Here is a 115,343-nt window from a genome sequence, read left to right as displayed (position 1 = left end):
AAGTGCTCGAGCAGGACGAAACCCACGTGGTAGGGCTTCTGTTCGTCGCTGGCGCCGGATTTGAGCCGCAGCATGTTGCTGGTGCTGGTCTTCTTGCTGAACTGGCGGGGCGTTGGCACAGCGGACTCCATGGGCTTCTCTGGCGCAGCGAGTGTGCTACCCGTCGCGCGGAAAGACAATCGTTGAACAGGCCACTATGCACGCGCAATCGCCTGCGTATCCGACTGAACCCTTGCCGCTTGGCGCGAACCAATACAGTACATGCACACGGGAGAACGCTCATGGAAATCGGAACGATCTGGATCGTCGTCGCGGTGGTGGTGATCCTCCTGCAAGTCTGGGCGATTTGGCACATCATCGGCAGCGACCGACGTGCCGAGCGCAAGATGCTCTGGGTCGTATTCGTGGTATGGGCGCCGTTCCCTGGCCTGTTGTTCTGGGCGTGGCGAGGCCCTCGGGCGGTCAAGGGCAAGGCGGTACTTGAAGAGAAGTGAGACGGTGAGAGCGCCTGTCGCACGACACGCTTGAGCGGCCTGTCTGGGCGATAACCGCACGCTCGTTGCCATTGCCCGTCCCTTGGACGGGCATTGTCTTTCCCTCGGCTCGTGCAACTCTTCTAAACTGCCAGCGTTTGCCCCGGCCCGAGATCCGCATGACCACCCGCACCCCGTTATCTGGCGTCAATCACCCACTGCATGGCATTGCCCTGGTGGTCGTGGCGACCTTCCTGTTTGCCAGTCACGACGGACTGTCCAAGTTCCTGGGCGGTCTCTACCCGATCATCATGGTGGTGTGGGCGCGCTACGTGGTGCACACCTTGCTCATGGCGGGCATCTTCCTGCCTCAGGCCGGGCTGCGCGTGTTGCGCACTCGTCGCCCACTCCTGCAAACCCTGCGTGCCCTGAGCTTGCTCAGTACCAGCCTGCTGTTCACCGCCGGCTTGCAGTACCTGCCACTGGCCGAAGCGACCTCGGTCAACTTTCTGGCTCCGGTACTGGTCACTGCGCTGTCGGCGCCGCTGCTCAAGGAGCGGGTCACGCCTGGTCAATGGCTGGCCGTGGTGATGGGCTTCATCGGTGTGCTCGTGGTGGTGCATCCAGGCGGCGCGATGTTCACACCGGCCATCCTGTTCCCGTTCGGCTCGGCGTTGGGCTTCTGCTTCTACCAGTTGCTCACGCGTATTCTGGCCGTACACGACAGCCCCACCACCAGCAACTTCTATGCGGGCCTGTGCAACACCCTGATCATGAGCGCACTGGTGCCGTTCTTCTGGCAAACCCGGCAAGCCTCCCATGTGCTGCTGATGCTGGCGCTCGGCGGCTGCGGCATGACCGCGCACCTGTTGCTGACCCAAGCCTTCCGCCACGCCGCCCCTGCGCTGCTGGCGCCGTTCAGCTATTGCCAGATCGTGTTCGCCGGGCTGCTCGGATTGCTGGTATTCGGCCAGGTGCCGGATACCCTCAGCGTGGTCGGTATCGCCATTATTTGCCTCAGCGGCCTGGGGGCGGCGTGGATGCAACGCCGTCGTTAGCGTGCTCAGGGTACTGAAAGACCCTGGCTATCGCCCCTGAACAGCCACTCTATTAGACCTCTGCCAAAGCTCGGCTAGTATTTCCCCTGGCTTCGCCTCGTGCGTCTGACGCGCGGTGAGTCAGCGTCGGCGCCTGTCCGACCATCCCTGATGAGCAGATGGGTCGAGTTCCTAGCTCGGCCCGCGGATCGCCCGGCACAGACCGGAAATCTGGATAACCGAACCTGCAAGGTAAGCGCACATGTCGAACGAATCGAAATGCCCCTTCCATCACACGGCCGGGGAGGGCACCAGCAACCGCGACTGGTGGCCCGATCAGTTGAACCTGAGGATCCTGCACCAGCACGGCGACCAGTCCGACCCGATGGACCCGGACTTCGATTACGCCAAGGCCTTCAAGCGTCTGGACTTTCAAGCCCTGAAGCAGGACATCGTGAACCTGATGACCGACTCCCAGGATTGGTGGCCTGCGGACTTCGGTCACTACGGTCCGCTGTTCGTGCGCATGGCCTGGCACAGCGCTGGCACCTACCGCATTGCCGACGGGCGTGGCGGCGCCGGCTCCGGCCAGCAACGCTTCGCCCCGCTCAACAGCTGGCCAGACAACGTCAGCCTGGACAAGGCCCGGCGCCTGCTCTGGCCGATCAAGCAGAAGTACGGCAGCAACATCTCCTGGGCCGACCTGATCGTGCTCACCGGCAATGTGGCGCTGGAGTCCATGGGCTTCAAGACCTTCGGCTTCTCCGGTGGCCGCGCCGATGTCTGGGAGCCGGACGAAGACGTGTACTGGGGCTCGGAAAAGGTCTGGCTTGGTGGCGACACCCGTTATGGCAAGGCCCAGGCGCCGGGGCAGGGTGATCTGGTGGCCGAGCCTGCCAAGCACGGTGAGGAGCAGAGCCGCACCGAGCCGGGCGCACGCAATCTGGAGAACCCGCTGGCCGCCGTGCAGATGGGCCTGATCTACGTCAACCCTGAAGGCCCCGAAGGTCATCCCGACCCCGTCGCCTCGGGCAAGGACATCCGCGAAACCTTCGGCCGCATGGCCATGAACGATGAAGAGACGGTTGCCCTGATCGCCGGCGGCCACGCCTTCGGCAAAACCCACGGCGCAGGTCCGGCGGACCACGTAGGCGCTGAACCCGAAGCTGCCGGGCTGGAGCAGCAGGGCCTGGGCTGGGCCAGCACCTTCGGCAGCGGCAAGGGTGGCGACGCCATCACCAGCGGCCTGGAGGTGACCTGGACTTCGACCCCGACCCGCTGGAGCAACGAATACCTGAACAACCTGTTCGACTTCGAGTGGGAACTGACCAAGAGCCCGGCCGGCGCTCACCAATGGCGACCCAAGGACGGCAAAGGCGCCAACACCGTGCCCGATGCGCACGATCCGAACAAGCGCCATGCGCCGATGATGCTCACCTCCGACCTGGCGCTGCGCTTCGACCCGATCTATGCCCCCATCGCCCGCCGTTTCAAGGATCACCCGGAGCAGTTGGCCGATGCCTTCGCCCGTGCCTGGTACAAGCTGATCCACCGTGACATGGGACCGCTGGCACGTTACCTGGGGCCGGAAAACCCGCAGGAGGAATTGATCTGGCAAGACCCGATCCCCGCGGTCGACCATCCGCTGGTGGGCGAGCAGGACATTGCCGACCTGAAGGCCAAGGTGCTGGCCTCAGGCTTGAGTGTGGGCGAACTGGTGGCCACCGCTTGGGCGTCGGCTTCGACCTTCCGCGGTTCGGACAAGCGCGGCGGCGCCAACGGCGGCCGACTTCGCCTTGAGCCGCAACGCTCATGGGCCGCTAACCAGCCTGAGCAGTTGGATAAAGTGCTCAAGGCGCTTGAGAAGATCCAAGACGAGTTCAGCGCCACTGGCAAACGCGTCTCCCTGGCGGATCTGATCGTATTGGCCGGCTGCGCGGCGGTCGAGAAAGCCGCCAAGGACGGCGGTCATCCCATCCGTGTACCGTTCCGTCCCGGTCGCACCGATGCCGCTCAGGCACAGACCGATGTCGAGTCCTTCGCCGTGCTCGAACCGCTCGCCGATGGCCTGCGCAACTTCAGCAAGGCCCGCTACAGCGTCAAGGCCGAGCGACTGTTGCTGGACAAGGCGCAACTGCTGACCCTCAGCGCCCCGGAACTGACTGTGTTGGTCGGCGGCCTGCGGGTGCTTGGCGCCAACCACGGCGGCAGTCAGCATGGCGTGTTCACTGACAAGCCGGGCACTCTCAGCAACGACTTCTTCCGCAACCTGCTGGACATGGGCACGCAGTGGAAGCCGACCTCAGGCGACAACGAGACCTTCGAGGGCCGTGATCGCAAGACCGGGCAGGTGAAATGGACCGGTACGCGGGTAGATCTGGTGTTCGGCTCCCACGCCCAGTTGCGAGCGTTGAGCGAGGTCTACGGCAGCGATGATGGCAGGGACAAGTTCGTCAAGGACTTCGTCGCGGCTTGGGTCAAGGTCATGGAACTGGACCGTTTCGACCTGAAATAGCGGTACTGTCCGGGGTCGCTGCAACGGCCCCGGCAATCCGATGAGATGGCACTCTGCAATCGCGGTGGAAGCGCTTACAATCGCCGCGTTTGCTCCCCATCACAGGCTCGCTGGTTCATGACGCTCGACCCTCCCACCCTCCTGGCGCTCAGTGTCGCCCTAGCGGCCGCGGCTGCGCTTTACCTGGCAATCGAATGGCGCAGCGTACGTGAGTCGTCGTTGCTGTACTGGAGTGCAGGTTTCGCCACCATCATGATCGGCTGCGTGCTGGCGCTGTTGCGCATGAACGGTTATTTGCTGGTCGGCATCTGGTTCGCCAACGGTCTGTTGATCTTCGCGCATTTCTGCTTTCTGCTGGGCGTCGCCCGTTTTACCGAGGTGCGACTGTCACGGGCCTGGTTGCTGATCGTCCTGCTGTGGGCCGGCATGCTGTTGCTGCCAGAAGGGCCGGCGTGGTCGAAGATCATGCTGGGTGTGCAATCGCTGCTGGTGGCCGGGGTTTCGCTGCGCGCCAGTTTCCTGCTGCGCCCCCATGGCGTGTCGCTGAGTGTGGGTGCCGTTCAACTGCGCTACATCCTGCTGGGTCATGGCCTGTTCTATGTGGCCAAGGCTTCGACTGCGGTGGTTCCCGGGACGCTGATCGATCTGGCCGCGTTTCGTGGCGAAATCATCCAGATCTCGCTGATCGAAGGGGCCATGGCGATCATGCTGATTGCGCTGTCGATGACCGGCACCGAGCGCTACCGTCGCGAGGAGCGCATTGCGTTGCTGGCGGCGCGTGATCCGTTGACGGCACTGTTCAATCGCCGCGCCCTGGAAATGCGCGCACCGATGCTGTTGCAGGCGACCAGTGGCGAGCGACCGAGTGCTGCGCTATTGATCGACATCGACCATTTCAAACTGGTCAACGACTTGTACGGACACACCGCCGGTGATCGCCTGCTGGTGGCCTTGAGCGAAACCATCCAGGGGCTGTTGCCGCCCCATGCGCTGGCCGCACGTCTGGGTGGTGACGAATTCATCATCCTACTGGGCAACGCCAGGCACGACGAAGTCCAAGTGTTGGGGGCGCTGTTGCGCGAGCGCTTCCAGCACATCACGGCACAGTCTTTCGCCACGCCGATGGCGGTCACCCTGAGCATTGGCGCTCACCTGTTCGATCAGCCGCCAGCGAGCCTGGCGGCGTTGATCGAACAGGGGGACGCGGTGCTCTACCAGTCCAAGCGCAGTGGGCGCGACTGTCTGCGCATGGTGGACGCCACTGCCGCAGTCGGATAGGACCGTCGCTGCGTCACTCGTCCTGGTTGGGCTGCACCACGATGGCCAATGCGTCCGGCTCGGCGCGGGTTTTCCAGCGGGCTTTCTCGGTCCAGTTGGCGGTGTCGATCACCGCCACCTCGTCACCGCCGCTGATGGCCACGTACACCTGTTTGCCGTCAGGGGAGACCACCGCGCCGATGGGCAGCGCTTCTTCGCCCAGTAGCGTGCGTCGGTACTCAGCGCCTTCTCGCGCCAAACCGATGCGCTTGATCTCTTTCTTGGCGGCCACGTCGATGACCGCCAGTTCCGCCGACTTGGCGCAGGTCACCAGCGCGTACTTGCCGTCGGGCGTCATGGCCACGCGGATGGGGAACAGCCCGGTACGGATGCGATCGGTGACTTCCCGGCGCTGCGGATCGACGATGACCACCTCGTTGCCGCCGCGGTTGCTGACCCACACCTGCTTGCCATCCGGGGTCACCGCCACGCCTTCGCTGCCGTTGCCGGTGGGAATGTCATAGAGTTTTTTCTTGTGCAGCAGGTCCACCACCGATAACTGACCGCCGTCGACATGGGTGACGTAGGCGCGCTCGGCACCGGGCGCCAAGGCGACCATATGCGGTTTGCCGCCGCCGACGTCGATGCGATCGGTGACCTGGCCCTGGACCAGATCGACGACCAGCAGCCGGTCGCTGTCCTCGGTGGTCACCACCACCCGCTGGCTGTCGGGCAGGAAGCGAATGCCGTGCGGGCGCGAATCCTGGCCCAGGTCGATGGTGCGCACCACGCTGCGGGTCGGCCAGTCGATCACGCTCAGGGTGTTGTTGGCGGTGCCTTGAACACCATAGTTGCCAGCAACGGCCAACAGGTTGTTGCCCGAGACCACGACTTCGTGCGGGCCGGTGCCGACTTTCAGCGTCACCAGCTCCTTGCCGGTGCGCGTGTCGAGCGCCGACACGCTGGCGTCGGCCTTGTTGCCGACCAGGAGCACGTCATCGGCGTGCACCAGTGCGCTGCCGGTCAGCAGGGCGCCGGCCAGCACGATGTGGCGCAGTGCGTTGGGCAGGGGAGCAAATGGGTAGGGCATGTCCGTCTCCTTCTGGGATGATTTCCATGTGCATGCCCAAGGTGTGACCGATGCGCCGCTCGCCGAGTTCGTTCGGATGCCGGGCGCTTGCGCTTCAGCGTTTGTGGGGGGAGGGCAGGATACGGTTGAGCACGGTACTGCCGTCGTTGCTGCGGGTGAGATAGATCGGCAGGACCTTGGGCAGGTTGTCGACCAACTGGCGAACATCGCGGGTGTCGTAGATGCCGCTGATACGAATGCTGCCGACGTTGTTGTCGGCCAGCATCAGCGGCTTGTCCAGGTAGCGGTTGATCACCGGCAGTGCCTGGGACAGGCTGAGGTTGTCCAGCACCATCCGCCCGCTGCGCCAGGCCAGGCTATTGGCGTAGTCGTCGCTCTGAGCCAACTGCGGCTCGAAATCGCCGGTGCGGTAGCTGGCCTGCATGCCTGGGCCGAGGCGATAGCCGCCATCGCTGCCATCGCTGGAGACCAGCACCGAGCCTTCGACCAGTGTCACCTTGACCTGGTCTTGGTACTTCCACACGTTGAATTGCGTACCTGTCACGCGGATCTGGCCACGTCCGGCATGCACGATGAAGGGGTGCTGGCTGTCGTGGCTGACGTCGAAAAAGGCTTCGCCCTTGACCAGATCGACCCGACGCCGATCCTTGAAGTTGAGAAAGCGCACCTCGCTGTGCAGGTTGAGCTCGACGTTGCTGCCATCGGCCAGTTGCACGGCGTGCACCTGATCGCTGCTGTCGAAATGCTGATAGCGGTTGGGCAGCCAGCCCAGCTCCCAGCCGATCCAGGCCGCAAGGGGCAGCGCGAGCACGCTGATCATCGCTGCCGAAGCGGCGGGGCGCCATGCGCGGCGGCGCACACGGTTAGCGGGGGCTTGGCGGGTGATAGCGGGTAGGCGGGGCAGCAAGTCGGCGGTTTGCCAGATTTCCAGCATCGCCTGGTATTCCTCGGCGTGCTGCGGATCGGCGGCCAACCACTGCGCGAAGGCCTCACGCTCGGCGTCCGAGCAATCCTCGGCGTGCAGGCGCATGCACCACTGCGCGGCGGCATCGGTGACGGCATCGGCGTCGGTTGAAGTGAGGCGGTCCTGATTCATCGTGGCTCCCGGTTTTGCGCATTCTATCGTCAGCGCTGCATGGCGAGAACCGAGATAATGGCGAATACCTATCAGTTGCGCGTTTTTTGATGGGTTTTGCAGCGTTATCGTGTCGACGGACACATGAACACGTTTTTAGGTAGCGAACTAATAAAGTTTTTGACATCTACTGCCTAGGCAGTAATATTTTCTAACATTATTGCGATGTCGAGCGATTCCGATGGCCCATTTCACCCCGGAGAACTTCCAGACCTGCGCCATCGGCATGCTGCTGGGCCGCGCCGCGCTGTTGAAGGACCGTATTCTCGATTGGCACCTGGAAGGTGACGGCGTGACCGCTGCCCAGTTCAAGGTGCTCATCATCATCACCCAGTACCACGTGGATACGCCGGCCGACCTGTGCCGCTATCTGGGTCTGGACAGCGGCTCGATGACTCGCATGCTCGATCGTCTGGAGCACAAAGGCTTGCTGCTACGTACGCGCTGCCCGCAAGACCGGCGCCAGGTGCGCCTGGCACTGACGGCAGACGGTCAGCGTCTGGCCGATCGCTTGCCGGAGATCGGCGCCATGGCCATGAACGAGCTGGTCGGCGCGCTCGAACCTACCGAGCTGAAGGCGCTCGAGACCCTGCTGGCGAAGCTGCTTCTGGCTGCCGGCGATCCCCTGACGATCGCTCGCTTCGGCGATCGCACCCCTGATCCGACTTGATTCGAAGGTAACGTCATGGCCACTCCCTCCGATGCACCCGCCCCGCACAAGAGCCGGGCGCCAATCGCAAGCGCAAGACCTGGCTACTGGCCCTGCTGTTGCTGGTGGTCCTCGCCGGTGCTGCCGCCTGGGCCTGGTACGCCCTGGTCGGGCGCTGGCACGAGAGCACCGACGATGCCTACGTCAACGGCAACGTGGTGGAGATCACGCCACTGATTACCGGCACCGTCATCAGCATCGGTGCCGATGATGGCGACCTGGTCCAGGCCGGGCAGGTGCTGCTGCGTTTCGATCCGAGCGATGGGGAGGTGGCATTGCAGGCCAGCGAGGCCAAGCTGGCGCACACCGTACGCCAGGTGCGCGGGCTGTACAGCAACGTCGATGCGCTCAAAGCGCAGATGCAGGCGCGCCAGGCCGAATTGAAGAAAGCGCGGGAGAATTACAACCGCCGCAAGGTGCTTGCCGACAGCGGGGCGATTTCCGCCGAAGAGCTGTCGCACTCGCGCGATGACCTGTCCAGTGCGCAAAGCGCACTGGACAGCGCGCGCCAGCAACTCAACACCAGTACGGCGCTGGTCGATGACACCGTGGTCGCTTCGCACCCGGATGTGCTTGCTGCCGCTTCGGACTTGCGTCAGGCGTATCTGGACAATGCCCGTACCACGCTGGTGGCGCCGGTCACCGGCTACGTCGCCAAGCGCACCGTGCAGCTTGGCCAGCGCCTGCAACCGGGCACCGCGACCATGGCGGTGATCCCGCTGAATCAGGTGTGGATCGACGCCAACTTCAAGGAAACCCAACTGCGCGATATGCGCATCGGTCAGCCGGTGGAAGTCACTGCCGACCTCTACGGCAGCGACGTCATCTACCGCGGCACCGTCGACAGCCTCGGCGCCGGTACCGGCAGCGCGTTCGCTTTGCTGCCTGCACAGAACGCCACCGGCAACTGGATCAAGATCGTCCAGCGGGTGCCCGTTCGCGTGCACCTGGACCCAGAACAGCTCAAGACGCACCCGCTGCGTATCGGCTTGTCGACCGTGGTCGAGGTCGACCTGCACGACCAGAGCGGTCCGACCCTGGCCCAGCAACCGCCGCAGCAGGCCAGCTATGCCACCGAAGTGTACGACCGCCAACTGGCCGAGGCCGACCGCCTGATCGCCAAGCTGATTCATGACAACAGCGCCGCCAGCGGCAAGACGGCGTCGCAATGAGCAACGGCGCCCCCGCTCAGTTCACCCCGCCGAGTCTGCTGCTGACGACCATCGGGTTGTCGCTGGCGACGTTCATGCAGGTGCTGGATACCACCATCGCCAACGTGGCGCTGCCGACCATTTCCGGCAACCTGGGGGTGAGCTACGAGCAGGGCACCTGGGTCATTACTTCATTCGCGGTGAGCAATGCCATCGCCTTGCCGCTGACCGGCTGGCTGAGCCGACGCTTCGGTGAGGTCAAGCTGTTCATCTGGGCCACCCTGCTGTTCGTGCTGGCCTCGTTCCTGTGCGGTATCGCGCAATCCATGCCGGAACTGGTGGGCTTTCGCGTGCTGCAGGGGGTGGTCGCCGGGCCGCTGTACCCGATGACCCAGACGTTGCTGATCGCAGTCTACCCGCCTGCCAAGCGCGGCATGGCCTTGGCGCTGCTGGCGATGGTCACGGTGGTGGCGCCGATTGCCGGACCGATTCTCGGCGGATGGATCACCGACAGCTACAGTTGGCCCTGGATCTTCTTCATCAACGTGCCCATCGGCCTGTTCGCCGCTGCGGTGGTGCGCCAGCAGATGCGCGCGCGCCCGGTGACTACCAGTCGTCAGCCCATGGACTACGTCGGTCTGCTGACGCTGATCGTTGGCGTGGGTGCCTTGCAGGTGGTGCTCGACAAGGGCAATGACCTGGATTGGTTCGAGTCCTCGTTCATCGTTGCCGGGAGCCTCATCTCGGTGGTGTTCCTGGCCGTGTTCGTGATCTGGGAACTGACCGATCGTCATCCGGTGGTCAATTTGCGCTTGTTCGTGCACCGCAATTTCCGCATCGGCACCTTGGTGCTGGTCGGTGGCTACTCGGGGTTCTTCGGCATCAACCTGATCCTGCCCCAGTGGCTGCAGACGCAGATGGGCTATACCGCGACCTGGGCCGGCCTGGCAGTCGCGCCCATCGGCCTGCTGCCGGTGATCATGTCGCCCTTCGTCGGCAAATACGCCCATCGCTTCGACTTGCGCCTACTGGCAGGTCTGGCGTTCCTGGCGATCGGCGCCAGTTGCTACATGCGCGCCGGTTTCACCAGCGAAGTGGATTTCCTGCACATCGCCCTGGTGCAGTTGTTCATGGGGATTGGCGTGGCGCTGTTCTTCATGCCCACCTTGAGCATTCTGCTCTCGGACCTGCCGCCCCAGCAGATCGCCGACGGTTCTGGCCTGGCGACGTTCCTGCGCACCTTGGGCGGCAGCTTCGCCGCGTCGCTGACCACCTGGATCTGGATTCGCCGGGCCGATCAGCACCATGCCTACCTGAGCGAGCACATCAGCCAATACGACCCGGCGACCCGGCACACGTTGGCCCAGTTGGGCGGGGCGAGCCCGCAGAGCTATGCGCAGCTCGAACAGATCCTCAACAGCCAAGCCTACATGATGTCCACGGTGGACTATTTCACCTTGCTCACCTGGGTCTTCGGCGCCTTGATCCTGCTCGTGTGGCTGGCCAAACCGCCGTTCACGGCCAAGGCGGGGCCGGCCTCGGCAGGTCATTGAAGCGAGGTTTCAGCAGGCCGGGCGGTTCACTGCCGACGCAGCGGCCTGTGTGTTTCAAGACACCTTCAGGGCTTGGAGCAGTGACGTTGTCCGGCGTACCAACGCCTCGACATTGACCGGCCGGTTGAGCACTTCCACTTGCGTTTCGCCGTGCAGGTCGACGGCTTCGTCCGGTTCGGCCAGAACCAGCACCTTCAGCGCCGGATTCACCTGCTGCGCTGCCTGGAGCAAGCGCAAGCCGGTTTCCTGGCGCAGCACGCGTGCGTCGCAAATCAGCAGATCTGACCGCAGCCCTTGCTGCACGGCGCACAACGCTTCGTTGCCCGAAAGGCTGGTGTGAACTCTGTGGCCCGCGTCTTCCAGGTACTCCTGCATCACCAGGCGCATTGCCGGTTGCTCCTCGATGACCAACACAGTGCGTCGAGGTATCGAGTGATGACGTGGCAAATAGAGGTGCACGGTCGTGCCCTGTCCCGGCGTGCTTTGAATCTGCATCTGCCCGCCTGACTGGCGCACGAAGCCGTACACCATCGAAAGCCCCAGGCCCGTGCCCTGTCCCAGTGGCTTGGTGGTGAAGAACGGATCGATGGCTCGCTCGGCCACCTCCTGCGTCATGCCCTCGCCCTGGTCGGCCACGGCCAGGTGCAGGTACTCGCCAGGTGCAGCGTCCAGGCCTGCGGCGAGCAGCGGATCCATGTCGATGTTTTCGCACTGAATGGACACGGCGCCGCCCTCGGGCATGGCATCGCGGGCATTCAGGCACAGGTTGAGCAGGGCGCTTTCCAGTTGCGGGGGGTCGACGCAGGTCAGCCACAGGTCAGGCTGGGTGCGGTCGATCAGTTGCACGCGGCTGCCGACCGAGCTCTTGATCAGCGGCATCAACCCGCTGACCAGGTGTTGGATCTGGATGGCTTGGGGTTGCAAGGTCTGCTGGCGTGAAAAGGCCAGCAAGCGCTGCACCAGCGAGGCCGCGCGGCCAGTGTCTTGTTGCACGCTGTCGAGCAACTGCGCGGCATCGTCCGCGCGCGATTCGCGCAGGCGTTGCCGGGCCAGCTCCAGTGCACCTTGTATGCTGCCCAGCAGGTTGTTGAAGTCATGAGCGATACCGCCGGTGAGCTGACCGACCGCTTCCATCTTCTGCGACTGACGCAGGGCCTGCTCGGCCTCGCGCAGCCGCTCCTGTTCGTTGACCCGTTCGGTGATGTTATAGGCGAACAGATAAGCGCCGATGATCTGCTGCTCATCGTTGCGCAGGCAGCTCATGCGCAATTCATAGTGGCGCAGATGGGGTCGATCACCAATGCTGATGACGTGAACCACGGATTCCCCGCTCAGGGCCCGGCGCCACAGCGGCAGCATCAGCTTGCTGGCCTCTGGCAGAGGGGCGAGGGCTTGCTCCAGCGTCTCGCCGATCTGCGGGACGTAGTGATGCTCGCGCTGGAACGTGGCCCGCGCGGTCCGGTTGATGGCGCGCAAAATCAGGTTGTTGTCCATCACCAGCACGTTGGCCAGGCTGCTGTCGAGCACATCGCCGAACAGTTTGCGCTCGGCCTGGGCCGCATCGATGCGTTGTTTGAGCAGCTCGTAACGGCTGAGCAGCAAGTCGCTGGACGACTGATCGCGAAAGATCACCCCCAGGCGACGCTTGCTCGTCGGCTCCAATCGATAGACGGAAACGGCCAGCAGTCGACGGGCTTCCTTGAGTTCGTGAACGAAGGTACTGCTGACGCCAGTACGTTGTACCTCGGCGAAGCGTTCGATCCACTCCTCGGCCTCATCGGGGATGAGCTCGCGAACGGTTACGCCCAGGTGCCGGTGATAACCCGCGTGGCGCACGCTGGCGGCATTCAGGTAGAGGTGCCGATAGTCGCTGAGTGGGCCGCGTGGGGTGTCGATCATTTCGACAATGCAGAACCCCTCGTTCATCTGCTGACAGAGCAGCTCGAAGCACTGCTCCTTCATGCCTTCCTCGAGCATGGCCGCGCGCGCCTGCTGGCGGTGCCACGCCAGCGTATAGGGATCAAGTGGATGTGCGGGCAGGGTGGACATGGCGTCAGTTCTCCAGGCGGCGAATCCTCACTATAGACGCTGATCGCTGCCGCCCTGGTGCTGCACTCAGAACGAGCTGACGATGCGCCCCAGGGTCTGCATCGCCTGTTCGCAGGTGGTGTCCCAGGGCGAGCCGTAGTTCAGCCGTATGCAGTTGCCGAAGCGCCGCGTCGGCGAGAAGATCGGCCCTGGCGCGATGCTGATGCCTTGGGCCAGGGCCATGTGGAACAGCTTGAGCGCATCCATTCGCTCAGGCAGTTCGAGCCACAGGAAATAGCCGCCGGACGGTTGGCTGACGCGGGTCTGGGCCGGGAAATGTCGAGCGATGGCCGCCAGCATGCTGGACTGCTGGCCCTCCAGGGCGTAGCGCAACTTGCGCAGGTGACGGTCGTAGCCGCCATGCTGCAGGTAGTCGGCGATGGCGGCCTGGGCGGGCATCGAGGCGCACAGCGAGGTCATCAACTTGAGCCGTTCGATCTTCTGCGCGTAACGCCCGGCCGCGACCCAGCCAACCCGGTAGCCGGGCGCCAGGCTTTTGGAAAACGACCCGCAGTGCATTACCAGACCGTCGCGGTCGAAGGCCTTGGCGGGCTTGGGGGCCTGGGGTGCGTAATACAACTCGGCATAGACATCGTCTTCGATCAACGGCACCTGATGCCGGTGCAGCAGGTCCACCAGTGCCTGTTTCTTGGCCTCGGGCATGCTCGCGCCGACCGGATTCTGGAAGGTGGTCATCGACCACACGGCCTTGATCGGGTGTTTCTCCAGGGTCTGCGCCAATACGTCCAGGTCCATGCCTTCACGTGGGTGCACCGGGATTTCCACCGCCTTGAGCTTCAGACGCTCGAGCACCTGCAGGCAGACATAGAACGCGGGCGCCTCGATGGCGACCAGGTCGCCTGGCTCGGTGACCGCTTGCAGGCACAGATTGAGCGCTTCGAGCGCCCCGTTGGTGATCAGCAACTCCTCCATTGGCAGCATCAGCCCGGCGACCATGTAGCGCAGGGCGATCTGACGGCGCAGTTGCGGATTGCCTGGCGACAGGTCGGTGACCACGACGCGCGGATCCATAGCCCGACTGGCGCTGGCCAGCGAGCGCGACAGGCGTTGCAGTGGAAACAGCGTCGGGCTGGGGAAGGCCGAGCCGAAGGGCACGGTGTGCGGGTCCTTGATCGAGTCGAGGATCGAAAACACCAGGTCGCTGACGTCGACGTCGGTGGACTCGCTGACCGGCGCCTGCGCCTGCGGCTCGCTGAACTGACGGGGCGCATGGGCATTGACGAAATAGCCCGAACGCGGTCGGGCGCGGATCAGCCCGCGGCGTTCCAGCAGGTAGTAGGCCTGAAACACGGTGGACGGGCTGACCCCGTGGGTCTGGCTGGCATAGCGCACCGAAGGCACGCGCTGGCCAGGGCCAAGCACCCCGGAGCGGATCAATTCAGCGATGTCGTCGGCAAAGCGTTCGTAGCGTTTCATCGTTCCTGGACTTCTGGCTGGGCACGCAAGGTGGGCGGCAGTGTAAGGGATCAGCGGTTCAGGGGCGCGACGAATCGGCTGCGCGCGCGGCTGAACACCTGCGGCTGGTCGAGGTCCTGCACTTCGAAGGTGAGGTCCACCGAACTGCTGGCAGGTCGCTCGGCCAGCATCGCCACGGACACCGGCAATTCGCTCATCTCCCCGGCGGCAATGGACAGCTCGTGTTTGCCCTGCAGGACGAAACCGTCGGCATCGACCAGGCTCAGCGCGTAACGCTGCGGTTGCTGGGTTTTGTTGATGATCTTGAGCAGGTAGATGTTCTCGATCTGGCCTTGGGCGTTCTCGCGGAACAGTCCGCGGTCCTTGATCACGTCCATGGACACCATCGGCCGCATCTGCAGCGCGATCACCAGTGCGCCGATCATCACCACCAGGGCCGTGGCGTAGCCTAGCAGGCGCGGACGCAGCCAGTGGGTGGTGCCACCCTGCAGGCTGTGCTCGGACTTGTAGCCGATCAGGCCGCGCCGGTAACCCATTTTGTCCATGACCGTGTCGCAAGCGTCGATGCAGGCCGCGCAGCCGATGCAGGCCATCTGCAAACCGTCGCGGATGTCGATGCCGGTGGGGCAGACCTGCACGCACAAGGTGCAATCGATGCAGTCGCCCAATTGCTGCGCGCGCGGGTCGCTGCCTTTTCTACGTGGGCCGCGCGATTCGCCGCGCCGCGGGTCGTAGGCCACGGCCAGGGTATCCTTGTCGAGCATCACGCTCTGGAAACGCGCATACGGGCACATGTGCATACATACCGCTTCGCGCAGCCAACCGGCATTGAGGTAGGTGGCAGCGGTGAAGAACAGGATCCAGAACAGTGCGACACCCCCCAGCTCGAAGCTCAACAGCTCACTGGCCAGTGCCCGGATGGGTGTGAAGTAGCCAATGAAGGTCAGGCCGGTCATCACCCCGATCGCCAGCCACAGGCCGTGCTTGGAAGCACGGCGAGCCAGTTTGTTGAGGCTCCAGGGTGCGGCGGCCAGGCGGATGCGCTGGTTGCGGTCGCCTTCGGTGACTTTCTCGCACCACATGAACAGCCAGGTCCAGACGCTCTGCGGGCAGCTGTAACCGCACCAGACCCGTCCAGCGAATACGGTGATGGCGAACAGGCCGAAGGCGCAAATGATCAGCAGCGCAGAGAGCAGGATGAAGTCCTGCGGCCAGAACGTGGCGCCGAAGATGTGGAACTTGCTCTCGGCCAAGTCCCACAGCACGGCCTGGCGCCCGTTCCAGTTCAGCCAAGCGGTACCGAAGAACAGCGCGAACAGCAGGCCGGCGAAACCGATGCGCACGTTGCGGTATACGCCTTTGAAGCTGCGGGTCTGGATCTGTCCGTCAGCGTTCTGTCGTGCTGGCGTGGCGGCGGTTTCGATGTGGATGACTCGGAAGGGCACTCTCTCGCTCATGGTGGTTCGCTCATCAGGCCTCTATCAGGCCCGGGCACTATGGCCCCCGATCTGTTTTCAGCACAGGCTCAGGTCGGGTGATAAAAACCATATCAGAACGCGCTGTAACTCACTCGAACCCTTAGATGATCGAGCCGGGGCCACTGTTCTTCAGATGTCTGCGACTATCCACCGCACCTGCCACGGTGAGCGCATCGGCCTCGGCTTCGGTGATCGGGAAGCGTTCGCCGGCGAGAATGGCCACCGACATGCGCAGGTGCGCGTCGGTGACGATCTCAACCTCGTGGCCCAGGCCTTCTATGGTGACGGTGTCACCGGACAAGGTGCAGCGCTTGTGGTCATCGATGTGTACGGGCATGGTCTTTCTCTCCTGTGGTTTGAGTCTTCGACCTTGTCGGTGGCGAGGTTTCTGCATCGCCGTCGCACTCCTGGCAGGGTGTGCGGTCCACCTTCCATGAAGCTTTCTGAGGACTGTGCGTGGAGCGGATCTGGGAAAACGTGTGGCAGGCCGTAGTGGCCGAATTCGCCGACATTACCGATGAAAGCGAGGTCACTCGGATTGTCGTGCGTCTGATGATGGCCGCAGTGCTTGGGGCCGTGTTGGGCTTCGAACGTGAGCATCGTGGCAAATCGGCAGGTGTGCGCACCCACATGCTGGTGTCCATGGGCGCGGCGTTGTTCGTATTGGCGCCGGGGATGGCCGGTGCCGACGATCAGGCGCTCAGTCGAGTGATCCAGGGCATCGTTGCAGGCATCGGTTTTCTCGGTGCAGGCACCATCCTCAAAGGCAATGGACGTGACACCAGTCATGTAAAGGGCCTGACCACTGCCGCAGGGCTGTGGATGACTGCCGCCATCGGCACGGCAGCGGGCATGGGGCGCGAAGCGACGGCCCTGGTGAGCACCGTGCTGGCATTGCTGGTACTGGCCAGCATGCCGCTGTTGGTGGGCAAGGTGGAAGATGAGAACGAGGAGAAGAAGGACGAGGAGGGTAGTCGGAAACACTGAGGGGAGCCGAAGCTCCCCTCTAGGTGTTGTTGCCTGCTCTTTTATTATTATTCAAAACCGGCCTGTTGTTGTTGTTGTCAGCCGGTTCCGGTGTAGCCGGGCCCCTATCCGGGGCCAAGAGCAAACGTATTTTTTTGAGCGCTGGCCTGCATTCGATCCTGACTGTCGCTACCTGAAGGTAGTTTTGTTGTTCTGTGTCGAACCGGGGGCGAACCCCACATTGCTGCCTACTCCAAAAAAATCTGCTTGCTGCGCCTCTGCCGTGTTGTTCTTGTTATGTCAGAGCCGGTGCATGTTGTTTTTATTGGGTGTGTCGCGATTTTTTATTTTTGTTGTGCCAGAGACATAGCAGGTGGCGTGCCAACTTTTTAATTTCCTTTTAAATCAATGAGTTGCTGTTTTTGGGTGGTGTGGGAAGCGCGCACGAACCTCTCGAATTGTTTCCGTGTTACCCGCTTGTCGGCCGCCGACGCTGTGCGGGTAACACATCGCCCACTCGTTTATTCCGAACGTCACCCTTCAGCGAAGTTGCGCAGCCGCTCACCCTCGAGACGGTAGCGAATCCATTCAGACTGGGCCTGCGCGTCCAGGGCCTCGTAGAAGCCGATGGCTGGCGTGTTCCAGTCCAGTACGCTCCACTCCAGGCGCGCACAGCCTTTGGCCAGCGCTTCGCGGGCGATGTGGCGCAGTAGCTGGCGACCGGCGCCGTCACCACGGTGCTCAGGGGTGATGTACAGGTCTTCGAGGTAGATACCGTTGCGGCCCAACCAGGTGGAGTAGCTATAGAAGAAGACGGCAAAGCCGATGGGCTGACCGTCACGTTCGCAGATCAGTCCGTGTACGGTGCTGCCGTCATCGAACAGGCTGCGTTCGATGTCGGTGACGCTGGCTACCACCTGGTCTCGGGCTCGCTCGTAGTCCGCAAGCTCAGTGATGAAATCGAGGATCTGTGCGGCGTCGCTGCGCTGGGCTGGACGAATGGTCAGGCTCATGGGGCATTCCTTGAAAGAAAAGCGCCTAGCGTAGCGGGTAGGGCTGGCGTTGCCGAGTCTCTGAGACTGGTCGGGTCTTGGAGGTGCGGGGGCATCAGTAGCAAATGAACAGTTATGTGTTATGGGCTAATTTTCCATAACTGTATGGGTTGGGGCCGATCAAGGATCGCTAGTGTTGTGCGACTCGATAATCATCCTCTGACGGACTTGCACGCCATGTTTGGCTCCTACGAACTACTCAGCGCCTTCATTCTTTTCGCCTTCGTTTCATCCATCACGCCGGGGCCGAACAACACCCTGTTGCTTGCCTCGGGAGTGAACTTCGGTGTCCGTCGCTCGATTCCCCATGCCATGGGCATCAGCATTGGCTTCATGCTGATGGTGCTGGGTGTGGGTTTTGGTCTGGGTGAGCTCTTCAAAGCCTGGCCGCCGCTGTATAGCGTGCTGCGCTATGTCGGCGCGGCGTACCTGCTTTACCTTGCATGGAAAATCGCCACCTCCGGCCCGCTATCCGGCGAGGCTCAGAGCACGCGCAGCCCCATGAGTTTCTGGGGCGCGGCGGCATTCCAGTGGGTCAATCCAAAAGCCTGGGTGATGGCTGTTGGGGCAATCACCACCTATACCCCAGCCCAGGGCTATGCCGTGAACGTCGTGGTGATTGCCGTGCTGTTCGCGCTGGTGAACCTGCCGAGCGTCGGCGTCTGGGTCATGTTCGGCAGCGCGCTGCGCAACGTGCTGCGTAATCCTCGCTGGCTGGTGCTGTTCAATGTCCTGATGGCCGTGTTGCTGGTGATTTCGTTGTATCCGCTGCTGTTTGTAGAATCGTCGTTTTCGTAGTTCGACGAGTGCCGCTCCCGATGCAACTGATTCCTTGGTCCCACGACTGCTCCGACGGCTTCACCTTGCGAGGCTGGCACTCGGCGCCCAGCGGCAAGCCGCTGTTGCATTTTCTGCATGGCAACGGCTTCTGTTGCCTGGCTTACGAGCCGTTGCTGATGCGCCTCGGCGAGCACTTCGACCTGTGGCTGTGCGATGTCCAGGGGCATGGCGATAGCGATCATGGCGGGGCGTTTCGCGGTTGGAACCGCTCAGCGGAGTCGGTGGTAGAAGCCTTCGAGGCGGGGCGGTCGATATTCGGCGAGATACCGCGGTATGCCGCCGGGCACAGTTTCGGTGGCGTGCTGAGCGCACTGATTCTGGCCCTGCAGCCACAGTTGTTCGCGCGTGCCGTGCTACTCGATCCGGTGTTGTTCAGCCCACGCATGATCGCGGTCATGCGCATCCTGGCGCTGGTGGGCCTGAATCGCCGACATGGCCTGGCCCGCAAAGCCGCTACCCGGCGCAGTCACTGGCCGGACCGTGAGGCGGCGCTGGCGTCGCTGCATGGACGGGGCATCTTCAAAAGGTGGAGCGAAGCGTCGCTGCAGGCTTATGTGGGCCACGCGCTGGGCGATTGTCCCAATGCCGTGGTGCTCAAGTGTCGGCCCAGCCGTGAGGTGGAGGTGTTCAGTTCGTGGCCGTCGCGGCTGTGGCCGAGCCTGGAGCAGATCGTCACGCCGACGCGGATCCTGCACGGCGAACAGAGCTATCCGTTCGTTGCCGAGTCGGCTCGACGCCTGGCGGCGCGCAATCGCCATGTGAGTGAGCAGTCGGTCGCGGGCGGGCACTGCTTCATGCAACAGGATCCGGTGAGCGCCGCGCAGCAGGTCGAGGCCTTTCTGCGCAGTTGACTCATCGATGCACGGCGGTCAAGCCAGCTCCAGCCAAATCGGTGCATGGTCGGACGGTTTTTCCATGGCCCGCAGTTCGTAGTCCACGCCGGCGTCCTTGAGTCGCGGTAGCAACGCCTGCGAGGTCATGATCAGGTCGATGCGCAGGCCACGCTTGGGCTCGTCCTCGAAGCCGCGGCTGCGGTAATCGAACCAACTGAAGCGGTCCGCCACCTCTGGGTGCAGGTGGCGGAAGCTGTCGACCAGACCCCAGCCCTTGAGGCGTTCCATCCATTCGCGCTCTTCCGGCAGGAAGCTGCACTTGCCGGTCTTGAGCCAACGCTTGGCGTTGTCCGCGCCGATGCCGATGTCGCAGTCCTGGGGGAGATGTTCACGTCACCCATCACCACCAAGGGCTGGTCGTTGTGGAACTGGCCCTCCAGCAAGGCTTGCAGATCGCTGTAGAAGCGTTGCTTGGCGGGGAACTTGGTGGGGTGGTCGCGGCTTTCCCCCTGGGGAAAGTAGCCGTTCATGATGGTGATGGGGGCGCCATTGTCATCGGCGAAGGTGCCCCAGATGAAACGGCGCTGGGCATCGTCTTCATCGGTGCTGAAACCCTTGACCAGCGACAGCGGTTCGCGCCGCGAGAGCAGGGCGACGCCATAGTGGCCTTTCTGCCCATGAAAGTGCACGTGATAGCCCAGGGCCTGGACCTCGGCCAGCGGGAACTGCTCGTCGCTGACCTTGGTTTCCTGCAGGCCGATGACATCCGGCTGATGCTTCTCGATCAGCGCGGCCAACTGGTGCGGGCGGGCGCGCAGGCCGTTGATGTTGAACGAGACGATCTTCATGGCTAAGGCGGTCCTGGTAAAAGCCAGGGATGCTAGCTGACATCCGCAGTCATCACCAGCCTGAGCTTCTGGGCGGCTCTCCAGTCCCGCAACGACGGTGGAACGATGCGCCACGGCGTGCCTCAAAAGCTCTGACCCGCACCTTCCAGAAGGATCTTAGCAATGTCCGCCGCCCCAGCCCGCCTCTGCCTGCTCGACGATGGTTATCGCCGCGAAGTGCGCAGGCTGCTCTATGACGCTTATCCCTCGGAACCGACCTTCGCCTGGCTGTTCGACGCCCAACGCGGCGGTTACCAGCGGCGATTGCGCGCAATGCTACGCGCCTGGGTGCGCCAGCACTTCTATATGCAACTGCCGGCGCTGGGCTTGCTGGTCGACGACCGCTTGATCGCCGTGGCATTGATCGCGCCGCCCCAGCGCCGTCTGGGGGTGGCCGACAGTTGGATGTGGCGCCTGCGTATGCTGATCGGCGCAGGTCGGCGCAGCACCCGTCGCTACCTGGCGTATCAGGCAGCGCTGGCCGCCTGCCTGCCAACCCAGCAAGTGCATGTGCTGTCGTTGCTGGGCGTGCATCCACAGGTACAGGGCCAGCACTACGCCGAACAACTCTTGCAGGCGGTGCATGACTGGTGCGCGAAGGACCTGGAGACGCAAGGCGTCGTGCTCAGCACCGGCAACCCGCATTACTACGGGTTCTGCGAGCGCATGGGGTATCAGGAGGTTGGAGAGCTTGCACTCGGCAGTGTCAACGAACGGGTGTTCTTCAATCCGAATCCGTCGTCAGTCAAAACGATAGCGTCTTGATCGCGACAGGCGCGGCTTACGCTGCCGCTTCGCTCTGGTAGCATGCCCGCCATGACGTATTCAGGACGATTTGGCTGGGGCGTGCTGTTGCTCGCCGCCAGCTGTACAGCATGGGGCCAGAGTGAATTGGTGGTGCGGGTCAAACCGGCCAACAAGGCGCTGCAGGCGAACATTGAAGGCTATATCGGCAGCCTCGGCGATCGTGACGAGGATGCCTTGCTGCGCTTCAGTCGCGGGGCCGAGGAACAGGCGCGCAAGGCGGCCCAGGCGCTGGGCTATTACCAGGCGCAGATCGACGCCCAGGTCCAGCCCCCGAGCAAGCCTGATCAGCCTTTGCAATTGATCATCCGGGTCGAGCCCGGCGAGCCGGTGCGCCTGCGCAATGTGCAAGTGCGTGTCGAAGGTCCGGCCAGCGAGCTGAAGGCGTTCCGAGTCCCGGACAGCCGGGCCTTGCGTCAAGGCGAGCAACTGAATCACGGTGCCTACGAGGACGCCAAGCGCCTGATCCAGAACCAGGCCTCGCGCTATGGCTTCTTCGACGGTCGGTTTGCCCGCCAACGCCTGGCCGTGGATCCCCGCGCCGGCGTCGCCGATATTGAACTGGTGTATCAGAGCGGTCCGCGCTATCGCCTGGGCAAGGTCACATTCGGCGGCGACGCGCCACTGGACGACGATCTGCTACAGCGCATGGTGGGCTTCAAGCCCGGCACGCCCTATGACTCGGAGCTGGTCGCCGAGCTGAACAACGACCTGCAGTCCAGTGGCTACTTCGAGGGCGTGCGGGTGGATGCTGCGCCCACGGCAGCCGTTGACGACGTGGTGCCAGTGGCGGTGCAACTCGATACCCGCAAACCGCGTACTTTGGGTTTGGGCCTGGGTTTTTCCACCGATGTCGGGCCGCGCGGCAAAGCCAACTGGACGCGGCACTGGGTCAACCCTCAGGGCCACAGCTATGGCTGGGAAACCGAGATTTCCGGCCCCCGACAGAACGTCGGCCTCTGGTATGACGTACCCCTGGACCCACCGTTGACCGACAAACTGCGCTTTGCCGGTGGCTACCAGAACGAAGAACTTTCTGGCACCGACACGTTAAGCAAGCTGTTGACGGTCGGCCCGGAGTGGCATAGCAAGCTGCCCAGCGGCTGGCAGCGGGTGATTTCACTCAAGTACCAGCGCGAGGAATACCGACTGGGTGACGACTCTGGCCTGAGCAACCTGCTGATGCCTGGCATCAGCTACTCGTACCTGCGCAGCGACAACCGCATCGACCCGCACAATGGTTACCGCCTGCAGTTCGACGTCCAAGTGGCCAAGGAAGGGCTGGTGTCCGACACCAACCTGGTGCATGGCAACGTCCTGCTCAAGGGCCTGACCACCCTGGGGCAAAACCATCGCGTGCTCGGGCGTGTGCAGTTCGGCGGCAGCGCCACCAACGGCTATGAGAAGAAAATGCCGCCGTCGCTGCGTTTCTTTGCCGGTGGTGACCAGAGCGTGCGCGGCTATGACTACCAGACACTGTCGCCGAAGAACAGCCAGGGCGACCGCATCGGTGGCCGTTACCTGGTTGCCGGCAGTGTCGAATACCAGTACTCGATCACGGAGAAATGGCGCGTGGCAACCTTCGTCGACCAAGGCAACGCCTTCAATTCGCTGGAGCTGCCCAGCCTCAAGACAGGGGTCGGCATCGGCGTGCGCTGGGTGTCGCCAGTCGGTCCGCTGCGCCTGGACCTGGCGCGTGCGCTCGATGATGACGGCGGTTTCCGTGTGCACTTTTCCATGGGGCCTGAACTGTGAAGCGGGTGATCAAGCCGCTGCTGTTGGGACTGCTCGGCCTGCTGTTGTTGATGGTGCTCGCGCTGACCCTGGTACTCGGCACCCAGGCGGGCAGTCGCTGGGTGCTAGGTTGGGTGCCAGGCCTGCAGGTCGACGACTTCCAAGGCACGCTGGGCGGGCAATGGCAGGCCAGTCGCCTGGTCTGGACGCAGGACGGTAGCCGCGTCGAGCTGCAGGCGCCGCAACTGCACTGGTCGCCTGCCTGTTTGTTGCGCGCCACCTTGTGTGTCCAGCGCCTGCAGGCCGAGCGTATCGACATGGCCTTTGCCCCCAGCGCCGAGCAGACCGACAGTGGCCCTCTGAAACTGCCTGATTTGCGCTTGCCGATCGCCATCGAGTTGGGAGAGGTAAAGGTGGGCCAACTGCGCCTCGATGGCGGTGACCTGCTCGGCGATCTGCAACTGGCGGCGCACTGGACCGGACAGGGCATGCGCATCGATCACTTACAGTTGCAGCGCGACGATCTGCACCTGAGCCTGCAAGGTACCGTGTTGCCCGAGGGCGATTGGCCGCTTGATGCCGATGCCACGCTGCAACTGCCCGCGGTTGACGGTCAGGCGTGGCAGTTGGTGCTCAACGCCAAAGGCGATCTGCTCAAGACGCTGGCGCTCGACGGCACCAGCAGCGGTTACCTGCAAGCCAAAATCGACGGTGAGCTGCAAGCGCTGGCCGAGCATGTGCCCGCAAGGCTGCGTATTCGTGCCGACGGGTTCCGGCCCTCTGCCGCGTTGCCCGCACCGCTGCAACTGAACCAACTTCAACTGTTGGCAACCGGGGACCTGCTCGAGGGTTATCAGCTCGAAGGCACGGCGAGCCTGCCGGCCGAGCAAGGGCCGATCGCCCTGGCGTTGAACGGCAAGGTCGATGCCAAGGGGCCCGCCTCGATGCCCTGGACCTGACCGCCAGTGACACGCAGCGCCTCCGGCTTCAGGCCACGGCTGACTGGGAGCAGGGCGTGCAGGCCGATGCCACTGTCGACTGGCTCGATTTCCCCTGGTTGCGCCTGTACCCGCTGCCAGAGGCGCCTGAAGTGACGCTCAAGCGCTTCAAGGCGCAGGTGGCGTATCGCGACGGCCGCTACGAGGGCGAGTTCACCGGCAATCTGGAAGGCCCGGCGGGGGCGTTCAGTGTGGCCAGCCCGTTCGCGGGAGATCTGGGCCAGGTGCGTTTGCCCAAGCTCGAATTGGTGGCTGGTCAAGGGCGGGCGGCGGGCAGCGTCGGCATCCAGTTCGCCGACACCCTGGCGTGGGATGTCGATCTGAACGTATCGGCACTCGACCCGGCCTATTGGGTCGCTGAACTGCCAGGTACGTTGGCAGGGCCGCTGCGCAGCAAGGGTGAGTTGAAGAACGAGCGGTTGCAGCTCGATGCCGAGCTCGATCTGAAGGGGCGCCTGCGTGGTCAACCTGCGCAGCTCAAGGCAGACGCCAAGGGGGCAGGGGATGCCTGGACTCTGGGCACGCTGGCGATCCAGTTGGGCGACAACCGTATCACCGGCAGCGGCAGCCTGCAGCAGCGCCTGGCAGGACGCATCGACCTCGACCTGCCACGTCTGGGGCAGCTCTGGCCGCGCCTGCAAGGCCAGGCCAAAGGCCGCCTCGATCTGGCCGGAACCCTGGCTGCGCCGCAGGGCAGTTTGACGCTGCTGGGTCAGCAATTGGCCCAGGCCGACAATCGCATTCAACGGCTGGACCTGGACGCGCGTCTGGACAATGCCCAGCGAGGCGTGGTCACGCTCAAGGTCGGCGCTATCCGCCTGGGCGAGACCGCCTTGGGTAATCTGGACCTCAGCGGCAAGGGCGACATTCGTCAGCAGGCGCTGAGCCTTGCGCTCGACGGCCCGCAACTCAAGCTGAACCTTGCACTCGACGGCACGCTGACCAAGGGCGACTGGCGCGGTCGGCTGGCCAGCGGCCGGGTCCAGGCCGGTGGCCAGGACTGGCAACTACAGGCCCCGGCGCGCTTGCAGCGCCTGGCCAATGGTCAGATCGACTTCGCCAGCCATTGCTGGCGCTCCGGCCAGGCCAGCCTGTGCGGCGACGACCAGCGCCTGGCGCCGGAGCCGCGACTGCGTTATCACCTCAAACAGTTCCCCATCGACAGCCTGGCCCAGTGGTTACCCAAGGACTTCGCCTGGCAAGGCATGCTCAACGCCGACATCAACCTGGATATCCCGGCCAGCGGGCCGAAGGGTACGGTGCGCGTGGATGCCAGTGGCGGCACGCTGCGCGTGCGCGACAGTGGTCGCTGGGTCGATTTCCCTTATCAGACGCTGCGCTTGGACAGCACCCTGGCGCCGCGTCAGGTGGACACCTCTTTGGTTTTCCGCGGCGAGCGGCTGGGTCAGTTGAACCTGTCCACGCGCATCGATCCACTGGGGCGCGACAAACCGTTGTCTGGCGATTTCCGCCTCTCCGGCGTCGATCTGTCGATCGCCCGTCCGTTCCTACCGATGGTCGAGCGCCTGGCTGGCCAGCTCAATGGCGAGGGTCGGCTGTCCGGCACATTGCTGGCGCCGCAGGTCAACGGCACTATCCAGCTCAGCGGCGGACACGTCAGTGGCGCCGAATTGCCGGTCAGCTTGGAAGCCTTGTCGCTGCGGGCGCTGATCGCCGGTGAGCAGGTGCAGATCAACGGCGACTGGCGCAGCGGTGAGGCCGGTCGCGGGCAATTGACCGGCGACATGACCTGGGGTCAGGCTTTGGCCGTCGATCTGCGGCTTCAGGGCCAGCAGTTGCCTGTCACCGTCGAGCCGTACGCGGCGCTCGAAGTCGCGCCCGACCTGCGGATTCGCCTGGCTGGCGAGAAGTTGGCGGTGACCGGCAAGGTGCAGGTGCCCAAAGGCAAGATTACCGTGCGCGAGCTGCCGCCTTCTACGGTCAAGGTGTCGGATGATACGGTGATCGTCGGTCAGCAGACCGAGCAGGGCGAGGCACCCATGGCGGTGGCCATGGATATCGACGTCGAGGTGGGTCGCGACAAGCTGTCGTTCAGTGGTTTCGGCCTGACCGCCAATCTGCTGGGCCATGTACACATCGGCGACAACCTCGACACCCGCGGCGAGCTGAGCCTGGCCGACGGTCGCTACCGTGCCTATGGTCAGCGCCTGACCATCCGCCGCGCCCGGCTGCTATTCGCCGGGCCCATCGACCAGCCCTACCTGGACATCGAAGCGATTCGTCAAGTGAACGAGGTCACTGCCGGTATCCGCCTCAGCGGCAGCGCCGAGCAACCGACCACCACGGTGTTCTCGGAACCGGCCATGAGCCAGGAGCAGGCGTTGTCCTACCTGGTACTCGGGCGTCCGTTGGGCAATTCCGGGGAAGACAACAACATGCTCGCGGAGGCGGCGTTGGGCCTGGGGCTTGCCGGCAGTGCCGGCCTCACCGGTGGCCTGGCCTCGCGGCTGGGCATCGATGACTTCCAGCTTGATACCCAAGGCTCGGGCAACAGCACCAGCGTGGTCGCCAGCGGCAACCTGACCGAGCGCCTGAGCCTGCGCTATGGGGTCGGCGTGTTCGAGCCGGCCAGCACCATCGCCCTGCGCTACAAGCTCAGCAAGAAAGTGTACGTGGAAGCCGCCAGTGGACTGGCAAGCTCGCTGGACATCTTCTACAAGCGAGATTTCTAAGATCGTGCGCCCCAGGCCGGGGCGCCGCGACGTCAGCCTTCAACGTACGGTGGCCGCCTCGATGAATTCGTTGCTGTCCGCCTCAGGGCTGGTCGGTGGACGCGGTTTACGCACCGGCTGAATGAGATTGGTGTATTCCTCGATCAGTCGGTTGATCGCCTCGGGCGGCTCACAGGCGTGAAATTGCATGCGAATCTGCACTTCGTCGGGGTCGCGCCCTTCGCCGCGGCGCGCCTGGGCGCCGACAGTGACCTTGAAGTGCGAGCAGGAGGTGGGGTCGTTGGCCTGACGCAGTGCCTCCTGACGGGCCTGGGCGTCCTTGACGTGCACCGAGAGATCAACCTGCATGCGCTCCAATGCCAGGCCTTTGGGTGACACCAGCGCGATCAGCGGAATGCGCAGCAGGTGGGCGTCGTCCATGGCCACTTCGACCATCTTGGCGCGCATCGGCAGGCCGGGTTGTTCCGGATCGAAATCGAAGAACTGATCGAACAGCCTCAGGTACTGCTGAGCGATCAGGGTGTTGGTTGCGGCGGCCGCTTCTTGAAGGCCGCGAGTGACGTCGCGCAGATCGCTCGAGGTCATGGGTGATGGCTGGTGACCGTCTGGACTGTCCACTTATTGGACTCCTGTCAAAGCACCGCAGGTATGAGTACCTGCGGCGGTCGTGATTACACCCAGCGTTCAAGGGGCCTTGGTTTGCGGCGTGCCTTGGTCCGACTGCGGCTTTTGCCCCGGCGCTGGAGTGACAGGGGTATTGGGCAGTTGGTCCGGGTTATCCAGTTTTGCGCCGGGCAGCAGTGACGGCTTGGTCGCCGCATCGGTCAGGTAGTCGATTACGCGCATCATCGCCTCGGGTGGCGCCTGGCGGCGGACACTGGTGCTGAACGCGTAGCGGGCGCGCGTGTCGGTCTTGCGAGTCTGCTCCGACTTGTGGGTCACGCTGCCTTTGACATCGAGCTTGAACGGCCCCCAGCCCAGCGACGCCTCCAGGCTGCCTTGAATATCCTTGCTGGAGCGGTCTTCGGCCATCTGGTTCACGGTCATCTCGAATTCGATGCGACCTTCTTCGATTGCAATGTTCGGATGGGTGATGGCCGCAAGCAACGGCACGCTCAAGCTCTTCTTGACGGTGCCTTGGTAGCCGCCATCCGGGCCGACCAAGGTTTCGTCGTAGTCGAACTGGATGGCCACGGCCTTGCCGTCCTTGATGCACACATTCAGCAGGAAGTCGGCGTATGACTTGCTTGCTGTGACCTGGGCTTGAATCATCGCCTGCAACGGGCCGGCGATCATACGGTCCATCGGCAAGGCGTTGATGACCGAGCCTATCAGATTGCTATCGATTGACATGGGTGGGCGACCTCATGGGTTCAGGTAAAACAGGGCTCAATGGGCATGGTTGTCCTGGCGCCGAATGTTGCCGATCTGACGCAGGCTCAGCCCGTACTTATCCGCGAGCAGGCTGCGCGACAGGCCGTTGGCGCTTTCTTTCTGGATCTGCAGATTACGCAGCTGACGCTGGAAGTGGTCGGCTTTGGGGATCTCCAGCGCGATACCGGCATAACGCTTGATCAGCGCGTCGAGCGCATCGGCCGGCAGCACGTCGGCCAGTCGTGTGCGATCCCGATGTTTGGGAATGTACTTGGGGCGTCCGCCGTAGGCACAGGTCAACCGATAGGCGTTCTCAAGACCGATGCACTCGATCAGTGATTGCAGCGAGTGGGGCAGTTGGGCGACGTCGACGGCGGTCAGGTCTGGCATTTCCATGTGCATTTTCCTTGGGTCCATTGGGCCCGAGCAGTGGTGTCGTGAGGATTTTCAGTCACCCTCGTCAACCATTCCTAGGCGCCAAGCGGCCGGCAGGTTGTAGTTTCAATTGATCGGTACTTGCAGGCATCCAGGTCCCCATGTGTAGGACGTTGCGTGCCCTGAGGACTACAGGGCCCGGTTTTGCTGGAATGGGGGCTCGGCAAAAGGGTAGATGGGGCAGTGCACCCTGTTAGTCGCAGGGATAGGCCCTGCGAAGCGTGATCAGCTTGAGATAGGCATGCGGCAGGCTGGCACTGCTCGCCGGTAGGGCTCGCCAGTCGACGTCCACGCACAAGGCCTCCAGCGCCTGGTCGCCCCGCTGGCCGACCACTTGCGGTGCGAATCCGCGGCGGTAGCGCACGTGAGTGTCGGCGAACGGTTCAACCTGGTCTGCGCGCGCCAGCGTCAGGCGTGCCATGGCCGGCAACTGCGAAGGACTGATGGTGAAGTGCAGTTGCCCGGGCTGGTTGAGGAAAAAACCGCTGCTGCGTACCCGTTGCCAGAGCATTTGCCATTGGCTTGAACCGCTGTCGGCCTCCAGGAGCGCGCCCAGTTCGAGCAAGCGTTCGCGAGAAACCAGGGCAGTATCGATGGCATGGGCGGGAGGGTGAACGATCAGCAGGGTGCTGAGGAGCAGGATGCGCGTCATGGGGGCTCCAAGGCGTGAAAGTAGCCGGGAGTCCATGGTTTCAGGCACGCTGCGGGCAGGTCAGCAGGAAATGTCTCGTCTGAAGGGGGGCAGATGTATCATAGGCGCGGCTCCCCAGGAGCCTCTTGTCCCAGATGTCCCAAGGAATTGCCGATGACACACATGCAGCGCTTCAAGTATTCGATTCTCACCATTGCGGTGATGATGGCGACGTTGTTCGGCCTGAGCCACTTGCAGAAGCAGGGTACGATCAGCGAGCAGACGTTCCAGTACCTGGCCATCGGCATCGCCGTGGTGGTGGTGGTGATCAACGGCATCATGCGGCGCAAGGTCAAGACCTGAGCCCGCTAGCCGGTCGCCTTCAGCGTCCGGCGCCTTGTTCGAGCACCGCACGTGCCTCGGGCTGCAGGCTGTAGCACTTATCCGCGCCGAGGGTGATCACGCCCTCGCTGCACAGCCGCTTGAGCACTTCGCGCACGCTGAGAAACGACAGCGGAATATCCAACTGCTCAAGTTGCGCGTGCACGCCACGCACGCCGATGCTGCGCCCATGACGATCGGCCGCATGCAGGGCGTCGATGACCTTGAGGCGGATCAGGCTGGTGCGCAGGCCGTAGGTGCGCAACAGCTCGCGAATCTGCTCGTTGCTCACGCGCTCCGGCGTATCGGCGCTCGCCTCAGGTGTCGCGCGTTCCATCGGGCGATGTCGCTGCGGCTGTAGTGGCGGGTTGTACATGCGGATGCTCCTTTTCCTGATGGTCCTGAAATCTTGAATGCCTGACTACTAAGACGAACCAGCAAAGCAGATCTGCAACGATCCAGATTAAAAAAGATGCCGCAGACCTCATGGCTTTCCGCCACCTTGCCTGTCTTACAAGACGCTTCGAACACCTGTACTGCGTAAAATTTTCATCCAGCGACTCGTCTGATCGGGATGATCCCAATTTTCCCAGGAGTCTCCGTGATCACACTATCGCGTCCCTTGTCGTGCCTGGCTGTGGTCTTGGCCCTGAGCAGTACGGCAGTCGTGGCCCTGGCGCGCGAAGGCGCAGGCGAGGCCTCGGCGCAGATTCGCCGTACCAACTTCGGCGTGCCGCACATTCTGGCCAATGACGAACGCGGCCTGGGCTACGGTATCGGCTATGCCTACGCCCAGGACAACCTGTGCCTGCTGGCCAATGAAGTGCTCACCGTCAATGGTGAGCGCTCGAAGTTCTTCGGTGCCGAAGGCAAGACCGTCGAGCAGCGCGACAATCTCGACAGCGACCTGTTCTTCACCTGGCTCAATGACGGCGATACGGTGAAGGCTTTCCTTCAGGCGCAGTCCGGCGCCATCCGCGATCGTCTGCAAGGTTACGCGGCGGGTTACAACCGAGCGCTGGCCGAGCGCCGCCAACAGGGCTTGCCAGTGGAATGCGGGACGGGCGAGTGGCTCAGGCCGATCACCGAGCTGGACTTGGTCAAGTTGACCCGCCGCCTGTTGGCCGAAGGGGGCATCGGTCAGTTCGCCGAAGCCCTGGTGGCAGCGACCCCGCCTTCTGTGTCGCACGTTTCGAGCACGCGCGACTTCGGCTGGGCATTGGCGCGCCAGCAGGCCTTCGCCAGCGAGCGGGGCAGCAATGCCATTGCCATCGGTGCCCAGCGCTCGGCCAACGGTCATGGCTTGTTGCTGGCCAACCCGCATTTTCCTTGGGTCGGCGGGCTGCGCTTCTACCAGATGCACCTGACCATTCCCGGCCAACTGGACGTCATGGGCGCCGCGCTGCCAGGCTTGCCGGTGATCAACATTGGCTTCAACCGGGACGTGGCGTGGACCCACACGGTGGACACCTCGAAGCATTTCACCCTCTACCGGCTGCAACTCGACCCCAAGGATGCCACCCGTTATCAGGTCGACGGCCAGTCGCTGCCTTTGGAGCAGCGCACGCTCAAGGTCCTGGTCAAGCGTGCGGATGGCACGCTCGAACCGGTGCAGCGGCAGATCCATGTGTCGCGCTTCGGTCCGGTGGTGCAGTGGCCTGGGCGCCTGGACTGGGATGGGCGCCACGCCTATGCCCTGCGCGATGCCAACCTCGACAACACACGCGTGCTGGAACAGTGGTACGGCATCAACAAGGCCAGTGGCATCGATGCCCTGAAGACCTCCGTGGCGTCTGTTCAGGGCATTCCCTGGGTCAATACGCTGGCGGTCGACGGCAGTGGCCGAGCGTTGTACTTGAATCAGTCGGTGGTGCCCTATGTCGATCAGGCGCTGCTGGCCCAGTGCAGCGATGCGGCGCAAGCCGGCCCGCTGGTCGTACTGGACGGTTCGCGTAGCGCGTGCAATTGGAAGATCGACCCGGCCGCTGCCCAGCCGGGCATTTTCCCCGCGCACTTGCAACCGAGTCTGGAGCGCGCTGATTTCGTGCAGAACTCCAACGACTCCGCCTGGCAGGTGAACCCGGCCCAGCCATTGACCGGGTTCTCGCCGCTGATCAGTCGCCAGGACCAGCCGCTGGGTCAGCGCAGCCGATTTGCCCTGGAACGCCTGCAGGGGCGTGGCAAGCTCGATGCGCAGGCGTTGCGTGGCCTGGTTCTCGACGATGAGGTGTACCTGGCCACTCAGGAGCTGCCTGCGTTACTGCGCTGGTGCGAAGACGCGCAAGCCGATGTGCAGGCCGTGTGCACGAGTCTTCGGGCGTGGGATGGCAAGGCGAGGGTCGACAGCGGCTTGGGGCTGGTGCATTTCGCTAATATCCTGCAAGCGCTGGCCGACCAGCCGCAGGTCTGGCGCGTGGCGTTCGATCCTGCCGATCCTCAGCACACGCCGCGTGGCCTGGCGGTCGAGCAACTGGCGGTACGCAGATTGCTGCATGACGCGGCCCTGGCATCGATGACGCAAGTGCACGAACTAGGGCTGGACAATACGCTGCGTTGGGGGCAGGTGCAGCAGGCGGCGAACGGTACACCGGTGCCGGGCGGGCCACAGGCACTGGGGGTGTACAACGCCATGGTCAGTGTGCCGATGGGCCCGGGCAAGCGTCTGGTGGTCAGCGGCACCAGTTACCTGCAGGTCGTCAGCTTCACCGATCAGGGGCCGCAGGCCGAGGGCTTGCTGGTGTTTTCGCAATCGAGCGAGTCGGCGTCAGCGCACGCATTCGATCAGACCCACGCCTTCGCTGCCGGGCAACTGGCACCGATACCGTTCACCGACGCGCAGATAAAGGCGGATCCGCACTACCGGGAATATCGAGTCGGTGAGCGTGATGAGCCTGTGTCGGAGGCGACAACCCGTTAGACCCCGCCGATGACCCTGAGCAAGCACGTCAGGGTCTTCACGACTCAGGTGAACTCGAACGGCGCCAGTTGCATGCCCTGGTCATCGACCTGCAGCGCCCAGCCGCGGCGATCCCAGTCGCCGAGCACGATGCGCCGGGCAGGCTGCCCGTCGACCAGCAACTTGTGCAGGGCAGGGCGGTGGGTGTGGCCGTGAACCAGGGTGCGCACGCCATGCTCGGCCATCACGCGAGGGACCTCCTCCGGCGTGACGTCGACGATCTCGGTGTTCTTCATGCGCGTCTGCGTCTGGCTCTCGCTGCGAAGCTTGCGTGCCAGCTTCTGCCGCAGGGTCAGCGGCAGGTGTCGCAGCAGCCAGAGGCTCAGTGGATTGCGCAGGTAGCGGCGCAACTTCATATAGCCCACGTCCCGCGTGCACAGCGTATCGCCATGCATCAGCAGCACCGGTTCGCCGTCAAGCTCGACCACGCTCGGGTCGGCCAGCAATGTGCAGCCGGCCGCGCGGCAGAAGGCTTGGCCGATGAGAAAGTCGCGGTTGCCGTGCATGAGGTAGATCGCCGTGCCGCTGTTGGCCAGCGTGCGCAGGGCCTGACAGATCGAAAGCTGGAAGGGCGTCATGGCGTCGTCGCCGATCCAGGCCTCGAAGAAGTCGCCCAGGATGTACAGCGACTGGGCCTGCCGTGCGCGACCGCCGAGCAGATCGAGAAACGCCCGGGTAATGTCCGGGCGTTCTTCTTGCAGGTGCAGATCGGAGATCAGCAGGATCACTCAACGATCTCGGCTTTCTTGATGATCACGTCCTCGCTCGGGACGTCCTGGTGGCCAGCCTTGGAACCGGTTTTCACGCCTTGGATCTCGTCGACCACTTCGCGGCCCTCGATCACTTCGCCGAACACGGCGTAACCCCACCCTTGCACGTTCTTGCCGCTGTGGTTGAGGAAGTCGTTGTCGGACACGTTGATGAAGAACTGCGCGGAAGCCGAATGCGGCTCCATGGTGCGTGCCATGGCGATGCTGTACTTGGTGTTCTTCAGGCCGTTGTCGGCTTCGTTCTGGATCGAAGCACGGGTCGATTTCTGCTTCATGGTCGTGTCGAAACCGCCGCCCTGGATCATGAAGTTGTTGATCACGCGGTGGAAGACGGTGCCGTCGTAGTGACCGTCCTTGACGTACTGAACGAAGTTTTCCGTGGTCTTCGGTGCTTTTTCCGCGTTCAGTTGCAGGACGATGTCGCCGTGGTTGGTGGTCAGTTTGACTTGGGTCATGCTGAAACTCGCTCTTTCAAGGCATTGGGGAATAGGGGTATGCAGCGTGCTTGCACGAACTGACGCGGCACGAAGCTGTGACGGCACACGGTGTGCAGGGTTCGATCTGGCCGGCGCTGCGCGGGCATCACGATAAATCGCGCCAGTTTGTCCGTGCCCGGCTGTCAGCGGCTTGACTGCTTCGGCTATGATAGGCGTTTTGATTCAATCGGCCTACCCGGACCGGACATCTGCATTCAAGGATCCTATGAGCAAGCCCACCGACAACGCGACCAACGCCGCTGCCAAAGGCGCCCCCGCCGTCCCTGCGAACTTCCTGCGACCGATCGTCCAGGCCGATCTGGATTCGGGCAAGCACAGCAGCATCGTCACCCGCTTCCCGCCGGAGCCCAACGGTTACCTGCACATCGGCCACGCCAAGTCGATCTGCGTCAACTTTGGCCTGGCCCAGGAGTTCGGTGGCGCCTGCCACTTGCGTTTCGACGACACCAACCCGGCCAAGGAAGACCAGGAGTACATCGACGCGATTCAGCGGGACGTCAAGTGGCTGGGCTTCGAGTGGACCGGCCCGGTGCGCTTTGCCTCCGACTATTTCGAGCAGTTGCACGACTGGGCGGTCGAGCTGATCAAGCACGGCAAGGCGTATGTCTGCGACCTCACGCCCGAGCAGGCCAAAGAGTATCGCGGCAACCTCACTGAACCGGGCAAGAACAGCCCGTTCCGCGAGCGCAGCGTGGAAGAGAACCTGGACCTGTTCGCACGCATGAAGGCGGGCGAGTTCAAGGATGGCGAGCGTGTGCTGCGCGCCAAGATCGACATGGCGTCGCCGAACATGAACCTGCGCGACCCGATCCTGTACCGCATCCGTCATGCCCACCACCACCAGACCGGCGACACCTGGTGCATCTACCCCAACTACGACTTCACCCACGGTCAGTCGGATGCCATCGAAGGCATCACCCACTCGATCTGCACCCTCGAATTCGAAGGCCACCGCCCGCTGTACGACTGGTTCCTGGACAACCTGCCGGTGCCGGCGCACCCGCGCCAGTACGAGTTCAGCCGCCTGAACCTGAACTACACCATCACGTCCAAGCGCAAGCTCAAGCAACTGGTGGACGAGCAGCACGTCGACGGCTGGGACGACCCGCGCATGTCCACGCTGTCCGGCTACCGCCGTCGTGGCTACACCCCCGCATCCATTCGCAACTTCTGCGAGATGGTCGGTACCAACCGCTCCGACGGCGTGGTCGACATGTCGATGCTCGAATTCAGCATCCGTGACGACCTTGACCGCGCCGCGCCGCGTGCCATGTGCGTGCTGCGTCCGCTCAAGGTGGTCATCACCAACTACCCCGAGGGCCAGGTCGAGCAACTCGAACTGCCGCGCCATCCCAAGGAAGACATGGGCGTACGCGTGCTGCCGTTCGCCCGCGAGCTGTACATCGACCGCGACGATTTCATGGAAGCGCCGCCCAAAGGCTACAAGCGCCTGGAACCGGCCGGTGAGGTGCGTCTGCGCGGCAGCTACGTGATCCGCGCCGACGAAGCGATCAAGGATGCCGACGGCAACGTCGTCGAGCTGCGCTGCTCGTACGATCCGGACACCCTGGGCAAGAACCCCGAAGGTCGCAAGGTCAAGGGCGTGATCCACTGGGTGCCGGTCGAAGGCAGCGTGGAATGCGACGTGCGCCTGTACGACCGCCTGTTCCGCTCGCCCAACCCGGAGAAGACCGAGGAGGGCGGCAGCTTCCTGGACAACATCAATCCGCAATCGCTGCAGGTGCTGACCGGTTGTCGTGCCGAGCCTTCGCTGGGCCACGCCCAGCCTGAAGATCGCTTCCAGTTCGAGCGCGAAGGCTACTTCTGCGCCGACCTGAAAGACAGCCAGCCAGGACGTCCGGTGTTCAACCGCACCGTGACCCTGCGCGATTCGTGGGGCAGCTGAGGAACCTTCGTGCTTACCATCTACAACACCCTGAGCAAGACCAAGGAAGCGTTCAAACCCCTGGACGGCAACAACGTGCGCATGTACGTCTGCGGCATGACCGTGTACGACTACTGCCACCTGGGTCACGGTCGCAGCATGGTGGCCTTCGACCTGATCACCCGCTGGCTGCGCAAGAGCGGGTACGCGCTCACGTACGTGCGCAACATCACCGACATCGACGACAAGATCATCAACCGCGCCAATGAAAACGGCGAGGCGTTCGAGGCGCTGACCGCGCGCATGATCGATGCCATGCACGAGGACGAGCGTCGTCTGAACATCCTGCCGCCGGATCAGGAACCGCGCGCCACCGATCACATCGCCGGCATGCACGCGATGATCCAGACCCTGATCGACAAGGGCTATGCCTACGCACCGGGCAATGGCGACGTGTACTACCGGGTCGGCAAGTTCGTCGGCTACGGCAAGCTGTCGCGGCGCAAGATCGAAGACCTGCGTATCGGCGCCCGCATCGAAGTCGACGAGGCCAAGCAAGACCCGCTGGACTTCGTGCTGTGGAAGGGCGCCAAGCCCGGCGAGCCGAGTTGGGAGTCGCCGTGGGGGGCAGGTCGTCCGGGCTGGCACATCGAGTGCTCGGTAATGTCCACCTGCTGCCTGGGCGAAAGCTTCGACATCCACGGTGGCGGCAGCGACCTGGAGTTCCCGCACCATGAGAACGAGATCGCCCAGAGCGAGGCCGCGACCGGCAAGCCTTATGCGGCGGCGTGGATGCACTGCGGCATGATTCGCATCAATGGCGAGAAAATGTCCAAGTCGTTGAACAACTTCTTCACCATTCGCGACGTCTTGCACAAGTATCACCCGGAAGTGGTGCGCTACCTGCTGGTAGCCAGCCATTACCGCAGTGCCATCAACTACTCCGAAGACAGCCTGCGCGATGCCAAGGGTGCATTGGAGCGCTTCTACCACGCCTTGCGCGGCCTACCACGGGTCGAGGCCAAGGGGGGCGAAGCCTTCGTCGAGCGTTTCGCCGTGGCGATGAACGACGACTTCGGTACCCCCGAAGCCTGCGCCGTGCTGTTCGACCTGGTGCGTGAAATCAACCGTCTGCGCGAAGCCGACCCTGCGGCCGCCGCTGGGCTGGCCGGTCGTCTGCGTGAGCTGGGCGACGTGCTGGGCGTGTTGCAACTGGAGGCCGACGACTTCCTGCGCGCCGGTGCCGAAGGCAAGGTCGATGCTGCCGAGGTCGAAGCGTTGATCCAGGCGCGCCTGCAGGCGCGCACGGACAAGAACTGGGGCGAGTCGGACCGCATTCGCGACCAGCTCACCGCCATGGGCGTGGTCCTGGAAGACAGCAAGGGCACCACCACCTGGCGCCTGGCCGACTGAGTCGCGCTGCGGACGTTTAGCCTGCGACCGATGAAAAAAAACGGGGCGTCCCAGCCAATGGGACGCCCCGTTTTCATTGCACCGCTGAGCGTTAGGCGACCTTGACGATCCAGCCTGCCGGCGCTTCCACGTCACCGCTCTGGATGCCGGTCAGCTCGTGGTACAGCTTCTGGGTGACCGGGCCGACCTTCTCCAGGTCGTGGAAGACGTGCAGCTTGCCGTTGTACTCGATACCGCCGATCGGCGTGATGACCGCCGCCGTGCCGCAGGCACCGGCTTCGATGAAGCGATCGAGCTTGGCGATTTCCACGTCGCCTTCGACGACAGTCAGGCCCAGGCGCGATTGCGCCAACTCCATCAAGGACAGACGGGTGATGCCCGGCAGCACCGAGGCGGATTTGGGCGTGACGAATTCGTTGTTGGCGGTGATGCCGAAGAAGTTCGCCGAGCCGACCTCTTCGATCTTGCTGTGGGTCAACGGGTCCAGGTAGATGGCGTCGGCGAAATTGGCCTTCTTGGCCTCGGCACCTGGCTGCAGGCTGGCTGCGTAGTTGCCGCCGACCTTAGCCGCACCGGTGCCTTGCGGGGCCGCGCGGTCGAAGCTGGAGATCTGGAAGTTGTGCGGCTTCATGCCACCTTTGAAGTAGGAGCCAACCGGGATGGCGAACACCGAGAAGATGAACTCCGGCGCGGTGCGCACGCCAATGTTGTCACCGGTGCCGATCACGAACGGGCGCAGGTACAGCGCACCTTTGCCGTGCGGCGGGATGAATTTCTCGTTGGCCTTGACCACCTGCTTGCAGGCTTCGATGAACATGTCGGTGGGCACGTGCGGCATCAGCAGACGGGCGCAACTGCGCTGCATGCGTGCGGCGTTCTGGTCGGGTCGGAACAGGTTGATCGAGCCGTCCTTGCAGCGGTAGGCCTTCAACCCCTCGAAGCACTGCTGGCCGTAGTGCAGGGCCGTCGAGCCTTCGCTGATGTGCAGCACGTTGTCTTCGGTCAGGGTGCCGTTGTCCCACTTGCCGTCGCGCCACACGGACAGGAAGCGCTTGTCGGTCTTGATGTAGTCGAAGCCCAGCTTGTCCCAGTTGATCTCGTTGCTCATGACACCCTCTATCGTCTTGCAATGGCCCGATCGGTCGGGCTGCTTCTGAATGCGCACCTCGCCACGATAATACATCCGCGTGGGATGGGAAACGTTCAGTCACCAATTGCGCTTTACGGCTGTTCGTCGATCTGCTCGCAGAACCGCAGGCGGTTGCCGAACGGGTCATGGATCTGCATCTGCAGGCCCCAGTCCCCACGTTCGGCTTCACGTTAGATTGGCGAGCGACCACCCATGCAGCCAGGCCGCGAACTCGACATAAGTACCACCGGCTGCTCAACGGAGCTGGCTCCATGCACGTTCATCCCGCACTGGAGCTGCCCATGGCTTTCGATACCCTTTCCGACGACTCGGTCGACACGCTCATCGCCGAGCGTCTACCCACCTGGCTCAAGGGCGCGACCCCCGAGCAATTGACGGCCGTGCATCAGGCGTTGGTTGCCCAGCAACGTGCCCAGCACGCGGTACAGACGTTACTCGCGCAGATCCAACCGCTGGATCAGTTCGCCGCGCCTCTGCTCAGCGAAGCCCTGGAAACACTGCTGCAACAGCCGCTCGACGTACGAGGCAGCGTACTTCGTCGGCAGGTGTTGATCCGCAGTCCTTCCGGGGTCGGCTGGGTGCCAGACGGCATCGTGCCGCGCATTTTCACCCAAAGCCTGTTGGCCTGTGCGTTGCACAATTTCGAGCGTGAAGAAACCGCCAAGGCGGCGTGGCGGGACAGCTCGGTGCTGCTCGACGCCCAAGGCAACGCCATCGCCTTGCAGCCTCGCGCGTTCGCCGGCGTCTGTCGAACGCTGGATCTGGGCGGGCGCTACCAACAGCACCTGAAAACGGTGCTCATGGCAGACGACGCTCGGCGGCGAGCCAGCGAGGCCGTTCTGGAAACCGGATGGCGTACTGGCCTGGAGGCGGCCTTGTGGGTCGCCCGACTCAAGGGCGACATCGATGAATCGGTCCACACGGAGGTGCAGCAGGCGCTCGCCGACTCAACGCCGAGCCCGATCACGGCCATGGATATCCGTGTGCTGGGCCATCGGTTGCAGGGCGTCGTGGTGTTCCAGAGGCGCCGTGCTTCGGACACGACGGATCCTGAACTGATCGCCTGGATCCCCGACGATCCGCTGGCGCCACTGAGCACACATGCCTCTTGGGATGCACTGTTCATGACCTTGGGCCAGCGCTTGCGCGAAGTCAGTTATCAGCGCTTCTTCCAGCGCTTCGTCAGCGAACAGGACCGCGTGCCCTTCGCCCGGACCTTGGCCCGACTCATCGGAGGTGCTGCGACACAGGATGCGTTGCCGCTCGACGGGCGAAGCGAACCGGTGACCGGTGCGCTGTGCGCACACCTGCGCCGGGTACAGCTCGACACGCTGTTGGCTGACGCACAGGTGCTGGCCGTGCCCACCAGTGTGGTCGATTGCGCCGAGCGCGACCGGCGTCTGCGCTGGCTCAAGGGGCTGGGCCTGGACCTGCTGGGATTGGCCAGCTTCTATGTGCCCCAGTTGGGCTTGCCGCTGCTGGCCATCGCTGCCGCGCAACTGGTCGACGAGGTCTTCGAGGGCTATCGCGACTGGGAATTGGGTGATCGTGAGGCCGCCTTGGGGCATGTGCTGGGTGTGGCGCTGAACGTCACCGGGCTGGCGCTCGGCGCGGGTGTCGAGGCCGCCGTGGGCGGATTCGCCCGCAGCCGCCTGGTCGATGATCTGGCACCGACCCGGGCGTCCGACGGCCAGTGGCGATTGATCGATCCGCGTCTGCCGGGCTATGCCGTGTCCGAACACCCCCTCGCGCACGGTCAGCGCAGCCTGGTCGAGGGTGTCGGCCATGTGGGCATCGAAGGCCAGACCTTCAGGCTGCAAGGGGGCGTCGAAGCGCGTGTGCTGGTCCACCCTCAACGACCTGATGCTGCGCTGATCAGGCTGGAGGACAACGCAGACGGCGGATTGCGCCATGCGCTGGAGCCGGTGGCGCAGTGGTCGGGATCCGGTCGACTGCTGCGTCGTCTGGGCGCCGGCTTCAGCCAGGTCAGCGACGAAACGGCCGACGCGCTGTTGCGCAGCCTTGGGATGAACGCAGCGCAGGTGCGGCGCTTGCACCTGGAAAACGCACCGGCCCCGGCGCGGCTCTACGATGCGGCCCAACGCTACCGCCTGCATCAGTGGTATCCGAAACTGCGCGACGAGGGTTTCGAGGCCCATGTCCGGCAGACCCAGGCCACCGCCCCCGTGCTGCGCAGCCATTGCAGCGGGACTTTCCGACGCTGTCCAGTCGAGCGGCGAGCGCGATCCTGGCCGAGGCGACGGGTGAGCAGGTGGCGGTTCTGCTCGAACAGGGACGGGTTCCGCTGGCGTTGGCCGAGAGGGCTCGCCGGAACCTGCGCGACAGTCGGCTGGACAGGGCGTGCGCGGGTTTCGAGCAGGTGGCTGCGGTGAATGCGGACACCGAACGACTGGCGTTGGGCTTGATCGGCCAGTGGTCCAACTGGCCGAGTGGGGTGCGGGTGGAGGTGCGCGATACTCACGCCGCAGGCCTACTGCGTGCGCAGACAAGCCAGGGTCCAGTTGTCGAGACGCGACAGTTATGGCGAGGGCGAGAAGGCTATCTGGCGGTAGGCCAGGGCGGGACCCCAGTGCCAGGTGCCCAGGCCAGCGACGATCTGTTTCAGGCGCTGTTATGGTTGATGGACGCGGACCAGCGATCTTCCCTGGGGCTGGCGGGTGAGTCTGGCGCCGGACTGGCCAACGCCTTAGCCGATCGCGCCTGCGCCGACCGCGATCAGGCGGCCGCCCTGATCGGTTTGCAGCCTGTGGGCCCTGGTATGCGTGCGCCTTGGCGGCTGGGCGACGGTCGCCTGGGCTACCCCTTGAGCGGGCGGCCACACCGCTCGCGCGGCGCGTTGATACGAGGCTACCAGCAGATCTTTCCGACCCTGAGCGACATTCAGGTGGAGGCCTATCTGGACAGCGTACGTCGGCGTGGAGAGCGGCCTTGGGAGCATCTGAGAGGGTTGAGCGAGCAACTCGAGCAGCTCACCGAACACCTGGCCGCATGGCGCCGCGAGGCCGCTCAACCAGCACTGGTCCAGCGCCGGCGTCTGGCTGCGCGGCGCATTCGCCATTGCTGGCGACGCAAGCGTGCGGATGCTGACGGCGAGTATCGTCTGGTCATCGATAGCGAGCGGCTCGACAGCTTGCCGATGCTTGCGGCAGGGATCACCTTCGAGCATGTCAGCGCATTGACCTTGCGCCGTCTGCACCTGCGCAGCGTGCCCGCCGATTTCCTCCCGCGATTCATCAATCTGCGCAGGTTGGACCTGGGCCACAACCTGCTGGAGTGCATTCCTGAGGGGATAGAGTCGCTGACCCAGCTCACCCGGTTGAACCTGGTGGGCAACCACATCGTGCTCGACGAACCTGGTATGGCTCGACTCAGTCGTTTGACTCGACTGCGTGAACTGGAGATGGCGCACAATCCCCTGACACGGGTGCCGCCGATCGCATGCATGCCCGACCTGCGGCGCTTGTCGCTGCGCGACACCGGCCTTACTGAGTTGCCCGTCGAGGCCTACATGCATTGGTCGTTGGAAGACATCGACCTGCGTGACAATCGCCTCGACGAGTTGAGCCCGACGCTGCTGCATTCCCGGCGGCGCCTGGCGCATCTGAGCCTGCATGACAATCCGCTGCCCGAAGCGACGCAAACGGCGGCGCGGGCTGTCTTGAGTCCTGAAGGGCACGGGGTGTTACCGGCACGTCGTCACGGCGCCGGTGGGCAGGAATCGCTCGAGCGCTGGCTGGACGGCTCCACTGACGCCGAGCGCGAGGTGCGCACGGAACATTGGTCGGCACTGGCACAGGCGTCCGACAGTGGCGATCTGATGCGATTTCTAGAAGACCTGGGCCGCTCGCAAGACTACGATTTTCAAGGCATGGACCTGCGTCGACGGGTGTGGCAGATGATTGCAGTTTGCGCAGAGGACGCTGAGGTGCGCGAGGCCGTATTCCAGCAAGCCGCTGGGCCTCGTACGTGCTCTGACCAGATGCTGCTGATCCTCAGCCTGCTCGAAGTGAGGGTATTGGTCACGGTGCGCACGGCCGGCCTGGACACTGGCGGGCAGGCCGGCGCGCTGGTGCAGTTGGGCCGTGAGTTGTATCGCCTGGATGAAGTGGATCGTCTGGCCAGCGAGTACATCGTTTCTGCGCGCGCGCGCGATCCCTACGGCTTTCACGACGAGGTCGAGACGTACCTGACCTACCGCGCCGGGTTGGTTGGCCCGTTGGGCCTGCCAGCGCAGTCGCGCTACATGCACCACCGGCTGTTCTCCGACGTGAGCGAAACGCATCTGCGACAGGCGGCGCAGACGATTCTGGCGGCCGAAAGCGACGCGCGGATCGCGGACTCTCTGGTGAACAGAGCGTTCTGGCAGGCCTTCTTGCACGACAGCGAACCGCAACTGTTCGAAGCGCTGAATGCGCCTTATCACGAGCGCCTCGAAATCCTGATGGAACAGGCGGGTGAGTCACCGGAGCAGGCCACGCTCGCGGCCATCGATGCGCTGGCCGAAGCCCGGGCGCAGGGCGAGCGATCAATGATCCTGGCGCGAACCCTGCGCTTGCTGCAGTTGCATCCTTGGAGAACGGTGGCGCGTCCCACCGATGGCTGAAACCATTCTGCTTATGCTCATGGCAGGGACAAAAATTCATCAAGCGTGGAATTATTTAGTGTCCATTTGTATCTGACCCAATAGGGCCCGTTGCCATCATCTTCCATGGGCAGCGGGCCGAATCACCGTTCGCCCGCCCGATCTGCCCCCTGGGACAGCGGATTGTCAAGACAGGTCAGCTATAGAGTATTCGCTTATGAAATCACGCAAGAGAGTCAAGCCGATCGGCTTGAAGGACATCACCATCGTCGACGACGCCAAGATGCGCAAGGCCATCACCGCTGCGGCACTGGGCAATGCCATGGAGTGGTTCGACTTCGGTGTCTACGGCTTCGTGGCCTATGCACTGGGTAAAGTGTTCTTCCCCAATGCCTCGCCGAGCGTGCAGATGATCGCTGCACTGGCGACCTTCTCGGTACCGTTCCTGATCCGCCCGCTGGGTGGGTTGTTCTTCGGTGCGCTGGGTGACCGCTATGGCCGTCAGAAAGTCTTGGCGGCAACCATCGTCATCATGTCGTTGAGCACCTTCGCCATCGGCCTCATACCGTCCTATGCCTCCATTGGCATCTGGGCGCCGATACTCCTGTTGCTGGCGAAGATGGCCCAGGGTTTCTCCGTGGGGGGCGAGTACACCGGTGCCTCGATCTTCGTCGCCGAGTATGCGCCGGACCGCAAGCGCGGATTCCTCGGCAGTTGGCTGGACTTCGGCTCGATTGCCGGTTTCGTGCTCGGCGCCGGCATGGTGGTCATGATCTCGGCCATCGTCGGCGAGGAGAAATTCCTTGACTGGGGCTGGCGGCTGCCGTTCCTGGTGGCCTTGCCGCTAGGCATCATTGGCCTCTACCTGCGTCATGCGCTGGAAGAAACGCCAGCGTTTCAGCAGCACGTCGACAAGCTCGAGCAGGGTGACCGCGAAGGCCTGGCCGGTGGTCCCAAGGTCTCGTTTAAGGAGGTGGCCACCAAGCACTGGCGCAGCCTGCTGACCTGCATCGGTGTGGTGATCGCGACCAACGTCACCTACTACATGCTGCTCACCTACATGCCCAGCTACCTGTCGCACAACCTGCACTACAGCGAAGACCACGGGGTGTTGATCATCATCGCGATCATGGTGGGCATGCTGTTCGTGCAGCCGGTGATCGGTTTCCTCAGCGACAAGGTTGGTCGTCGGCCCTTCATCCTGGTAGGGAGCATCGGCCTGTTCGTGCTGGCCATCCCGGCGTTCGCGCTGATCAACAGCGGCAGCCTCGGATAATCTTCGCCGGTCTGTTGATGTTGGCGATTCTACTCAACTTCTTCATTGGCGTGATGGCATCGACGCTTCCAGCGATGTTCCCGACGCACATCCGCTACAGCGCCCTGGCCAGTGCCTTCAACATCTCGGTGCTGATCGCCGGCCTGACGCCGACCATTGCGGCCTGGTTGGTGGAAACCACCGACAATCTGTACATGCCGGCGTACTACCTGATGGTGATCGCCGTGATTGGCCTGATCACCGGCCTGACCATGAAGGAAACCGCCAACAAGCCGCTGCGCGGCGCTGCACCTGCCGCTTCGGATCTGGAAGAGGCTAGAGAGCTCTTGCAGGAGCACCACGACACCATCGAGCAGAAGATCGAGGACATCGACGAGCAGATCGCCGAACTCGAGAGCAAGCGCAAGCTGCTGGTGCAGCAGCATCCGCGTATCGATTGAGTGACGTGTCCAAGGAGCAGGCAGTGCCTGCTCCTCAAGAAAATCCCGGTTTCCGAGGCGATCCTGCTGGGCGCTGAGAATCCGGGATTTTTTTCGCCTGTCACCTAGGTGATCGATGAGCCTTGACGCTGTTCCAGCAGCGCCCGGGCCATGTTCAGCATGTGCATCAAGGCGAACAACACCTCTCGGGTGGTGCCCTGTTGATGATTGCCGGTTTCCTGGGCGGTGGCGGCAGCGCAGCGCAACAGGGCCATGGCATGGGCACTGGCCTGTTCGGACGAGACGTCTTCGCGCACGGTCCAGGGCAGCACGTCGATGCTGGCGTGGGGCGGGGTAGGGTTAAGGTAGTAGTCGAGGGCGCGGCGTGCCGCTTCGCCGTCTAAATCCTTTTCTGGATGTGTCATTGGTTTCATCCTGTTACCTATGAGAGCTGTAGGGAAATCAGTCACTGACGATATTAGTACGTAAAGTATTTTTTATCGATCAATTAATAATACAATATGTGTATTGAGCGCTGACGGGCAGTCCGTATCGTGCGGGCGATGGAAAAATGGATCGCGCTGGTCAAGCAAAGGATGCGGGAGCTTGGGCTTTCGCAAGAGCAACTCGCCGAACGCGTTGGGGTCACCCAAGGTGGCGTCGGCCATTGGCTGCGCGGTACGCGTCAGCCGAAAGTAGCCATGATGAATGATGTGCTGCAGGCATTGGGCTTGGCGCATCTTCACGTGTCGCTGCGCATGCAGCGCATCGATCAGTTGGCCGAGCGAAGCGGCCGTTATCCCGGCGACGCGCCGGACGACGAAGATCTCCTGCAGTACATCATGTGCTTCCGCTATCCAGTACTGGCCTGGGCCGAACTGGACGGGCCTTTGCCGCAGGATTGCATCGTCCACGAGCAGACCGATTATTGCGCGCAGGGCAAGGCGTTCTGGCTTCCGGTGGAAAGCGATGCGATGAGCGCGCCCACCGGTCCCAGTGTGCCCGAGCGTATGCTGGTGCTGGTCGATCCCGGCGTGCAGGCCGCACCGGGCAAGCTGGTAATCGCCCGACAGAACGGCACATCGGCGGTGTTCCGGCAGTTGCTGGAGGACGGTGGCCAGCGCTATCTCAGCCCACTGAATCCGACTTACCCTAAGCTGTTGTGCGGTGAAGACTTGCAGGTGTTGGGTGTGGTGGTGCGCTCGCACGGGCGGCACTGAGGCTGCCCGCCAGTTGGGCCGTTGCTTACACGGTCATCAGGTGTCTCCTAACATGACCGGCATTGTTATCACCCCTCGCTATTTCCCTTTTCTTACATAATGTCTCCGGTCGCGTCCGCGCGCCGGAGCGTGTGTTGTGCCTGAACGCCAGACGACAGGGGCGGCCAACTCGCCTCGGCGCGAACGGATGCGCTATTTTTCACCTTTACGTAAACGTCAATCTGCGCCAAAGTATCGCTCGCTTGCTTCAGTCATGCCCAGAACAATCACAAGAAGGGACAGCCATGAGTCAACCAAGCTATACCCAAGGTCGCCAGGATGCGCCGTTGCTGGACCAGACCCTCGGCCAGGCATTCGATGCCACGGTCGCCCGCTGGCCGGAGCGTGAGGCGTTGGTGGTGCGTCATCAGGGCTTGCGCTATCGCTGGCGCGACCTGGCCGAGCAGGTCGAGTCGACCGCCCGTGGCCTGATGGCATTGGGTGTCGCACCCGGCGAGCGGGTCGGTATCTGGGCGCCGAACTGCGCCCAGTGGTGCATCCTGCAAATCGCCACGGCCAAGGTCGGCGCGATCCTGGTGACCATCAACCCTGCATATCGCAGCGCAGAACTCGAGTATGTGCTGCGGCAGTCTGGCTGCAGTTGGCTGGTGTGCGCCGATGCCTTCAAGTCGTCCGACTACCACGCGATGCTGCAGACGCTGTTGCCCGAACTGGCCAGCCATCCCCTGGCCAGCGAACGCTTGCCTGACCTGCGTGGGGTAATCAGCCTGGCGACCACACCGCCGGCAGGTTTGCTGCCCTGGACGGTGTTGGCCGAGCGCGCGGGGCAAATCGAGGTGGCCGCTTTGCGCGCGCGTGAGTGCGCCCTGCACGATGAGCAGGCGGTGAATATCCAGTACACCTCCGGCACCACCGGCGCGCCGAAAGGCGCCACCTTGAGCCATCGCAACATCCTCAACAACGGCTACATGGTCGGTCGCAGCCTCGGATTGAGCGAGCACGACCGCCTGGTGATCCCGGTACCGCTTTATCACTGCTTCGGCATGGTCATGGGTAACCTGGGCTGTATCGTCCACGGCGCTACGATGATCTATCCCAACGACGCCTTCGATCCCGAGCACACGCTGCGCACGGTGGCCGAGGAGCGAGCGACCCTGCTTTACGGCGTGCCGACCATGTTCATCGCCATGCTCGACCATCCGCTGCGCGACTGCCTCGACCTGTCGAGCCTGCGCAGCGGCATCATGGCCGGTGCCACGTGCCCGATCGAGGTGATGCGTCGGGTGATCGAGCAGATGCACATGGCCCAGGTGCAGATCGCCTATGGCATGACCGAGACCAGCCCGGTGTCGCTGCAGACCGGGCCGAACGATGACTTGGAGTTACGCGTGACCACCGTCGGGCGGACCCAGCCACAGCTCGAAACCAAGCTGGTGGACGAGCAGGGCGAGATCGTTGCGCGCGGTGAGATTGGTGAGTTGTGTACGCGGGGTTACAGCGTGATGCTCGGCTATTGGAATGATCCAGAGGCGACCGAACGGGCGATCGATGCAGACGGTTGGATGCACACCGGCGATCTGGCTGTCATGGACGAGCAGGGCTATGTGCGCATCGTCGGACGCAACACGGACATGATCATCCGCGGTGGCGAAAACATTTATCCGCGCGAATTGGAAGAGTTTCTCCACACCCATCCGGCGGTCGCCGAAGCGCAGGTGGTGGGCATACCCTGTGAGCGTTTCGGCGAACAGATCGTGGCCTGGATCAAGCTGCATCCCGGGCATAGCGTCACGGTCGAGGCGCTGTCGGACTGGTGCAAAGCGCGCATCGCACACTTCAAAGTGCCGCGGCATATCCGCTTCGTCGATGAGTTCCCCATGACGGTGACAGGCAAGGTTCAGAAGTTTCGCATCCGCGAGATGAGTCTGGCGCAGCGAGTGCCCTGATCGGTTATCAGCCGGTCAGGGCACTTCCGGCCAGCCGCACTACAGGATTTTCACCAGATCGCTAACCAGGGGTGCGCCTTCCAGATCGCTGGCGGCGTACTCTTTGCCAAACTTTTCCTGCAGATAGGCCGGGAGATTGGTGTCGTCTCCGACGATATCGCTGACTTGGGCATCGTCGTCGATATCGGCTTCGGTCTTACCATATTTAGCGGCGAGCAGCTTTTTGAGATCAGTTATTGTAGCCATGATGTGTGCCTCGTTAGTCAGTGGATGATGTGGGTTCTGCCTGTGGTACAAACGTGATCGAGACTGGCTTCCTCCTTTCTGCTTTCTCCTATGGGGTTCAAGCCGCTTGACCGACTGCCGCCAGCCCGCGCTGGGGGTTGATCACGCGGCTTTCACCTCGACGATCTGCGAGTAATAGTGGGTCGACTCGGAGTTGTTACCCAGCTTCAACGTCAGGTTGTAATCGTTGGAGCTGATCACTACGCCGCGCTCTTGCCTACCATCCTTGCGCGTTACGATGACGGTTTTGTCCTTCAGTTTCCTGGCCGCAGCCGCCATTTGCTTGGGCGTCATCAGTTGTTCGGCAGTCGCGCGTTGCGCCGCGCTGGTTTTGGCTGCGGACACTGCAGCGGCCAGGGCTGCCTCGGCACGTTTCTGAGCCGCCAGCGCCGATTCCTTGGCTTTTTCGGCAGCATCCAGATCGTCGGATTTCAGCGAGTCCACCGTGGAACCTAAGTTTTGAAGCTCGGCAGGCAGGGGCTCGGCGAGTTTGCGGGCGGCATCCAGCGCCTCGGTAGCCTTTTTCAGAAGATCGGCCGCTTCGGGCTTTTTCAGCACAGAGGCCTCGATATCGACTTGCGCTTGCTTGAGTGGACTGTTGGCCGAATCAAGCGCCTTCTGTGCCGCTGCGAGTGCGTCCCGAGCCGCCGTTCGCGCAGCATTGAAATCTGCAGTCCTCACCGCTGCTTCGGCCTCCTGGCGCGCCAATACCACGGTGGCCGCAGCGTTGCTGGCCTCTGTCGCGGCCTGCTTGGCCAGCTTCGCGCTGCTCTGCGCCGCGCTCAGCGTGCCTGACGCGATTGCCGCTTGGACCGCCTTGCGGGCTTGGGTTGCGGCCTGGACCGCTTGCTCGGTGACCGTCAATGCTGTGGAGGCCTTGAGTTTCTGGGACTGCGCATGGGGCGAATTCAACACCTCGGCTTCCGCATCGCTCTTGGCCTGCTTGAGCGCATTCCTGGCCTTTTCTACGGCCTGGTCGGCCTGCTGTTTGATGGCATTGGCATCGTCTTCAGTCATGGGCGGCGTCGGTTGGCCGGGGTCAATGGACTCGTCTCCCGCCTTTTCACCACCTTTTTGCGAGGACTTGGACAGCAGCGACTTCACATGTTCGCCGAACGCCGGGCTACCCTCGACCGCGCTGTAGCTGACCTGCACATGGATGTCGTCGACCAGCCATGCTCCATCTTTCTTGAGACCCTTGAGCGCCTCATCCCCTGCAAAGACAATCTTCCAACTCGATAACAATCCCGTACCCTCGAACGGTTGGTAGCGGGTCTTGTCCGGCACCGAAGGTTGCAGTTGGAAGTTGCGGACCAGTTCCCTGGCCGACCACAGCGCCACTCGCTGGCTCGGGCGCAAATCCCGCAGCACGTTTGCCGCGTTGCCCTGCTTGGCTGAGTACAGGTGTGTGGCGCCTTCGCTGTCGTCGCTGAGCAAGACCCTGTTCGCGGTTTGGTAGAGCATCGCCGCAACAGATGTGGAGGCGGGGATCTGTTTACCGCGAAACTCCACCACGATGCGCTCCAGGCGGCGTAGGTAATGGCCTGGAAAGTCCACATCGAAGTGCGACGGCGCCAGTTCAAAGTGGATTTCATGGTTGGCCAATTGCGCGTGCAAGTCTTCTTTCGTCCAGCCGTTGAGCTCGCACAGACTGAAGTCCTTGCGAATATCCAGTGGCCGATGATTGTCTCGAATCGCGGCCACGTCCATCTGGATCAGATCTCGCTCCAGCGCCTCGCCGGCAAGCATTCCGCGCCAGTTGTCCAGCCAGTTGTCGGTCCTGATCCAAGTGCTGTCGAAATCGCCCAGTTCGTACTGCAGGCAGCTTTCTGCCATCAGGCACAAGGACAAGGTGGCATCGTAGGCGCTGGTGTAAATGTCGGACATCCGTCCGATCAGCCAAAGGTAGGTTGGCTGGCTGGCGAACACCGAGGTCATGATCTCGTATTCGGCACGGTGGGAAGCCAGTTTTGCCCGTGCTTCCTCCAGGGCAATCGACGCTGCCCGCAGGTGTACATCCTGCTCAAGCAGTTGCTTGTCGATGATCGCCAATTCGAACGAGGCCTGCTCGGCTTCGAACCGCCATTGTTCGGAGCGTAGTTGGTAGTCGGCCTGAAGACGAAGTTCGTCCTTGGTCATGGTTTGAATCTGGCTGAGCAATCTGAATGAGTGTGCGCCTTGCTCAACGCCCTTGGAGGGTTTGTTGCCGCCAACGGCCGTGCCGTAGATCGTGGGAAGCGTGGATTCGACGGCACTGGCAGTGATTTCGAACGCTTCGGCAACGCCCAGTGCCGCTTGTGCCATGTAGGCGAACGCGCGTGAGGCATGTTCCAGGTCGGTGATCCCCTCATCGTAGAGGCCTTGATAGTAGGCATGCTTGCCCTGAACCATTTGCCGGCTGGTCATCAAGGTGTCCCGCTCGCGTCTGGCCAGTTCGAGGGCTTGTTCCTGAAGCCTGCACGGAAACTCCAGTAACCGTATGACGTTCTGCTTGCTGGCCACGGACAGCTTTACTGCGGCCTCACTTTCGTAGAAGCGCAACTGCGTTTGACCCAATTCGATCAATTGCAACACCGCTTCGCCGGCGCACTGGCGGACTTCGTCATAGCGACACGGTGGCACTGCACGTGCTACTCGCGAGGTGTCCGGCTGATCGCGACCAGGGCCGGTCTGCCCGAGGGCGAGTTGATCCAAGGTGTCTGGATCGAGCAGGATCGCAGCGGGCTTGCCATCGAGCGTCAGACCATGGCGCAAGTTGAACAGCCGGTTGCGCAGCAGGTTGCGGACCTCGACGAGCCTGATGTTGAGCGGTGGTGTGAACGCGCCAGGGTCGGCCTCGGACAGCTTCAAGGCTTGCGCCGGTGCGCTGGACAGGTCTTCGGGCAGCGCGCCAATCAGGCGCAGCGCGCGGTCATAGCACAGCGCCGCTTCGACCAGCGAATCCAGGGTCAGCGCACGATAATGATCGTCACCCTGGCGCTGCCAGCATTCGATCACGAACAAATGCAGTGCCTTGCGATAGCGCTCCGGCTCGGCGTAGGCGAGCAGGTCCGGATCGTTGGTCTGGGCCGTGGCAGTATACGCAGCGCGGGCGAGCAAAGGGCGCGCCAGCCAGAACAACGGCGGATGATTGCCGGCAGGGGCCCAGACCCGGTAGGGGTCGAACAACTGGCGGGTACACCAGCGCCAGGCCTGACGGTATTCACGGTTCTGGCGTTGCAACCAAGAGACCAGGAACGGCACGTGGAAAAACAGTTCCCAGAAGTACAAGCCATTAGCGCTGCGTAGATCGACCATGACATTGCTGTCGGGGGTGTCCAAGCTCGGCTCTTGCAAGGTCTGGGCTTTCCATGACAGCGCGTGTTCGACCGACTGGGTTGCCAAGGCGACCAAGCGCTTGCCGAACAAAGTATTCAAGCGTACCGCGTGGTAGGGCAACGCCAGCGACGGCTCGGCACCACTGGCGGCTTCCATGACGTCTAGGTAAACCGCCTGTTCATCGTTGCGTCTGATATGGACACTGGGTACGGCGTCGTCGTCTTTTTCTTCGAGTGTGTAAATGTGGGTGGCCGAACCCTCAGTGTCGTTTAACACCTCGGCATTAAATACCGCCAATTTCACGCGGTATTTGCGTACGTCCAGATTGACCGGGCAAATAAATCTCAGCGCTCCGTGGCCATCAGCGATCACGCTGTCTTCGAACGTCAGTGTATGGACAGGGTTGAGGTAAAGCAGGATTCTTAAGAAGGCGTCGGTATGCAAATGACGAAGGCGCAACGCCGCTTCAAGCACTGCGTCCGTAGTTTTGACGCCTGCCTGTCGAACGGCTTGTAACTCTAGTTTGATCAACCGGTTAATTGCATCGGAATCTCTATTCGCTACGGCGGATTGAATAGCGTCAGTCACGGCGATAGAGTTGGTCGATGGACCCGTGGTGGATCTGCCTACGATCGAGTTGTATAAGTTCGTCGAAATGTAGCGATTGGTTAATAGCAGACGCCTAAGCTTAATGGATTCTAATGAATTCGAAATGACAACCTTCTCGAACTCGCTCAAGATTGGACCGTTCAGCAGGATGCGATCTTGTGATGACAAAGTCCAGGTAGGGGAATCGTCACCCACGGCTTTAACAGTCAACCCCACAGTGAGTTCAGCTAAGGGCGGGGATAAGGTGATGACTGTTGAGAGCGCCGGTAGCGAAATGATCCATTCTTCAGACGAATGCTTGAATTCCCAGCTTGAGGGGTGAAGATATTTTGTACTACAATTGTTGATGAGCGGTTCGTGTAGTCAACTACTGCTGTTTTTTTGGTGGGCGTCATGAAGGTGACTTTCAGTCTTGTAAAACCTATGTCGTCTAATGTTTTACTGTCAGATAGGTTAAACTCCACGAGGCTGTAGTGTCTCATCAGGAGCGTGTTCAATGCAGCCTGAGCAGGTGCTTTCTGAGACTTCACCTCCGCCAGCCGGTTTTCAGCGCGTGACCGCCTTTCTTCGAAAACCTTGGCGTCCTCCTTCTCTCTGAGATTGGTATGTGTGAGGTTATATTCTGCCTCAGTAATTTGAGCGGTCAATGAACTTATTTTGTTATTCAGTGCGATTCTTTGTTTGTGGATTTCAGACTCTGTGTCTTCGACCACAGTGTTGGCGGAATTGATGGTTGACTGGAAGCAGGAGTAGGACTCGCTGCATATGTATAAAAGTCTTGGTGTGGATTCGGGGTTGACGGGCGCTACTTCCATGTCTATATAAATTTTCCAACGACTTTCTGCCTTCCGGATCGCGTTTATATCCACATCGACGACTATGCTCTTGCCGTCATCCGCGAGTGTTGCCAACGCGTTGGCAGTGCCTCGGTCTGCGGGGAACGACCATTTGAAAGGCGATGATCCTTCTTCCTCGTAGCGCAATACGGCTACCGCGCCCTTATAGGGATGCTGCGCCACTCGCGGATCCCTGAAAAATTTCAGCCACTGCTTAACCAGCCGCGCTTCGAGGGGATGATCGGTCTTTTCACCGGTATCCAGCCGTTTGTCCTCGATCAACAACAGATCTTTCGTGGCGATGAAGTAGTCCACATCCGGTTTGGGGGCCGTGGGGACATCAGCGGCGGCGTCGAATAGCAGGACGGTCAACCACGGGTCATCGAGCCGGTCGCCTTTGATGTTGACCATCACCATCAGTCCCGGCATGAACTCCCGGGTTTTGAGAAACTGATTACCCTTGGCGCCATGCTGGTAGACATCCGGTACGCTGGCGTCGTCGAATTTGCCGGTTCGGTCATGCCCGTCCAGTGTCATGAAGGTGTTGGGTGGGCTCCAGATGCCGTCGGTCTGCTGGAACGAGAAGCACACCCGCAGTGCATGGAACACACTGGGTTTGTTGTTCCCGCCCATCGGGATGCCCGACATATCGCGCTCGACCCACACGACATACCGGCGCCCAGCGATGATCACCGGCCGAACCGTATCCACTGCGTGAAGACTGTCGCCTGCCTGTGTGGCCGACGCCGCCGGTAGCGGGGTCTGGGTAATTTTGCCGCGCGCGGTCAAGGTGATCTTTTCCCACTCGCCCCACGCCAGCATGCTCGGGCACCGTCCTGGTCACGTTGCGCCATGTCCAGGGTGCGCCAGTAATACTCAATGGGTTCTACATTGGTCTTGCCGATGAAGTGGTACATGTCAGTCAATGGCGATGTACCGTCGGCGTAGACTGAAACCGGCTGAATATTGCTGACTTTTTCGAACGCACTCAGGTAGCCCAGCATGGCTGCCTGGATGTCCTCGGGCTGGCATTTGCCTTGTGCCAGTTGCATCTCCAAGTCCTTGAACGCAGTGGTCTTGCGCTGGCGCCGCGTGGGGTCGATGTAGTTCTGCGGCTCGTTCTGTGCATCACGGCGCAGTTTCCAGCGGTCGTAGCTGCTGCTGAATGCCTCCCACTCTTCACGCTCGGCTTCGCTGATGGCGGTGTGGCGATAGCCGTTCTCCACCCGTGAATGAATCTGATGCAGGTAGCGTTGCAGGCTGGCAGTGGCCGACAGTGTTCGCGTGATCATCGGTTCATGGGACACCTGCAAATCGATCAGCAGATAATCGGCCAGTGCCTGTGGGCTGGTGATCCAGTGCCGCGCGTCGTCCTGGGGAACCCAGTGCACAAGCATCCAGTGCATCAGCGCGTCTCGCCAAGCCACTCCCATGTGCTCGGCCAGGGCTTTGCGTTGCTCACTGGAGCACCCTTTGCGCAGCGCCACTGCCGCCTGTTCGAAAACGCCGTAGTCAGCCGTGGGCGTTAACGGCACTAGTTGCAGCACGCTGTCCAGTGACCAGTGGTGCTTCTTGGCGATATCCAGCGTGCGCATCAGGTGATCGAGTTCACGCAGGGTGGTGGGCGGCTTCAGGCTGACAACGCCCGCCAGCGAGCCGGCCGGCCGATCAAGCAACTGTTCCAATGCAGCCCAGGCCTGGTCGGTGGGCAGTGCTGGGTCGTCGTTGACGGCGGCTAGATACGCCAGTGCATCACGCTCGTAACGCTCCGGTGCCAGGCTGGCGATCAGAGCCTTGTAGATGCTCAATTGATACATGCAGGTCAGATCCAGGCGACGGTGGCTCGCTGGCGCCTGACCTTGCAGGTCGAACCAGGCCGGATGCTGCACCAACTGCTCGAGCATCTGGGCACTGAGTTTGAACAGCTTCACCGCGTCGCTGTAGCGCTGCAAAGTAGAGAAATTCTTGCGGTCCTCGTCGGTGAACGTCATACCCTCCACAGAGTCTCCCTGCGCAGCGTCGCTGAGCGTACGCACCGCTTGGACCAATTGGCGGCGGTCCACACCGGCCCAGCGCAGAAGGGGATCGATCAGATCCGCACCCTCTAGCCCCAGCGCTTTGCTCAAGGTCAGGTCGAGCGCACTGTCGTCGTGTCCTTCGTGCACACTGACGGCGTTTTCCCATCGGCTTTGAGGCAACACGACCTGTGCGTTGAGTACGCTTGCTAATTGCATGGGCTCCAGGCCGAGCTGCTGCAGCCATCGTCCGGCTTGCAGTGCACCTGCGATGACGTCGACGATATCGGCTTGGTCATCCCCTGCCAGGCGTGGCACACCGGCCAGTTGCTGTCGATAGACAGGTTGATCCTGCATGAGTAGATCGAGCAGCGTTAGAGCTTGTACGGTCGAGGGTGCATCAGCCGCGCTAGCGCGACCACGCGGTAACAGGCCGAAACCACGGCCAATGAGCGTTTGGGTTTAGTCAGTTGTTGAGCAGTAGTGACCCAGCCCAGCACTACGCGCAGCACACTGTCATCCACCCTCAGCGCCAAGGCCAGTTGCTTGAGTGTCAGGGCGTCAGCGCCATCGATGGCGCTGCTGTCGAACTCGCTGTCATCGAGCGTCAGAACAGGAAGTGCCTGGGCGTCCTGCTGTTTGACCTCCGGCACGAAGAGCCTGTCGTAGAAGGACCGGTGGCGGTCGGTCGCGTAGGGTGAGATCTGATGCAGAAAAGCAGCGTATTGATCCGGCTCGACCTCATACTCGGTGTGCAGATGACGGAACATGCCAAGTGCGCGCAAGGTGTGTGCGGTCAGGTGATAATCGCTGCGCTGACCCTCGGCGTGCAGCGCGGCCATGACCAGACTGTCGGTCTGCGCCGCATCGAGCTCCAGCGCGCGCAGCAGCCTGACGCTCTGTTGCAGTCGGTCCAGATGCGCTTGTGTAAAGCCCGTGATGGTGACCTTCTTTTTCGGGCCTGGCGCCCGCGAGCGCTTCTCGGTCAGGTAGAGAGGGGTAGCGCCATCGTTGATGAACGCCGCGCCGTAGTGCTGACTCGAGGGCGCTGGAGCGCTGGGTACATGGGCGCTGCCGGTGACCGAGGAACCGTCTTCGCCTACGCTCGCCACCGCCAGCAGTCGGCGCAGCTCCCTACGGGTCAATCCCAGCGCTTTGACCAGCTTGCGCGTGGTTCCGACAGTTGCCACCGACAACGGCTGAGCATCCGAGCCTGTGAGCAGCCTGTGTTGCAATTCGGGAGAAAAGCCGCTAGCCATCTGCGTTGCACTGCGCATACCTGCGGCCGAGCGCTGATCGAACACGAAGGCTGGAGCGTCCAGGTGCGCTTGGCACAACACATCCCACAGGGGCGCTTGTTTGATCGCCAGGACGGCTTTGATCGACTCCCAGGCGTGGTTGAACGGTACATTGGCGCGGTGGGTGCCTTGTGCGACGGCGACCTGCAGCGACTGTTGCGCAGGTACCGCACCTCTGGCAAGGTGCTCGAGCAGATCCAGGACCATGCGCAGCTTGGGCAGCACGGTGCGCGTGGTGCGTTCGTCCAGCGTCAAGTCGAGCAGGTCCGCACGCCGCGTCTTGAGCGTCACCGGTGCGCTGACGTCGGCCCGGGTCTCGAATGCCAGGATCATTTCCTTGAGGTGGACCAGGTACGCCAGGCGACTGTTATTGGCCATCAGGGCGCCGGGTGCACAGCGGGCCTGGTCGTCGGGGAACAGCGACAGGTAGGTGGCAGCGTCAGGGTGAGTCGCCGGCAGGTTGCTGATGGGAATCAAATCGCTCATGGGAACTTCCTTTTGCTCGAGGGGCGCAAAAAAGGGAGATGTCTGAGCGGATGACGCTACTCGGGATGGGCGAGTGGAGCACCTGATAGAAATATCAGGTGCGAGGGAGCAGGGGAGGGAAGACGGTTACGTTCGCACCGCCTTGACCGGCGGCTCATCACTGGGCGGATCACCCACCGTCGGTGGGACGGTCGGCTTTATCGGTAACGGATCCGGCTCCTTTTCCGGCACCGGCGGCGGCAGTGTCGGGTCGTCGATATTCGGATCGGGTGTTTCAGGATTGGTCGGAATGTTCATGGCCGGACCTCTTCGGTGTTCCAAGGGTGTACAGGTACGACATGACTTGGGCAGCAATCGCTCAATTTTTATGGAACCCCGCTCTAGCCCCAGGCTCTGAACCCTTACCGCCACCAGCCAGGGGAGCAAGGTCCGATGTCAGGTAACGAGCCCGTTGCAGCAGCGCCTTTCGAGCAAGTGCCCAAGGCCAACGATCATCCCGACCAGGCCATCAATCTGTCCCAGGCGCTGCTGGCGCCGCGTATCGTCATCGAGGACACCACGCCGGTACTCGACGGTGGGGCCTTTGCCGTGAAAGCCATCCGCAATCAGCCGGTGGCGGTGACCAGTAAGGTCTACAGCGACGGCCACGACCGCCTGTCGGTGCTGCTGCACTGGCGCCAGGCGCACAGTCGCCAATGGCACGCGGTGCCTATGCTCGCTGAAGGCAACGACCTATGGACTGCCGAATTCACACCCGCTGAGTTGGGCCTTCACCTGTTTTGCATCGAAGCCTGGATCGACCCCTACGCCACCTATTGTCACGACCTGGAAAAGAAGTACCACGCCGGGGTCGAGGTGATGTTGGAGTTGGAAGAAGGTCGGCTGCTACTGGGCAAGGGCGTGGACCGCAGTGAAGGCGCGTTGCGCGAGCAGTTGCAGACATTGCAGCAGCGCCTGCCGAGCCTGTCGGCCGATGAACAGGTGGCATTGCTGCTCGACCCGCACAGCGCCGAGCTGATGGGCAAGGCCGAGCACCGCAGCTACCTGACCTGCAGCCGCGAACTACCGCTGGACGTGGATCGGGAACAAGCGCTTTTCGCCAGTTGGTACGAGCTGTTCCCCCGTTCGATCACCGACGATGCCGAACGTCACGGCACCTTCAATGATGTGCATCAGCGCCTGCCGATGATCCGCGACATGGGCTTCGACGTACTGTATTTCCCGCCCATCCACCCCATCGGCAAACAGCATCGCAAGGGGCGCAACAATTCCCTGCAGGCCGGTCCCGACGATCCGGGCAGTCCTTACGCTATTGGTAGCCCTGATGGCGGCCACGAGGCCATCCATCCGCAACTGGGTAGCCGTGAAGACTTCCGCCGCCTGGTGGCCGCCGCTGCCGAGCACGGCCTTGAAATCGCCCTGGATTTCGCCATCCAGTGTTCCCAGGATCACCCTTGGCTCACCGAGCACCCCGGCTGGTTCAGTTGGCGCCCGGACGGCACCATTCGCTATGCCGAAAACCCGCCGAAGAAGTATCAGGACATCGTCAACGTCGATTTCTACGCGCCCGACGCCGTGCCGTCGTTATGGTTGGCGTTGCGTGACGTCATCATCGGTTGGGTGCAAGAGGGCGTTCGTACCTTCCGGGTCGACAACCCGCACACCAAGCCGCTGCCGTTCTGGCAATGGCTGATCGCCAATGTGCGTAGCCAGTACCCTGACGTGCTGTTCCTCGCCGAAGCCTTTACTCGTCCGGCGATGATGGCGCGGCTGGGCAAGGTGGGTTATGCGCAGAGCTACACCTACTTCACCTGGCGCAACACCAAGCCGGAGCTGCGCGAGTATTTCGAAGAGCTGAACCAGCCGCCCTGGAGCCTGTGCTACCGGCCCAATTTCTTCGTCAACACACCGGACATCAACCCGTTTTTCCTGCAGAGCAACGGCCGTGCCGGCTTCCTCATCCGCGCCGCGTTGGCGACCATGGGTTCGGGCTTGTGGGGCATGTATTCGGGCTTCGAGCTGTGCGAAGGTGCGCCGCTGCCGGGCAAGGAGGAGTATCTCAATTCGGAGAAGTACGAGATCCGTCCGCGGGACTTCACCGCGCCTGGGAACATCATCGCCGAGATCGCCCAGCTCAACCGCATCCGCCGGCAAAACCCCGCCTTGCAGACGCATCTGGGGGTGACCTTCCTCAATTGCTGGAACGACCAGATCCTGTACTTCGCCAAGCGCACCGCCGAGCGCGACAACTACATCCTGATCGCCATCAGCCTGGACCCGCACAGCCCACAGGAGGCGCACTTCGAGCTGCCGCTGTGGGAATTGGGGCTGGACGACCACGCCGATACCCACGGCGAGGATTTGATGACCGGGCACCGCTGGACCTGGCATGGCAAGACTCAATGGATGCGCATCGATCCTGGGTATCAGCCGTTCGGTATCTGGCGCATCAGTCGTCTGGATTGATCACGGTCGTCTTCCAAGGAGTCCCCCATGGCCAAGCGTTCCCGCCCGGCAGCCTTCATCGACGACCCGCTGTGGTACAAGGACGCGGTGATCTACCAGTTGCACATCAAGTCGTTCTTCGATGCCAACAACGACGGCATCGGTGATTTTGCCGGCCTGATCAGCAAGCTCGACTACATCGCCGCGCTGGGCGTCAACACCCTCTGGTTACTGCCGTTCTATCCCTCGCCCCGGCGCGATGATGGCTATGACATCGCCGAATACAAGTCCGTGCATCCGGACTACGGCAGCCTCGCCGATGCCCGACGCTTCATTGCCGAGGCGCATCGGCGTGGGCTGCGGGTGATCACGGAGCTGGTCATCAACCACACCTCCGACCAGCATCCCTGGTTCCAGCGTGCACGGCGTGCCAAGCGCGGCAGCAAGGCCCGCGACTTCTATGTCTGGTCCGATGACGACCAGAAGTACGACGGCACGCGGATCATCTTCCTCGACACCGAGAAGTCCAACTGGACGTGGGACCCGGTCGCAGGCCAGTACTTCTGGCACCGTTTCTATTCCCATCAGCCCGATTTGAACTTCGACAACCCGCAGGTGATGAAGGCGGTCATCGGGGTGATGCGCTTCTGGCTCGACCTGGGCGTGGACGGTCTGCGGCTGGATGCGATCCCTTATCTCATCGAACGCGACGGCACGAACAACGAGAACCTGCCCGAGACCCATCGGGTGCTCAAGGCGATTCGCGCCGAGATCGACGCCAACTACCCCGACCGCATGCTGCTGGCCGAGGCCAACCAGTGGCCGGAAGACACGCGCCCGTATTTCGGCGAAGGCGATGGCGATGAATGCCACATGGCGTTTCACTTCCCCTTGATGCCGCGCATGTACATGGCCCTGGCCATGGAAGACCGTTTCCCCATCACCGATATCCTGCGCCAGACCCCGGAGATTCCCGCCAACTGCCAGTGGGCGATCTTCCTGCGCAACCACGATGAGCTGACGCTGGAGATGGTCACCGACCGCGAGCGCGACTACCTCTGGAACTACTACGCCGAAGACCGTCGAGCGCGCATCAACCTCGGCATCCGCCGTCGCTTGGCGCCGCTGCTGCAACGCGACCGTCGGCGCATCGAATTGCTCACCAGCCTGCTGCTGTCGATGCCCGGCACGCCGACGCTGTACTACGGCGATGAACTGGGCATGGGCGACAATATTTATCTGGGTGACCGCGATGGCGTGCGCACGCCGATGCAGTGGTCGCCTGACCGCAACGGCGGTTTTTCCAAAGCCGACCCGCAGCGCCTGGTGCTGCCGCCGGTGATGGACCCGCTGTACGGCTACCAGACCGTCAACGTCGAAGCGCAAAGCCACGACCCGCATTCGCTGCTCAACTGGAACCGCCGCCTGCTGGCGGTGCGTAATCAGCAGAAGGCCTTCGGTCGCGGCACCTTGAGGATGCTCAGCCCGAGTAACCGCCGCATCTTGGCGTACGTGCGCGAGTACACCGATGGTCAGGGCAGTACCGAAGTCATCCTCTGTGTCGCCAACGTGTCGCGCGCCGCCCAGGCCGCCGAGTTGGACCTGTCGGCCTATGTCGACAAGGTGCCGGTGGAAATGCTCGGCGGCAACGCGTTCCCGCCGATCGGACAACTGCCGTTTCTGCTGACCCTGTCTCCTTATGGTTTTTATTGGTTCCTGCTTGCCTCCCACGACAGCCTGCCCAGCTGGCACAACACACCCTCCGAAGGAATGCCCGAATTGACCACGCTCGTGCTGCGCCAGCGCCTGGAGGAGCTGCTCGAAGCGCCCTCCGTCGACACCCTGCAGGACGCCATCCTGCCCCAGTACCTGCCCAAGCGCCGCTGGTTCGCCGGTAAGGAAGCGCCGATCGATGCGGTGCGCTTCCGTTATGGCGTGCGCTTCGGCACGCCGAGCAACCCGGTGCTGCTCAGCGAGTTGGAGGTGGTCAGCGACGGTGTGAGTACCCATTACCAACTGCCACTCGGTCTGCTGCCCGAAGAGCAGATCAACAGCGCCTTGCCCCAGCAACTGGCGCTGTCGCGGGTGCGTCGCGGGCGTCAGGTCGGCTTGATCACCGACGCCTTCGTCCAGGAACCTTTCATCCGCGCCGTGCTGCGGGCCTGCCAGGAGGGCAGCCAACTGTCGACCGAAGCAGGAGAGCTGCGCTTCGAGTGCACCGAGCAACTGGCTGCCCTGCAATTGGGCGAAGACAGCGCGGTGCGCTACCTCAGTGCCGAGCAGTCCAACAGTTCGGTGGTGATTGGAGAGCGTGTGGTGCTCAAGTTGATCCGCCGGGTCAATCCGGGCATCCACCCCGAGTTGGAAATGAGCGCCTACCTCACGGCAGCCGGGTTCGCCAATATCTCGCCGTTACTGGCCTGGGTCAGCCGCGTCGATGCGCAGGAGCAACCGCACTTGTTGATGATCGCCCAGGGCTACTTGAGCAATCAGGGAGATGCCTGGTCTTGGACCCAAAACACGCTGGAGCGGGCGATCCGCGATGAGATGGAGCCCAACCATGCTAGCGCCGAGGCGCATACCGATGCCCTGGCCGAGCTGGCCGGTTTTGCCACATTGCTGGGCCAACGCCTGGGCGAGATGCACCTGCTGCTTGGCGCGCCGACCGATGATTCAGCCTTCGCACCGCGCCCCAGCGATGCCACCGACAGTGCGCGCTGGGGCGCGCAGATCGCTGCCGAACTGAGCCACGCGCTGGACCTGCTGGGTCAGCACCGCGCGCAGCTGGATGCCGACAGCCAGGCGTTGGTCGACGACCTGCAACAACAGCGCGAAGGCTTGGCCCAGCACATCGAACACCTGGCGCAGCAGGCCCAAGGGGGTCTGCTGATGCGCGTGCACGGCGACCTGCATCTGGGGCAGGTGCTGGTGGTGCAGGGCGATGCCTATCTGATCGATTTCGAAGGTGAGCCCTCGCGTGCGCTGGAGGAACGGCGTGCCATGCACAGCCCGTACAAAGACGTCAGCGGTGTGCTGCGCTCCTTCGACTATGCTGCTGCGATGATCCTGCGCAGCGCCTCGGCGGTGGACTCGTCCGAGGCTGCCGGTCAGGCCCGTCAACGCATCGCCCGGCAGTACCTGCACCAGTCACGTCATGCCTTCGTTCAAGCCTACGGCCTTGCCACCGCCGCCATGCCCCATGCCTGGCAGCAGGCCGATGGCGAGCGTGCGGCACTGGAGTTGTTCTGCCTGGAGAAAGCCGCGTACGAGATCACCTATGAAGCGGAGAATCGTCCGAGCTGGCTGGCCGTGCCTTTGCATGGCTTGCATGGACTGATCAGCACGTGGGGCGAGTCTTGAAGGACATGTTGCCGGTGTCACCGTTTACGTTTGAGCCCACTACCGAAATCACCTGTTAAGGAAGAGTCAGATGAATCCAACCACGCGCAGCAATGGCGGACTTCGGCAGCGCGATCTCGACGCCCTGGCCAGCGCCGAGCATGCCGATCCTTTTGCAGTGCTGGGGCCGCACGATGACGGTGCAGGCGGTCACGTCATCCGCACGTTTCTGCCGGGGGCGCTGAGTGCAAGGGTGCTGGCGCGCGACGACGATCGAGTGCTGGCGCAGATGGAGCAGGGCAGCCTGCCGGGCCTGTTCTTTGCACATGTGGATACGCGCAGCCCATACCGCTTGCAGATCGGCTGGGCCGGGGGCGAGCAGACCACTGAAGACCCCTACAGCTTCGGCCCGCAACTGGGCGAAATGGACTTGTACCTGTTTGCCGAAGGCAACCACCGCGACCTCTCCGGGCGTTTCGGCGCCCAGCCGATACAGGTCGAGGGCGTGGACGGGGTGTGCTTCTCGGTGTGGGCGCCCAACGCCCGGCGCGTCTCGGTGGTCGGGGCGTTCAACAACTGGGATGGCCGTCGCCACCTCATGCGTCTGCGCCACAATGCCGGTGTCTGGGAGCTGTTCATCCCGCGTCTGGCCGTGGGCGAGACCTATAAGTTCGAGGTGCTCGGCCGTGATGGCGTGTTGCCGCTCAAGGCCGACCCCCTGGCTCGGGCCACGGAACTGCCACCCAGCACCGCCTCCAAGGTGGCCGGTGCGCTGGGTCATACGTGGCAGGACCAGCAGTGGATGGAGCAGCGCGCCCAACGCCATGCCTACAGCGCGCCGCTGTCGATCTACGAACTGCACGCCGGCTCCTGGCGCTGTGAGCTGAACGAGGCTGGCGAGGTCGCGCGTTTCTACAACTGGCGTGAGTTGGCCGAGCGCCTGGTGCCCTACGTACAGGAACTGGGCTTCACCCACATCGAGCTGCTGCCGATCATGGAGCATCCATTCGGCGGGTCCTGGGGCTATCAGCCGCTGTCGATGTTCGCGCCCACCTCGCGTTATGGCACGGCCGAAGATTTCGCCGCCTTCATCGACGCCTGTCACCAAGGCGGCATTGGCGTGATTCTGGACTGGGTGCCGGCGCACTTTCCCACCGATGAGCACGGCCTGGCGCGCTTCGACGGCACCGCGCTGTACGAATACGACAACCCGCTCGAAGGCTTCCACCAGGACTGGAACACGCTGATCTATAACCTGGGCCGCAACGAAGTCCGTGGCTTCATGCTGGCCTCGGCACTGCACTGGCTCAAGCACTTCCACATCGACGGCCTGCGTGTCGACGCGGTGGCGTCCATGCTGTATCGGGATTATTCGCGCAAAGCGGGGGAGTGGGTGCCCAACCGTCATGGTGGGCGCGAGAACCTCGAAGCCATCGAGTTCATTCGCCAGCTCAACGATGTGGCCCTGCACGAGGCCCCGGGTGCCTTGATCATCGCCGAGGAATCCACCGCCTGGCCCGGCGTGAGCCAGCCGACCCAGCAGGGCGGCCTGGGCTTCGCCTACAAGTGGAACATGGGCTGGATGCACGACACCTTGCACTACATCCAGAACGATCCGATCCACCGCGCGCATCACCACAACGAACTCAGCTTTGGCTTGGTCTACGCCTATTCCGAACGCTTCATCCTGCCGATTTCCCACGACGAGGTGGTGCACGGCAAGCATTCGCTGATCGACAAGATGCCGGGCGACCGCTGGCAGAAGTTCGCCAACCTACGCGCCTATCTGGCGTTCATGTGGATGCACCCCGGCAAGAAGCTGCTGTTCATGGGCTGCGAGTTCGGCCAGTGGCGTGAATGGAACCATGACCAGCAGTTGGACTGGTACCTGCTGCAGTACTCCGAGCACCAGGGCGTGCAGAAGCTGGTGGGCGATCTCAATCGGTTGTATCGCCAGTACCCCGCCTTGCACGAACAGGACTGCCAGCCCCAGGGCTTCCAATGGCTGATCGGCGACGACGCGGTGAACAGCGTCTACGCCTGGCTGCGCTGGAGCAGTGCGGGTGAGCCGTTGCTGGTGGTGGCCAACTTCACCCCGGTGCCGCGCCAGGATTACCGCGTCGGCGTGCCGTTCGAAGGGCATTGGGTGGAGTTGCTCAATAGCGATGCCGAGCTGTACGCCGGTAGCAATATGGGCAATTTCGGCGGCGTTCAGGCCGAGCCGTTGCCCAGCCACGGTCAGGCGCTGTCGCTGGCGTTGAACCTGCCGCCACTGGGCGTGCTGGTGATGAAACCCGGCCGCTGAGCCCATGAAGCAATGCGCCTTGGCAGCGACCCGTTCTGGCCGCAGCCAAGGCGTTTGTGTAGTGGCAGGTGCGCCGCACCTGATGATTTTGTCAGTTTACCCAGTTTTCCGTCGCTCCTAAGATCCCTTGAACTTCAAGCGCCGTGACTGCCCAGTCACTCGCGCAGGGGCATCTCGGACGGAGCTCGGGGAACAGCCATGGCAAAACGCAAAGCAAGTGATACGCAGGCTTTACTGAAGAAGATTCTTGCGAGCGAGTTGCCTGCTCACGCTGCGCTGGTCGATACGCTGCAGGTACCCTCCTCGGTGATGGCCCTACAGCGCAGCGGTGAGGCGGCCCTGATGGCGCAGTTTCCCACCCTGCAAGCCAGCGAGGTCCATCGTCTGCAGGGGCGTCTGGACGTCGCCAGCGCGGCCATGATGCGCGCGTTCCGTGAACAGCGACTCATCGCCACTGCGCCACGGCCACTGGATGAACGCAAAGGGCCGCTCGCCCTGAGCACCGGTCCGACTTACGAAAACCAGTTCTCGCCCTCTTGGGCCAACAATGCCCGGCCCGAGGCCGTGGACGCCACCACCTCGCCTGCCGCGTATCTGATCGACATGCTCAGCTTCGTCAAACAGTACATCGAAGGCGAAAATCTGCACCCCGACCTACGACCGCTGGCGGTGCGCCGTCCAGACCTGTTCGAACTGACCCTCGACCATCGCACCCTGAGTCGAGAGGTGCCGCAGGTGGAGGTGGTCAACCAGGTGCTCGAACGGGCAATCGTCGATGAGCAGCATCGCAAGGGCGAATCGTCTGCCGTCGAGGACAGGCTGCTGCAGGTTCGTCACCCGCTGCGTTTGTTCCCCTATGAAACCTACTGGCAGCAGATTCTGACCGTGCTTGCACATAACGACCTGCACTTGGGCGATGTGGCGCGTCTTGGCGATCTCGACAACCCCTATTTCATCCGGCCAGGGGCCCATTCGCACTGGTCCGATTCGGCCCTCCAGCAGGAAAGCGAGCTGGGCCCGGCGCTGCGCTCCATCCTGGTCGAACGGCCATATTTCGGTAACGGCAGTCAACTACGCGTCGACCCACAGAATCGCAAGCTGCTGGCACTGCGCGATCCGACCAGTGCCGCCCATGCCGACGAGGAGCGAGACGCCAGCACGCAGTTTTTCCTGGAGAACTTTGGTGTTCAAGGGGAGACGACGCTGCGCCGAGTCGTATCGTTTTGCCAGGTCGTGCAGATCGACCAGGCGCAGATGGAGTCGCTGTTCGCCCTGGCCGACCACGCGCCTCGGCGTTCGGACAATGTCCGCAGCGATGTGGCGGATTCAGGTGCCGCGGCGTTCGGTGCACGCTTCATCAACAGCGCAGTCGGTGAGCCTGTGGGGGTCGACAGCAGTGCCGCCGATCCGCAACTGCACTACTTCCTGAACCTGACTCCGGTGCGCCTGGATCGCATCAACCGCTTCATGCGCCTGGCCCACGCCCTGCAGTTGCCTTATGTGCAGGTCGATCAGGTAGTCTGCGCGATCATCGATGCCGAGCAGGTTACAGCCACCGAGCTCAAGCGCCGCCCACTGCTCGAGGCCTCCCCGCTGTGGATGAGCACCAACACCTTGCGCGGTCTGGGGGTGTTCCAGTTCCTGCGCAAACGCCTGGGCTGCAGTGCCGAAGACTTCGCCACCTTATTGTCGAACATGGGTGTCCATGGCGTTGGCGATACCCCCAGTCACTTCGACCGAGTGTTCAACAGCGGCGCGGCCTTGCCGTTGGTGCTCGACGACGAGGTGTTCAGCCTCTCCGGGGACGATCCGCACAGCAAACGTACCATCGACCAACTGTGCCATGGCCTGGGGATCAACCTGGAAACCTTCCGCTACCTGTCCCGTACGATCATGCAAGCGCAGGGCAGCGAGACGTTGCGCCGCTCGCTGCCGGTGATCTCGGCGTTCTACCGAGTGACCTTGCTGGCAAGGCTGCTGTCGATCAGCACCATCGAACTGCTGTCGTTGCTGGAAACCCTCAGCCCGAAGGGCTCTACGCGTTGCAGGCTGCCGGGCGCCCGACCAATGCGATGCACCGGAATTTTTCCCAGACCGATACCCTCAGCGTGGTCCACGCGATAGCCCACTGCGTGCTCTGGTGTCAGCAGCAGGACTTGCCGATCAGTTGGCTGGTGCAACAGTTGCTGCCGATCGAAACCGTCGATGTGGTGCCGCAGGCAACGCTGAGCTTGCTGGGCGATATCAAGCGCGAGCTCTTGCCATTCCAGGACCTCGATCAGCACCTGGCTGAAGCGGGCGTGATGGCCCTGCGCACCGCGAGCTGGCAGCAACAGCTCAAGCAGATCGTCGATGAACTGGGGCTGTTTCGTGAGGCGCGCACGCCCGAAGAGGATTTTGATCCGGCGCTTTACGAGCAGTTCCTGGCGCGTGAAATTCAAGTGGTGATCGATGCGCTGGTCGGTACGCCTGGGTTACCGGAATCGCAATTGCCCGCACTCGCCCCGGACGAGCAGCAGCGCCTCAAAAGTCTGATCCTGAGCACGCTGTTGCGTGTGCGTTCGCAGCAATGGGGCGTGGTGCAGGAACGTTTGGCGCAAGCGTTGGCGCTTAGCGCGGACCGGGTGATCGCGGTCGTGTACTGGGCCGCAGGCAAGGTACACGCGCTGCTCGAAAGCGCTGCCAGGTTCGATGCCCTGGACAATCGATCGTCCACGGTAAAGGCCATCATGCCGCTGCTTCAGCGCATGCAACGGCACGCCCGAGTGGTCGAACGCCTGAAGCTCTCGCCGCTGCTGCTGGCCACGCTGCTTTCGACGACGCAGCGTCCGCGCCTGAGCCTGAGCGACCTGGAACTGACCTTGCCGACGTTGTATCGCCTGGAGCGTTACACCCATGCGGTGGAACGCGCCCGTCAGTCCGAGGACCAGTTGCTGGGTTACTGGCAGGCGATCGCGGCCTTGGGCGAGATGAGCGAGAACGAGCGGCGCCTGATCAAGGACGCCGCAGCGGAAAAGATTGCCAACTGGATGGGCTGGGGCATTCGCGAGGTGCTCGATGTCGCGACCCACCTGACGTCCGACGGTATCGTCCGCAACCTGGACCATCTGATCGTACTGGCCCAGGTCAAGGCCATCAGTGACCGCACGGGCCTGAGCGCGATCTCGCTGATGAAGCTCAGCCGGCTCGACTCCCACGCTTCTACCCAGGACCACCGCGATGCAGCGGAACAGATGCTCAGCAGCCTCAACCGCCCCGGCGAGCCCCGTGGCGAAGACGCCGAGCTACGTCAGAGCCTGGCCACGCGCTGCGTGGTCAGCCAGGCGCGCCTGATCGCCAACAAGCCGGACGAATCGACCCGAATCAGCCTGACCCTGCTGGACATGAGCAATCAGCCGGTGGCCGATATTCGCGTGAGCTGGACCACCGATCTTGGGACGTTGCTCAGCCGCTTCGGCTATACCGACCACAACGGCGTGGTGACGGTCGAACTCGACGCCGGAGAGCTGATGGGGGTGGCTCACGTCAAGGCCACCTATTTGCTCGACAGCGAGGCCTATGCGCCGCCCATCGTCATCGACTGCGACGAGGACTCGCTGACGCTCATTCGCCTGAGCCCGCTGCCTGCGGCGCCGTGGCAAGCAGCAGGCAACCTCGGCGAATACGTCATCGTCGCGGGCCTGTTCGACGACTACGACAATCCAGGTGTCGATCGTTTGATCAACTGGGCGAGCGATATCGGCCAGTTCGTCGATTCGGCAGGTGAAACGCTGACCAACGATGAAGGCCTGAGCCAGGCACGTCTGCGCAGCATGGATCCCGGCCAGGGCAGGGTCGCCATGTGGTACGCCGGCAGTACCGACGATCCCCAGATACTCACGCTGGAATTCGAAGACCGGCCGTCGATTCGTGCGCTGGCGCTGGACTCCTGGGCAGTGGTCGGCACACTCGTCGTCAAGGCCACCGTGCTCAGCCTCAACGGCGAGCCTGCCAGCGGCCAGAAACTGGTGTGGGCGTGCACCCGTGGCGATGGCGAAGATGGCCCCAGCTTCGAGGGCGAAGCCCAGACCGACGAGCACGGCGAGGCCCGGCTGCGCATCGACGCCACCGAGGCCGGGACGCTGCAGGTGCGTGTGGCCCTGCGCTCGAAGGACGATGATGAAACAGGCTTCCACCCTCGCGAGCTGACGCTGGAGGTCCTGCCGGACGCGTTGGAGGTGGTGACTGAGCAAGGGCTCGTTTGGCCGCTGGCCGATGGTATCGACGCCAGCGAATTCCTGATCCAGGTCCGCACCCTCGATGGCCGTGCGGTCGAGCGCTGTCCGGTGACCTGGACGGTGCAGGAAGGCGGCCACCCTGCGCAGCCTATGACCACAGACGCCCAGGGCAAGGCGCGGTTCATCCTCAGCTCGACCACTCCCGGACCGCGCACCGTGGTTGCCACTTGGGGCGAAGACCCGCAAGCAGTGAAATTCGACGAGGTGATCTTTCTGCCTGCGCTGGACATGCAGGTGTGCTTCGACGGCCAGCCGATCGGCGGGCCGGTCGTCATTCGCCAACCGGCGCCTGGCGCGGCGCAGGACACGTACACGCTCAGTTGCACCTTGCCCGCCGACCACCCCCTGCTCAGGGAAGGACTGCAACTGCTGTATGACGGACGCGATTCCGCACCGGCGCTGGGGCTGAGTTTCGAGCCCGGCCTCGGTGAGGTCGCCTCCTTCGAGGAGCGCACGGTGAGCTGGACGCTAACCGCCGTTTCGACGGGGCTCTCGCACGAGTCCCGGCCGCAGTTGGGCATTACTTACCGTAAGGCAAGCCGCGTGGTCTGGCTCGATCTGATCGTTCAGCCGGCGCAGCCTTGACCCTGATGACGCAAAGGACAGAGGTGAGCATGAACACCGAATTGGTAGCCCGCTTGACCGAGCAATGGCGTGATGCGCTCAGTGCCTATGTGATTCATCACGTCATGCCACAGCGCTTGGATGCCGGCCCGCTGAACATGATCAGCGCCGAGCATCTGGATCACTATTTCATGCTCGATACCCAGGTGTGCGCGGCGGTCAGCACCTCGTACCTGGCGGAGGCGATCGCCTGTACCCAGACCTACGTCAACGCGATCTTCAACAACCTCGAGCCTGGCTATCGCGCGACGTTCGACGAAAAGCTGGTCACCTTCTGGCGTCAGGGTATGTCCAACTACTCGGTGTGGGCGGCCTACCAGATGCTGGAGGACTATCCGGAGAACTACATCCGCGCTGACCTGCGACTGGATAAGACCAAGCCCTTCCAGGCACTGGAAGATGCCTTGGGGCAGGCGCGCATCTCCGATGCCTCGGTCAGCAGTGCGGTGCTCGCCTTCCTCCGGCAGTACGAATTCCAGAACAGTATCCGCGTGGTCTCCGGCTACATCGATTACCGCGACGAACAACGCGATGGCGATCACTTCGAAGGCTACACCTACGCCAATTCCGACTATTACCTGCTGGGCAGGGATCCAGAGGGCCAGTATTACCATCGTCGCGTGAGCGTCCGGCTGGACCAGGAGTCCCAGCGCATCGCCCCTGATGCCTGGTCGGAATGGGAGCTGGTTGGCATGCCCAGTGGGCACAACGTGATTCAGGCGCGACTTGTGCTGCTGTGCGGGCGACTGCACCTGACGTGGCTGCACCACCAGCCGCCGCTCGAGGTGGAGCAGGATTCCGCCGCCCGGATCTACCCGCTGAGGCTGGAAATCATTTACCTGGGCCTGGACAACATCTGGTCGACGCCCGAACTGCTCTGGAGCGCGCAGGTCAGCACCGAAGATGGCAACTTCGATCCAACGGGCTATGAGTTGCTGGCACTGGCCATTGCCGGCGCTAGAGTCAGCGACGATCAACTGCTGGTGGCCTGCGCCAGCCCCAAGGCCGATGGTGACTACACCCACCATTTCAACGTGTGGCGCGATGTACTCAAACGCCCCATGGGATCGTTCGACGAGCGCATGGCCGGCTCGTTGCTGGGCGATTTTCGCAGCGAGCCGGGCAAGCTCAGGTTGCAGCGACGCCTGAGTGCACGCGACAAGTGGGTGCGCAAGGTCACAGCCGCTGCGGACAACGACAAGTTCGTCGGGCTGGATGCGCAACTGAGCAGGCAGGACGACAAGTACCAACTCCATGTGCGGAGCTATTCGCTGGAGCGGCGCAACCAGGGGTGGCTACATGCGCTGTACTGCGCACGATTTGTCAATACATCGGATGCGCTGAGCGTCAAATGCCAGGTGTCGATGGAGAACGCGCTCGACGCTCATCTGCTCTGCAGCATGGTCATGCCACCGACCTTCGACGAACTGGTGTTCAGCCATCCGTCGTTGAGCGACCCCGCCACCTTCACCCGGGCTGACTTCAAGCCGGAAATCGGTGGTCAGGGCGCAGGCTTTCTCATATGGGTGGCGCGTCGATCGGTGAAGCTCGACCAGGCTATGAGCCTGGACGATCTGGCACCGCAGGCGGTTCGTGACGGCGCCGGCTTCGAGGTGGCGATCGATGCCGCAACGCCTGTCCTGCTGAGCGACCCACAGAACCACGTGGCGATCGCGTTCGAGCCTGTCACCGTGAAGGCGGTCAAGGTGAAGGCCGCTGAGACCGAGCTATGGACAGGCGACTGGTCGCTCACAGGTGCAGCGACCAGCGGTTGGCTCGTCAGTGCTGTGGGTGACAGCGCAGACGAGGTCAAGATTACCGTCGATGCGGGCGGTAAAACGTCCACCTTCACGGTCACGCTGGCCGCTTCCCAAGTGCTGGCCCGGCCGCCGGCCCCGTTGATCCATCAGCAGTCCAGTGGCACCGATTTCCTGGTGTTTGCCGGTATCGGCGGCAAGGGCGCGCCATTGGCGGTACGTCTGAACTCCCAGCATGTGCCTGATCTGATCAATCGGGCCGAGGCGTCTACCGAGTCGGTATTCGCCTGGGATGCCCAGCACCAGCAGGAACCGGCCTTCGTGGCGAAAGCAAAGGCGCGTCAACTCCAGCGGTGGCGCCCAAGCGCTACGGACCCCGGCATGAGCATCGACGATGCCAACGGCATGTATTTGCGCGAACTGTTCTTCCACGTGCCGCACCTGATCGCGTCGCGGCTGCACGAGGAAGAGCGTTACGACGAAGCGCGCCGGTGGCTGGCCCTGATCTTCGACCCTTACCGCAAGCGCGAGGCCACCGAGCACCCCGGCCAGGATTACTGGAAATGTGCCTGGTTGATGCTCGAGGACACGGCAGCGCCGGGACTCGAGCATGAGCTGAGCGACCCGCATGTGATCGCGCTGCATGCGCCGTCGCATTATCGTAAGGCGATTTTCATCCAGTACGTCACGCTGCTCATCGACCAGGCAGACAGCTTCTATCGTCAGCAGACGCGCGATAGCCTGGCCCACGCCTGGCTGCTCTACCGGATGGCTATCAGCTTGATGGGCGAGGCGCCCCAGGCACGCTCGGTGAGCACCTGGCAATCTCCCAGCGTTTCGCAGTTACTCGACGCCAGCCCTGGCGATGAACGGCTGCTGACCTTGGCCTCGGTCGTCGAGCCCAGCGCGCTGCCCAAGTACCTGAACACGTTCTTCTGGGCCGGCGTGGCGGTGCACCCGGCCTTTCGCCTGCCGGTCAATCAGAGGCTGCTCGATACCTGGCAGTTGCTGGACGCGCGCCTGTACAACCTGAGGCATTTCCTGACTATCGATGGACAGCCCATGGAACTGCCGCTCTATGCGCCGGCCGCCGATCCATTCGACCTGCTCGCTGCACGCATGAGCGGGGGCTCGGGGTTGTCCCGGCCCGTGGGTAACCGCACGGTGGTACCGCCTTATCGTTTCCGCACATTGGTACTCAAGGCCCACGAAGCGGTGGCGGCACTCATCCAGTTCGGCGAGCAACTGCGCAGTTATATGGAACTGGAGGAGCGCACCCAGCAGGAGGTGCTGCAGTTCCGGCACGCGGCGCAGATCGCCCAGTACGCCATCGCCATTCAGGAGCAACTGCACGAGCAGCAAAAGCACAACGCGCAGGTGTTGCAGATGCAGCGCACCGGTGCCGAGCAGCGGGTGGACCATTTCTCGGCGCTTTACGAAGAAAACGTCACGGTCGGCGAGGTGGCCCTGCAGTGGCTGCACACTGCAGGGCGGTCTACCAGCAATGTCGCCAGTGCCGCCATTGGCGCGTCCTACCTCACCGATCTGGTGCCGAAGATCTTCGGCCTGGCCAACGGTGGCATGGAGTACAAAGGCCCGTTGATGGCACTGGGGTACACCACCGAGGTCATCGCCAATATCGCGCTGACCGCCAGTGATAACCTGCGCGACACCGAAACCTGGCGCCGCCGTCGCCAGGAATGGGATCTGCAGCGCAAGATGGCGCAGCATGAATTGCGCGTCATCGACAAGCAGCTCGAGGCCCAGCAGCACGGCACGCTGGCCGCCGAGCGCGCGCTGGCTCACAGCCGCCAACTGCTGGCCCAGGCCGAGCAGATTCACACCTTCTACCAGAATCGTTCGAGTAACGAGGCGCTGTATCGCTGGCTGCGTTCGCAAGCCACCGCCTGGCACTCGACGCTGTTCGATGTGGCGGTGAGCCTGTGCAACAGTGCCGAAGCCTGCTGGCAGTACGAGACGGGCCAGTACCAGAAACGCGTGATCCGTCCGCCGGTGTGGCAGGCCGATCGTCATGGGCTCAACGCTGGCGGGGAGTTACGCCTGGACCTGATGCGACTGGAGTCGGAGATGCTGCTGCGCGGCGAGCGACATCTGGAGGTGCGCAAGACCGTATCCCTCCACGCCCTGCTCGAACTCGATCTGGTGATGGACAAGGCCGGTACCCCCCTGGACTCCTGGGCCGCGATTCGCAACGCCCTGACTGACGACGGCGAAATCAGCTTGACCCTGTCGCAGCGCCTGTTCGACCTGGATTACCCGGGCCACTACCTGCGCCGTTTGCACAGCGTGGCGTTGTCGCTGCCTGCCTTGCTGGGGCCTTATCAGAACATCCGCGCCACCTTGGCGCAGAAGCGCAGCCGCTTGCTGATCCGGCCCGACATCGAGGGCGTGAGGTTCCTCCATGGCGATACAGACGTGGCGACGGCGCCGCAAAGCGTGATGATGAGCCTGCGCGCCCAGCAGCAGGTGTGCCTGTCCTCGGCACAGCAGGACATGGGACTGGTCAGCGGCACGGATAGCGATGACCGCTACTTGCCGTTCGAGGGCACCGGAGCCGTTTCCGACTGGACGCTGCGCTTCCCGCGTCACGCGCAACAGAGCGAGATGATCGAGAGCTTGAGCGACGTTGTCCTGGAGGTCCGCTACTACGCCCTGCATGGCGGTGCTGCCTTCGAGGATCAGGTCGAACAATTGCTGTGCGCCGACGCCTCAGGCGCTGCCCCCGAGGCTGTTCAGCAGGGGAAAGGCCGTGACTGAACTAAGCCCCAGGACCTGCAACCGGACGCGCCCGCCGAGCGCCCGGCCTTCTATACCCCGCCAGCGCTGCCTAAAGGTGGCGGCACGGTCTCGGTGGGCGGCGGCATGCTGTCCAGCGCCGGACCAGACGGTGCGGCCGGTTGGCACCTGCCGCTGCCTTCGCCCAGCGGCCGAGCACTGTCGGCCAGCTTGGCGCTGAACTATTCCAGCGCCGGCGGCAACAGTGCTTTCGGCGCGGGGTGGGATTACGCGCTGCCCGCGGTGGCGTGCACGACACGCTTCGGTTTTCCGCGCTATGACGGTCATGACCGCCTGGTCGGTCCGTCCGGGGGCGAATTGCTGAAGACCGCTGAGCCCCGACGCGCCACCCGCCTGCCGTTCAGCGCGACCCCCGCGGCGTATACCGTCACCCCCTGGACCGAGCGTGTCGGTGGGCTCGACGCGCGCCTGGAGCATTGGCAGGCCGAAGAGGATCCGGATGGACCAGGCTTTTGGCTGCAGTACCTGGCCGACGGCAGCCTGTCGCTGTATGGCTGGTCGGACTCGGCACGTCTGTTCGCGCCTGACGAGCCGGGGCATACCGCGTGCTGGTATCTCGAAGAGCAGGTGTCCGCACGTGGCGAGCATGTGGTGTATCGCTATCGCTTGGAGGACGAGCAGGGCTGTTCGCAGCAGGAGCTCGAGGCCCATCCGCGGGTCGTCAACGTGTATCCGCAGGCGGTGTACGCTATGAATGCCACGCCCTGCGAGGGGCTGCTCATTCCGGCGCAGGCGTTCGACGAAGATGACTTCCTGACCTTCACCGTGTTCGATTATGGCGAGCGCGGCGCCGATCCTGAGCAGGTTCCGGTGTTCGAGCCCGCGCAGTCCTGGGCGGTTCGCGACGACTGCCACTCGTTCTGGCGTTACGGCTTCAATGTGCGTCTTCGTCGTCTGTGCCGTGATGTGCTGTTGTGGCACCGTACCGCGCGGCTGGACGGGCAGGCAGACCCGACACCTGAACTGGTTGCACGCCTGCACCTGGCATACGACAGCAGCCCGGTGGCCAGTATTCTGGTGTCCGCTGCACAACTCAGCGCCGATGTCGATCTGCGCTTGCCCCCGCTGGAGTTCGAGCTGAGCCGTCCGGGCCGGGCAGTGCCGCAGTGGGAGGCGCTGCCTGAGCTGGATGGTTTCTGGGCCGACGCCTGGCAACTGGCCGATCTTCACGGTGATGGCGTGCCGGGCTTGCTGTACCTGGATGACCACGCCTGGCACTATCGCGCGCCCCAACGCGGTGATGGCGAAGACCGCATCACCTGGGGCCCGCCCGAGCCGCTGCCGCAGGTGCCGGCCATTGGCCGCGCCGACTTGATGGATATCGATGGCGATGGTCGCCCCGAATGGGTGGTCACCGCAGGTGGCTTGCAGGGCAGCTTCACGCTCGGTACGGACGGCGCCTGGGGTGGCCTTGTACCGATCGCGGCGTTGCCCAGCGAATACGATCACCCACAGATGCGTCTGGCCGACCTGACCGGCGACGGCCAGTCTGACGTGGTGATGTTGCGCGCCCTGGGGCCGCGCAGCGTGCGTCTGTACCCTCGGCCGGCAATCGCGGCTGGCTGGCGGCGCGGTCCGAGCAGTACCACGGCAGCGTACCGCTGCCCTCACTGGACCAGTCATTGGTGGTCTTCGCCGATCCTGCCGGCAGCGGCCAGGCACACCTGGTGCGCATCACCGGCCAGGGCGTCACCCTGTGGCCCTCGCTGGGCTACGGCCAGTTCGATGATGCGCTGCAGATACCCGGATTCGAGGTGGCCGACTTCAATCCGTCGCGGGTGTTTTTGGCCGACACCGACGGCGCGGGCACCACCGATATCCTTTACCTGCAGCCCGATGGGATTCGGGTGTTCGTCAGCCAGTGCGGCAACTGCTTCGTGGAAGGCCCTTTCATCAAAGCGCCGGACGGCCTGGTCCTGGACGACACGTGCCAGGTGCAAGTCGCCGATATGCGCGGGCAGGGCACGGCCGACCTGCTGCTGACCGTACCCCTCCACGGTGCGGACAATGCCCCGCGCAGTTGGCTGTATCGCTTCAACGAGCGGCGCCCCTGGTTGCTGCACACCATCGTCGACAATCTTGGCAGCCGCACCGAGCTGGATTACCGCAGCTCAGCCCAGGCCTGGCTCGACGAGAAGGCGGCAGTGACGCACCGCACGGGCACGGCGCCGGTCAGTCATCTGCCGTTTCCCGTGTACACCCTGAACCGGGTGACCACGGTGAATGAAATCACCGGTGTCACGCTGGGCAGCGAAATGCGCTACCTCGGTGGCGTCTGGGACTTCACCGAGCGCGAGTTCGCCGGTTTCAGGCGCCTGGTCCAGACCGATACCCACGCGCTGGTTGATGCTTCGGCCACCCATCTGTCACCGCCGACGCGGGTCCTGAGCTGGTTTCACTGCGGTATCGAGACGCTCGATGAGCTGGCCGAAGGGGCTTTCACCGACATGGACGCTGTGTTCCCCCAGGGTGAGGTGCGCTTGACCCAGGGTGCCGGCGACGGCGAGCACCCCTTCAGTCCGGAGCCGGCGCTACGCACATGGCTGTACCGCGCGCTGCGGGGGCAGTTGCTGCGCCGGGAGGTGTACGGCCTGGATGGTCAGGCCCAGGCCGACAAACCTTACACCGTCGAGCGCCCGCGTTGGCAGATTCGCGCCTGCGCCACGGCTGACGACCTGCATCCGTCCGCTCTGATCACCGCCGTGCAGCGTCTGGGCTTGAACTGTGAGCGCTATCCGCAGGATCCCCAGGTGGATCAGACCATCGTCTTGCGACAGGATCGGTATGGCAATGTGCTTGAGAGCGTCACCGTGAAGTATCCACGCCTGCTCGATCCGGCGGCGTTGGCTCAGGAGGAGGTCGAGCGCAAGATCTATCCGGCCAGCCTGCCGACCGGGCTGATCGAGGCCAGTTGCGACGAGCAGCAATATGACTGCTGGGTGAGCTTCAGCCGCGCCACGGTGCACAACCGGGTCAAGGACGACGACTTCGTGATCGGGCTGCCAGGCGCCATGCGCCGGGACATGGTGCATTTCGCCCAGGCACAAGTGCCCGAGGGGGGCTTCAGCGTCGAGTACCTGCTCGAACACGGACTGCCCCTGAGTGATCCGGCGCGCACCGTCCTGGCCAGCTACGAAAAGACGGTGTGGCGCCAGGCCGATGGCAGCGGTGCCAGCAGCGAGCCTTCGCGCCAGGCACTGCGGGCCTACACCCGCACCGCGATGCTCGACAAGGCCTCGCTCGACGTGCTGCGTCCGGCGTTCGAGCTGACCCTGCTCGGCCTCTTGCAGGATGCGCTGGCCAATCCGTCCAGCGACCCGGCGGTGCTGGGGCGCCTGCGTAGACGCCTGCCGGTGGTCGAACACGCCGTCACCTACGGGCTGTTGCTGTCCTATCTGGAACAGGCGCCTGACGACCGCGCGGCGTCGCAGATGCTGCGCCAGGCGCTCAAGCACGTTATTTCGGTACAGGCCCTGCGTGATCGGCTGCTGGACGAAGCCGCCGAGGCGCTGCCTGAGGGCCTTCACAGCGCGTTGCGCGAGGAAAGTCGTGTACCTGACGCCGCGCTAGGATCGGTGCTGGTCTGGCTCGACGCACAGCACGCGCAAGACGCCCCTTTCCTGGCCACGCTGCACGGTGCGCTGGTCAGCGCGCTGTCGGCCAGCAGCGCCGACGTACTGTTCTGCCGAGCGCTGTTGGCCGCGTTGCAACGCCCACCGTCTTCGCCTGCGCGCACGGCAGCCGAGCAGGCCTGGTTACTGGCAGTGCGGCAAGAGCTGAATCGTCCGCTGCAGGAAGAGACGCTGCCTGAAGTGCTCAAACGCGGTGGCTATATCGCCATGGACCGGCCGCTGGATGCCGAGGAATTGGCCGACCCTGCCGATCCCGATGGGCTTGGCGTACCCTGCATTGCGGGGGAGCCGCTGGTCGAGCAGGCCTATTGTGGCCATCACGGCATCAGTCATTACCAGGGCGCCCTGCATTTCTGGCAGCCCCACCGTCTGCAGGACAGTACCGTCACAGGACCGAGCCAACTGAGCTACAGCGCGCACGATGTGGCCGTGGTGAAGGTCTGCGATGCCGCCGGACTGACATCGACCATCGAGGCGCACGACTGGCGTTTTCTGCAACCGGTGCGCATCCAGGATGCCAACGACAATCTCAGTGAGGTGGCCCTGGACGCCTTGGGCAGGGTCTTGCATACCCGCTTCTACGGCACGCAAACCGCAGCGGGCAGCGATGAGGCGGTGATGACCGGTTACTGCTCGGGCCGTGCGTTCACGCCGCCGCCGACCGTGGCGGACGCCTTGGCACTCAACGACAGTAAAGGCGTACCGGTGCATACCGCCTTCACCGTGGTCGCCGACAGTTGGATGCCGCTGGCGCTCACCACCGACGGTAGTACCGACTCTGCACGTCGGTGTGGTGCCTTGGCCTGGCGGCGAATGGCAGCCCGGCTAAGCGCCAACGGCCTGGGACCCTTTGTCATGGTTGGGCGCACGCCGCCGCATACCGTGCAAATCCTCAGTGACCGCTACGACGATGACCCCGAACAGCAGGTGCGCGTCACCGTGACCCTGACGGGGGGAGGGCAGTTGTTGCAGACCGCGGTGCTCAATCCCCCCGGCGAAGCGTTCGTGCGTACCGAACAGGGCGCATTGCTCGCCAATGCGCAGGGGGGCGCCGTCATTCGTGACGCGGCTGTGCGTTGGGCGGTCAGCGGCAAGACCGAGTATGACAACAAGGGCCAGGCCGTGCGTGTCTGGCTGCCGTTCTACTTGGATGACTGGCGCTGGGTCAGCGACGACAGCGCCCGAGAGGGCATCTATGCCGACACCCACTATTACGACGCGCTGGGTCGCGATTACCGCGTGGTGCGGGCGGCAGGCGAAGAGGTCGAGGGGCAATGGGCGAACTACGAACGCCGTGTGCAGCAGTACCCCTGGTTCACCGTGTCCGAAGATGAGAACGACACCTGGCTGGAGGTGATCGAGCAGGCCCGACTCAGGGCCCGTAGCACAGTGCAGTGAGCCTGGTCGCTGGGGGCTGTCGTGCCCGGTCAGGCGCAATCCTCGATGAACTGATGACCCTCAGGGGCGATATCTATTTGGGAGAATGACATGAGCCCACGCACACAAGCTGGAGCTACGCCCGACGTCTCCGGCGATGCTGATCAGGACACCCAAGGCCATTCAGTGCTGAAGGCGCCGTTTCTGCAGCAGGCGGATTTCTCTGCCAATGGACCCTGGCGCAGCTTGGGTCAGTTGATCGATTTCAGCGACGGTGGAGACGGCTCGACCTACCTGGGTATCCAGCGCAACGAGCGGGTCTGGCAGGACATCGATCTGCCCGTCGCGCCGCGGGCTGACGGCGCGCGGCCGCAGTACTGGCTGGGTTGCGACTACGCCTTGAACAATTTCAAGGAGTGCCTGGTGACGGTTCATCTGCTCGAAGACGGCAAGGAAGGGGCACAAGTGTTCATCGAGCGTTTGCAGGGCCAGGGGACGCTGGAGGATGAACCTCTGGCCCCTGGCGCTGCGCCGACCTGGCATCGCATGACGCCGCGGCTCGTCACCCTGCCGGTCGATGCGATGCGGGTGCGCGTCGCGTTCGACACCCGTCTGGAGGGCAAGATCACTTCCAGGCTGTATCTACGCCAGGTGATCTCGCAGCTACGTTTGCCTGAGTTGTCCTCGGCCAGTACGGTCAAGCTGGTCCTGGATCCAGGTGGGAAAAACCAGATCGAACAGACGCGCCAGCCGTTCCTGTTGTGCCATGGCGCTGAGCATGTATTGCAGGTCAAGTCGGCGGCCGGAGACGCCTGGTCGGGTCAGCCTGTGAGTCTGATCTGGATGGACGACAATCAGCACCCGCCGAGTGCCTTCGGAATGAGCGCCAGGCCACCCTTGAACCAGAACGCGGGCGATCAGGACGATCGTTACCAAGCGCTGGACGAGGGTGACGGTGCCCAATGGCAATTGCAGGCGGGCGCCACCGCTGTTCAAGCCGGTGAGATCGGCCTTGGCCTGGGCAGCTACTGGCAAGCGCCGCGATTCGAGTTGAAGGCGCAGCTCGGTGATTTCCGCCATGACCTTGGGGGTATCGAGTGGGATGGCGTTGTCCCTGTGGTCGAGTATGGCAATAGCACCCGAATGAGCGTGATCCTGCACAACGTGTTCGTCCCTGACCGCCCGGCGGTCGGCAGGCCGGTCAAGTGGCTGTTGAACGACACGCTGTTCGCCACCCAGCCCACTGATGCCAAGGGGCTGTCGAGCATCGAGTATCTGCCCAAGCCCGGCGACGAAGGCGTTGACAATCACGCGGTGTTCAAAGCGGTCTACGAAGACGAACTGAAGCAGGTCAGTGAGCAAGTGCAGAAACTGCCGGTGTTTGCCGTGTCGCCGTGGGGGCCCGAGCTGGAGGTGCTGTTCGAGGGAAAACCCGTTACCGACTTCGAAAAAATCGCCCTGTTGTTGACACGCCAGACCGAGGTCAATTTGACCCTGAAACCGAAAAAAGCGGACAGCTTTTTCGTCGGCAAACCGATCCTCTTGCGCTGGCCCAACGGCAAGCCTGAGCGAGGGATCACGTTCACGCCTACTGCCGCGCAGACGATGACACCGGAGGGCATAAGTTGGACGCTCAAGGGGGGGACGGACTCCGGGACATTCGTGTTGGAAACCGCCACGGACGATTTGTCGGCACCGTTTTCTCTCAAGGGTGCACAACTGTCTGCTGAACTCGGCGATGAAGTCGAGCTGTCGCTCGATAACGATGCCGTGGGTTCCACTGCGCTGTTGCGCCGGGGGACTGCGCATACTTTGCGCCTGCAGATCAAGCCGGGCAGTCCGCTGCCGGCGCTTGGCCGAATGGGTCGTTTGAGCTTCACCGAGGGCACGCTGAAACCCGAACATGTGCCTGCCCAGCCCGACTATGAGGCCAAGCGCGAGGTGCCTGCCGCCGGCTTGAGCTGGACCTTGACCCCAGGCCAGAGCAGTGGCGACTTCGCCTTGGCGGTTCATGTCGAGGGATTCGCCAAGCCGTTGAGCCTCGACTCCGCCATGGTGCTGTCGAGCCAACTCAGCGATGAGGCTCAACTGCAGATCGACGGCGCGGCGGCGCCTGCCATCGCGCTGTTCCAGCGCGGTGCGCCGCGCACGCTTAGCCTGGTGCCCAGAGCAGGCAGTCCGCTTGGTCGCCTGCAGCTAGAGGCCTGGCTGGTGTTCGAGGCAGGTAGCCTGGTCGAGGCTCAGATACCTTCCACACCGGCTTACCTCAGTAAGCGCAAGCTCGGCCCCGATGGTTTGTCATGGTCGCTCAAAGGACAGCAGGTCAGTGGCGATTTTGCTCTGAGGTTAAAGGTGGAGGGGTTCGAGCAACCGTTGAGCGTGACGAAGGCTGTGCTGCTGTCGGCAGATTTGGGCGATGAAGCGGAGTTGAAACTACAAGGTGCGGCCGTACCGAATCCTGCGATCTTTCGTCGTGGACAGCCGACCAGGTTGACGTTGCAACCCAAGGCGGGAAGTCCGTTAGGTGGACTCGGCCTTAGCGTCTACCTGGAATTCGTGGGCCGCAGTCTGGGCGCGCCCGATATGTTAGCGACGCCCTTTTATGGTGTCGGACGTGCGCTCGGAACGTCTGGGTTGGAATGGGTGCTGGAAGGGGGCGAGGCCAGCGGTGACTTCGGGATCAGGGTGGTCGTCGCCGATCGCGTGTTTTCCACGACCCTGGAAATCGACCAGGCGTTTTTGGTGTCGACGCGCCTGGAGGATGAAGTAGAGGTGTCCGTAAACGGAATACCCACATCAGCCTTGGTGTCTGTGCTGTGGCACGACGGGATGGAGGATGCGCCAACGCTTGTTGTCAGAGCAAAGCCCCAGAGCCCGTTACATGTGTTGTCGCCCGCCTGTCGATTGACGTTCCACGCAGGTACGTTGGATGCCAAGTATCTGCAAGCCAGTCCTGCCTTCGGTGCGGCTCAGCCGCTTGTCGAGGGCCAGCAACGCTGGACATTGAGTGGACGTAGCAAGGTCAGCGGTGGATTCGGTATGCAGTTGCATGTCGAGGGTTTCGAAGAGCCTTTGTGCATGCCACGTTGCGTTCTACACTCCAACCACTTCCACGATGAGTTCTACGTGACAGCGCCTGAGTCCGACTTCGACTCGCGTCGCGACACCGTACTGGCTTTAACGGCGACGGTTTCGCATCCGGGCTTTTACGTGTACAGACGATTCGATTGGGGATGGGGAATGGACAGGTTCGTAACCCTGACTTTCGTGCGTGGCACTGTGACCAAGGAGTTCTTCGTGATAGAGCCAGCGTGGGATGAGGAGATTCCGCTGGTAGTCGATCGCCCGCTTTGGCAGACCCGCTACGTCAGCAAAAAAGGTGATTGCGCGCTCAACTTCACCTGCGACCTGATGTCTTATCCCCTCACAGTCCAGTGTCGAATCGGAGGGATTTGACTGGAATACCTCGACGATGGCGCCAGAGAAAAAGCGTCGGCGGTCACTGGCCAGAGCCCCTCATCGAGCAGCTCAAGGCCACCTGGCCGCCGACAGGCCTACGGTGCAGACGAGGCCATCACTCCTGCTCTCGCTGCAACACCATCAACACCACCGACCGTCCCGTCATATCGAAGCTGGTGTCGAACTCCAAGCGCTTGGCCTTGCGCTGCTCCGGCTGGTCAGTATCGATCAGACAGCTCCAATGCTCACCTTGCGGCACGCTGGGCAGCTTGAAGGGCACCACGTCGTGGTGGGCATTGACGATCAGCAGCACGGTGGCCTGGTCTCCCGGACGGGCGATACCGCTGACCTGCGCACGACCGTCGATCAGCATACCCAGGCATCGGCCATGGGGATCCTCCCATTGCTCCACGCCCATCTCGTTGCCGTCGGGTGCTAGCCAGGTGACATCCTTTACACCGATTGCTTCGTTGTAGTCGCCCACCAGGAAGTTGGAACGGCGCAGCACCGGATACTCTTGGCGCAGCTTAGTCAGGCGCTTGACGAAGGCCAGCAGGGCCTGGCCTTCCTCGTCCAGGTCCCAGTTGATCCAGCCAATTTCGCTGTCCTGGCAGTAGGCATTGTTATTGCCGTGCTGAGTGCGACTGAACTCATCGCCCGCCACGATCATCGGCGTGCCCTGGGACAGCAGCAAGGTGGCGAAGAAGTTACGCATCTGACGCATGCGCAACGCCTTGATGTCCGCATCCTCGGTCGGGCCTTCGACGCCGCAGTTCCAAGAGATGTTGTTGCTGGTACCGTCCTGGTTGTTTTCCTCGTTGTCCTCATTGTGCTTGTCGTTATACGACACCAGGTCGCGCAACGTGAAGCCGTCGTGGGCGGTGATGAAATTGACCGATGCATAAGGGCGCCGACCACGATTGTCGAACAGGTCGCCCGAACCGGTCAGGCGTGCCGCGAAGTCGGCCAGTTGGCCTTCGTCGCCTTTCCAGAAAGCGCGGGCGGTGTCGCGGAAGCGGTCGTTCCATTCGGCCCAGCCGGGGGCGAAATTGCCCACCTGATAGCCGCCTGGGCCACAGTCCCAGGGTTCGGCGATCAGCTTGACGCTGCGCAACAAAGGGTCCTGGCGGCAGGTGACGAGGAAGCTGTGGCGCTCGCTGTAGCCGTCGTGGTAACGGCCCAGAATGGTCGCCAGGTCGAAGCGGAAGCCGTCCACATGCATCTCGCCGGCCCAATAGCGCAGCGAGTCGGTGACCAACTGCAGCACGCAGGGGTGGCTAAGGTCCAGGGTGTTGCCGGTGCCCGAATCGTTGATGTAGTAGCGCTTGTCGTCAGGCATCAGGCGGTAATACGAGGCGTTGTCGATGCCGCGCATGGACAGGGTCGGGCCACGCTCGTTGCCTTCGGCGGTGTGGTTGTAGACCACATCGAGAATCACCTCCAGGCCCTTCTCGTGAATGTGCGCGACCATCTCCTTGAATTCGGCGATCTTGCCACTGGCCAGATACTTGGGGTGGGGCGCGAAAAACGCCAGGCTGTTGTAACCCCAGTAGTTGTTCAGGCCCTTGTCCAGCAGGTGTTGGTCGTTGACGAAGGCGTGAATCGGCAGCAGCTCGATGCTCGAAACGCCCAGGTCCTTGATGTGCTTGAGCAGCTCGTCGTTGGCCAGGCCCGCGAAGGTGCCGCGCAGGTTTTCCGGCACCGCGGGGTGACGCATGCTGATACCGCGCGCGTGCGCCTCGTAGAACACAGTCTGTTCCCAAGGAATCTGCACGCGCTGGTCGCGGCCCCAGGTGAATGCTGGATCCACGACCTTGCACTTGGGCACGAAAGGTGCGCTGTCGCGCTCGTCGAACGAAAGATCGTCGTCGGGGTGGCCGAGGGTGTAGCCGAACAGTGCCTCGGACCATTTCAGCTCACCCACCAATTGCTTGGCGTAGGGGTCGATGAGCAGCTTGTTGTGGTTGAAGCGGTGGCCGTTCTGCGGCTCATAGGGGCCGTACACGCGGTAGCCGTAGACCAGTCCTGGGTGAGCATCGGGGAGGTAGCCGTGGTAGATCTCGTCGGTGTATTCCGGCAGTTCGATGCGCTCGAGTTCGTTCTCGCCGCTGGCGTCGAAAATACACAGCTCGACCTTGGTGGCGTTGGCCGAGAACAGGGCGAAGTTGACGCCCAGTCCATCCCAGGTGGCACCTAACGGGAAGGGCAGGCCTTCACGAATACGGGTTGGCGCGACGGAACGGGTTTTCTTTGGGGTGCGTGCGGTCATGGCAGCTCTCGTCTAGCCAAATGAATGGAATAGGGTTAGGCGTCGTTGCCGTAGGAAGGCCGGCAACGACGCGGTGTCGCGACTGCGTTACTGCGCTGCGGGTTTCTTCGGTGCGCGCGGCTTTTTCGGTGGGGCAGGCTTGGCACCCGGCAATGCTGCGGCCTTCGGCTCGGACGGAGCCTTGGGCTTGGCGGGTGCCTTCTTGGACTTGGGCGCCGGCGCTTTTGCTTCCGCCTCGGCCAACTTCACCGCCTTTTTCCAATGCTCTTCATCGCGACCGTGCGGTTTACCCTCAGATTCCCAGATCTGGTGAGCCAGTTCGCGAACACGTTTTTCATCGACACTCATTTAGACGCTCCTGATCATCATGCTTGTTCAATCAACAGGTTGAGCGGACATTCCGACAGCACTTCACTGAGCATCAGCTCCCTACTAGGGCTGACAACGGTGTGTGGGAAAAGTCCACTGCAAGTGGCAGGCGAAACGGCAAACGGCAGGATTACGCGCGTGTCATCCCAGTTCTGCGCCGGAATCAGCGGAGTACTGGCCGCACCGAGCAGTTCGCTGGCCAGACGCGGCACGACGATAATTGCCCGTTCTCCTGCGCCGAGTCGGGCGAAGGCCAGCACCTTGTCGGCGTGGCGGCCCTGGGTATTGAGCGGCAGATAGGCGCCACGCTGGAACAGGGCGGGATGGGCGCGACGCAGGTTCAGTACACGGGCGATCACCGATTGTTTCAGACGTCCGTCACGCCAGTGCGTCAGCAACTCGTGCAGCGGCGCTTCGTGCTCCAGGCTGGCGTGTCGGGCCGCGTAATCCACCGGCCGGCGGTTGTCCGGATCGACCAGACTCAGGTCCCAGTATTCGTTGCCTTGGTAGAGATCGGGCACGCCCGGCGTGGTCATGCGCAACAGGCTCTGCACCAGGCCGTTGAGCGCGCCAGGGCAGGCGATACGCTCGGCGGCGTCGGCCAGTGAATGACGAAGGTGTTGGTGGTCGTCGCTGATCAGCAAGCCTTCGAGATAGCGCGAACAGGCCTGCTCATACGCCTCGTTCGGCGCGGCCCAACTGCTGCGCAGCTTGGCTTCGCGCAGCGCTTTCTGCTGCCATTGGCCGACCCGCTCGGCGAACGCCTGCAAGCCTGCACGGTCGTCGCGGTCCAGCGTCAGCGGCCAACTGGCCAATAGCGTCTGGAACAGCAGCATTTCATCGGCAGGGCTCGGCGCCGCGCCGTCTTCCTGCCCGTCCAGCAGCGTATGGGCCAGTTCGCGCCAATGTTCGACGCGGCTGGACAACCATGGCCCATGCTCGCTGAGCACGGCCAGGCGGGCGCGGCAGTCTTCGCCGCGCTTGTGATCGTGGGTCGCGGTGGCCAGCAGATTGTCGGGAAAGTCGCGTAGGCGGCGCTGCGCCTCGTTGTGAAACTCGGCCGGCGAAGCGCTGAAGCGCTCGGCCTCGAAGCCTACATCATTGCGCGACAGCAATCGTGCGCTGCGGTAGAACGCGGTGTCCTCCACGGCCTTGGCCGCGCTGGGGGCGGTGAGTTGCTGGAAGCGCACGCAGGCGTGACGCAGGCGCTTGCGCGCACGGCCAACGGGCAGTTCGCGCCAGGATTGGCCGCCGAGCCAGCGTTGCAACTGCTCCAGCAGCGGCCAATCGGCCTCGCTGAGCGATTGCCGGGCGCCTTCCATGGCCTGCTGGAAGAAGGGTTCGTCCTGTTCGGGACGGCCACACGCGCTAATGTAGGTGCGATAGACCGGGTAATGCTCGACCAGCGCCTGCACGCCCCGGCGGATCGCACCCAGGGTCAGGTCACGGGTCATCAGGTCGTCGCGCGCCACGTGCAACAAGGCCTGGGCCACCGACTCGCAGTCGCCGGCCAGGCTGGCGTTGAGTACCAGGCGCCGGGCAATGCGCACTTCTTCGTCGAACTCGGGGCGCTCGGCAACGCTGCGCCAGAGCTCGGTCAAGGGCGCTTCGCCCGCCGGATCGTGCTGTACCAGCGACACCTGGTTCATGAACTCATAGCCGGTGGTGCCATCGGTGAGCCAATCCGGGTGCAGGTGTTCGCCGGTGCCGAGGATCTTCTCCACATAGATCGGGAAGTGCTGCAGCGTCGCTTCGGGAGGGCGCTTGGCCAGCAGGGTATCGACTCGACGGCGCAGGTTGCGGCAATAACGGCGCGGATCGGCCAGGCCGTCGATGTGGTCGATGCGCAAGCCGTCCACCAAGCCGCGCTCGATCAGCTCGAAGAGCTTGGCATGGGTGGCTTCGAACACCGCCGAGCGCTCCACGCGCAGGCCGCCCAGTTCATTGATGTCGAAGAAGCGCCGCCAGTTGATGTCATCGGCGGCGGTGCGCCAGCTGGCCAGGCGATAGGTCTGGCGTTCAAGCAGCAGGTGCAGGCGCTGAAAACCGTCTTCGGTGTGACTGTCGAAGGCTTTTAGCGCCCGGTCGAGACTCGCGCCTTGGTTGACGCACTGGGCCAGCTCGGCTTGCAATGGCGCTGCCTCGGCCAGCGGTTGGATGGAGTCGTTCAGGGCGTCGAAACGCTTGCCCAGCGCTTGCAGCGCCGCGTCGTCGCTGTGACCGAGGACGCGTCCGTAATCCAGGGGGCAGATCGGGAAGCGGTGCTCGTGATGCTCGACTTCCAGCACACCGCGTTCAGCGTCGAAGGTCAGGGGTAGGTCGCCATTTTGCAGAGCGACGCCGTAGTCGCTGCCCAAGAACGGCAGCAGCAACTGGCCCGCCAGCAGCGGATCGCTTGAGTGCCACTGGATATCGAAGAACTCGGCGTAGGGACTGCGCCGCCCCAGGCCAGCAAGTCTTGCCACCAAGGATTGTCCGCGCCGCCGACCGCCATGTGGTTGGACACGGTGTCGAGTATCAGCCCCATGCCGTGCTGGCGCAGGGCAGCCACCAGGCGCAGCAGTGCGGCCTCGCCGCCCAGCTCCGGATTCACCAGGGTCGGGTCGACCACATCGTAACCGTGCCGGGATCCGGCGCGGGCTTTGAGAATGGGCGAGGCGTACAGGTGGCTGATGCCCAATCGGGCGAAGTAGGGCACCAAGGGCACGGCATCGTCGAGGGTGAAGTCGCTGTGAAATTGCAGACGCTGGGTCGCAGTCAAGGCTTTCATCGGTCGCGCTCCCCGGCCTGGACCCGCGCTTGGGCCAGCAATTCCAGGCGGCGGGCGGCGTGTTCGTCGTCCAGCAATTCGGTCACCGGACGCTCGAAGCGCCGTCGCCAATTAGGGTGCCCATCGGTGGTGCCGGGCAGGTTGGGCTGCTCTTGCAAACCCAGCAGATCTTCGAGCGGAACCAGCACCAGCGGGGCGCGGGTGTGGCCGACATAGCGGATGGCAGCGTCGATCAAGGCGTCGTTATCCTTCAAGTGACCGTAGTTGGATTCCAAGGTACGGCGCAGGCCATGAATTTCCTGTTCGCGATCCTGCCGCCAGTGCGACTCGGTGGCGGCGTCGATCAGTTCCAGGCGGTGATTCCAGTCGATGTCGCGGGCCTTGAGCCAGCCGGCCAGCGGTGACAGATCGTGGGTGCCAGTGGTGGCTAGGGCTGAATCGGGCCAGTCCAACAGCGGCTTGAAATGGCCTGTGGAACTCTGCTCGAAGGGCAGTACGCGCATGCCCAGCACGGCCTTGTCGGCCAGGCGCTCGCGCAGGCCTTCAGGCACGGTGCCCAGGTCTTCGCCGAGGATGATTGTCTGGTTGCGCACCGATTCGAGCGCCAGCAGCCGCAGCATGTCGTCGAACGGGTAGTCGACGTAGGCGCCTTGCTTGGGTGTGCCGCCTCTGGGGATCAGCCATAGCCTGCGCAGGCCCATGACATGGTCGATGCGCAGGCCGCCGGCATGGGCCATGTTGGCCCGCAGCATTTCGATGAAGGCGCGAAAGCCGTTGCGCTTGAGGCCTTCGGGCGAGAAGCCGCTGATGCCCCAGTCCTGCCCGGAGCGATTGAGAATGTCCGGCGGTGCGCCGACCGTGAGCTCGGCGAGCAATTCGTCCTGACGGCTCCAGGCCTGGCTGCCCCCGCCGTCGGCACCGACCGCCAGATCGGCGATCAGGCCCACGCGCATGCCACCGCCGTTGGCCGCTTGTTGGGCGCGTTGCAGGCTGCGCTCGGTCAGCCATTGGCAGAACGCTTGAAACTCCACTTGCGCAGGATACGCGGCGGCCATCGCCTCGACTTCGGCGGCGTCGGGCCGACTCCAGGCATCGGGCCACTCACGCCAATCGGCGCCCAGACCCTGCTCCACGGCTTCGGCCTGCAGCACTTCGAAACGGCAATGCTGCTCCAGGGCATCGCCTGCAGCCTCGCGGAAACTGTCGAAGTCCGAACGCAGGGGATGGTCAACCTTGCTGAACTCTTCGTAGAGCGTCCTGAGCAGCTTGTGCCGCACGTCGGCGGCACGCGGCCAATCGACCAGCGCTTGCTGTTCCAGGTCTTCCAGGCTTTCGGTGAGCCCAGCCATCTCAGCGGCCATGCGCACCTCACGTTCGCCCAGCACCACCGAAGGGCTGGCGTAGAGGTAGTTGAGCAGCAGGCGGCTGGAGGGGGAATAGGGGCTGAAATGTTGTTGGTCGAACAGCGACAGGGCGTGAATCGGGCTGATCGCCAGGGCATCGGCGCCGCGCTCGGCGGCACAGCGGGCAAATTGCTCCAGTGCCAGGCAGTCGCCGAAGCCGCCATCGCCCGGGCGACGCAAGCTGTAGAGTTGCGCCGACAATCCCCAGCAGCGGGGGGGCTGTTGCTCGACCACGTCCGTGAGGCTATAGCAGCGCGCAGGGGCGACGGCCACGGTCAAGGTGCGCCCGTCGATGTCGAGACGGTGATAGCCGATCGGCAGCTCGCCGGGCAACTGCGCCTGGGCGTCGAGCGTGAGCGTGCGCGAGGTGCCGTCTTCGAGCGAACAGCGCACCGTGCTGTCGGCCGTGAACCAGCGCTTGAGCGCCAAGGGCTTTTCCAGGTCCACCGTCAGCAGGGGCGGGAGATGGTCGCTGTCATGTGCCTCATCCAGCGCAGCCAGGCTGCGCTCGATGGCGGCGTCGTCTTCGGCAGGCAGTCCCAGGCCCTGCAGGACACCGCGCAGGGCTGCATCGGTAACGCGTTGCGGGCGATCGTTGGCATCGGTCCAGTCACGGGCCAGGCCTGCGCGGGCGGCGAGGCGGTGCAGCGGCGTATCGCTCATGGCGTCTCCTGGCGAGGGGAAAGCAGACTGACCACACAGCTATAGGCGGCCAGGGTGGAATCCGGGTGGGCGTTGTCGCTGCTGTCGAACAGGCGCGAGTCGGCGCCCGGTAAGGTTATGGGCTGCGCCGCTGGCCCAAGGTTCAGATCGATTCGCAGCTCACTGCCATCGCCCAGGCGCCAGCGCGCTGTGAGGGCCTTTTCGCCGATGACCTCAGCGCCCAGGGCGCGACTGCCGACCAGGCGCGGCATCAGCGTGCGCTGGCGGATATTCAGCAGTTGGTGATACAGACCATGCCAGCCGGCGAGCACCTGCTTGCCGGCGGGATGCGAGGCGGTGAAGGTGTCCAACGCATTGGGGTCGGGAATATGCTCGCGTTTTTCCGGGTCGGCGAACGCGGCGAAGTGTTCGAATTCGGCGCGACGGCCTTCGCGAACGGCATCGGCCAGTTCGTCGTGGAAGTCGGTGAAGAACAGGAAGGGTCGGCAACTGCCTTCCTCGTCACCCATGAACAGCAGCGGGATCATCGGCGACAACAGCAACAGCCCTGTCGCGGCGCGCAGTGCCTGGGCCGGGCACAGCCGCGTCAAGCGCTCGCCCAGCGCCCGGTTGCCGATCTGGTCGTGGTTTTGCAGGAACAGCACGAAGGCGCTGGGTGGCAAATGGCCGCTGGGCTCGCCTCGCGGTTCGCCCTTGCGGTTGGGCTGGCCCTGGAACACGAAGCCTTCGCCCAGGCAGCGCGCGAGCTTGGCGATGGGCTGGTCCTTGTAGTCTTCGTAGTAGCCCTCGGTTTCATCGGTGAGCAGCACATGCAAGGCATTGTGGCCATCATCGTTCCACTGGGCGTCGAAGCCTTGTTCCAGTAGCGCTGCCTGATTATGTTCGTTCTCCAGCACCAGCCAGACCTGTCGGCCTGGTTCGACCGCTTCGCGCACGCGCGCGGCCAGTTCGACGAGGAAATCGGGTTGGTCGATCGCGTGTACGGCGTCGAGGCGCAGACCATCGATGCGGTAGTCGCACAGCCACATCAGCGCGTTCTGAATGAAGAATTCGCGCACTTCGGGGCGGCGGAAATCAATGGCCGCGCCCCAGGGGGTCTGACGATCCTCACGGAAGAAGGTGCTGGCGTACTGGGGCAGGAAATTGCCATCGGGGCCGAAGTGGTTGTAGACCACGTCGAGCATGACCATCAGGCCGTGGCTGTGGGCCTGGTCGACCAAGTGGCAGAGTTCGGCGGGCGAACCATAGGTATGCTGCGGGGCGAAGGGCAGGGCGCCGTCATACCCCCAGTTGCGCTCGCCGGGAAACTGGTTGACGGGCATTAACTCAATAGCGGTGATACCCAGTTCGGCCAGGCGCGGCAGTTGCTGGGCTACGCCTTTGTACCCACCCAGCACGCCCACATGCAGTTCCTGAATCACTGCCTCGTGCCAAGGCCGGCCGTGCCAGGGGTGCTCCCAGGAGTAGTGAGACAATTCGACGATTTCACTCGGGCCGTGCACGCCTTCAGGCTGATAGCGAGAGGCCGGATCGGCCACTTTCAGCTCATCGTCGATCTTGAAGAAGTAACGGTCACCCGGTGTACAAGGGGCGGTGCCAGCAAACCAGCCATCGTGCTCAGGCAGCAGCGTGACCGCTGGCTGCCCTTGGATTTCAACGCTCACGTTGCGCGCGTCCGGCGCCCAGAGGGCGAAGCGCGCCGACGTGGCGTCCATTGAATGTGCGCCATGCCTGTGCATCTTCACACCTCGTTGTCAGTAGGCGCCGGCGTGTGCCTGGCAGACCAGTTCCTCGTACAGGCGGGCATAGGGTTCCACCGCCTGGCACCAGTTGAAGGGTTGAGTCATGGACAGGCAGCGCATGGCGTTGAGCAGGTCCTTATGGGCATGCACATAAAATGCCCGGCTCAGCGCTTCGCGGTAGCTGTCCACGGTCGACTCATTGAATAGGAAGCCCGTGGCGCCATCTTCGATGGTGTCGGCCAGGCCACCGGTGTTGCGCGCCACCGGCAGCGAGCCGAAGCGCTGGGCGTACATTTGGCTGAGTCCGCATGGCTCGTAGCGCGACGGCATGAGCAGGAAATCGCTGCCGGCGAACATGCGGCGGGCGTCGGTTTCGTTGAAGCCGATGCGCACGCCAATGCGGCCTGGGTGACGCAGAGCCAGCTCGCGCATGGCCTGCTCTTCCTCTGGCTCGCCGCGACCGATGATCGCGATCTGCCCGCCCTGACGGACGATGTCTTCGGCCACGCCCAAGGTCAGGTCCAGACCTTTCTGGTAGACCAGGCGCGATACCACGGCGAACAGCGGACCTTCCGACGGATCGAGGCTGAATAGCTCACGCACCTGATCGGCGTTGCGCGCCTTGCCTTCCCAGTCATTGAGGCTGAAGTTGTGCTCCAGGTGAGTATCGGTGGCCGAATCCCAGCTCTCGTCGATACCGTTGGGGATCCCACCGAGCAAGCCTTGCTGGGCCTTGCTGGCCAGGAAACCGTCCAGGCCGCAGCCGAACTCGGGGTGGTGATTTCCTGGGCGTAGGTGGCGCTCACGGTCGTGATGTGACTGGAGTAGGCCAGGCCCGCCTTGAGGAACGACAGCTTGCCGTAGAACTCCATGCCTTCCTGCTGCATGGCATGGTCGGGGATGGCCAGCTCGGGGCTGCAGGCGCGGCTGAACACCCCCTGGTAGGCCAGGTTATGAATGGTGAACAAGGTTGCGGTATTCAGGCCGCGCCAGTGCATGTACGCCGGGGCCAGGCCCGCTGGCCAGTCGTGGGCGTGCACCAGGTCCGGGCGCCAGTGCATCATGCCTTCGCCTGCGGCGATATCGGCGGCCGCCAGGCCCAGGCGGGCGAAGCGGATATGGTTGTCTGGCCAGTCGCGACCGTTGTTGGCGCCGTAGGGGGTGCCTTCACGCTCGTACAGCTCGGGACAGATCAGCACATAGATGACCAGACCATCGGGCAGGTCCATGCGGCCGATCTTGCACGGCGGCAACGCGGCATGGCCAGCCAGTTCGCCGACGATATGGATGGGGTTGTCACTGTCGACCACTTGCGGATAGCCGGGAATCAGCACGCGGACGTCGTGCAGGTGGGCCATGGCGCGGGGCAGGGCAGCGGAGACATCGCCCAGCCCGCCGGTCTTGACCAGGTCGGCGAATTCCGAGGTGACGAACAATACCTTGCGCTTGAGCGGGTTATGACCGCGCTGGATACCGGGTGCCTTGCCTGTCGTGACGAACCCTGGTGGCAGGGGCCCGCTATTATCGGGGTTGAACAATTCTACATGAGGCTCGACAGCGGCACTGATCATTACTTCTCTCCATCCCTTGCGCTGGTGGGTGCGTCACCCATCGCGTTATCTCGTATTGGTTCTCGCCTTTTTGTTGCGGGTGTTCGTGATGCGATCCTTGCCCCTGAGTCGTGCACAGCAACACCGCGCGCTCGAAAGTCCGGTCGAGCGGGCGTTTGGACTGATTGGGGTGGGCGGGCTGGCGCGTGAGGTGATCCTCTTGCGCGGCCTACTTAATTGCTGACCTGCCCATGTTTTGGAAAGTTCTACTTATTTTGGAGTAGCTGCCTTCACCGGTTGTCGAGGGAGAGCCGAGGGGGCACTCACCGTCTGACACAGCAAAACACGGGCCGAGCCTGAGTGTAGGTGACGAAAGGTAGCGGCGGTGACCCGCCGGTCACATTTTCCATGACCGTTGATCCGCGCAAACGTTGGCGGCAGAGCACGCGTCGTTCGCAGTGCCAGGAAAGGGAGCGGAACGAGGCGCGAGAGGAGGGCGTGAATAAGGCGATGGGGCCTGATCAGGCCCCGAAACAGTGCGTGAGGGTCAGAACTGGGGCAGTTTGCCGTTCAGGCGGGCTTCTTCGAGCATCAGGTTGAGCTGGGCCACCTGCGCACGCAATTGATCACGCTCGTCGCGAAGCTGACGCAGTTCGTCGCGGCGTACGGTGACGTAGAGGGTCTGGGTGGCGGTGGCAGGCATGACGGTACCCATGAGTACACCTCGCAGTTTGGCTGGTGACAGTAGTAAGCGTAGACGCTTCGTGCGGCGCGCATTTTGAATTCTTTGCCAAGCGATGGGAACTTTTTTGTTTATCGTGGTCATGCCGTTCGTCGGTGAACCCTGGGGCGGCGCGCTGGACTAACCTGAATCACCGAACCGTGTTGTCATTCATTCGCAAAGAGGGAGCATCGGCACATGCAACTGGGAATCGTCGGGCTGGGCCGCATGGGCGGCAATATTGCAAGGCGCCTGATGCGCGCCGGCCACCAGACGGTGGTGCACGATCGCAACCGCGACGCGGTCACGGCCTTGGCCGGCGACGGCGCGCACGGCGTTGACGATCTCGCCGGCATGGTCGAGGCGCTACAGGCGCCGCGTGCCGTCTGGGTGATGCTGCCGGCCGGCGAGCCGACCGAGCAGACCATCTCGCAGTTGGCCGATCTGCTTGAGCCGGGCGATGCGATCATCGACGGTGGCAATACGTTCTACAAAGATGACATGCGCCGCGCCGCCGAACTGGCCACGCGCGGCCTGCATTACCTGGACGTGGGCACTTCCGGCGGCGTCTGGGGCCTTGAGCGCGGCTACTGCATGATGATCGGCGGCGAGCGTGAGGTGTTCGAGCGCCTGGAGCCGCTGTTCGCTGCCCTGGCCCCAGGCGTCGGCGACATTCCCCGCACCCACGGGCGCAGCGGCGAGCCGGTGCGTGCCGAACACGGTTACATCCATGCTGGTCCCCCTGGCGCCGGGCACTACGTGAAGATGGTGCACAACGGCATCGAGTACGGCTTGATGCAGGCCTACGCCGAAGGCTTCGACCTGCTGCGCAGCAAGGGTGGCAACGAGCTGCCGGAAGACCAGCGCTTCGACCTGAACGTGGCCGAGATCGCCGAGGTGTGGCGGCGCGGCAGCGTGGTCACCTCGTGGCTGCTGGACCTGACCGCCGACGCCTTGGTGGCCGACCCGCAATTGGCCCAGTTCAGCGGCTCGGTGTCCGACAGCGGCGAAGGTCGCTGGACGGTGGACGCCGCCGTGGAACAGGCGGTGCCGGTTCCGGTGCTGTCCAGCGCGCTGTTCGCGCGCTTCCGCTCACGCCAGCAGCAAGGCACCTTCGGTGACAAGGTGCTGTCTGCCATGCGCCTGGGCTTCGGTGGCCACGTCGAGAACAAACGCCCATGAGCAAACGAACCACGCCCGCTGCACCGCCCTGCACGCTGTTCCTCTTCGGCGCCAATGGCGACCTGGTCAAGCGCCTGTTGATGCCGGCGCTGTACAACCTCAGCCGCGACGGCCTGTTGGACCGTAACCTGCGCATCGTCGGCGTCGACCACAACGAAGCCAGCGCCGAACAATTCGCCGAACGCCTGCATGCCTTCATGGCTGGCCGCGACAAAGGCGGCGAGGGCGCACCGCCCAGCCTCGATCCCGACCTCTGGGCGCGCCTGGCCAAGCGCCTCGACTATCAGACCGGCGATTTCCTCGACCCGGCCACTTACCAGGCCCTGGGCAAGCGCATCGACAAGACCCGTCACGGCAATGCCATTTTCTACCTCGCCACCTCGCCGCGCTTCTTCCCGGAAGTGGCGCAGCGCCTGGGCGAAGCGGGGCTGCTCGACGAGTCCGGCGGTGGTTTCCGCCGGGTGGTGGTGGAAAAACCCTTCGGCACCGACCTGGCCAGCGCCGAGGCGCTCAACGCGTGCCTGCTGAAGGTGATGAGCGAGCGGCAGATCTACCGCATCGACCATTACCTGGGCAAGGAAACGGTGCAGAACATTCTGGTCAGCCGCTTCTCCAACGGGCTGTTCGAATCGTTCTGGAACAACCATTACATCGACCATGTGCAGATCACGGCCGCCGAAACTGTTGGCGTCGAGACGCGCGGGGCGTTCTATGACAGCACCGGCGCGTTGCGCGACATGGTGCCCAACCACCTGTTCCAGTTGCTGGCGATGGTGGCGATGGAGCCGCCCGCGGCGTTTGGCGCTGATGCGGTTCGCGGTGAAAAGGCCAAGGTGATCGGCGCGATCCGGCCCTGGACGCCGAAGCTGGCCCTGAAGAACTCGGTGCGCGGGCAGTACGGCGCTGGCAAGCGCCTGGCCGCTTACCGCCAGGAAAGCAATGTCGATAAAGACAGCCGTACCGAGACCTACGTGGCGCTGAAGGTGATGATCGACAACTGGCGCTGGGCCGGCGTGCCGTTCTACCTGCGCACCGGCAAGCGCATGAGCGTGCGCGACACCGAGATCGCCATCTGCTTCAAGCCGGCCCCTTATGCGCAGTTCCGCGAGTCGGCGCTGGAGCGGCCCAAGCCCAACTACCTGAAGATCCAGATCCAGCCGAACGAGGGCATGTGGTTCGACCTGCAGGCCAAGCGCCCCGGCCCGGAGCTGGTGATGGAGAACGTCGAGCTGGGTTTCGCCTACAAGGACTTCTTCAAGATGACCCCGGCCACCGGCTACGAAACCCTGATCTACGACTGCCTGACCGGTGACCAGACGCTGTTCCAGCGCGCCGACAACATCGAGAACGGTTGGCGTGCGGTGCAGCCCTTCCTCGACGCCTGGGCCAAGGGCGGTGAGGTGCACGAATACGCGGCGGGCGAAGACGGCCCCGAGGCGGGTGACGAATTGCTCACCCGCGACAAGCGCGAATGGCACCGCCTGGGGTGAAGTGACTCAGCCAGGGCCGCCAGTGCGGCCCTGGCGGGTGACTCAGTCCAGGTCGGCCGCCGAATGGCGCTCCGGTACCTGGCTATCTTGCTCGCCCCAGGTGCGATTGACCCGGGTGCCACGCTGCACCGCCGGGCGTGCGGCGATGCTGTCGGCCCAGCGCTGCACGTTGGGGTAGTCCTGCACCGAGAGGAATTCGGCCGCGCCATACAAGTTGCCACGCACCAATTGCCCATACCACGGCCACACCGCGATGTCGGCGATGCTGTAGTGTTCCCCGCCCAGGAACGGGCTTTCGGCCAGGCGGCGTTCCAGGACGTCCAACTGACGCTTGGCTTCCATGCTGAAGCGGTTGATGGCGTATTCGATCTTCTCCGGTGCATACACGTAGAAATGCCCGAAACCGCCGCCCAGGTAAGGTGCCGAGCCCATCTGCCAGAACAGCCAGTTCAAGGTTTCGGTGCGCGCTGCCGGGTTGGCAGGCAGCAAGGCGCCGAATTTTTCCGCCAGGTGCAGCAGGATCGAGCCGGATTCGAACACCCGCACGGGCGGCTCGACGCTGCGGTCGAGCAGGGCGGGGATCTTCGAGTTCGGGTTGACCTGCACGAAGCCGCTGGAGAACTGATCGCCCTCGCCGATGCGGATCAGCCAGGCGTCGTACTCGGCGCCGGCATGCCCCAGGGCCAGCAGCTCTTCGAGCATGATGGTGACCTTCACGCCATTGGGCGTGGCCAACGAATACAGTTGCAGCGGCTGCTCGCCCACGGGCAACTCGCGTTCATGGGTGGGGCCGGCGATCGGGCGGTTGGTGCTGGCGAACTGGCCACCTGAGGCGGCATCGTTCTTCCACACCTTCGGGGAACGTAGGGGCTTTTGCTCATCCGATCTCATCTCCTGAGTGTCTTTGATCCCTGTGCGATCGCCGGGTGCGATCAGGGTTCGGTGCACAAGACTAGGGCAGGATGAGCGGTTCTGGGAAGTCTTGCCGTAGCCGTGCAGCGGTAATCTGAAAGACGGTGCTTACCCGCGCGCGCCGTCTTTCAGCTTCAGGCCCCGTGCGGCTCAGTGTGCGCCGGCCGCTTTGCTCAGGTCGCTCTCGGCCCATTGGGTGTAGACGCACGCATCGGCCACCGCCCAGCGCACCTTCACCCGGTCACCGGGGCGCATCGGCATGCCGGCCGCCGACAGCGCCTTGACCGTCATCGCGGTACCACCGTCGGTGTGCACATGGCAGGTCTGGCTCTCGCCGAGGAACAGCAGTTCGCCGACCTTGGCCTCGACCTCGTTCCAGCCTGCTGGCAGTGGCTCGCGGCTCGCCTGCTCGCTGCTCAGTGCCAACGCCTTCTCCGGCCTCACCATCACCAGCGCCGGCTGGCCAGCGGCGAGCCCTGCGGTCAGGCGGATCGCCAAGGGTTGGCCTTCGAAGGTCGCCGCACCATGACCGGTAGCGCTGACCCGCAGGAAGTTGGAGTTGCCCAGGAACGACGCAACGAACGCATTGGGCGGATTCTGGTAGAGGTCATAGCCGCTGCCCAGGCCGACGATCTTGCCGTGGCTGAAGATGGCGATGCGCTGGGACAGGCGCATCGCCTCCTCCTGGTCGTGGGTCACGTAGACGATGGTGATGCCCAGGCGCCGGTGCAACTGGCGCAACTCGTCCTGCAGGTCTTCGCGCAGTTTCTTGTCCAGCGCGCCGAGCGGTTCGTCCATCAGCAGGATGCGCGGCTCGTACACCAGCGCCCGAGCGATGGCCACGCGCTGTTGCTGGCCGCCGGACAGTTGCGCCGGGCGCCTATGGGCGAACGATTCCAATTGCACCAGCTTGAGCATGGCGTCCACGCGCTTGGCGATCTCGGCGCTGGCCAGCTTGCGGATGGTCAGCGGGAACGCGATGTTGTCGCGCACGCTCAGGTGCGGGAACAGCGAGTAGCGCTGGAACACCATGCCGATGTCGCGCTTGTGCGGCGGCACGTTGACCAGCGACTGGCCGTCGACCAGGATCTGCCCGCTGCTGGGCGTCTCGAAACCGGCCAGCATCGACAGCGTGGTGGACTTGCCCGAGCCGCTGGAGCCGAGGAAGGTGAGGAACTCGCCGTCCTGGATGTCCAGGCTGATGTCGTCGACCGCGGCGAAGTCGCCGTAGTGCTTGTTCAGGTTGCGCAGGCTGACCAGGGTCTTGGCCTGCGCGGTATCTTGGATGACTGCACTCATGGTTGTTGTCTCCGGCACTCAGGCGTTGATTTCGTTGCGACGGCGCAGGGCGCTGGCGATGACCATGACCAGGATCGACAGGCCGATCAGCAGGGTCGAAGCCACGGCGATCACCGGACTCAGGTCCTGGCGCAGGGTGGTCCACATCTTCACCGGCAGGGTCTGCAGGTCAGGGCTGGCCATCATCACGCTGAGCACCACTTCATCCCAGGACACCAGGAAGGCAAACAGCCCGCCGGCGATCATGCCGGGGCGAATCGCCGGGAAGGTCACCTTGAACACCGCCTGCAGTCGCGAGGCGCCGCAGATCACCGCTGCATCCTCGATCGACTGATCGAACAGCTTCAGCGAGTTGATGATCGAGATGATGGTGAAGGGCAGGGCGACGATCACATGGCTGACCACGAAGGCGAACAGCGTGCCGGTGTAGCCGAGCTTGAGAAACAGCGCGTAGACCGCCACGGCGATGATCACCAAAGGCACGATCATGGGCAGGGTGAACAGACCGTAGAGCATTTCGCGCCCGGGGAAACGCCCACGCACCAAGGCGAAGGCGGTGGGCAGGCCCAGGGCCACGGCGGCAATGGTGGTGAGCACGGCGACCTTAAGGCTGGCCAGGGCGGCGTCCATCCACTCGGGGTTGGAGAAGAACTGGGTGTACCACTTGACGGTCCAGCCGGGCGGCGGGAACACCAGCCACTGCGAGGAACCGAACGACAGCAGCACGATGAACACCACCGGCAGCAGCAGGAAGGCGGCGATGATCCCGGTGGTCAGGTACAGGCCCGTGCGCAGCGGACGACCCATGGCGTTGGGGGACAGGAGCATGACGGATTACCTCGCATTGCCGACCGGGGATTCCGGCTGCAGCTTCAGGTACAGGTAGAAGAGCACCAGGGTGATGGCCACCAGCAGTGCCGCCGCGGCGCTGGCCAGGCCCCAGTTCAGGAACGACTGCACCTGCTGGATGATGAACTCAGGCAGCATCATGTTCTGCGCACCGCCCAGCAGGGCCGGGGTGACGTAGTAACCGAGCGACATCACGAACACCATCAGCGCACCGGAGAACAGCCCCGAGCGGCACAGCGGAATGAACACCCGCCAGAAGTTGGTCCAGGGGCTGGCGCCGCAGATCGAACCGGCCTGCAGCACCATCGGGTCCAAGGCCTGCATGGTCGCCTGCAAGGGCAGGACGATGAACGGGATCATGATGTAGCTCATGCCGATCACCACGCCGGTGAGGTTGTGCACCATCTCCAGCGGGGCGTCGATGATACCCAGGGCCATCAGCAGCTTGTTGACCACCCCCGAGCCCTGCAGCAGCACCAGCCAGGAGTAGGTGCGCGCCAGCAGGCTGGTCCACATCGACAGCAGCACGATGTTCAGCAGCCAGCGACCCCAGCCACGCGGCACCAGGGTGATCGCCCAGGCCAGCGGAAAGCCCAGCAGCACGCTGATCAACGTCACCAGGCCGGCCACTGAGAAGGTGTTGAACAGCACCCGTGCGTAGGCGGAGTTGGCGAACAGTTGTTCGTAGTTGCCCAGCCCCGGCACCGGCTCCAGCACGCCGCGTAGCAGCAGGCCGATCAGCGGCACGAAGAAAAACAGGCCGAGGAACAGCAGCGCCGGCAGCAGGTTGCCGCTGCCCCGCCAGCGCTGGCTCAGGGGCACGCGGCGCAAGGCCGCCCGCGGGGTGCCGGCGTCGGCACCTTGGGCGTTGTGCAGGGCATTGATGGCGACTTTCATTTGACCAGCCACTCGTTCCAGCGCGCGGCGATGGCCTGGCCGTTCTTGGCCCAGTAGGCGAAGTCGAGCGTCACCTGATCCTGGGCGTGGGCGGTCGGCAGGTTAGGTGCCAGTTGCGGGTCCAGGCGCTGGATGCTGTCGAGGTTGACCGGGGCGTAGGCGGTGGCGTTGGCGAAGTCGGCCTGGCCTTTGGCACTGCTGGCGTTGGCCAGGAACTTCATGGCCGCGTCCTTGTTCTTGGCGCCTTTGGGAATGACCAGGAAGTCGGCCATGACCAGGTTCTGTTTCCAGCTCACGCCCACCGGCGCGCCGTCTTGCTGCAGGGCATAGAGCCGGCCATTCCAGAACTGCCCCAGGGTCGCTTCGCCGGAGGCCAGCAGTTGCTGTGACTGGGCACCGCCGCCCCACCAGACGATGTCTTTCTTGATGGTGTCGAGCTTCTTGAAGGCGCGGTCCAGATCGAGCGGGTAGAGCTTGTCGGCCGGGACGCCATCGGCCAGCAGGGCCAGCTCCAGCACGCCGGGGCTTGGCCACTTGTACAGGGCGCGTTTGCCTGGATAGGTCTGGGTGTCGAACAGCGCGCTCCAGTCCACCGGCTTGTTGGCGCCGAGCTTGCCTTCGTTGTAGCCGAGCACGAAGGAGAAGAAGAACGAACCGACGCCGTGGTCGGAGACGAAGCGCGGGTCGATCTTGTCGCGCTGGAGGGTGTTGAAGTCCAGCGGTTCGAGCAGGCCTTCGCTGGCGGCGCGCAAGGCGAAATCCGCTTCCACATCGACCACGTCCCACTGCACGTTGCCGCTTTCGACCATGGCCTTGAGCTTGCCGTAGTCGGTGGGGCCGTCCTGCACGACCTTGATGTTGCTGCTCTTGCTGAAGGGGTCGGCCCATGCCTGTTTCTGGGCGTCCTGGGTGGTCCCGCCCCAACTGACGAAGTTCAGGCTGTCGGCGGCCTGGGTGGTCTGGCAGGCCAGGGACAGCAGGCTGGCGGACAGCACTGCGGTGACGCGTTTACTCAACAGCATGGTTACGCCCTCGTGACTTTTGTTATTCGAGGCGGGGCTGTGTCGCGCCCGCCCATTGTATTCGGGAGCCGCTATTTCGAGTGGAATCTGGCCGTGGTGTGAGTGTAGGCACGGCCGGTAGCATTAAGGTCTACGGGATATCATATTATGGTATTCCAAAGTTTTCGCAAGAGGGAGTTGGCGACCGGCCATCACTGCGTCACCCTCTCACGCGAGCATAGTGGGCTCGAATGGCACGCTCTCCACGACTTCCAGTTCATACCCGGCCAGCCCGGCATATTTGAGCGGCGGCCCCAGATGGCGCAGCTTGCCCACGCCCAGGTCCTGCAGGATCTGCGCCCCGGTGCCGACCTCCGAGTACACCTTGGTTTGCCCACGCTGGTACGGCCGCGGCACCTGGATGAGGTGCGGCACCCGTTCGAGCAGGGCCTGGGACGATTCGTGATTGGCCAGCACCACCACCACACCGCTGCCTTCGGCGGCCACCCGTTGCAACGCCGCCCACAAGGTCCAGTTGGCAGGGCCGGCATACTCGGCGCCGACCAGGTCGCGCAGGGGATCGATGACATGCACACGCACCAGGGTCGGTTGCTCGCGGTGAATCTGGCCCATGACCATGGCCATGTGCACGCCGCCTTCGATGCGGTCCTCGAAGGTGACCAGGCGGAAGGTGCCATGCACGGTCGGCAGTTCGCGTTCGCCGATGCGTTTGACGGTCTGCTCGGTGCTCAGGCGGTAGTGGATCAGGTCGGCGATGGTGCCGATCTTGATGCCGTGCTGGGCGGCGAAGCGCTCCAGGTCCGGGCGCCGCGCCATGCTGCCGTCGTCGTTGAGCACTTCGACGATCACCGAGGCCGGGGCGAAGCCGGCCAGGCGCGCCAGGTCGCAGCCGGCTTCGGTGTGGCCAGCGCGGGTCAGCACACCGCCCTCGCGGGCCCGCAGGGGAAAGATATGACCGGGCTGCACCAGGTCTTCAGGGCGTGCATCGGCGGCCATGGCGGCGGCCACGGTGCGCGCCCGGTCGGCGGCGGAGATGCCGGTGGTGACGCCGCTGGCCGCCTCGATCGACACCGTGAACGCCGTGCCAAAGGCGCTGGCGTTGCTGGGCACCATCTGCTCCAGGCCCAGGCGTTGGCAGTGCTCGTCGGTGAGGGTCAGGCAGATCAGCCCGCGTGCTTCGCGCGCCATGAAGTTGATCACCTGGGCGTTGCAGCATTCGGCGGCGATCAGCAGGTCGCCTTCGTTTTCCCGGTCTTCATCGTCCACCAGCAGGACCATCTTGCCCTGGCGGTAGTCTTCGAGAAGTTCTTCGATGCGGTTGAAGGCCATGTTGCACGCTCGCGATGATCGGTGGAGTATTGTGGTATACCATAATACATAAACCACCCGAAGAGGAGCGCGCTGGATGAAGGCCTATTGGATCGCCCACGTAGAGGTCACCGACCCGCAGCAGTATCAGCAGTACACCCAGCGCGCGCCTGCGGCGTTCGCGGCTTACGGCGGGCGTTTTCTGGCCCGAGGGGGGCAGAGCGAGGCGTTGGAGGGAAGGACCACGCCTCAACGCAGCGTGGTGATCGAGTTCGATTCGTACGAGCAGGCGTTGGCCTGCTATCGGTCGGATCTCTATCAGGACGCCTGCCAGCATCGGCACGGCGCGGCCATGGCCGAGGTCATCATCGTGGAAGGGTTCGAGCCGTAGTCTTCGGTGGATGCGCCTGCCAAGCAGGCGCGATGGCTGCGGGTCAGTCTCAGTGTCCTGTGGCGAGCTCGGTGCCACGTTGGCGGCGGCGGTAGGCACTGTCGCGGCTCGCCAGCCACGCGTACAGCGGTGTGGTCACCGCCAGCCCGACCAGCCAGGACAGGTCGGCGCCGTCGATGTGCGCCGAGACCGGGCCGACGTACAGCGGCGTGTTCATGAACGGGATCTGCACCAGGATGCCAATGGTGTAGGCAATCAGCGCCTGCGGGTTGTAGCGCCCATAGCGGCCGCCATCGACCTGGAAGATCGACTGGATGTCGTATTGGCCTTTGTGGATCGCGTAGAAGTCGATCAGGTTGATCGCCGTCCACGGCACCAGTACCACCAGCAGCACCAGGACCATGTCGACGAAGTGGCCGATGAAGTCCGAGGAGGCGAACACCGCCGCCACGCTGCACGCCGCCAGCACCATCAGCGACAGCACGGCGCGCGCGCGGGCAGTGGGGATCCAGCGGTAGGCGAAGGTCTGCACCAGGGTGATGATCGACAGCACCGCACCATACAGGTTGAGGGCGTTGTGGCTGATTACGCTGAGCAGGAACAGCACCAGCATCAGTGGACCGAGGGTGCCGGTGGCCAGCTTGACCGCGTCCATGGTGTCCATGCCTGCGGGAATCGCCAGCACCGCCACGGCCCCAAAGATGAACGACAGGCTCGAGCCCAAGACCGAGCCCAGGTAGGTGGTCCAGAAGGTCGAGGACACTTTCACATCGGCCGGCAGGTAGCGCGAGTAGTCCGACACATAGGGCGCGAAGGCGATCTGCCACAGCGCTGCCAGCGACACGGTAGCCAGCCAGCCGGAGAGGTTGAAGCCGCCGCGGGTGAGGAAGTCATCGCTCTGCACATGGGTGAAGATGTAGACGAAGCCGATCCCGATGCCCGCGCCCAACACCCAGGTGCCGATGCGATTGAGCACGTGGATGAAGCGGTAGCCGATGATGCCGATGATGCCCGAGCCCAGCGCGCCGATGACGATCCCCACCGGCACCGGCACACTGTCGACCACGCCGTGCAGCGACTTGCCCGCCAGCACGATGTTGGAGGCGAAGAAACCGATGTACATCACCCCGGCGATCACCACCACCAGCAATGCGCCAAGGCTGCCGAACTGGGCGCGGCTCTGGATCATCTGCGGAATGCCCATTTGCGGGCCTTGCGCCGAGTGCAGCGCCATCAGCACGCCGCCGAGCAGGTGACCGACCAGAATGGCGACGATGCCCCACACCAGGTTCAGGTGGAACAACTGCACGCCCAGGGCGCCGGTGACGATGGGCAGCGGCGCGATGTTGCCGCCGAACCACAGGGTGAACAGGTCCTTGACCTTTCCATGGCGGTCTTCGGGGGCACGTATCCGATCGTGTGTTTTTCGATGAGGGGGGCCGCAGGCGCTGCGCTGGTCATGAGGGACTCCAAGGCAAGGATGGGCACTTCACGGGTGCCCGGATGCGCGCCGGCAGAAGGCGGCGCGTTCTTGTTGGAAGCGATCATGGAGCGCGGAGGGGGAAGGAGAAATTAGTAAATTTGTGCTTACGAACGTTAAAAAAACTACGTTCCCAAATGGGGCAGGATTCGACGTGGCGAGCGTGTAGGAGAGGGCGCTGTCGCGGGGTTGGCTCCACGCTATGCACCGCGCGGGTGCCCAGGTGAGCGATTTCAGTGCCAGGCGATCAGGACCGCGAGTGGCCCTGATCGCTCGGCGTCAGGCGTGTGCCAGGGTGCGCTCAGGGCTCACAGGGCGTAGCCAGGTGCTCAGGACCAGCAGCAGCCCGGCACCTATCGCCATCACTGCCCAGGCCCAATGCAAGGAGCTGAGTTGGTCGCGTACTACCCCGGCCACCACGGGCATGCTCGCGGCGATGAGGTAGCCGCCGCCTTGCACGAAGGCCAGCAGCGATCCGGCTTCGGCCGGCGAGCGGGCGCGGTCGAGGGTTACGATCAGCGACAGTGGGAACAGTGCGCCGATGCCCAGCCCCAGGCACAGCACGGCCAGTAGGTACAGTGTCAGCGGCGCGGTCATCAGGCACAGCAGGCCGCCGATCAGCAGCAGGATCACCAGTGCCAAAGGCCGTCGGCGATCCGGATAGCGGTGGATCAGCGCCGACACCAACAGCCCGGCGATGACCTCGGTGATGGTCAGCGCGCCCAGCAGATAACCGGCGCTTCTCGCCGGCCAGCCCAGCTCGACGAAGAACGGTGGCAGCCAGGCCAGCACCAGCGTGTAGGCCCCGGTGCCGATTCCGAAGAACACCAACAGCAACCAGGCACGGCCGCTGCGCCAGGGCAGTGCAGCGGCCGACGCCTGGCCGTGTACATGGCCGGCCGCCAGCAGCCAGGCGATCAAGGCGATCATCGCCGGCAACGCGGCATAACCCAGGGTCAGGTTCCAGCCCAGCATGCCGGCGCTGGGTGCGGCCAGGGCTGCGGCCAGCGCCGCCCCGGCCATGATGCCCGTGGTGAACAAGCCCATGAGCATACCGGCGCTGTGCGGATGATTGCGCTTGATGTAGGCCGGCATCAGCGACTGGATCACGGCGATGCCAATCCCGCCCACAGCGGCGCTGGCGATCAGCGCGGCGGACGACTCGACATAGGTGCGCACCGCGCAGGCGGCCGCGATCAGGGTCATGCCCATGGCCACGCCCCTGACCTCGCCGACCCGGCGTTGCAGCCACGGGCCGGCGAGGGCGAACAGGCCCATCATCATCACCGGCAGCGTGGTCAGCAGGCCGCCCTGCAGGTTGCTCAGGCCCAGGTCGGCCTGCAGCACATCGAGCAACGGTCCGATCGCGGCCATGATCGGCCGCAGGTTGATGCCCACCAGCAGCGCCAGGACCACCACGCAGGCTTTGGAAGGGGTATCGCCCATTTCAGTGCAACTCCTGCAGGAAACCAGAACGTGCCCGGTGGACTGCCGGGGCATGGGAAACGTTGAAGACATGAGGGTGACCTACAAGGGTATTGAGGTGTACGTGGGCACTGTCCCGGAAGAGTGGCCGAGCGTATTTCGAGGCGATCGGCGCGCTGTCGACGCGCAGGTCGGGTACGATTGCGCGGCGCCCCAGGCTCAGCGGCACCGCCAGCGCATTGCGCCCAGGCCGGTCGGTAGTGCCCCGGTCGCGCGGCAATCGCGCAGTGACGCCGGACCTGGCGTGAATGTCGCGATCGCGATTTCGGTCGTGTTCGAAGAACGCCATGTCCTCTCCCGGTTCATAACTCGTGCATATCAAGATAGCTTAACGTTAAGATACTTGGGAAGCGCCAGGTGATGGCAGGGATATGGCTCATACAGTTCAGGGTGAACGAACGGTGACGCAATGAAAGATCATGTCGATTTCGTCGTCGCGCAGTGGGCGCAGGCGATGCCCTCGGTGGACGCCTCGTCCATGGAGGTGTTCGGGCGCATGGCGCGCCTGCAGAAGCACCTGGAGCGCCGGCGCGGCGCGGTGCTGGAGCAATACGGTTTCAAGGAGGGTGAGTTCGATGTAATGGCGACGCTGCGCCGTGCCGGTGCGCCCTATCAACTCACGCCGACCGAACTGTACAACTCGCTGCTGATCACCTCTGGGGCGATGACCAACCGCCTCAACCGGCTCAAGGACGCCGGCATGATCGAACAACTCCATGACGCCGCCGACAAGCGCAGCTACAAGGTGGCGCTCACCGCCCAGGGCCTGCACAGCATCGAGCAGGCTGTCGGCAGCCATACCGCGCTGCAGAACCAGTTTCTCTCTTCCCTGGCGCCGGAGGAGCGCGAGGCGTTGGCACGCATGCTCAAGCGCATGCTGGCGGCGCTGCCCGAAGATGGCGAACCCATCCCATGAATCCCATTGGCGAGGAGACCTGTGCGTGCTGCACAGCAATTACCTGAAGCAGCTCGACCTGCAGGACATCGTGGTGTTTCTCAACCTGCTGGAACACCGCAGCGCCAAGCGCACGGCCGAACTGATGAATGTCAGCCAACCGACCGTGAGCTACTGCCTCAAGCGCCTGCGCGGATGCTTCGACGACACCCTGTTCGCCTCGTCGCAAGGCTTGCTGCAGCCCACGGCCAAGGCAGAAAAGATCGCCCCGTACCTGCGCGTGGTGATCGAATCGGTCAACCGCTGCGCCGAAGCCGATGCGTCCGCCGATGGGGTGGCCATGCCACGGATCTGGCGTCTGTGCGCGCCGGAGTACTTCGAGTTGGCCTTTCTGCCACAGGCCTTGGCCAGCCTGTCGCGCAGCCACGCCAACACCTCGCTGCACCTGGAGCGGCTGAGTCGCGACCTGCCGGTGGATCGGCTGATCGCCGGTGATATCGACCTGGCCATCGGCTTTGGCCCCAGCTACCACCAGTTGCATCCGGAACTGCAATGGCAGCCGGTGCTCAGTGACGGATTCGTCTGCTTGACCAGCGAGCGGGGCCTGGCTCAGCCGGGGGTCATGAGCCTGGACGAATTCTGTCAATCGGCGCACGTTTTTCCCACGCCGTGGATCTCGGAAAAAAACATGGTCGATGGCTGGCTGGAGAAGATCGGTCGCACCCGCAACGTGCTGGTGCGCGCCAATGGCTACCAGGCCTGCGTCAACATACTCGCGGCGGTGCCCGCCACCGTGTCGCTGCCGGCGCGTCTGCTCGCGCACCTGCGTATCCCCGAGGGGGTGATGCAATGCCAGCCGCCGATGGGCTTTCCGGTGTTCACGGTGGACATGATCTGGTCGCGCGACCGCAGCCTCAGCGGCGACGTCGCCAGTCTGCGCACCCTTATCCAGGATGTGGCGAGCGAGTTGCTTCGCGCCAGTTGAGGCGCTGACGAACAAGGACTACAGGTGCTCAGGATGAGTGAACCGAAAATGAACAACTCCTCGTCGTGCGCCCCGACCACCGTCGGCGCAGGCACGTTCCCTGTTGCGCAGAGGGTTTTAATTTTTGATCAGGGCTTTCGGTTTCTTGAAACCAGCCCACCCGGCATTTCCCCTACCTTGGTCTGGTCAGGCGGCGGATTGCTCGCCTGTCTGTAATCCATTTCCCAAGGAAGATGTCAGATGCTGGCCTATACACAACCGAGAATCCTACCCTTCTACCGTCAGCCCACCCCGTGCTACGGCTTCGAGTGCATTCATGCCGTCGAACCGGGACTGCGCGTCTTCGACTCGATGAGCACGGCGGACCTCTATGAGGATCTGGCCCACAGCGGCGCGGTGATCTACCGCGATTTCGCCGATTCGCTCGAGCACTTCAACGACTTCGTCAGTGCCCATTCCTCGCGCGTGACCTTCGATCCAGCACGCCAGGCGGCCACGACCAATACCGCCGAAATCGACGCCGGCGTTCACGAAATGGGTCTGCACCGGGAGAACGGCAACCTGCCGTTCAACCCGGACCTGCAGTGGTTCTACTGCCTGGAGGCGGCCGCAGTGGGCTCCGAAACCACGCTGTGCGACGGCGAGCGGGTGCTGTTCGACCTGTCGCCGACTACCCGCAAGCGCTTCCAGACCCAGCCCATCCGCTACGCCCGGCGCATTCCCTGGCACAACGTGCGACGGTTCCTCAGCATCGAGTTGCAACTGCCGCTGGAGAGCATCACCGACGAGCACCTGGAGCAGGTCAACCAGCAGGTGGCCGGCCAGACCTATCGGCGCATCGACCAGAACCTGATCGCCTCGCAACTGATCATCAGCGCCGTGGAAACCAGCGCGTTCAGTGGCCGTCAGGCGTTCTGCAACTCCATGCTCGGCCCCAGCGTCAACTACGAGCCGCCACGCATCACCTGGGCTGACGGCGAGGCCATCGCACTGGAGATCTGGGACGAAATCAAGGAAGTGACTGCCCGCAACACCTACAGTCACTTCTGGAAAAAGGGCGACATCATGGTCGTCGACAATACCCGGGTCATGCATGGCCGTCGCCGTCTGGACGATCTTGCCCGGCGCATCTTCGGCGCCCAGAGCTACCGTCTGGCAGGAGCCGAGCAATGATCAGCCAGATGATGCAACGCTACCTGGCCAGCACCCCAGATCGCGTGGCGATCCGCGAAATGCACGGGCGCAGCTACACCCTGCACGGCCTGCGCGACGACGTGCAGCGCTTGGCCGATGCCCTGCAAGCGCGGGTTGGCGACTGCCAGCGCAAGGTCTTCGGTATCGCCATGCGCTCGAGCTATGAGTGGGTCTACACCCTGCTGGCGATCCAGAAAGTTGGTGGTGTGCTGTTGCCGGTGCCAATCGAGTTCTCCGACGACCAGATCGGCAGCTTGCTCGGCAAAGCAGCGGCGGTATTCGTCAGCGACCAGGGCACTGCCGGGCGCCTGCAACGCATCCTGCCGGAAAAACCCAGCTTCATTCCCCGTCAGTTGATGGCGCAGGGGCCGGGTGAACCCTGGACGCAGAACGACGAGTTGCTGCCCGCCGGCATCGTCTCGGTGATTCATACCTCCGGCACCACCTCGCGGCCCAAGGGCGTGATGATCCGCGACGAAGCGGTCGGTCTGCTGGTGGACAACGTGTTCAAGCGCCTGCCGCCGCAGCCGCTGCATTACTTTTCCATCGTGCCCATGAGCCTGCTGATCGAACAGGTGCTGGGGGTGTTCATCCCACTGCTTTCCGGCGGCAGCCTGACCCTGATGCCCGAAGGGTTGGCCGAGTACGGTGCGGCCAGCGGCAATGCCCGTCACTATCTGGAGTTGATCGCACCGAACCGGCCCAACTTCCTGTACCTGCCGCCCAAGTTGCTGGAGGAGGCCAATCTGTTGCTGGAGCAGGGCGCCAGCGTCGAGCAACTGTTCGGTCCGGGTGCGCCACACATCATCACCGGCGGCGCGAAGATGCCTGTCAGTGTGTTGCACGCCTTGGACGCGCACGGGGTGCAGGTGTTCGAGGCCTACGGCCTGAGCGAAAACTCGTCGATCATCTCGCTCAATTCTCCCGCCCAACGCCGCATCGGCTCGGCCGGCACGCTGCTCGACGGCATCGAGCCGAAACTGGTCGATGGCGAGTTGCTGGTGAAGACCCCGACCCTGTGCGCCGGCTACTACAACGCCGACGACACCGCCTGCGACCTGTCCGACGGCTACTTGCACACCGGCGACATCGCCGAGTTGCGCGAGGGCTTCCTGTACATCACCGGGCGCAAGAAGCACGTGATCATCCTCTCGACGGCGCGCAACATTTCGCCGGAATGGGTGGAGAACGTCTACAAGGAGAGCCCGCTGATCGACGACATGATCGTCATGGGCGAGGGCCGTGACGAGCCGTGCGCGCTGGTGCTGAGCACTGCCGACGAGGCGGCCGTACGGAACGAGATGACTCGCCTGGAGCCACGCCTGGCTGATTTCGCGCGGGTCAGGCGGCTGCGTGTGATCGACGACATCGCCACGTTCCGTGAGCGCTTCTACACCGTGACCGGTCGCCCACGCCGGGCCGAGATCGAAGCGCACTTCATCGACCGTTTGTACACCTAGGACAGGACGTCAGCCATGTACATCGTGCGCAATTTCTACAAGGGACGTCCCGGCTACCGTTGCCTGCAGGAGGCGGTGCGCGCCCACTACCTCAAGCACTACGACGCCACGCCTGAGCCGCAGCCGGACCTGTTCGTCTGCCTGACCGGCTCCAGTGGCGGTGCGCCGGGCTATGCCTGCGCCGGCATCAGCTACGGCGATTCCGGCAAGCTGTTCAGCGAGTACTACCTGGATACGCCGCTGGATCAGCGCTACGCGCTGGACCGCGGGCGTATCGCCGAAATCGGCGCGTTCGCCTCGTTCCAGAGCGGCAGCGGTGCCGGCAAGTACTTGCTGGACAACGTCATCCGCACCCTGGCCTTGCGCAATTTCGGCCTGGTGGTGCTGACTGCCACGCCGCAGGTGCGCCAACTGCTGGCGCCCATCGTCGATAACCTCGACGACCTGGGCGCGGCCGATCCCCGGCGGGTCAAGGATCCCGCCGTCAACTGGGGCCGCTACTACCAGCAGGCACCGCGAGTATTGGCTTCGCGCCTGTCCTCGCCCAGTGCCTGGCTGAAAGCGCCGACCCTGCTTTCACCCTCACCGCAGCACGCCCCAACGGCGTCTGTCTGACCCATGAGCAGACCGGGCTGGAGTGCCCGGTCTGTCGGAGAGCTTATGCACGCCACCAAGCGTTACGAAAACTTCATCGTGTTCCTGGCCCCGCTGGTCAACAGCCTCGGCGGCATCGCCATCGACCTGTACGCGCCGAGCCTGCCGTCCATCGGTCGCGAATTGGGCGCAGGCCCGGCGCTGATGCAAAACACCATCACCATCACCTTGCTGTTCTATGCGCTGGGGCAGTTGTTCTTCGGCATCATGGCCGACGCCCGGGGCCGACGCCCGGCGGTGCTGCTCGGGCTTGGGGTGTTCCTGGTCGGCAGCCTGCTGGCGACCGCCGCCACCTCCATCGAGATGCTGCTGTTGGCCCGCGCCCTGCAAGGCTTCGCCATTGGCGCCTGCCAGGTGGTGGCGCGCGCGGTGCTGGTGGACGTGGTCAAGGGGCCGCGATTCTATGTGGCGATCATCTACCTGAGCCTGGCCTTTGGCCTGGGCCCGGTGATCGCGCCCTATATCGGCGGCTTGATCGAAGTACACTTCGGCTGGCGATACAACTTCGTGCTCTACGCCGCCTATGCGCTGCTGATACTGACGTTCGTGGTCGCCGGGCTCAAGGAGTCGCTGCCCGTCGAGTCGCGACGCCGTCCGTTGCAGACGCTGGGCGGCTACCGGGTGATTCTGGCCGACCGAGGCTTTCGCGCCGCCGTCGTGGTGCTGGGCTCGAGCTTTTCCGCGTTCCTGCTGTGGAATGTGTTCGGCCCGCACATCGTGCAGGACGTGCTCGGCCACGATGCCCACTACTTCGGCAGTACGGCGCTGGGCGTGGGCTGCTGCTACCTGACCGGCACCTTGGTCAATCGCGCGCTGATTCGCAGGCTGTCGCCGGACACACTGATGTGGAGCGGGCTGGCGCTGTTCCTCGGCGGCGTACTGTGCATCACCGCCGCGCCCCAGACCTTGAGCCTGATGCCGCTGCTCGGTGGCATCATGCTCATCGCCTTTGGCCAGGGCTTTATCTTCTCCAACGCCATGGCCCGCTCGATGGCGCTGTTTCCCGACCGCGCCGGGGTGGCGGCGAGCCTGCAGGGTTGTTTGATGCTGGTGTTCGGCTCGCTGGCCTCGGCCAGCGTCAGTGGCCTGGACGTGGAAAGCAACCTGGCGATCGCCGGGGTGTTCGGTGTGCTGCTGCTGGTGTCGCTGTCGGGGATGGTCGGCGCGCGGGTGGCCCGGCAGGCGTCGCTGGCGTAAGGCTGCGCGCCCTGCGCGTGCAGGGCGCGATCGACCGACTAGACCGGTTCCACTTCCTGCTTGTACAGGCGCATGCCGCGTGCCTGGTAGTTGGCCAGGGCGGCCGGGTGGTCGAGGCTGCAGGTGTGCAGCCAGACGCGTCGAGTGCCCGGCCAGCTCCAGGCGTCGCGCAGGGCCTGGCTCAACAGGGGGCCACCGAAGCCTCGGTCGAGGAACTGCGGCGCCAGGCCGAAATAGCGAATTTCGACGTTCTCGCCATCAGGCCGTTGCAGCTCGTAATACCCGGCGATGGCCCCGCGGTGGTAGGCCACCCAGGTACGGTGGCACGCCTGACCGATCTCGGCCTGCCATTGTTCGTCTGTCCAGTGATCCAGGTCGGTCCACGACCAGTCGCTACCCACCAGTTGGTAGAGAAAGCGATTGAACGCCGGCTGTACGATTTCGCACTCGACCACGTTCAGATCGTCGCGTGCTGGCTTGGCGCGCAACTGGTCAGGGGAAGTCATCTCCAGGTAGTAGACGGTCTGGGTATCGGTCACCGGCGCAGCTCCAGGTCGTGGGCAAGGCCGCTAGGGTACCTGTGCGCGGGGGCGCCGCAAAGGGTGATGACAAGCCTTCAATGGCGCTGAAGGTCGCCTGGGGTATCGATGTCGTGCAGGATGCCGGGATCGTCGACCTCGATCACCTGGCAGGCGTGAGGATTGGCCTCGATGAGCGCGCGCCCACCGTGGTCGCCGTCCAGGCGCGCCAGTGCGGGCCAGAAGCGTCGGCCGAAGATCACCGGATGGCCGCGTCGGCCTCGATAACACGGCAGCACAATCGACTGCTGATCGGCCTGGCAGGCCAGTGTCGTCAGCGTTGCCGCTGCAATCCATGGCATGTCGCCGAGCAACACGGCGACGGCGTGAGCATCGCTGGCCGCCATGGCGTCGATGCCGGCGGCAAGGCTGGCGCCCATGCCGTCGAGCGCGTGTTCGGCGTGCACGGTGCGTACCCGACTCCCGATGCCGAGCGTGGACGGGTCGTCACCGGGGCGCAGCACCACGTAAACCCTGTCGAAGCTTTCCAGCACCCGCGCCAGCGTCGCCTGCAGGACAGTGTGCGTGTCATCTAGCCGCGCCTGGCGCTTGTCGCTGCCGAACCGCGACCCTTGTCCGGCCGCCAGTACCAGCGCGGCGCAGCGCGTACGGTGGTGGGTTCGACTCATGCTGCCGGCTGCGCCAGTTCCTGGGCCTGCTTGGCCTTGGTCACGCTGACCGCCCCCGGCAATTCCACACCATTCTTTGCCGCGAGGATTTCGGCCATCACGCTCACGGCGATTTCCGCAGGGGTCTTGCTGCCGATGTAGATTCCGATGGGCCCGCGCAGGCGGGCGAGGCTTGCCGGGGTCTGCTCGAAATGCTCGATCAGACGTGCCCGACGCTGCTGGCTGTTGCGCCGCGAACCGATGGCGCCGATGTAGAATGCCGGGCCCTGAAGGGCTTCGAGCAGGGCCAGGTCATCGAGCTTGGGGTCGTGGCTAACGGCGACGATGCAGGTGCGCAGGTCGGCGGCGAAGTCGCGCACCACGTCGTCGGGCATGCCCACCCGGCAGTCCACCCCGGCCACGTTCCAGCCGGCGATGTACTCCGGGCGTGGGTCGCACACCGATACGCGAAAACCGTTGAACAGGGCCATGGTCGCCAGGTATTCGGCCAGCGCGCCGGCACCGATCAACAGCAGGCGATACCCGGGACCGAGGGTGTTGACCAGGTACTGGCCATCGCAGTTGAACTGCTCGGGCGTGGCGGTGACCAGCAACGTCGCTTCTCCGTCATGCAGGGCCACTTGGCGGCGCACCAGGTGACCGCTGTCGAGCTGCTCGAGCAGGTGGGACAACGACTGCCAGCAGGGCGAGAATTCCAGGATCAGTTCCAGCGTGCCGCCACAGGGCAGGCCGAAGCGGTGCGCTTCGTCGGCGCTGACGCCATAGCGCACCTGCTGCGGCGGGCTGTCGGGCAAGCCAGGGCCGCCGTAGGCGTCGGTGTATCGATGGATCAGGTCGTCCTCGATGCAGCCACCGGAGACGCTGCCAACCACCCGGCCGTCGGCGCGCAGGGCCATCATCGAGCCCACCGGGCGCGGCGAGGAACCCCAGGTGTGGGCAACCGTGGCCAACAGCACGCGGTGGCCGGCCTGCAGCCAGTCCCGCGCCGTGCGCAGCACCAGCAGGTCGATACTTTCCATGGGCACTCCTTGGGCGATTCGAGACCCGCTGCATCTGGCGCAGCGGGTGAGTTTCAGCGCATGTGCAGCACGATCGGGCTGCTGCTGGCCGGGTCAGTGTGCTCACGCAGCTTGGCAACGTCTTTGGCATCGACGGCACCGCCGTGGTTCCCCCAGGCGCTGCGCACGTAGCTCAGCACCTGGGCGATTTCCTCGTCGCTCATCTGCTGACGCAGCGCCGGCATGCGGTAGGCGTCCGGCACCCCGGCCGCGACGATGCGCTGCGAGCCGTTCAAGGTGATGTTGATCGCCGAAGCGTTCTCCTTGGCCAGCATCGAGCTGGCGCCGGCCAGCGGCGGAATCCATTCGGCCTGGCCCTGGCCTTG

General features: G+C 63.5%; 78 protein-coding genes and 7 pseudogenes (2 of these 85 running past the window's edge). 40 read left to right on the top strand and 45 right to left on the bottom strand.

Features of this window, described 5'->3' with window-relative positions:
- Window positions 1–119: the 5' portion of a GlxA family transcriptional regulator gene (locus tag GKC70_RS13700; RefSeq protein WP_342648959.1), read on the bottom strand. 889 nt of this gene lie to the left of the window's left edge; 119 of the gene's 1,008 nt are visible here — the first part of the coding sequence; the start codon lies at window positions 117–119; its stop codon lies off the left edge, out of view.
- Between the two features lie 162 nt (window positions 120–281).
- Here GKC70_RS13700 and GKC70_RS13695 point away from each other — a divergent pair, with 162 nt between their 5' ends.
- The 4 genes from GKC70_RS13695 to GKC70_RS13680 all read left to right on the top strand — a co-directional run bounded on the left by GKC70_RS13695 (window position 282) and on the right by GKC70_RS13680 (window position 5,303).
- Window positions 282–494, top strand: a complete 213-nt coding sequence (locus tag GKC70_RS13695) for a PLD nuclease N-terminal domain-containing protein (RefSeq protein ID WP_039577161.1) — start codon at window positions 282–284, stop codon at window positions 492–494.
- A 158-nt stretch (window positions 495–652) separates the two neighbouring features.
- Window positions 653–1,531 (top strand): DMT family transporter, encoded by an 879-nt coding sequence (locus tag GKC70_RS13690; protein ID WP_342648958.1) that lies wholly within the window; start codon window positions 653–655, stop codon window positions 1,529–1,531.
- Between the two features lie 241 nt (window positions 1,532–1,772).
- Window positions 1,773–4,025 (top strand): catalase/peroxidase HPI, encoded by a 2,253-nt coding sequence (katG, locus tag GKC70_RS13685; protein WP_342648957.1) that lies wholly within the window; start codon window positions 1,773–1,775, stop codon window positions 4,023–4,025.
- 117 nt (window positions 4,026–4,142) lie between these two features.
- Window positions 4,143–5,303, top strand: coding sequence for a GGDEF domain-containing protein (locus GKC70_RS13680; RefSeq protein ID WP_342648956.1), 1,161 nt, complete (start codon window positions 4,143–4,145; stop codon window positions 5,301–5,303).
- 13 nt (window positions 5,304–5,316) lie between these two features.
- Here the strand turns inward: GKC70_RS13680 and GKC70_RS13675 are convergent, their stop codons facing one another.
- Window positions 5,317–6,372, bottom strand: a complete 1,056-nt coding sequence (locus GKC70_RS13675) for a cytochrome D1 domain-containing protein (RefSeq protein ID WP_342648955.1) — start codon at window positions 6,370–6,372, stop codon at window positions 5,317–5,319.
- A gap of 94 nt (window positions 6,373–6,466) precedes the next feature.
- Complete coding sequence (locus tag GKC70_RS13670) at window positions 6,467–7,468, bottom strand: FecR family protein (protein ID WP_342648954.1); 1,002 nt, start codon at window positions 7,466–7,468, stop codon at window positions 6,467–6,469.
- A 220-nt stretch (window positions 7,469–7,688) separates the two neighbouring features.
- Here GKC70_RS13670 and GKC70_RS13665 point away from each other — a divergent pair, with 220 nt between their 5' ends.
- From GKC70_RS13665 to GKC70_RS13655, 3 genes are all read left to right on the top strand, one after another.
- Window positions 7,689–8,177, top strand: a complete 489-nt coding sequence (locus GKC70_RS13665; protein WP_317871514.1) for a MarR family transcriptional regulator — start codon at window positions 7,689–7,691, stop codon at window positions 8,175–8,177.
- A gap of 98 nt (window positions 8,178–8,275) precedes the next feature.
- The gene (locus tag GKC70_RS13660) at window positions 8,276–9,388 is read left to right on the top strand and encodes an HlyD family efflux transporter periplasmic adaptor subunit (RefSeq protein WP_342648953.1); all 1,113 of its coding nucleotides are present in this window, start codon (window positions 8,276–8,278) and stop codon (window positions 9,386–9,388) included.
- Window positions 9,385–10,920, top strand: a complete 1,536-nt coding sequence (locus GKC70_RS13655) for a DHA2 family efflux MFS transporter permease subunit (protein ID WP_039577169.1) — start codon at window positions 9,385–9,387, stop codon at window positions 10,918–10,920. Before GKC70_RS13660 ends, GKC70_RS13655 begins: the two co-directional genes overlap by 4 nt.
- 54 nt (window positions 10,921–10,974) lie before the next feature.
- On the opposite strand, the gene GKC70_RS13650 is transcribed toward GKC70_RS13655, so the two are convergent.
- From GKC70_RS13650 to GKC70_RS13635, 4 genes are all read right to left on the bottom strand, one after another.
- Complete coding sequence (locus GKC70_RS13650) at window positions 10,975–12,969, bottom strand: ATP-binding protein (RefSeq protein ID WP_342648952.1); 1,995 nt, start codon at window positions 12,967–12,969, stop codon at window positions 10,975–10,977.
- Window positions 12,970–13,035: 66 nt separating this feature from the next.
- Window positions 13,036–14,445, bottom strand: coding sequence for a GntR family transcriptional regulator MpaR (gene mapR, locus GKC70_RS13645; protein WP_304484350.1), 1,410 nt, complete (start codon window positions 14,443–14,445; stop codon window positions 13,036–13,038).
- Between the two features lie 50 nt (window positions 14,446–14,495).
- Window positions 14,496–15,902, bottom strand: a complete 1,407-nt coding sequence (gene ccoG, locus GKC70_RS13640; protein WP_342648951.1) for a cytochrome c oxidase accessory protein CcoG — start codon at window positions 15,900–15,902, stop codon at window positions 14,496–14,498.
- A 121-nt stretch (window positions 15,903–16,023) separates the two neighbouring features.
- Entirely contained in the window at window positions 16,024–16,260 is a 237-nt protein-coding gene (locus GKC70_RS13635; protein WP_029613288.1) for a DUF3203 family protein, read from the bottom strand.
- Between the two features lie 128 nt (window positions 16,261–16,388).
- On the opposite strand from GKC70_RS13635, the gene GKC70_RS13630 reads away from it, so the two are divergent.
- Window positions 16,389–16,910: an MgtC/SapB family protein gene (locus GKC70_RS13630; RefSeq protein ID WP_342651525.1), complete on the top strand. Its 522-nt coding sequence runs from the start codon at window positions 16,389–16,391 to the stop codon at window positions 16,908–16,910.
- A 512-nt stretch (window positions 16,911–17,422) separates the two neighbouring features.
- Here GKC70_RS13630 and GKC70_RS13625 read toward each other — a convergent pair.
- Window positions 17,423–17,902 (bottom strand): GNAT family N-acetyltransferase, encoded by a 480-nt coding sequence (locus tag GKC70_RS13625; protein WP_342648950.1) that lies wholly within the window; start codon window positions 17,900–17,902, stop codon window positions 17,423–17,425.
- Between the two features lie 216 nt (window positions 17,903–18,118).
- On the opposite strand from GKC70_RS13625, the gene GKC70_RS13620 reads away from it, so the two are divergent.
- Window positions 18,119–18,739: a LysE family translocator gene (locus GKC70_RS13620; protein ID WP_342651524.1), complete on the top strand. Its 621-nt coding sequence runs from the start codon at window positions 18,119–18,121 to the stop codon at window positions 18,737–18,739.
- Window positions 18,740–18,759: 20 nt separating this feature from the next.
- Complete coding sequence (locus GKC70_RS13615; protein ID WP_342648949.1) at window positions 18,760–19,632, top strand: alpha/beta hydrolase; 873 nt, start codon at window positions 18,760–18,762, stop codon at window positions 19,630–19,632.
- 18 nt (window positions 19,633–19,650) lie between these two features.
- Here the strand turns inward: GKC70_RS13615 and xthA are convergent.
- Window positions 19,651–20,462: pseudogene (gene xthA, locus GKC70_RS13610) on the bottom strand (exodeoxyribonuclease III).
- A gap of 153 nt (window positions 20,463–20,615) precedes the next feature.
- On the opposite strand from xthA, the gene GKC70_RS13605 reads away from it, so the two are divergent.
- From GKC70_RS13605 to GKC70_RS13595, 3 genes and pseudogenes are all read left to right on the top strand, one after another.
- Window positions 20,616–21,266: a GNAT family N-acetyltransferase gene (locus GKC70_RS13605; RefSeq protein WP_342651523.1), complete on the top strand. Its 651-nt coding sequence runs from the start codon at window positions 20,616–20,618 to the stop codon at window positions 21,264–21,266.
- 51 nt (window positions 21,267–21,317) lie between these two features.
- Window positions 21,318–23,060 (top strand): autotransporter assembly complex family protein, encoded by a 1,743-nt coding sequence (locus GKC70_RS13600; protein ID WP_342648948.1) that lies wholly within the window; start codon window positions 21,318–21,320, stop codon window positions 23,058–23,060.
- Window positions 23,057–26,730 (top strand): annotated as a pseudogene (locus GKC70_RS13595) (translocation/assembly module TamB domain-containing protein). Before GKC70_RS13600 ends, GKC70_RS13595 begins: the two are co-directional and overlap by 4 nt.
- Before the next feature lie 39 nt (window positions 26,731–26,769).
- On the opposite strand, the gene GKC70_RS13590 reads toward GKC70_RS13595, so the two are convergent.
- The 4 genes from GKC70_RS13590 to GKC70_RS13575 form a co-directional block, all read right to left on the bottom strand.
- Complete coding sequence (locus GKC70_RS13590) at window positions 26,770–27,315, bottom strand: DUF2589 domain-containing protein (protein WP_342651522.1); 546 nt, start codon at window positions 27,313–27,315, stop codon at window positions 26,770–26,772.
- A gap of 99 nt (window positions 27,316–27,414) precedes the next feature.
- The gene (locus GKC70_RS13585) at window positions 27,415–28,083 is read right to left on the bottom strand and encodes a DUF2589 domain-containing protein (RefSeq protein WP_342648947.1); all 669 of its coding nucleotides are present in this window, start codon (window positions 28,081–28,083) and stop codon (window positions 27,415–27,417) included.
- A 36-nt stretch (window positions 28,084–28,119) separates the two neighbouring features.
- Entirely contained in the window at window positions 28,120–28,500 is a 381-nt protein-coding gene (locus tag GKC70_RS13580; protein WP_039577197.1) for a Mor transcription activator family protein, read from the bottom strand.
- 232 nt (window positions 28,501–28,732) lie between these two features.
- Window positions 28,733–29,191, bottom strand: a complete 459-nt coding sequence (locus GKC70_RS13575) for a hypothetical protein (protein WP_342648946.1) — start codon at window positions 29,189–29,191, stop codon at window positions 28,733–28,735.
- A 153-nt stretch (window positions 29,192–29,344) separates the two neighbouring features.
- Here GKC70_RS13575 and GKC70_RS13570 point away from each other — a divergent pair, with 153 nt between their 5' ends.
- Complete coding sequence (locus GKC70_RS13570; protein WP_029614693.1) at window positions 29,345–29,533, top strand: hypothetical protein; 189 nt, start codon at window positions 29,345–29,347, stop codon at window positions 29,531–29,533.
- Between the two features lie 19 nt (window positions 29,534–29,552).
- On the opposite strand, the gene GKC70_RS13565 is transcribed toward GKC70_RS13570, so the two are convergent.
- Window positions 29,553–29,888, bottom strand: a complete 336-nt coding sequence (locus GKC70_RS13565) for a fe2+ zn2+ uptake regulation protein (protein WP_342651521.1) — start codon at window positions 29,886–29,888, stop codon at window positions 29,553–29,555.
- A gap of 264 nt (window positions 29,889–30,152) precedes the next feature.
- On the opposite strand from GKC70_RS13565, the gene GKC70_RS13560 reads away from it, so the two are divergent.
- Window positions 30,153–32,468 (top strand): acylase, encoded by a 2,316-nt coding sequence (locus tag GKC70_RS13560; protein ID WP_342648945.1) that lies wholly within the window; start codon window positions 30,153–30,155, stop codon window positions 32,466–32,468.
- Between the two features lie 44 nt (window positions 32,469–32,512).
- Here GKC70_RS13560 and GKC70_RS13555 read toward each other — a convergent pair whose 3' ends face one another.
- Together GKC70_RS13555 and GKC70_RS13550 are read right to left on the bottom strand one after the other, a co-directional pair.
- Window positions 32,513–33,235 carry a UDP-2,3-diacylglucosamine diphosphatase gene (locus tag GKC70_RS13555; protein WP_342648944.1) on the bottom strand — a complete coding sequence of 241 codons (723 nt, stop codon included), beginning with the start codon at window positions 33,233–33,235 and terminating at the stop codon, window positions 32,513–32,515.
- The gene (locus GKC70_RS13550) at window positions 33,232–33,732 is read right to left on the bottom strand and encodes a peptidylprolyl isomerase (RefSeq protein ID WP_342648943.1); all 501 of its coding nucleotides are present in this window, start codon (window positions 33,730–33,732) and stop codon (window positions 33,232–33,234) included. The genes GKC70_RS13555 and GKC70_RS13550 overlap by 4 nt, the downstream gene beginning before the upstream one ends.
- Before the next feature lie 247 nt (window positions 33,733–33,979).
- Between GKC70_RS13550 and GKC70_RS13545 the strand changes: the two genes are divergently transcribed.
- Both GKC70_RS13545 and cysS read left to right on the top strand, forming a co-directional pair.
- A complete protein-coding gene (locus GKC70_RS13545) occupies window positions 33,980–35,680 on the top strand; it encodes a glutamine--tRNA ligase/YqeY domain fusion protein (protein WP_342648942.1) in 1,701 nt (566 codons plus the stop codon).
- Between the two features lie 9 nt (window positions 35,681–35,689).
- A complete protein-coding gene (gene cysS, locus GKC70_RS13540; protein WP_317871527.1) occupies window positions 35,690–37,072 on the top strand; it encodes a cysteine--tRNA ligase in 1,383 nt (460 codons plus the stop codon).
- A 91-nt stretch (window positions 37,073–37,163) separates the two neighbouring features.
- Here the strand turns inward: cysS and GKC70_RS13535 are convergent, their stop codons facing one another.
- Together GKC70_RS13535 and GKC70_RS13530 are read right to left on the bottom strand one after the other, a co-directional pair.
- Entirely contained in the window at window positions 37,164–38,180 is a 1,017-nt protein-coding gene (locus tag GKC70_RS13535) for a branched-chain amino acid aminotransferase (RefSeq protein WP_029614697.1), read from the bottom strand.
- A gap of 113 nt (window positions 38,181–38,293) precedes the next feature.
- Window positions 38,294–38,389 (bottom strand): annotated as a pseudogene (locus tag GKC70_RS13530) (glyoxalase superfamily protein); the annotation flags it as partial.
- Window positions 38,390–38,473: 84 nt separating this feature from the next.
- Between GKC70_RS13530 and GKC70_RS13525 the strand changes: the two are divergent.
- The 3 genes and pseudogenes from GKC70_RS13525 (at window position 38,474) to proP (ending at window position 44,541) form a co-directional block, all read left to right on the top strand.
- The gene (locus tag GKC70_RS13525; RefSeq protein WP_342648941.1) at window positions 38,474–40,615 is read left to right on the top strand and encodes a DUF6543 domain-containing protein; all 2,142 of its coding nucleotides are present in this window, start codon (window positions 38,474–38,476) and stop codon (window positions 40,613–40,615) included.
- Window positions 40,504–42,846: an NEL-type E3 ubiquitin ligase domain-containing protein gene (locus GKC70_RS13520; RefSeq protein WP_342651520.1), complete on the top strand. Its 2,343-nt coding sequence runs from the start codon at window positions 40,504–40,506 to the stop codon at window positions 42,844–42,846. Before GKC70_RS13525 ends, GKC70_RS13520 begins: the two co-directional genes overlap by 112 nt.
- Window positions 42,847–43,042: 196 nt before the next feature.
- Window positions 43,043–44,541, top strand: a pseudogene (gene proP / locus GKC70_RS13515) (glycine betaine/L-proline transporter ProP).
- Window positions 44,542–44,645: 104 nt separating this feature from the next.
- Here the strand turns inward: proP and GKC70_RS13510 are convergent.
- Window positions 44,646–44,954, bottom strand: coding sequence for a hypothetical protein (locus GKC70_RS13510; protein WP_029614090.1), 309 nt, complete (start codon window positions 44,952–44,954; stop codon window positions 44,646–44,648).
- Window positions 44,955–45,083: 129 nt separating this feature from the next.
- Here GKC70_RS13510 and GKC70_RS13505 point away from each other — a divergent pair, with 129 nt between their 5' ends.
- A complete protein-coding gene (locus GKC70_RS13505) occupies window positions 45,084–45,740 on the top strand; it encodes a S24 family peptidase (RefSeq protein WP_342651519.1) in 657 nt (218 codons plus the stop codon).
- A 284-nt stretch (window positions 45,741–46,024) separates the two neighbouring features.
- Window positions 46,025–47,686, top strand: a complete 1,662-nt coding sequence (locus GKC70_RS13500) for an AMP-binding protein (RefSeq protein ID WP_342648940.1) — start codon at window positions 46,025–46,027, stop codon at window positions 47,684–47,686.
- A gap of 39 nt (window positions 47,687–47,725) precedes the next feature.
- Here GKC70_RS13500 and GKC70_RS13495 read toward each other — a convergent pair whose 3' ends face one another.
- From GKC70_RS13495 to GKC70_RS13470, 6 genes are all read right to left on the bottom strand, one after another.
- Complete coding sequence (locus tag GKC70_RS13495; RefSeq protein WP_342648939.1) at window positions 47,726–47,932, bottom strand: hypothetical protein; 207 nt, start codon at window positions 47,930–47,932, stop codon at window positions 47,726–47,728.
- Window positions 47,933–48,073: 141 nt separating this feature from the next.
- Entirely contained in the window at window positions 48,074–52,027 is a 3,954-nt protein-coding gene (locus tag GKC70_RS13490; RefSeq protein WP_342648938.1) for a hypothetical protein, read from the bottom strand.
- Between the two features lie 98 nt (window positions 52,028–52,125).
- Window positions 52,126–53,556, bottom strand: coding sequence for a neuraminidase-like domain-containing protein (locus GKC70_RS13485; RefSeq protein WP_342648937.1), 1,431 nt, complete (start codon window positions 53,554–53,556; stop codon window positions 52,126–52,128).
- Window positions 53,520–55,106 carry a neuraminidase-like domain-containing protein gene (locus GKC70_RS13480; RefSeq protein ID WP_342648936.1) on the bottom strand — a complete coding sequence of 529 codons (1,587 nt, stop codon included), beginning with the start codon at window positions 55,104–55,106 and terminating at the stop codon, window positions 53,520–53,522. Before GKC70_RS13480 ends, GKC70_RS13485 begins: the two co-directional genes overlap by 37 nt.
- 17 nt (window positions 55,107–55,123) lie before the next feature.
- The gene (locus GKC70_RS13475; RefSeq protein WP_342648935.1) at window positions 55,124–56,533 is read right to left on the bottom strand and encodes a Tc toxin subunit A; all 1,410 of its coding nucleotides are present in this window, start codon (window positions 56,531–56,533) and stop codon (window positions 55,124–55,126) included.
- A gap of 126 nt (window positions 56,534–56,659) precedes the next feature.
- Window positions 56,660–56,830 carry a hypothetical protein gene (locus tag GKC70_RS13470; protein WP_342648934.1) on the bottom strand — a complete coding sequence of 57 codons (171 nt, stop codon included), beginning with the start codon at window positions 56,828–56,830 and terminating at the stop codon, window positions 56,660–56,662.
- A gap of 135 nt (window positions 56,831–56,965) precedes the next feature.
- Between GKC70_RS13470 and GKC70_RS13465 the strand changes: the two genes are divergently transcribed.
- From GKC70_RS13465 to GKC70_RS13425, 9 genes are all read left to right on the top strand, one after another.
- A complete protein-coding gene (locus GKC70_RS13465; RefSeq protein WP_342648933.1) occupies window positions 56,966–58,999 on the top strand; it encodes an alpha-1,4-glucan--maltose-1-phosphate maltosyltransferase in 2,034 nt (677 codons plus the stop codon).
- A 27-nt stretch (window positions 59,000–59,026) separates the two neighbouring features.
- On the top strand, window positions 59,027–62,338 hold the full coding sequence (treS, locus tag GKC70_RS13460; protein WP_342648932.1) for a maltose alpha-D-glucosyltransferase: 3,312 nt from the start codon (window positions 59,027–59,029) through the stop codon (window positions 62,336–62,338).
- A 70-nt stretch (window positions 62,339–62,408) separates the two neighbouring features.
- The gene (gene glgB / locus GKC70_RS13455; RefSeq protein WP_342648931.1) at window positions 62,409–64,622 is read left to right on the top strand and encodes a 1,4-alpha-glucan branching protein GlgB; all 2,214 of its coding nucleotides are present in this window, start codon (window positions 62,409–62,411) and stop codon (window positions 64,620–64,622) included.
- A 198-nt stretch (window positions 64,623–64,820) separates the two neighbouring features.
- Complete coding sequence (locus tag GKC70_RS13450; protein ID WP_342648930.1) at window positions 64,821–66,746, top strand: Tc toxin subunit A; 1,926 nt, start codon at window positions 64,821–64,823, stop codon at window positions 66,744–66,746.
- Window positions 66,695–69,484 (top strand): Ig-like domain-containing protein, encoded by a 2,790-nt coding sequence (locus GKC70_RS13445; protein ID WP_342648929.1) that lies wholly within the window; start codon window positions 66,695–66,697, stop codon window positions 69,482–69,484. The genes GKC70_RS13450 and GKC70_RS13445 overlap by 52 nt, the downstream gene beginning before the upstream one ends.
- A gap of 29 nt (window positions 69,485–69,513) precedes the next feature.
- Window positions 69,514–74,058: a neuraminidase-like domain-containing protein gene (locus tag GKC70_RS13440; RefSeq protein ID WP_342648928.1), complete on the top strand. Its 4,545-nt coding sequence runs from the start codon at window positions 69,514–69,516 to the stop codon at window positions 74,056–74,058.
- A 105-nt stretch (window positions 74,059–74,163) separates the two neighbouring features.
- Complete coding sequence (locus tag GKC70_RS13435; RefSeq protein ID WP_342648927.1) at window positions 74,164–76,080, top strand: SpvB/TcaC N-terminal domain-containing protein; 1,917 nt, start codon at window positions 74,164–74,166, stop codon at window positions 76,078–76,080.
- A complete protein-coding gene (locus tag GKC70_RS13430) occupies window positions 76,047–79,127 on the top strand; it encodes a toxin TcdB middle/C-terminal domain-containing protein (protein WP_342651518.1) in 3,081 nt (1,026 codons plus the stop codon). The genes GKC70_RS13435 and GKC70_RS13430 overlap by 34 nt, the downstream gene beginning before the upstream one ends.
- Before the next feature lie 165 nt (window positions 79,128–79,292).
- On the top strand, window positions 79,293–82,562 hold the full coding sequence (locus GKC70_RS13425) for a hypothetical protein (RefSeq protein ID WP_342648926.1): 3,270 nt from the start codon (window positions 79,293–79,295) through the stop codon (window positions 82,560–82,562).
- 118 nt (window positions 82,563–82,680) lie between these two features.
- Here GKC70_RS13425 and glgX read toward each other — a convergent pair whose 3' ends face one another.
- From glgX to GKC70_RS13390, 7 genes and pseudogenes are all read right to left on the bottom strand, one after another.
- Entirely contained in the window at window positions 82,681–84,834 is a 2,154-nt protein-coding gene (glgX, locus tag GKC70_RS13420) for a glycogen debranching protein GlgX (protein WP_342648925.1), read from the bottom strand.
- Between the two features lie 87 nt (window positions 84,835–84,921).
- Window positions 84,922–85,182, bottom strand: coding sequence for a DUF2934 domain-containing protein (locus GKC70_RS13415; RefSeq protein WP_029614074.1), 261 nt, complete (start codon window positions 85,180–85,182; stop codon window positions 84,922–84,924).
- Window positions 85,183–85,199: 17 nt separating this feature from the next.
- Window positions 85,200–87,973: pseudogene (locus tag GKC70_RS13410) on the bottom strand (malto-oligosyltrehalose synthase).
- On the bottom strand, window positions 87,970–90,039 hold the full coding sequence (gene malQ, locus GKC70_RS13405; RefSeq protein WP_342648924.1) for a 4-alpha-glucanotransferase: 2,070 nt from the start codon (window positions 90,037–90,039) through the stop codon (window positions 87,970–87,972). The pseudogene GKC70_RS13410 and the gene malQ overlap by 4 nt, the downstream one beginning before the upstream one ends.
- Entirely contained in the window at window positions 90,036–91,778 is a 1,743-nt protein-coding gene (gene treZ, locus GKC70_RS13400; RefSeq protein ID WP_342648923.1) for a malto-oligosyltrehalose trehalohydrolase, read from the bottom strand. The genes malQ and treZ overlap by 4 nt, the downstream gene beginning before the upstream one ends.
- A gap of 15 nt (window positions 91,779–91,793) precedes the next feature.
- A pseudogene (gene glgA / locus GKC70_RS13395) lies at window positions 91,794–93,352 on the bottom strand (glycogen synthase GlgA).
- A 526-nt stretch (window positions 93,353–93,878) separates the two neighbouring features.
- Complete coding sequence (locus GKC70_RS13390) at window positions 93,879–94,046, bottom strand: DUF6026 family protein (RefSeq protein ID WP_162889512.1); 168 nt, start codon at window positions 94,044–94,046, stop codon at window positions 93,879–93,881.
- Window positions 94,047–94,250: 204 nt separating this feature from the next.
- Between GKC70_RS13390 and gnd the strand changes: the two genes are divergently transcribed.
- Complete coding sequence (gnd, locus tag GKC70_RS13385; RefSeq protein ID WP_342648922.1) at window positions 94,251–95,234, top strand: phosphogluconate dehydrogenase (NAD(+)-dependent, decarboxylating); 984 nt, start codon at window positions 94,251–94,253, stop codon at window positions 95,232–95,234.
- Window positions 95,231–96,724, top strand: coding sequence for a glucose-6-phosphate dehydrogenase (zwf, locus tag GKC70_RS13380; protein WP_342648921.1), 1,494 nt, complete (start codon window positions 95,231–95,233; stop codon window positions 96,722–96,724). Before gnd ends, zwf begins: the two co-directional genes overlap by 4 nt.
- Before the next feature lie 42 nt (window positions 96,725–96,766).
- On the opposite strand, the gene yghU is transcribed toward zwf, so the two are convergent.
- From yghU to ribBA, 6 genes are all read right to left on the bottom strand, one after another.
- A complete protein-coding gene (gene yghU / locus GKC70_RS13375; RefSeq protein WP_342648920.1) occupies window positions 96,767–97,615 on the bottom strand; it encodes a glutathione-dependent disulfide-bond oxidoreductase in 849 nt (282 codons plus the stop codon).
- A gap of 171 nt (window positions 97,616–97,786) precedes the next feature.
- Window positions 97,787–98,935 (bottom strand): ABC transporter ATP-binding protein, encoded by a 1,149-nt coding sequence (locus GKC70_RS13370; protein WP_039577258.1) that lies wholly within the window; start codon window positions 98,933–98,935, stop codon window positions 97,787–97,789.
- A gap of 18 nt (window positions 98,936–98,953) precedes the next feature.
- Window positions 98,954–99,763, bottom strand: a complete 810-nt coding sequence (locus tag GKC70_RS13365) for an ABC transporter permease (protein WP_029614066.1) — start codon at window positions 99,761–99,763, stop codon at window positions 98,954–98,956.
- Between the two features lie 6 nt (window positions 99,764–99,769).
- Window positions 99,770–100,681, bottom strand: coding sequence for an ABC transporter permease (locus GKC70_RS13360; RefSeq protein ID WP_342648919.1), 912 nt, complete (start codon window positions 100,679–100,681; stop codon window positions 99,770–99,772).
- A complete protein-coding gene (locus GKC70_RS13355; protein ID WP_039577262.1) occupies window positions 100,678–101,703 on the bottom strand; it encodes an ABC transporter substrate-binding protein in 1,026 nt (341 codons plus the stop codon). The genes GKC70_RS13360 and GKC70_RS13355 overlap by 4 nt, the downstream gene beginning before the upstream one ends.
- Window positions 101,704–101,910: 207 nt before the next feature.
- Window positions 101,911–103,032, bottom strand: a complete 1,122-nt coding sequence (ribBA, locus tag GKC70_RS13350; protein WP_342648918.1) for a bifunctional 3,4-dihydroxy-2-butanone-4-phosphate synthase/GTP cyclohydrolase II — start codon at window positions 103,030–103,032, stop codon at window positions 101,911–101,913.
- 76 nt (window positions 103,033–103,108) lie between these two features.
- Between ribBA and GKC70_RS13345 the strand changes: the two genes are divergently transcribed.
- Window positions 103,109–103,402 (top strand): DUF1330 domain-containing protein, encoded by a 294-nt coding sequence (locus GKC70_RS13345; RefSeq protein WP_342648917.1) that lies wholly within the window; start codon window positions 103,109–103,111, stop codon window positions 103,400–103,402.
- A 49-nt stretch (window positions 103,403–103,451) separates the two neighbouring features.
- Here GKC70_RS13345 and GKC70_RS13340 read toward each other — a convergent pair.
- From GKC70_RS13340 to GKC70_RS13330, 3 genes and pseudogenes are all read right to left on the bottom strand, one after another.
- Window positions 103,452–104,863, bottom strand: a pseudogene (locus GKC70_RS13340) (cytosine permease).
- A gap of 298 nt (window positions 104,864–105,161) precedes the next feature.
- Window positions 105,162–106,328 (bottom strand): MFS transporter, encoded by a 1,167-nt coding sequence (locus GKC70_RS13335; protein ID WP_342648916.1) that lies wholly within the window; start codon window positions 106,326–106,328, stop codon window positions 105,162–105,164.
- 1 nt (window position 106,329) lies between these two features.
- Window positions 106,330–106,656 (bottom strand): hypothetical protein, encoded by a 327-nt coding sequence (locus tag GKC70_RS13330; RefSeq protein WP_342648915.1) that lies wholly within the window; start codon window positions 106,654–106,656, stop codon window positions 106,330–106,332.
- Between the two features lie 120 nt (window positions 106,657–106,776).
- On the opposite strand from GKC70_RS13330, the gene GKC70_RS13325 reads away from it, so the two are divergent.
- From GKC70_RS13325 to GKC70_RS13300, 6 genes are all read left to right on the top strand, one after another.
- On the top strand, window positions 106,777–107,283 hold the full coding sequence (locus GKC70_RS13325; RefSeq protein ID WP_029614061.1) for a MarR family transcriptional regulator: 507 nt from the start codon (window positions 106,777–106,779) through the stop codon (window positions 107,281–107,283).
- 25 nt (window positions 107,284–107,308) lie between these two features.
- Window positions 107,309–108,247: a LysR family transcriptional regulator gene (locus GKC70_RS13320; protein ID WP_116888067.1), complete on the top strand. Its 939-nt coding sequence runs from the start codon at window positions 107,309–107,311 to the stop codon at window positions 108,245–108,247.
- Between the two features lie 240 nt (window positions 108,248–108,487).
- Window positions 108,488–109,420 carry a TauD/TfdA family dioxygenase gene (locus tag GKC70_RS13315; RefSeq protein ID WP_052192017.1) on the top strand — a complete coding sequence of 311 codons (933 nt, stop codon included), beginning with the start codon at window positions 108,488–108,490 and terminating at the stop codon, window positions 109,418–109,420.
- Entirely contained in the window at window positions 109,417–110,901 is a 1,485-nt protein-coding gene (locus tag GKC70_RS13310; protein ID WP_342648914.1) for an AMP-binding protein, read from the top strand. The genes GKC70_RS13315 and GKC70_RS13310 overlap by 4 nt, the downstream gene beginning before the upstream one ends.
- 15 nt (window positions 110,902–110,916) lie before the next feature.
- Window positions 110,917–111,516, top strand: coding sequence for a thermostable hemolysin (locus GKC70_RS13305; RefSeq protein ID WP_052192019.1), 600 nt, complete (start codon window positions 110,917–110,919; stop codon window positions 111,514–111,516).
- A gap of 45 nt (window positions 111,517–111,561) precedes the next feature.
- Window positions 111,562–112,752 carry a multidrug effflux MFS transporter gene (locus GKC70_RS13300; protein WP_342648913.1) on the top strand — a complete coding sequence of 397 codons (1,191 nt, stop codon included), beginning with the start codon at window positions 111,562–111,564 and terminating at the stop codon, window positions 112,750–112,752.
- Between the two features lie 38 nt (window positions 112,753–112,790).
- Here GKC70_RS13300 and GKC70_RS13295 read toward each other — a convergent pair whose 3' ends face one another.
- From GKC70_RS13295 to GKC70_RS13280, 4 genes are all read right to left on the bottom strand, one after another.
- Window positions 112,791–113,291 carry a GNAT family N-acetyltransferase gene (locus GKC70_RS13295; protein WP_304484384.1) on the bottom strand — a complete coding sequence of 167 codons (501 nt, stop codon included), beginning with the start codon at window positions 113,289–113,291 and terminating at the stop codon, window positions 112,791–112,793.
- A gap of 77 nt (window positions 113,292–113,368) precedes the next feature.
- A complete protein-coding gene (locus tag GKC70_RS13290; protein ID WP_342648912.1) occupies window positions 113,369–113,959 on the bottom strand; it encodes a nucleotidyltransferase family protein in 591 nt (196 codons plus the stop codon).
- Window positions 113,956–114,978: an XdhC family protein gene (locus tag GKC70_RS13285; protein ID WP_342648911.1), complete on the bottom strand. Its 1,023-nt coding sequence runs from the start codon at window positions 114,976–114,978 to the stop codon at window positions 113,956–113,958. The genes GKC70_RS13290 and GKC70_RS13285 overlap by 4 nt, the downstream gene beginning before the upstream one ends.
- A 53-nt stretch (window positions 114,979–115,031) precedes the next feature.
- Window positions 115,032–115,343 carry the end of a cytochrome c gene (locus tag GKC70_RS13280; RefSeq protein ID WP_342648910.1) on the bottom strand. Its footprint extends 1,029 nt past the window's final position, so the window shows 312 of its 1,341 coding nt (coding positions 1,030–1,341); its start codon lies off the right edge, out of view; the stop codon is at window positions 115,032–115,034.

The sequence above is a fragment of the Pseudomonas sp. REB1044 genome (assembly GCF_038813925.1).
Taxonomy (GTDB): Bacteria; Pseudomonadota; Gammaproteobacteria; order Pseudomonadales; family Pseudomonadaceae; genus Aquipseudomonas; species Aquipseudomonas boreofloridensis.
This window is presented reverse-complemented; position numbering and strand designations above follow the sequence as displayed.

What these genes read in the sequence shown, in the direction of transcription:
- GKC70_RS13695 (WP_039577161.1), top strand. Translation starts at nt 282, where the DNA reads ATGGAAATCGGAACGATCTGGATCGTCGTCGCGGTGGTGGTGATCCTC.
- GKC70_RS13690 (WP_342648958.1), top strand. Translation starts at nt 653, where the DNA reads ATGACCACCCGCACCCCGTTATCTGGCGTCAATCACCCACTGCATGGC.
- katG (WP_342648957.1), top strand. Translation starts at nt 1,773, where the DNA reads ATGTCGAACGAATCGAAATGCCCCTTCCATCACACGGCCGGGGAGGGC.
- GKC70_RS13680 (WP_342648956.1), top strand. Translation starts at nt 4,143, where the DNA reads ATGACGCTCGACCCTCCCACCCTCCTGGCGCTCAGTGTCGCCCTAGCG.
- GKC70_RS13675 (WP_342648955.1), bottom strand. Translation starts at nt 6,372, where the DNA reads ATGCCCTACCCATTTGCTCCCCTGCCCAACGCACTGCGCCACATCGTG.
- GKC70_RS13670 (WP_342648954.1), bottom strand. Translation starts at nt 7,468, where the DNA reads ATGAATCAGGACCGCCTCACTTCAACCGACGCCGATGCCGTCACCGAT.
- GKC70_RS13665 (WP_317871514.1), top strand. Translation starts at nt 7,689, where the DNA reads ATGGCCCATTTCACCCCGGAGAACTTCCAGACCTGCGCCATCGGCATG.
- GKC70_RS13655 (WP_039577169.1), top strand. Translation starts at nt 9,385, where the DNA reads ATGAGCAACGGCGCCCCCGCTCAGTTCACCCCGCCGAGTCTGCTGCTG.
- GKC70_RS13650 (WP_342648952.1), bottom strand. Translation starts at nt 12,969, where the DNA reads ATGTCCACCCTGCCCGCACATCCACTTGATCCCTATACGCTGGCGTGG.
- mapR (WP_304484350.1), bottom strand. Translation starts at nt 14,445, where the DNA reads ATGAAACGCTACGAACGCTTTGCCGACGACATCGCTGAATTGATCCGC.
- ccoG (WP_342648951.1), bottom strand. Translation starts at nt 15,902, where the DNA reads ATGAGCGAGAGAGTGCCCTTCCGAGTCATCCACATCGAAACCGCCGCC.
- GKC70_RS13635 (WP_029613288.1), bottom strand. Translation starts at nt 16,260, where the DNA reads ATGCCCGTACACATCGATGACCACAAGCGCTGCACCTTGTCCGGTGAC.
- GKC70_RS13625 (WP_342648950.1), bottom strand. Translation starts at nt 17,902, where the DNA reads ATGAGCCTGACCATTCGTCCAGCCCAGCGCAGCGACGCCGCACAGATC.
- GKC70_RS13620 (WP_342651524.1), top strand. Translation starts at nt 18,119, where the DNA reads ATGTTTGGCTCCTACGAACTACTCAGCGCCTTCATTCTTTTCGCCTTC.
- GKC70_RS13615 (WP_342648949.1), top strand. Translation starts at nt 18,760, where the DNA reads ATGCAACTGATTCCTTGGTCCCACGACTGCTCCGACGGCTTCACCTTG.
- GKC70_RS13600 (WP_342648948.1), top strand. Translation starts at nt 21,318, where the DNA reads ATGACGTATTCAGGACGATTTGGCTGGGGCGTGCTGTTGCTCGCCGCC.
- GKC70_RS13590 (WP_342651522.1), bottom strand. Translation starts at nt 27,315, where the DNA reads ATGACCTCGAGCGATCTGCGCGACGTCACTCGCGGCCTTCAAGAAGCG.
- GKC70_RS13585 (WP_342648947.1), bottom strand. Translation starts at nt 28,083, where the DNA reads ATGTCAATCGATAGCAATCTGATAGGCTCGGTCATCAACGCCTTGCCG.
- GKC70_RS13580 (WP_039577197.1), bottom strand. Translation starts at nt 28,500, where the DNA reads ATGGAAATGCCAGACCTGACCGCCGTCGACGTCGCCCAACTGCCCCAC.
- GKC70_RS13575 (WP_342648946.1), bottom strand. Translation starts at nt 29,191, where the DNA reads ATGACGCGCATCCTGCTCCTCAGCACCCTGCTGATCGTTCACCCTCCC.
- GKC70_RS13570 (WP_029614693.1), top strand. Translation starts at nt 29,345, where the DNA reads ATGACACACATGCAGCGCTTCAAGTATTCGATTCTCACCATTGCGGTG.
- GKC70_RS13565 (WP_342651521.1), bottom strand. Translation starts at nt 29,888, where the DNA reads ATGGAACGCGCGACACCTGAGGCGAGCGCCGATACGCCGGAGCGCGTG.
- GKC70_RS13550 (WP_342648943.1), bottom strand. Translation starts at nt 33,732, where the DNA reads ATGACCCAAGTCAAACTGACCACCAACCACGGCGACATCGTCCTGCAA.
- GKC70_RS13545 (WP_342648942.1), top strand. Translation starts at nt 33,980, where the DNA reads ATGAGCAAGCCCACCGACAACGCGACCAACGCCGCTGCCAAAGGCGCC.
- GKC70_RS13535 (WP_029614697.1), bottom strand. Translation starts at nt 38,180, where the DNA reads ATGAGCAACGAGATCAACTGGGACAAGCTGGGCTTCGACTACATCAAG.
- GKC70_RS13525 (WP_342648941.1), top strand. Translation starts at nt 38,474, where the DNA reads ATGCACGTTCATCCCGCACTGGAGCTGCCCATGGCTTTCGATACCCTT.
- GKC70_RS13510 (WP_029614090.1), bottom strand. Translation starts at nt 44,954, where the DNA reads ATGAAACCAATGACACATCCAGAAAAGGATTTAGACGGCGAAGCGGCA.
- GKC70_RS13505 (WP_342651519.1), top strand. Translation starts at nt 45,084, where the DNA reads ATGGAAAAATGGATCGCGCTGGTCAAGCAAAGGATGCGGGAGCTTGGG.
- GKC70_RS13500 (WP_342648940.1), top strand. Translation starts at nt 46,025, where the DNA reads ATGAGTCAACCAAGCTATACCCAAGGTCGCCAGGATGCGCCGTTGCTG.
- GKC70_RS13495 (WP_342648939.1), bottom strand. Translation starts at nt 47,932, where the DNA reads ATGGCTACAATAACTGATCTCAAAAAGCTGCTCGCCGCTAAATATGGT.
- GKC70_RS13485 (WP_342648937.1), bottom strand. Translation starts at nt 53,556, where the DNA reads ATGCTGGCGTGGGGCGAGTGGGAAAAGATCACCTTGACCGCGCGCGGC.
- GKC70_RS13480 (WP_342648936.1), bottom strand. Translation starts at nt 55,106, where the DNA reads ATGCAGGATCAACCTGTCTATCGACAGCAACTGGCCGGTGTGCCACGC.
- GKC70_RS13475 (WP_342648935.1), bottom strand. Translation starts at nt 56,533, where the DNA reads ATGAGCGATTTGATTCCCATCAGCAACCTGCCGGCGACTCACCCTGAC.
- GKC70_RS13470 (WP_342648934.1), bottom strand. Translation starts at nt 56,830, where the DNA reads ATGAACATTCCGACCAATCCTGAAACACCCGATCCGAATATCGACGAC.
- GKC70_RS13465 (WP_342648933.1), top strand. Translation starts at nt 56,966, where the DNA reads ATGTCAGGTAACGAGCCCGTTGCAGCAGCGCCTTTCGAGCAAGTGCCC.
- treS (WP_342648932.1), top strand. Translation starts at nt 59,027, where the DNA reads ATGGCCAAGCGTTCCCGCCCGGCAGCCTTCATCGACGACCCGCTGTGG.
- glgB (WP_342648931.1), top strand. Translation starts at nt 62,409, where the DNA reads ATGAATCCAACCACGCGCAGCAATGGCGGACTTCGGCAGCGCGATCTC.
- GKC70_RS13450 (WP_342648930.1), top strand. Translation starts at nt 64,821, where the DNA reads ATGGCAAAACGCAAAGCAAGTGATACGCAGGCTTTACTGAAGAAGATT.
- GKC70_RS13445 (WP_342648929.1), top strand. Translation starts at nt 66,695, where the DNA reads ATGCACCGGAATTTTTCCCAGACCGATACCCTCAGCGTGGTCCACGCG.
- GKC70_RS13440 (WP_342648928.1), top strand. Translation starts at nt 69,514, where the DNA reads ATGAACACCGAATTGGTAGCCCGCTTGACCGAGCAATGGCGTGATGCG.
- GKC70_RS13435 (WP_342648927.1), top strand. Translation starts at nt 74,164, where the DNA reads ATGCTGTCCAGCGCCGGACCAGACGGTGCGGCCGGTTGGCACCTGCCG.
- GKC70_RS13430 (WP_342651518.1), top strand. Translation starts at nt 76,047, where the DNA reads ATGCGCGGGCAGGGCACGGCCGACCTGCTGCTGACCGTACCCCTCCAC.
- glgX (WP_342648925.1), bottom strand. Translation starts at nt 84,834, where the DNA reads ATGACCGCACGCACCCCAAAGAAAACCCGTTCCGTCGCGCCAACCCGT.
- GKC70_RS13415 (WP_029614074.1), bottom strand. Translation starts at nt 85,182, where the DNA reads ATGAGTGTCGATGAAAAACGTGTTCGCGAACTGGCTCACCAGATCTGG.
- malQ (WP_342648924.1), bottom strand. Translation starts at nt 90,039, where the DNA reads ATGAGCGATACGCCGCTGCACCGCCTCGCCGCCCGCGCAGGCCTGGCC.
- treZ (WP_342648923.1), bottom strand. Translation starts at nt 91,778, where the DNA reads ATGCACAGGCATGGCGCACATTCAATGGACGCCACGTCGGCGCGCTTC.
- GKC70_RS13390 (WP_162889512.1), bottom strand. Translation starts at nt 94,046, where the DNA reads ATGGGTACCGTCATGCCTGCCACCGCCACCCAGACCCTCTACGTCACC.
- gnd (WP_342648922.1), top strand. Translation starts at nt 94,251, where the DNA reads ATGCAACTGGGAATCGTCGGGCTGGGCCGCATGGGCGGCAATATTGCA.
- zwf (WP_342648921.1), top strand. Translation starts at nt 95,231, where the DNA reads ATGAGCAAACGAACCACGCCCGCTGCACCGCCCTGCACGCTGTTCCTC.
- yghU (WP_342648920.1), bottom strand. Translation starts at nt 97,615, where the DNA reads ATGAGATCGGATGAGCAAAAGCCCCTACGTTCCCCGAAGGTGTGGAAG.
- GKC70_RS13370 (WP_039577258.1), bottom strand. Translation starts at nt 98,935, where the DNA reads ATGAGTGCAGTCATCCAAGATACCGCGCAGGCCAAGACCCTGGTCAGC.
- GKC70_RS13365 (WP_029614066.1), bottom strand. Translation starts at nt 99,763, where the DNA reads ATGCTCCTGTCCCCCAACGCCATGGGTCGTCCGCTGCGCACGGGCCTG.
- GKC70_RS13360 (WP_342648919.1), bottom strand. Translation starts at nt 100,681, where the DNA reads ATGAAAGTCGCCATCAATGCCCTGCACAACGCCCAAGGTGCCGACGCC.
- GKC70_RS13355 (WP_039577262.1), bottom strand. Translation starts at nt 101,703, where the DNA reads ATGCTGTTGAGTAAACGCGTCACCGCAGTGCTGTCCGCCAGCCTGCTG.
- ribBA (WP_342648918.1), bottom strand. Translation starts at nt 103,032, where the DNA reads ATGGCCTTCAACCGCATCGAAGAACTTCTCGAAGACTACCGCCAGGGC.
- GKC70_RS13345 (WP_342648917.1), top strand. Translation starts at nt 103,109, where the DNA reads ATGAAGGCCTATTGGATCGCCCACGTAGAGGTCACCGACCCGCAGCAG.
- GKC70_RS13335 (WP_342648916.1), bottom strand. Translation starts at nt 106,328, where the DNA reads ATGGGCGATACCCCTTCCAAAGCCTGCGTGGTGGTCCTGGCGCTGCTG.
- GKC70_RS13330 (WP_342648915.1), bottom strand. Translation starts at nt 106,656, where the DNA reads ATGGCGTTCTTCGAACACGACCGAAATCGCGATCGCGACATTCACGCC.
- GKC70_RS13325 (WP_029614061.1), top strand. Translation starts at nt 106,777, where the DNA reads ATGAAAGATCATGTCGATTTCGTCGTCGCGCAGTGGGCGCAGGCGATG.
- GKC70_RS13315 (WP_052192017.1), top strand. Translation starts at nt 108,488, where the DNA reads ATGCTGGCCTATACACAACCGAGAATCCTACCCTTCTACCGTCAGCCC.
- GKC70_RS13310 (WP_342648914.1), top strand. Translation starts at nt 109,417, where the DNA reads ATGATCAGCCAGATGATGCAACGCTACCTGGCCAGCACCCCAGATCGC.
- GKC70_RS13305 (WP_052192019.1), top strand. Translation starts at nt 110,917, where the DNA reads ATGTACATCGTGCGCAATTTCTACAAGGGACGTCCCGGCTACCGTTGC.
- GKC70_RS13300 (WP_342648913.1), top strand. Translation starts at nt 111,562, where the DNA reads ATGCACGCCACCAAGCGTTACGAAAACTTCATCGTGTTCCTGGCCCCG.
- GKC70_RS13290 (WP_342648912.1), bottom strand. Translation starts at nt 113,959, where the DNA reads ATGAGTCGAACCCACCACCGTACGCGCTGCGCCGCGCTGGTACTGGCG.
- GKC70_RS13285 (WP_342648911.1), bottom strand. Translation starts at nt 114,978, where the DNA reads ATGGAAAGTATCGACCTGCTGGTGCTGCGCACGGCGCGGGACTGGCTG.